Source organism: Kitasatospora sp. NPDC098652, from assembly GCF_044760155.1.
Lineage (GTDB): Bacteria > Actinomycetota > Actinomycetes > Streptomycetales > Streptomycetaceae > Kitasatospora.
The window spans coordinates 171,220-284,009 of sequence record NZ_JBIWAQ010000001.1; the positions used below are offsets into that span (position 1 = coordinate 171,220).

The window sequence follows — 112,790 nt, forward strand, 5'->3', positions numbered from 1 at the left end:
GACCGGGCCACCATGCCGCCGACCGCGCCCGTCCGCGCCGACCTGCGCGAGCACAGCTTCGAGGCGCCGGGCGCCACCGACCCCAGGAGGCGTTGAATGAGCGTCAGCCCCCTCGCGCTCACCGCGCTGAGCGCCGCCGTAGCCGTCGAGATCGCCGTCGCGGCCCGCTACCTGGCCCGGGTCCGGATGCCCCGGCCGCCGGTCGGGGTGTACACCGGGGGCGACGTCGCCGTGCTGTGCGCGGGCGTGGTCGTCGCGCCGCTGCTGTACGCCGCGCTGCCCGGGGCGGCGGTCTCCGCCGTGTTCGGCCTGGTGCTGTGCCTGGCCGTGCAGTTCACCCTCGCCCCGCTGCTCACCGCCGCCGGGCTGCGGGCCGCGCCGTGGTCCTGGGCCGCCGCCCTGACCGGCACCGCCGCGACCGCGCTGGCCGCCCTGACCGGCCACCCGGGCGGCGCCCGGGCGGGCAGCGGCCTGCTGATCGCCGTCGCGGTGGTCGGGGTCGCCAACCTGTGGACGCAGAGCGGGCTGCGGGCCGGGCACACCGCGGCGCTGGCCGCCGCGCTCACCGGGTACGACCTGGCCGTCACCACACTCACCGACACCACGGCGCGCTTCCTCACCCAGGTCCAGGACCGCCCGTTCGCGCCGATGCTGGCCCTCACCGGCGGGGACCGGCCGGTCGCGGTCGGCCTCGGCGACCTGCTGCTGCTGGTCCTGTTCCCGCTGGTCGCGGCGAAGGCGTACGGCCGGGCGGCGGCCTGGTCCGCCGCGCTCGCGGGCGTCCTGGTGACCAGCGCCGTCAGCGCCTGCTTCGCCCTCGGCGTGCTGTCCGGCGGCTTCCCGCTGCTGACCGCGCTGGGGCCGCTGATCGTCGCCCAGCACCTGTACTGGCGGCGGCGTTCGGGCGGCGAGCGCACCACCGCCCGGTGGCGCGAGGGCCGGCCCGGCCCGGCACCGGCGCCGTCCGGCATCGAACTCGCGGCCGCGCTGGCCGCGCCCGTGCCCGAGGGCACGCCGCCGGGCAGCTGGCTGGCCCTCGGTGCCGGCCGGGTCCTGGGCACCGGCCCGACCCCGGGGCTGGCCCGGCGCGACGCCCGCCGCCAGGGGGCGGACGCCCCCACCACGGCCCGGATGGTCTGAGCGCCCCGGCCACGGCCGCAGCCGTCCGGCCACAGCCGTCCGGCCTCAGCCGAGGGTGGCGTCCAGGAAGTCCCGCCAGGCGGCCTGCACCCGTGCCACGTGGGCCTCGCCCTCACCGGCCAGCAGGTCCAGCAGCAGCCCGCGCAGCACGGCGAGCACCACGGTGGGGTTGGCCCGGGTGCCGTCGAGCACCCGGGCCAGCGGCGGGAGCCATTCGGCCAGCGAGGCGGTGCCGAAGTCCCGCCAGGGTTCGACCTGCCCGAAGGCGCGGACGTACCCCTCGAAGAACAGCCGCAGCGCGCCCCGGCGTGCGGGGTCCGCCAGCCAGGCCCAGAGCCGTTCGAGGGTCTCCCGGGCGCTGCCGCCCTCCTCCTCCGAGCGCTCCAGCAGCGCCAGTTGCTCGGCCCGGCCGACCGCCAGCACCGCCCGGACCAGTTCCTCCTTCGATCCGAAGAGGTAGAGCAGCACGCGCGGGCTGGTGCCGATCTCGGCCGCGAGCGGGCGCAGCGAGAGGTCGGACACGTTGTGCTCGGCCACGTAGCGGACGGTCGCGGCGAGCAGGTCCTCGCGGCGCGGCGACGGTCGGCGCATCGACGGGCGGCGCGGCGCGGGGTGGCTGGGTGCGGTGGCTGGGGTGGACACGTGGTCTATCGTTCCACTGAAACGAGTGTTTCAGTGGAAGGGGATGGAGCCATGGCCACCACCGCACCCGGAACCATGACCGTCCGCGAGGCCGACCGGCCCGGGGACCTGGGCGCCGTCGCGGCCCTGCACGGCGTCCTGTACACCCGCGAGTACGGCATGGACGCCACCATGGAGGCCTATGTCGCCGCCGGCATGGCCGAGTTGGTGCTGGCCAGGGCCGTCGAGGGCTCCGCGGCACCCGGGCGCCTGTGGGTCGCCGAGCTGGACGGCCGGGTCGTCGGCGCCGTCGGGCTGGTCCGGGCCGAGGAGCGCCCCGGCTGGGGCCAGCTGCGCTGGGTGGTCCTCGACCCGGTGGCCCGCGGCCGGGGCCTGGGCCGCCGGATGCTGGAACTCGCCCTGACCGAGGCCCGCGACCGCCGGTACGACGGCGTCCTGCTCTGGACGATCGCCGGCCTCGACGCCGCCCACCACCTGTACGCGACGGCCGGGTTCGAACTGACCCTCTCCCGCCCGGCCCACAAGTTCGGCCTGGACACCGTGGAGCAGCGGATGGAACTGCGCCTCTGACCGCCCGGACCGGCGCCCGACACCCGTTCAACTCCGGTCCGCCGAGGGGCCGTTCTGGACGGATGTGCCTGGAACCGTTCTCCCACTGGACGGTTGTCAGGTCTGGCGGGGCGAGCCGGCGGGCACAGTACTGACATCCGGATACGGGCCCGGCCGCAACTCCCCCACGAGTGCGACCGAGCCCCGACCGGCGACCGGGCCTGGGCGTGACTCCCCCCACGGAGCAGCGGCCGGGCCCGTCGACTGTTCATCCGGCGACACGCAGCGTACATGTCATCTCTACCCAGCGCTACCTCGCCGTCAACCGGGTCGGCCCGGCCCGGCGCCTGCGCGCGGTTCCTTACCGAAGCGCGGTTCCTTACCGAAGCGTGACACGGCCCCCGGATCGGCCCTCCGCCGGGGTCGCGGGCGGTAGCGTCCCCGGTCATGAGGATTCTGGTCACCGGCGGCGCCGGGTTCATCGGTTCGGCCGTGGTACGTGCCCTCGCGGCAGCGGGCCACCAAGTCCGCGTGCTGGACGCGCTGTTGCCCGCCGTCCACCCCACCGGGGCGGTGCCCCCGCTGCCGGACGGCGTCGACTTCCGGCACGGGGACGTCCGGGACGCGGAGGCGGTCGAAGCCGCGCTGGCCGGGGTGGACGCGGTCTGCCACCAGGCCGCCATGGTCGGGCTCGGCCTGGACCTCGACGACGCGCCCGCCTACGCGGGCTGCAACGACCTGGGCACCGCCGTCCTGCTCGCCGCCATGGCCCGGGCGGGGGTGCGCAGCCTCGTCCTCGGCGGGTCGATGGTGGTCTACGGCGAGGGCCGCTACCACTGCCCCGAACACGGGGAGGTCTCCCCCGGCCCCCGGCACCCCGGCGAGCTGGACGCCGGACGCTTCGAGCCGCCCTGCCCTGAGTGCGGCGCCGGGCTGCGCCCCGGCCTGGTCGCCGAGGACGCCCCGGCCGACCCGCGCAACGTCTACGCCGCCACCAAGCTGGCCCAGGAACACCTGGCCGGCGCCTGGGCCCGCGCCTGCGGCGGCCGGCTCCTGACGCTGCGCTACCACAACGTGTACGGCCCGGGGATGCCGCGCGACACCCCGTACGCGGGGGTGGCCTCGCTGTTCCGCTCGGCACTGGCCCGGGGCGAGGCGCCGCGGGTGTTCGAGGACGGCGGGCAGCGCCGGGACTTCGTCCACGTCCGGGACGTCGCGGCGGCCAACCTGGCCGCGCTCACGGCGGTCGGCGACCGGGCCCCGGGCAGCGTGCGGGCGTACAACACGGGCAGCGGCGAGGTCCGGACGGTCGGCGAGATGGCCGGGGCCCTGGCCGCCGCCCACGGCGGGCCGGCGCCGGTGGTGACCGGGCAGTACCGGCTCGGCGACGTCCGGCACATCACCGCGGACTCCGCGCGGCTGCGCGCCGAGCTGGGCTGGCGGGCCCGGGTGGGCTTCGCCGACGGCATGGTGGAGTTCGCGGCGGCGGCGCAGCGCGCCTGAGCACCTCCGGGCGGACGCCGGGCGCGGGCGGGCTGCCGGGCGAGGGCGGGCGGGCCGCCCGGCGGCGCTCAGCCCCGGGCGGCCGGCAGGACGATCTCGAAGCAGCAGCCCCCGGCGACGTTACGGACCCGGGCCTGCCCGGCGTGGGCCTCCACGATGCCCCGGACGATGGCCAGCCCGAGCCCGGCCCCGCCCTGGCCCCGTTCCCGGGCGCCGTCCGGCCCGGCCGGCGGCGGGGTGCGGGCGGCGCTGCCGCGCCAGCCCGTCTCGAACACCCGGGGCAGGTCCGGCTCCGGGATGCCGCCGCAGCCGTCGGTGACGGCGAGCACCACCTCGTCCGCCTCCCGGCGGGCGGAGACCGCGACCACGCCGTCCTCCGGGGTCGAGCGGATCGCGTTGACCAGCAGGTTGCCCAGCACCCGGGTGATCTCCCCGGAGTCCACCTCGACGGGCTCGGCGGCGACCTGCCCGCCCTCCAGCCGGACCCCGCGCTGCCGGGCCAGCGGGTGGGCCCCGGCGAGTGCCTCGTCGACCAGGTCGTACACGGACACCCGGGACACCGACAGGGCCAGCGCGCCCGCCTGGATCCGGGAGAGTTCGAAGAGGTCGTCGACCATCCCGGTGAGCCGTTCCACCTCGGTCCGCATCCGCCGCAGGTACTCCTCGGGGTGCTCGGCGACGCCGTCCTCCAGGGCCTCCGCCATGGCGCGCAGGCCCGCCAGCGGGGTGCGCAGGTCGTGCGAGATCCAGGCGATCAGCTCCCGCCGGGAGGTGTCCAGGGCCTGCGAGCGTGCCCTGGACTCGGCCAGCCTGGCACTGGTGGCCGCCAACTCGGCGCCGAGCTGGGCCAGTTCCAGACCGAGCGGGCGCTCGGGCGCGGCGAACCCGGCATCGCTGCCGACCGTCCGGGCGGCCACGGTCAACGCCCGGCTCCCGGCCACCACCTGGCGGCCGAGCAGCGCGGCGGTGGCCAGCGAGACCACGGCGGCCATCGCCAGCACCGTGATCACCACCCCGAGGTCGTGCCGGGACAGGAACATCGCCTGGGCCACCGCGAAGGTCCCGGAGGTGACCGCCAGCACGGTCACGGCGGCGACGCTGAACAGCGACAGCGCGAGCGAGCGGCGGCGCAGCAGCCGGACGGCCGCCCAGCCGAGCAGGCCCGCCCCGCCCGCGCCGAGCGCGGCGAACAGCGCGATCAGCAGCAGGTCCTTCACGCCGGGCCGCCCTTCCCGCCGGTGGGCGCGCCCTCGGCCGGTGCCGGGTCGTAGCGGTAGCCGACGCCCCACACCGTGGAGACCAGCCTCGGCGCGGCCGGGTCGTCCTCGATCTTCTCGCGCACCCGGCGCACATGGACGGTCACCGTGGAGAGGTCGCCGAAGTCCCAGCCCCAGACCCGCTCCATCAGCTCCTGCCGGGAGAACACCGTGTGCGGGTGTCGGAGCAGGAACGCCAGCAGGTCGAACTCCCGCAGAGTCAGGGCCAGTTCACGACCGCCCCGGTACGCCCGGCGGGCCTGCGGGTCGAGCGCGATGTCGCCCGAGACCAGCCGCCCGCCGCCCGGCCCGGCCGGCCCGGCCGCCGCCCCCGCCGCGCCCGCGCGGGAGCGGCGCAGCACCGACTGGACCCGCAGCACCAGTTCGCGCGGGCTGAACGGCTTGGTGACGTAGTCGTCCGCGCCGAGTTCGAGCCCGAGGATCCGGTCGGTCTCGTCGCCCTTGGCGGTGAGCAGCACGACCGGCAGCTCGGCGCCGTCCGGGTCGGTGCGCAGCCGGCGGAGGATCTCCAGGCCGTCGATGCCCGGCAGCATGAGGTCCAGGACCACCAGGTCCGGCCGGGGGGCGGTACGGGCCAGGGCCAGGCCCTGGGGGCCGTCGGCGGCTCGGTCGACGTGGTGGCCCGCGCGGGTCAGGTAGCCGGCGACGACCTCGGCCACCGTGGGGTCGTCGTCGACCACCAGGATGCGGCCGGGCCGGGCCGGTCCGGCGGCGGGCGCCGGGCCATCGGCGGGCTCCGGGCCGGGGGCGGGCGCCTGGCCAGTGACAGGCGCCGGGCCGGGGGCGGCGGGCGCCGGTGCGGCGGCGGTGGGGCTCTCGTTCACCTCGCCGAGGATACGAGCCGACGGCGGCCACCGGCGGCCACCCGGACGACACGTCCGAGTTCCGTAAGATCCCCCGCCCGGCGCGGCGGCCCCCGGCCGTCCCCCGAACGGGGCGCACCGCCCCGACGTCGTACTTCCGTAAGGGCGCGGCTCGGCTCCGACGGCGCCGGGCGCGGTTAGCGTGACCGGCGTGACTCCTCCCCTCCCCCTCGCCCCGGTCGTCGACGTCGTGCTGCCCTGTCTGGACGAGGCCGCCGCCCTGCCCTGGGTGCTCGGACGCATCCCGGCCGGCTGGCGGGCCGTCGTGGTGGACAACGGTTCGAGCGACGGTTCCGCCGACCTGGCACGCTCCCTCGGCGCGACCGTGGTCGAGGAGCCCCGGCGCGGCTTCGGCGCCGCCTGCCACGCCGGGCTGCGCGCCGCCACCGCCGAGCTGGTCTGCTTCATGGACTGCGACGGCTCGCTCGACCCCGCCCAACTCCCCCGGGTCACCGGACCGGTGCTGGCCGGCACGGCCGACCTGGTCCTCGGCCGCCGCCGACCGGCCACCGCCGGCGCCTGGCCGGTGCACGCCCGGCTCGCCAACGCCGTGCTGGCCCGGCGGCTGCGGGCCCGCACCGGCGCCCCGCTGCACGACCTCGGCCCGATGCGGGCCGCCCGCCGCGAGCGGCTGCTGGCCCTCGGACTCGGCGACCGGCGCTCCGGCTACCCGCTGGAGATGGTGCTCGCGGCCTCGGCCGCCGGGCTGCGGATCGCCGAGACCCCGGTCGACTACCTGCCGCGCGCGGGCCGCTCCAAGGTGACCGGCACCCTGCGCGGCACCCGGCAGGCCGTCCGCGACATGCGCGCGGTCCTGGCCGCGCCGCCGCCGACCCTGCTGGTGATCGCCAAGGCGCCGGTGCCCGGCCGGGTGAAGACCCGGCTCACCCCGCCCTGCACCCCCGTGCAGGCCGCGGCGCTGGCCGAGGCGGCCCTGACCGACACCCTGGACGCCCTGGCCGCGATGCCCGCCGGCCGGCGGCTGCTGGTCCTGGACGGCGAGCCGGGCGGCTGGCTGCCGCCGGGCTGGGAGGTCGTCCCCCAGTGCGCCGGCGGCCTGGACCGCCGGCTGGCCGCCGCCTTCGCCCACGCCGCCCGGCTGGCCCCGGACGCCCCGGCGCTGCTGGTCGGCATGGACACCCCGCAACTGGACCCGGCCGCACTGGCCGAGCCGCTGTCCGCCGCCCGGCGGCCGGGCGTGGACGCCTGGTACGGCCCGGCGGCCGACGGCGGGTTCTGGGCGCTGGGCCTGGCCCGGCCGAGCGAGCGGCTCGCGGCCCGGCTGCTGCACGGCGTGCCGATGTCCACCCCCGGCACCGGCGCGGCCCTGCTGCACCGCCTGGCGCAGGCCGGCCTGACCGTCCACCGGCTGCCCGGGCTGACCGACGTGGACACCGTCGAGGACGCCCGGCTGGTCGCCGAGCAGGCCCCGCGCAGCCGCTTCGCCGCCCGGCTGCGCGCCCTCGACTCCGTTCCGGAGGTGGCAGGTTGAGCCTCGCCGCGCCCTGGGTGGACGACCCCTTCGCCGAGGCCGTCCGCACCGGTTTCGGCCCGCTCTGGCTGCGCCGCGAGGACGGCCGGCGGCTGCACCTCGACATCGAGCGCTGGTGCGCCCCGGCGGCGGGCGCCGACCACAGCCTGCTGCGGCGCTGTGCCCGGCTCGCCGCGCCCGTGCTGGACCTCGGCTGCGGTCCCGGCCGGCTGGTCGCGGAGCTGCTCGCCCTCGGGGTGCCCGCGCTCGGTGTGGACGTGACCAGGGCGGCGGTGGCCCGCACGGTGGGCCTCGGCGGCGCGGCGCTCTGCCGCTCGGTGTTCGACCGGCTGCCCGCCGAGGGCCGCTGGGGCGCCGCCCTGCTCGCCGACGGCAACCTGGGCATCGGCGGCGACCCGGACGCACTGCTCCGCCGGAGCGCCGAACTCCTCGCCCCGGACGGGCTGTTGCTGGTGGAGGTGGAGCCCGAGGAGGTGGACGAGCGGGCCGTCGTCCGGGTGGAGGGGCCGGACGGGCGGCTCGGCCCGGCCTTCCCCTGGGCCCGGCTCGGCACGGCCGCCGCCCTGCGGCGCTCCCGGGCCGCGGGCCTGACGGAGGCGGAGCGCTGGACCTCGCACGGCCGCCGCTTCCTCGCCCTGCGCAAGGGCTGAGCCACCCGGGCAAGGGCTGAGCCGCCCGGGCAAGGGGCGACCGGCCCTCGGGCCCGTCCGGAGGATGCGTCACACTGGTGCGCGCCGTCCCGGCGTACCGGGCGGCCGGGCGGCTGTTGGTACAGGAGGGGGCAGTGGTGGGCAGCGACATCGTCGGGGAGTTGGCAGCGGCACTCGGGTGCGGTGGCGCGGCGGTCACACGGGTCGACCGCGACCACCACCGGCTCACCGTCCCGGTCGGGCCCGGGGACCAGCTCACCGTCGACGTCCTCGGCGACCCGCGCACGGCGGACCGGGTGGTCCACCTGCTACCGGGCGGCGGCCTCAACGTCGCCGCCAACTACTGCACCGCCCAGGGCCGCAGCCTGGCCCGCTTCCTCGCCGACCACGGCTGCCTGGTGCTCGGCACCACCCCGCGCGAGGACGCGCTGACCCCCGACCGGATCGGCCCCCGGTGCGCCGACTGGGGCCTGGACGGGCAGCAGGCGGACCTCGAACGGGTCGTCGCCGCCGCCGGCTCCGTCACCGGCCTGCCGTACGAACTGCTCGGCCACTCGGCCGGGGCCGCGCTCGCCCTGGCCACCGCCGCCCGGATCGGCGGCGAGGGCCCGCGGCGGGTGCTGGTGCTCGACACCACCGGCCCGTACGACCCGCAGCGGGATCCGGAACTGCTGTCCCGCGCCGAGGAGTTGCACCAGCTGCTCGAACAGCGGCTGGCGGCGGGCGAGTGGACTGTCGACCCCGGGCTCAAGGGCCTGTTCGCCCGCGCGGCCGCCGCCCCGGACGCCCCGAGCGGGCTGCCCCGGCCGGTGGACGGCGGGGCGCCGTTCAGCAACCTCGGGCTGCTGCACTACGCGCTGATCCGCACCCGGGACCTGCCCGGCCCGACCAACTGGATCCACCACCGCGGCCACAGCGCCGGCAGCTACACCTTCGGCGCGGCCCCCGCCGACGACCGCTTCACCCTGGCCCACTCCCCGCTCCCAGTCTGGCAGCAGGCGGTCGCCCGGCTCGGCAGTGGCCTCCAGCCCACCGCGCTGCTGCGCGACCTGGCGGCGCTCTGGGCCGGCCGGGCCGGCCCCGACCTGCTCGACCGGGCGGCGATCCGGGCCGAAGTGGTCTGGCTGAACGCCGAGTTCGGCCGCGGGGACCACGACCTCGGCGCCCGGCTGATCGCCCGGGGCGGCGCCGAGGTCGACTACCGGGTGGTGCCGGACTACGGCCACGGGGACATGGTCTGGTCGGCCACGGCCGAACGCGACGTCTGGGGGCTGCTGCTGCCCCTGCCGCGACCGGGGCGGCCTGCGGCGGGGCGGTGAGGTGAGGTGAGGTGGGCTGAGGTGAGGTGGGCTACTCCCGCGGGTCCCCGGCAGCGGTCCGCACCGGCTCCGACGGGGCGGGCCGCCACTGCGGGTGCTCACGCTCGGCCCAGGCGCGCTCGACCAGGCCGGTGCGCATCCCAAGGCGTGCTTCGCGGTCCCGCCAGGCCATCCGGACGTGCCCGGCGATCACCACGGCGATCGCGGCGGCCAGCCAGTCGTGCACGAAGGTGGCGCCGATCCGCCAGGCCGGCGGGGCGAGGTGGGTGAGCCACATCAGCAGACCGGTGCCGACGATCACCAGCATCGAGCCGAGCGTCCACTGGGCGTACAGCTTCTGCCCGGCGTTGAACTTGCCCGCCGGGCGGTGCCCGGCCCGGGCCCGGAGGGCGCGCAGCCACTGCCGGTCCGCCGGGGTGAAGCGGCTCAGCCGGGAGAAGTCGGCGCGCAGCGCCCGGGAGGCGAGCCCGAGCAGCAGCGGCACCGGCAGGGCCAGGCCGCACCAGACGTGCACGGTGACCACCAGCGGCCGGTTGCCGACCAGCACGGCCAGCGGCCCCAGGTAGAGACAGGCGGCCGTGGCCAGGCAGACGCCCATCAGCGCGGCGGTGGTGCGGTGCACCCAGCGCTCGGCCCGGGTGAAGCGCAGGACCGGTTCAGCTCGTCGGTGCATCGTCCCGCCCGTTCGACCGGCCGACCCAGGCGTCGACGTCGTATCCGTTGCCCTCCCAGTACCCCGGCTGGACGGAGTCCGTGACGGTGATCCCGGAGAGCCATTTCGCGGACTTGTAGAAGTACATCGGCGCGACGTACAGCCGCACCGGCCCGCCGTGGTCGTGGCTGATCGGCTTGTCCTGGAGGCGCAGCGCGACCAGCACGTCGTCGCGCCGGGCCTGTTCGAGGGTGAGGCTCTCGCTGTACGCGCCGTCGAAGCAGTCGAAGCGGACCGCCTTCGCGCCCGGCCGCACCCCGGCGGCGTCCAACAGGTGGGCCAGCGGCACCCCCTCGAACGGGGTGTCCGGCACCCGCCAGCCGGTGACGCACTGGACGTCCTTGACCAGCCGCCGCTGCGGCATGGCCTGGAGGTCGGCGAGCCGGTGAGTGGCGGGGCGCTCGACCAGTCCGCCCACGGTGAGGGTGTAGTCGGCGGCGGTCCGCTCGGGGACGGAGGTCACCACCGAGTAGTAGCGGAAGCCGTTGTTGCCGGGCAGCAGCCCGGACAGGCCGCTCGGGTCGCGCTCCGCCAGCCCGGACTCCACCCGCTGGAGGAACGGCCCGGCGGCCACGCCGAGCGCGCCGAGGCCGAGCAGGCCGAGCACCACCCGGCGCCCGACCGGGGTGCCCCGGCCCTCTTCGTCTGTACTGTCCACGGGAGGATTCGACCAGGTCGGACCGGTCCGGGGCCAGTGGCGGGGGCGTCCCGTCAGACTTTCGTCATCTCCGGCCCGCCCTCGCGCACCGGTCGCGATCCCAGGACGGGCCCCAACACCCCGGCCAGTGCGCGCAGCGCCGGGACGGCCAGTACGCAGGCCAGCGCGGCGCCGTACGCGGTGCGTTGGGCGTCCTCGCCGCCCACCAGGTAGAGCATCTGCCCGGCGGCCGGGACGGCCAGCCACTCCCACCGCCCGTCCAGCCCGACCAGGGCCACCACCAGCAGCCCGTACCAGGGGTAGCTGGGCGCGACCAGCAGCAGGGCCGTCCCGGTGACCAGCAGCGCGCCGCGCCAGGGGCGGTCCGGGTCGCCCCGGCGCAGCACCCACAGCACCACCGCGGCCAGCACCAGCGCGGCCGCCCACGGCGCCCAGCGGTCCGGCAGTACCGCCCGCACCAGGCCGAAGCGCTCCAGATGGCCCTGCTCGTAGCCCTCCTCCCGGAGGTACCCGGGCAGGTAGCCCAGGACGCCGACGCCGGAGGCCGCGACGTACGGGAGGTAGACCACGGCGAAGGTGCCGAGGGTCGCGGCGAGCAGCACCAGGTCGCGCTTGGCGGGCCGCCGGGCGAGCAGACCCGAGAACGCCCCTGGCAGGGCGAGGGCGGGCAGCAGCTTGGTCGCGACCGCCGCTCCGAGCAGGGCGCCGGCGGGCCCGGCCCGGCGGCGGGCGGCGCAGCCGAGCCCGGCCACCATGAGCAGCGCGCCCAGGGTGTCGACGTGGGCGTCGTTGACGGCCCACACCGTCACACCCGGGCACCAGCCCCAGAGCGCCGCCCGCCGACCACGCCGCAGCAGCAGGGCGGTGGTGGCGACCGCCAGCAGGGCGCCGCCGACCTGCACGCCGCGCACCCCGCCGCCGAAGGGGTGCTCGGCGAGGAACCAGGCCTCGGCGACCGGCGGGTAGATGGTGTGCACGGCGGGCCGGTTGATCCGGGTGCAGTCCCCGGCCGCGGTCCGGTGTTCGTCCCAGGCCGTGCAGTCACTCCCGGCGGGGAACAGGCCGGGGTCGCGCAGCCGCAGCAGCGCCGGGTCGTCCGGGGCGTGGGCGTACGGGGAGATGCCGGCGGCCTGGACCCGCCCGTCCCACACGTAGCGGTAGGCGTCGTCGCTGGTGCGCGGCGGCGCGAGCAGCCCGACGGCGGCGACCAGCACGCTCCCGACCAGCACGAGGGGTGCCACCCGGCGCTCCGGCACCCGCCGCAGCAGGAGCAGGGCGAGGGCGAAGAGGGCGGCGTCCAGGACGTACCAGTCGTGCAGCGGCGCCCGGTCGGCGAGCGTGCCGCCACCGGTCACGGTGCCCGCGAGGGCGGCGACCAGGGCGGCGAGGGCGGCGGCGCAGGGCAGGGTCCGGGTGAGCGCCGGGCGGTCAGGCACCGGGGACACCGGGCAGACCGGTGGTCAGGCCGTCCAGGGCGTGCGGGCAGGGGCAGTCCCGCTCGACCGGCAGGGCCTCCAGAGCCTTGAACAGGACGGCGCGCAGCCGGTCGACGTTCCCGGCGAAGACCTCCAGCACCTCGGCATGGGTGACCCCCTCGCCGCTCCCCACCCCGGCGTCGTGGTCGGTGACCAGCGCCAACGAGCTGTAGCAGAGCCCGAGTTCACGCGCCAGCACGGCCTCGGGGTGCCCGGTCATCCCGACCACCGACCAGCCGTTGGCGGCGAACCAGCGCGACTCCGCCCGGGTGGAGAACCGCGGACCCTCGATCACCACCAGCGTGCCGCCGTCCACCGGCTCCCACGCCGCCGAACGCGCCGCCCCCAGCACCGCCACCCGCCCCGCCGGACAGTACGGATCGGCCATCGACACGTGCACCACCGCCGGCACCGAGCCGTCCGGCAACGGCCGGCCGTCGTAGAAGGTCTGCACCCGGCCCGAGGTCCGGTCCACGAACTGGTCCGGCACCAGCAGCGTGCCGGGCCCGTACTCCACCCGCAGCCCGCCCACCGCGCACGGCCCCAGCACCTGCCGCACCCCCAGCGAGTGCAGCGCCCACAGGTTCGCCCGGTAGTTGATTCGGTGCGGCGGCACCCCGTGCCCCCGCCCGTGCCGCGGCAGGAACGCCACCCGGCGCCCCGCCACCTCCCCCACGAACACCGCGTCGCTCGGCGGACCGTACGGCGTCTCCACCCGCACCTCCGCCACCTCCTCCAGCAGCGCGTACAACCCCGAACCGCCGATCACGCCCAGTTCGGCCCGGGGGCCCTCCTGATGCACCGTCACCTTCGTCAACCTCTCCTCGGGAATCCGATCCCGACCAATGTAGGAGCGGACCGGGACGGGCCGGGCGAGGCGCCTCCTTACGGTTCCCGAACGTCGCGGGCGCCCCGGCGCCGGGCGCGGCGCAGCGTGACCGCGAGGGCGAGGGCGGAGGCCCCGAACAGGGCGGCGGTGGCGGCGAGCCAGCGGCCGAGGTAGACCCCCTCCGAGAGCCCGGTGGCGCCCGGGTAGGGCGCGGAGAGGTCGAGGATCAGCGGGAACCAGACGAGCAGCAGCAGACCGGACAGGAACGCCGGGACCCGGAGGAAGTTGATCCAGCCCACCGTCGGCGCCGGCACGGCGCGGTGGCGCAGCACGGACCGGGCCGAGAGGTCGGCCAGCGAGTACAGCGGGAGCAGGATCAGGTCGTGGGCGACGGCGGCGCCGACGAACCAGACCGCCACCGCGAGCGGCCGGACCGTCACCAGCCGCTCGACCGCGTAGCCGGTCAGGGCGAGGGAGGCGAGCAGCGCCAGCAGGTGCAGCGGTCCGGCGCCGTACCAGCGGGTGAAGGCCGCCCGGCGGTTCCTCGGCCCGGTCATGCCGGCCCCGTCCGGAAGGTGAGGCGGCCGACCCATTTGGTGTTGTTCACACCGGGGTTGGCCGGGACGATGATCCGCGCGGGGTAGCCGTGGTCGAGCGAGAGCTCGGCGCCGTTGACGCGCAGGGCGAGCAGCGAACGGGGGTCGCGGATCTGGTTGCCCCGCAGCACCACGGAGGTGTACGGGCCGGGCGGCTGGACCGATTCCACCAGGACGTTGGCGGCGTCGGGCAGTCCGGCCAGGGCGGCGAGGTCGGCGAGCGGGAGCCCGCTCCAGTGCTGGTCCTCGGTGGACCAGCCCTCCACGCAGGCGATCGGCAGCCGGGCGGAGCGCTGCGGCAGGGCGAGCAGCTGCTCCCTGGTGAACACCCGGCCGGGCCCGCTGCCGTGGAGCTCCAGCCGCCAGTCCGGCCCGACCATCGCGGCCGTGACGCCGACGGCGGCCGCGGTCTTGTTGACCTGGAAGCCGTTCGGCCCGGAGTCCCGGTCCCGGTTGTGCGGCGCCAGCAGAGCGGTGCCGCGCAGCCGGCCGCCGATGCTCTGCCCCGCGGTGACCACCAGCAGTGCCAGGGATCCGGAGCCGACCAGCGCGAGCGCCCCGCGGCGGGCGATCGTCGGCGGGGCGGGCTCGGGCGCCACCAGCCCGTCGGCGTCCGGGGGTTCGGGCCGGGTGCCGGTGCGGCCGGTGCGCAGCTCCACCAGCAGCGAGCGGGACCGCAGGGCGCGGACCATCCGGCCCAGCCGGAGCGCGACGTGGACGGCGAACGCGGCGATGAACACCCACGCGCCGTAGAAGTGCAGGGTGTAGAAGGAGCCCGGGAAGACGTAGTGCAGCTGGATGTTGAGGATGCCGGTGGCGAACTCGAAGACGGCGCCGCCGACCAGCATCAGCAGCGACAGCCGCTCCAGCGCGTGGGCCGCGCTGCGCGCCGGCGGCCACTCGAACAGCTTGGGGATCACCGACCACAGCTTGGCCAGCAGGACCGGCACCAGGACGACGCCGAGGGTCACGTGCACGCCCTGGGTGAGCCGGTACAGCCAGGACGGATCGGTCGGCCAGTCGAACAGGTAGAAGCCGAGCACGCCCTTGTCCGGCGTCTGGTCGTTGAGCGGGTCGAGGTCGGGGTTGTAGGCGGCGTACGAGAGGGCGCCGGTCACGAAGAGCACCGGGATCCCGAGCAGCAGCACCAGCCCGAACACCGAGGTCAGCCAGGGCCCGCGGATCGGGCTGCGCCAGAACCGGGGCCGGAACGGTCCGGGCGGCGCGGGCAGGCGGCCGAGCCGCTCGGCGAGCGCCGCCGCCGAGCCGGACACCCGGGCGGTGACCACGGCGCGGCCGTGCCCGACGGCTCGGCCGAGGGAGCCCAGCGCAGCGCCCAGCCGTCGGGGCCGCTTCCCCGGCGGTTCGTCACCGTTGTGCGCCGTGTCCACCGACCACCTCCAGTCGCCCGGGAATCCGCGGGGCGGCGCGGCTCGTCGGCCGCCTGCCACCGGGAAGGGAACGGGCGTGCGCCGACGCTCCGTTCGGCGTCGACGACCGGTCGGCCGCAGCCCGCCGGACAGCCAACCACCCGTACGGAGCGCTCCCGGTGAAGCCGCCCGGAACCGACCGGGCTATCACCCGGACGGCCCCGGCACGGAGCCCGCTCGGACCCCGCTCCCGTAACCCTCGCCAGCCATGTCATCATGTGAAGACATCAGCTGATGACATCGGCTGGTGACATCCCTCGGTCAGCTGTGCCCCGAGGTGCCCGGGGCGGCGTCCCGCTCCCCGGTTCGGACTCTCGATCTGTGACAAGGGAGGGCGCGTCCATGGAGACCCCGACGGGCCGGTCGACGCGACGTGAGCGGGCCCTGGTGCCCGTCCTGGTGTTCCTCAGCGCCGTGGTGGCGGTGATCAGCAGCCTCGGCGCCCCGATGATCCCGACCATCGCCGCCGTCGACCACGTCTCGCTCGCCGAGGCCCAGTGGTCACTGACCATCACCATGCTGGTCGGCGCGATCGCCACCCCGGTGCTCGGCCGCCTCGGCGACGGCCCGGACCGCCGTACGGTCACCCTGGCGGCGGCCGCCGTGGTCGTGCTCGGCAGCGTGCTGGCCGCGCTGCCGCTCGGCTTCTGGTGGCTGATCGCCGGCCGCGCGCTCCAGGGCGTCGGCGTCGGCCTCACCCCGCTGGCCATCGCCACCGCCCGGGACGCCCTGCCCACCGCGGCCTCCCGCTCGGCGGTCGCACTGCTGTCCATCACCACCGTGGCGGGCGTCGGCCTGGGCTACCCGATCACCGGGCTGATCGCCCAGTCCTTCGGCATCCACGCGGGCTTCTGGTTCGGCGCGGTGATCAGCGGCCTGGCCCTGCTGCTGGCCGTGCTGGTGCTGCCCCCGGCGAAGCACCGCGAACGGCGCCCGCTCGACGTGCCCGGCACCGTCCTGCTCAGCCTCGCCCTGGTCGGCCTGCTGCTGGTGCTCAGCGAGGGCGAGAGCTGGGGCTGGGCCTCCGGCCGGCTGTGGACGGTGGCCGCGCTGTCGGTGCTGCTGCTCACCGCCTGGATCCGGCACGAACTGCGCACCGCCCACCCGCTGGTCGACCTGCGCAGCCTGCGCAACCCCGTGGTGCTGAGCGCCGACGTGGCCGGCCTGGTCGCGGGCGTCGGGATGTACCTGCTGATCTCCCTGGTGATCCGCTACGTCCAGACCCCGACCGGCACCGGCTACGGCCTGGGCGCCTCCGTCGTGGTCGCCGGGCTGGTGCTGCTGCCCTTCTCCGCGGTCAGCCTGCTGTCCAGCAGGCTGGTGCCCGTCCTCACCCGGCGCACCTCCTCCGCCCTCGTCCTGCCGATCGGCTGCGGTGTCTCGCTCGTCTCGATGCTGGTCTTCCTCCTCGCCCGCGACCACTTGTGGGAGCACCTGGTGGTGATGGGGATCGCCGGGCTCGGGGTGGGCTGCACCTTCGCCGTGATGCCGGGTCTGATCGTCGCCGCCGTGCCCGCCCAGGAGGTCGGCAGCGCGGTCAGCTTCAACCAACTGCTGCGCACCATCGGGTACTCCACCGGCAGCGCGCTGTGCGGCGCCGTGCTCCAGGCGCACACCGCGCCCGGGCAGCTGCTGCCCGCGGACAACGGCTACCGGGACGCCGCGCTGATCGGCTGTGCGGTCTGGGTGGTGATCGGTCTGACTACGATCGTCCTGCCGCGGGTCAGTGCCGCGGCCGCCGCCCGAAACGGGGTGCGAGTGGACGAGGAGCTGATGGTGGAAGAGAGCATCGCCGTGGCCGGCGAGGGCGAGGTACCCGTGCTGCGGGCGGGGGCCGAACGGTGACCGCGTCGTCCGGCGGCCCCGACCGGGCCGGGGGCGCCGAAGCCCGTACGGAGCCCGCGCCCCCGCGCCGCCGGGACGCCGCCCGCAGCCGCGAACTGCTGGTCCAGGCGGCCCTGGAGCTCTTCGCCGAACGCGGCTACGACCGCACCACCACCCGGGAGATCGGCGAACGGGCCGGTGTCGACCCGGCGTTGATCGCCCGGTACTTCGGCGGCAAGACCCAGCTCTACCTGGCCACCGTCCGGCTCGAACTCGGCAACGAGACCCCGGCCGACCTGCTGGAGGAGGAGCGGCTGCGCACCCTGCTGGTGCGGCTCACTCAGCGCGGCCCCGGCCCGCCCTTCCAGTCCGCGGTGCTGCCCGGCGACAACACCGAGGTGCAGCAGGCCTCCCGCACCTACCTGTACGAGCGGGTGGTGGACCCGCTGCGCGAGCGCTTCACCGCCGAACGGGTGGACCGGCCGCAGCTGCGGGCCGAACTCGCCGCGGCCGCCTTCGCCGGGGTCGTGCTGGCCCGCTCCAGCGGGGCGTTCAGCGAACTCGCGGCGGCCGACCCCGAGGAGCTGCTGCCGCTCCTGCACGGCCTGCTGGCCGCCAGCCGCCCGAGCTGACCCCGACCCCGTGCGGGGAGCCCGCGCGGGGGCCCCGCGCGGGCGGTCACCCCTTCCAGAGGCGGGGCGCCGGGGTCAGAGCCGGAACATCGCGGTGTACGGCTGGGGGATGCGTTCCTGGCGCGATCCGAAGTCGACGAGCACCGCGATGTCTCCGTCACCTTCGACGGCGATGACCCGGCCGAGGCCGAACCCGTCGTGGGTGACCCGGTCCCCGACGGCGAAGTGCTTGCGCGGCGCCTCGGTCCGGGGCTTGAAGGGGCTGGTGGGCAGGGGGCGGCGACCTGCTGAAAAATTCGTCATTTGTCATTCAGTATGCGCCGCAGCACCACGGGTACGGACCCATTTCGACGTCACGATTTCGACGTCGTCGCGAAAAGTGCCGACACCGCGGGCGGCGGCCTGCTACAGTCGACTTAGTTGCAGTAGTGGTTCCCATGAACTTTGTGTGCGCCTGCTGATCTTGCAGGCGCATTTTTCGTTCCCCGGCTCTTCCCCGGTGGGCACTTCATGCGGTGACTCGAAGCCCGCACCGTGCGCGCTTCGGACAGTCCCTTGAAGGAGACTTTTAATGGCTAATGGCACTGTGAAGTGGTTCAACTCGGAGAAGGGCTTCGGCTTCATCGAGCAGGAGGGTGGCGGCCCGGACGTCTTCGCCCACTACTCGAACATCAACGCCAATGGCTTCCGTGAGCTGCTTGAGGGCCAGAAGGTCGAGTTCGACGTGACGCAGGGCCAGAAGGGCCCGCAGGCCGAGAACATTCGCCCGCTGTAGTTCACCCGCCAGGGTACCTGCCTGGTGGTGAGGGGTCCGCACCGCGCACATGCCCGGTGCGGGCCCCTCTGCGTTCCCCCGCCGCGACCGCCCACGGTTCGAGGTTCTGCGCGCCTGCCCCTCCGCGGTGAGGGCCGACTGCGGCGACGTACCCCGCACGGTCCGACCGTCCCCGCTCCGCCCGTCACACGTCCGGCCCGTTCCCTGCGGTCTCCCCTGCGCCCCGCGCCACCGGAGCCTTCCTCGTGACGTGCCGCCCTGAGGAAGGTTCCCGCATGACCCGTTCCGGTCGCTCCTCCTACCGAGACTCGGACATCGGCTCCACCAACGGTTCCCACTCCGTCGGCCGGCCCTTCCGGGGCCGCCGCCCCGCCGGCCGGAACACGCCCCAAGGCCCCACCGGAGCGGGCGAGTCGGCGCTTCCGGCGAGCAGCACCCCGGCGCTGCCGGCGGTCGAGTCCTTCACCGAGCTGGACCTGCCGCAGCCGCTGCTGTCGACGCTGACCGGTCAGGGCGTCACCACGCCGTTCCCGATCCAGGCCGCGACGCTGCCCAGCTCGCTGGCCGGCCGGGACGTCCTCGGCCGGGGCCGCACCGGCTCCGGCAAGACCCTCGCGTACGGCCTCGCCGCGCTCGCCCGCACCGCCGGGCGCCGGGCCGAGCCGCGTTGCCCGCTGGTCCTGGTGCTGGTCCCCACCCGCGAACTCGCCCAGCAGGTCACCGAGGCGCTCACCCCGTACGCCCGCGCCGTACGGCTGCGCACGGCGACCGTGGTCGGCGGGACGTCGCTCAGCCGCCAGGCCTGGACGCTGAACCGGGGCGCGGAGATCGTGGTGGCCACCCCCGGCCGGCTCAAGGACCTCGTCCTGCGCGGCGACTGCCGACTGGACCAGGTCGGCGTCACGGTGCTCGACGAGGCCGACCAGATGGCCGACATGGGCTTCCTGCCGCAGGTCACCGAGCTCCTCGACCAGGTGGACCGGGCCGGGCAGACGATGCTGTTCTCCGCCACCCTGGACCGCGGCGTCGACGGCCTGGTACGCCGCTTCCTGGAGGACCCGGTCACCCACTCGGTGGACCCGGCCGAGGGGACGGTCGGCACCATGGAGCACCACGTGCTGCACGTGCAGAACTACGACAAGGGCGCCACGATCGCCCACATCGCCTCCCGCGACGGCCGGGTGATCATGTTCACCGAGACCAAGGACGGCGCGGACCGGCTGGTGGAGGAGCTGCTGGCGAACGGGGTGAGGGCCGCGGCCCTGCACGGCGGCAAGCTCCAGGCGCAGCGCACCCGCACCCTGGAGCAGTTCCGCACCGGCGAGGTGACCGCGCTGATCGCGACCAACGTCGCCGCCCGGGGCATCCACATCGACGGTCTCGACCTCGTCGTCAATCTGGAACCGCCGACCGACCACAAGGACTACCTGCACCGGGGCGGGCGCACGGCCCGGGCCGGGGAGTCCGGCACCGTCGTCACGCTGGTGCTGCCCAAGCAGCGCCGCGGGGCGGTCCGGATGATGAGCACCGCCGGGATCACGCCCGTCACCACCAGGGTCACCGCCGGTGACGAGGACCTGGCCCGGATCACCGGGGCCCGGGTGCCCAGCGGCGTGCCCGTCACCGTTCCCGATCCCGTGGTCGAGCGGCCGCGCCGCGGCCCGTCGGCCGGTCACGGGCGGTACGGCCGTCCCTCCTCCGGCTCCGGCTCCGGTGGTGGCCGGAGCGGCGGCGGCAGTGCCCGGAGCGCCGGGGGCGGCGCCCGGACCGTCACCGACCGTGACGGCCAGGGCTCCTCCGGCCACCACCACCGGGCACCCCGGCGGGCCGCCCGCTCCGAGTAGCACCGCCGGGCCGCCGCTCACCAGGCCAGGCCCGCGCTCGCACCCGCCCGCACCCGGCCCGCCCGGCCTCACTCGCCCTCGGCCGCCCGTTCGGCCAGCGCCCGTCGGCGGTGTTCCCGGGGCGGGTGCCCGTACGCGGCCCGGAAGGCGCGGCTGAAGTCGTCGGCGCGGGGGAAGCCCCAGCGGGCGGCCACCGCGTGGACGGGCGTGGTGCGCCGGGCGGGGTCGGCGAGGTCGCGGCGGGCGTGCTCCAGGCGTTGGGCCCGGATCCAGGCGGCGAGGGTCTCGGCGTCCGGCGCGTGCCGGGTGAAGACCCGGTGCAGATGGCTGACGGAGACGTGGTGGGCGGCGGCGATCGTCGCGGGGGTGAGGTCGGGGTCGGCGAGGTTGCGCCGGACGAAGGCGCGCACCGCCTCCGCCAGCGCCCGGTGCCGGGTCTCCTCCGGTACGGCCGCCTCGGCCTCCAGTTCCCCGGCGACCCAGGCGGCGACCAGGTCGACCACGATCGTTCCCAGCCGGGCCGCCTCGGCCGGCCTCAGCGCCGTCGCCTGCCGGTCCAGTCCGACCAGGAACTGCGACAGCAGCGCCGCCGAGCCCTCCCGGGCGTCGAAGGCGCGGCCGAGCAGGTCGCGCAGCCGGTGCGGCGGCAGCGGCAGCAGCTCGGCCGGGAAGTCGATGCCGACCCCGGAGAGCCGGGGGACCGTGTCGCCGGCGGTCGGGCCGCCGAAGGTCCGCAGGTCGTAGGGGTGCGAGCTGTCCACCAGGTGCAGGGAGCCCGGCCCGAGCGTCTCCGTCCGGCCGGCCGCGCGGGTCAGCGCCATGGTGCCCTGCTGGAGGAACGACAGGTGGTAGACCCCCGTGTCGGCCCGGCGCACCATGCGCTCCGTCCGCCGGAAGCGCACCGACGGGAACGACGTCCCGAGCAGGACCACCTCGCCCAGCTCGGCCCGCCGCAGCTCGGCCCGGAAGTCGCCGGCATGGGCGCTGGTCGCCTCGCAGGCCCGGGTCCGTTCCAGCAACTCCCGCCAGCAGTCGAAGCGTTCGCTCGCGGGCAGCTCCTCACCCCGGAACACCGTTCCGGTCACTGCCGTCACGTCCGCCGCCTCCGGCTGCTCCCCCATCGTCCTCGCAACGCCGTCCGACAATCGGATCATCCCGCCGGATGAGGTTCCGGCCCGGCCGGGCCCGGGGCCGCGGCGGGCGGGGCCTTGTCCAGGGAGACCGCCGGCAGTTCCCCCGACTGCTCCGGCTGCTCGGCCCGCTCCGACCGCTCCAACTGCTCGGGCCGCTCCGGGTCGCTCCGCTCGATCCGGCCCAGCAGCCGGGCGACGGCGTCGGTGCGCTCGCGCAGCACCGCGACGTGCTCCGCCCGGTCGGCCTCGGTCGCCGCCTCGGCGGGCCGGACCGGGATGCCCCGCTGCCGGGCGGTCGCGATCAGGCTCTCCCCCGCCTGTCCGACGATCACCAGCACGGCGGCCGCGAAGCAGCCCGCGTCCAGGGTGCGCGGCCGGCCGAGCAGGCCGCGGTGGACGATCTGGGCCGGAACGGTCAGCTCGTCCAGCCGCTGGTCGACCGAGCCGCGTTCGAGCGCCGCCAGGACGACCGTGGCCAGCGCCTCACCCGCCTTGGTGACCGCCCACTTGCGCCCGGGCACCGGCGGGAGGAACTCGCGGATGCGGTCCACGTCCTGTTCCAGGGCGCTGGTGGTCAACACCTCGAAGGCGTTGCGAGTCCGGATCTCGACGACCTTGTCCCACTCGACCTCCTCACCGTCGAAACCGACCCGCACCGGCCCCAGGTGCACCGCGCCGTAGCCGTCGAGCAGCCCGAGCAGCTTGTGCACCACGGCCGGGGTACGGGGGTGACGGCCGATCAGCGTGCCCAGCGACAGCTTCCACGGCTCGGTGGCCGGCACCGGCGGCGGGGCCACCGAGCCCAGGGCCGCCAGCGCCCACCGCCCGCCCGCCGCGGACCGTCCGCCGCGCAGCACCGCCTGCCGGCCCGCCTCCCCCAGCCCGGCCGCCGCCCCCACCAGCCGTCCCAGCCCACCGGCCCACTCGACCCTGGCCACCCGCCCGCCCCCTCCACACCCCGACGAAACCCACAGGTCGGACATGGTACGGCGGGACCTCCGGCCGCCTCCGGGCACCTCCCCCCCCGGGGTCTCCGGGGTGCGGATCCGGGCTTTCCACCACCCGCCGACGCTCCGTCAAGGATGATCGCCGTACGGACGGATGGCGGCGGACCGGAGGATTCGGGCCTGCGCGCCGGGCGCGGGATCCGTCCCACCCGACCTGTACGATGTAATGCATGACAAGCATGAATGACCCTTACGAGCTGCGCCCGGGCGTCCCCACCGTCGAGGTCTTCCGCCGCCTGCGCACCGACGCGGGCCTCTCCGACCGGGCCCCCGAGGACGTCGCGATCGGCCTGCCCAACACCTGGTACGGCGTGGTCCTGCACCACGAGGGCGAGCCGATCGGCATGGGCCGGATCATCGGCGACGGCGGCACCGCGTTCCAGATCGTCGACATCTGCGTCCATCCGGCCCACCAGGGCCGCGGCCTGGGCAAGCGCATCATGGCCGCCCTCACCGAGGAACTGGACCGCCGGGCACCCGCCACCGCCTACGTCTCGCTGATCGCGGACGGGCCCGCACGCCTCCTCTACGAGCGGTTCGGCTTCAAGGACACCGCGACCCACGACTCGGTCGGCATGTACCGTCCGATGGCAACGGGCTGACCGCCCCGGCCACGGGGGCGCCAACCCGCACCCCGTCTCCCGAGGAAGGGCGCCCGCCACGATGGACCACCCGCCGAACGCCCGGCCCCGCCGGTGGGCGGCCGCGGCCGCCGTCGCACTGCTGCTGTTCGGAGCCCTGGCGGCCCTGCTGGCCGCGCACGGCTGGGCACCGTACGGCTTCGAGCGGGACGCCTCCGACTGGAGCGCCGCCCACCGGCCGGCCGCCGCCCGGACGGCCGCCGAGGTGGTCACCTCGCTCGGCACCGGCGCGGCGCCCTACCTCCTCGCCCTGGCCGCCGGCGCCGTCGCCGTCCGGGCCCTGCCCGCCCCGCGCCCCACCCGCCGGGCCGCCCTGCTGCTCCTCGCCCCGGCGCTCTGGCTGATCGCCGGGCAACTGGTGCGCTACGGCCTGATGGAGGCCTGTGCCCGCCCCCGCCCGCCGCACGCCGACTGGGCCACCGCCGCGTCCGGCTTCTCCTTCCCCTCCGGTCACTCCTTCAGCTCCGTACTCTGCGCCGGCCTGCTCGCCCTCGCCGTGACCCGCGCCCGCCCGGCCGCCGCCCGGGCCGCCGTCGCGGGCGCCCTGCTGTTCGCGGCGGCCGTCGGCCTCAGCCGGATCTACCTCGGCGTGCACTGGCCCCTGGACGTCCTCGGCGGCTGGCTGCTCGCCGCCGGCTGGCTCGCCCTCGGCACGGCCGCCGTGCCCCGGGCCGACCGCCCCCGGGCCCCGCGCACCCTCCCGCACCGCCCCGGGTAGGCTCCCGCCGGGCTCGGCAGCCGAGCCCGGGCGCCCCGGCGGAATCCCTGACGGGGCCCTGACGAACCCCCGGCGGACGGACTGTCACACGATGCCGGGCCCACCGCGTTACCAAGGTATGGATCAAGAATCGCGTGCGGACGCGTCGCCCGAACCACCCTGGCCGGAGTTCCCGGACTTCGTCGCCGCCCGCGCCCGGCACCTGCTGCGCACCGCCTTCCTGCTCACCGGCGGTGACGCCCACCTCGCCGAGGACCTGGTGCAGGAGGCCCTCGGCCGGATCTACGTCAAGTGGCGGCGGATATCCCGGCTGGACAACCCCAGCGGCTACGCCCAGACCGTCCTGGTCAACACCTTCCTCTCCTACCGGCGCAAGCGCAGCGCCTCCGAGCGCGTCACCGACGAGTTCCCCGAGGTCGGCGTCGACGACCCGGACCCGGCCCTGCGGCTGACCCTGCTGCGCGCCCTCAGCGAACTCCCCGCCCCGGACCGCGCGGTGCTGGTGCTGCGCTTCTGGGAGGACCGCAGCGTCGAGGAGACCGCCGCCGCACTACGGCTGAGCGGCCCCGCCGTCCGCACCCGCTCCCGACGGGCCCTCGCGCGGCTGCGCGCCGTCCTGGGCGAGGACATCGACGCCGTCCTGAACGGATCAACGGCGGAAGGAACCGCGACGGCGGGAATACCCGCGACGGCGACGGACGGATCCAGCCCGAAGACCGGCCCCGACGGCCCCTCCCGGAAGGCGGTGCTGCGCCATGCCCAGTGACGACGACGCATTCGCGGACGCGTTGACCGACGGCTTCGCCCGTGCCCTGCGCGGCGCCGCCGAGCTGGCCCCCGAGCCGGTGCACCACGCGCTGGCCGCGCAGGCCGAGCAGCGCGGCCGCCGCCGACGGCGCAACCGCCGGGCCGCCCTCGCGAGCGGCCTCGCGGTGCTGGTGCTGGCCGGGGCCGGCGGCTTCGCGGCCGTCCGCGGCGGCTCCTTCGCGGCGGTCGGCCCGGTCGGCCCGCCGGGTCCCGCCCTGCCCAGGATGTCCGCCCAGGAGCTGACCGCGCTGTACACCGGGCTGCTGCCGAAGGGCACGGTGACCGACTTCACCGCCAGCTCGATGGGGAAGATCGACCCGCACCAGACCGGCTCCACCCTGATGTTCGACGACGGCGCGGGGGCGAGCATCGTGATGTTCACCGTGGAACGGACGAACCTCGCGCCCGAGGCGGGCGCGGTCTGCATGGACCCGTTCCAGACACCGCAGGACTCCTGCGACCGGAAGGTCCGGCCGGACGGCTCGGTGCTGGTGATCGACAAGCTGCGCAGCGAGCACACCGAGAACGGCCGCGAATGGCGGGTCACCTGGGCCGCCCCGGACGGCCGACGGGTCAAGTTCACCGAGTACAACGGGCAGCCCGCCAGGGCGAACCGGCCGAACCCGCCGCTCGACGACGCCCAGCTGACGGCCCTGGTGACCGATCCGGCCTGGGACCGGGTCTTCGCCACCCTCCGACCGGCCGACGGCGCCCCGAGGCCGACCGCCGTCCCGACCCCCGCAGCGTCCGCCGCCACACCGTCCGCCACCGCCCCCACGGGCCCGGACCTGCTCGCGAAGCTCGTCCCGCTGCTGCCCGCCGGGGCCGAGGTGAAGGGCCAGGACCCGGCGCACACCGCGCTCACCGTCAGCTTCCAGGGCCGCACCAGCCTGCTGATGGTCAGCGCGGAGCCGCCGTCCCAACGCGGCCGCGACGAGCTCGCCGGAATGGACGGCAACCCGCCGACCCCGCTGGAGGTGCGGGAGAAGCGGCCGGACGGGACGGTCGTCGTCACCAACCGCTTCGGCAACGGGAAGACCGCGACCGACCCGGTGCTGCACTGGCTGGCCGCCGTCCACTACCCGGACGGCAGCCAGGTGCAGATCTCGGAGGGCAACGGCGAGAACGCCTACACCTACCGCCCGGGCGATCCGGCACTCGACACCGACCGGTTGAAGGCGCTCGTGACCGACCCGGCCTGGCGTCGCTGAGCGGGCGAACCGGCGCTCCGGCACCGTGAGTTGACGACGGCGAGTTGACGACGGTGAGTTGCCGCTCACCCAGGGCCGGGGCGCCGCTCCGGGGCGGCGCGGTCAGCGGAGCCCGCCGCCGCAGCCGCTCGCCACCTCCGGGGCCGGCTCGCTGCGGCGGGCCTCGAAGTCGGCGAGCCAGCGGAGCGCGTCGCCCGCCGAGGCGTCCCAGCCCGTGCCCAGGTCGACGGCATCCTCCAGCGCGTGCCGCAGGCCCAGGTCCTCCAACGGGCCGGGCGCCTCGGCGCGCCCGCCCACCAGGGCGACCCGGCCGCGGACCCGGCCCGCCCCGGCGGCCTGGTCGGGGACGGTCCAGGCGTGCCAGTCCCGGCCCATGGTCAGCACGTTGCGGGCGGCGTAGCCGATCTCCGGGAAGGCCGCGAGCACCTGCTCCAGGTCGACCCGGGTGCCGTCCAGATCCGCTCCGGTGTGCTGGTGGCGGGTCGCGGAGAGGCTGAGGTAACGGGAGTCGGGCAGCGGGAAGTGCGCCACCTGCCACTGCGCGCCGACCCAGCAGGTGGCGGCGCCGTCCTGCCAGCGGTCCGCCACCAGCTCCATCGGGATCACGGTGTGGTAGACCGCGAGCCGCGACCGCGGGGTGCGGTCGGCCCACTGAGGGTCCCGGCGCACGACCGAGCGGGCCGTACCGGAGAGGACCAGGGCGTCGCCGGTGACGCTGCGTCCGTCGGCGAGCGCCGCGACCACCGACTCGCCGTGCTCGGTGTAGCCGACCACCCGGCTGTCCGCGAGCAGTCGGACGGCGTCCAGCTCCCAGCAGGCCTCCAGCAGCGGCTCGTGGACGTCCAGCCGGTGGGCCGTCGCGTGCGTCGGGCGGCCGTCGCCGTGCCGGGCGGGCAGGGCGATCGTGCTGACCGGCTCCCCGGTCGCGCCGTCCATCACGCGGAACTCGTCGATCACCAGGGACCGTTCGCGGACGGCGTCGCCGACGCCGAGCAGGTCCAGCAACCGGAACGTGTGCGGCGCCAGCCGGACGCCCGCCCCGCCCTCGGTGAGCACCGGCCGTTGCTCCAGGACGAGGACGTGATGGCCGCGCGCCCCCAGCGCAACCGCCGTGGCCAGACCGCTGACACCACCGCCGGCAACCAGAATTCGCATGCTTCCGATGATGGCTCCGGGGGGACTTGGCGGGCGATGCGGTCACGTTGCCTGTGTCAGAACCTCCCGCCGAGGTGACACATCGCAAACTCCGAGGTTTGAAACGCGCGATGTCTGATTTGTGCGGTTGGCCGCACCGCACCGCACTGCGCCTCCCCACCGGACGCTCAGAGCGAGCGGCCCATCCGCTCCATCGACACCATGCAGTGGGTCCACGGACGGACCCGGGCCCGCGCGGCCGCCACCACCTGCGCCACGTGCGCGGCCGCCGCCAGTGTCATGTGGCGGTGCCAGCCGTCGGCACCGCGCCCCTCGTAGTCGTCCAGGGCCCCGACGTGCGAGGCGGAACCGGCGAAGTCCTGCTCGACCCGCTGCGGGAGCTTCGCCAGCCGCAGCAGCACCCCGAGCGGCGTCGCCGTCAGGTTCGTCAGCCAGCAGCCGACCGGCTGCTCCTGCCCGGCGTCCCACTGGCCCAGCAGCAGCAGCGGCAGCCCGGCCCACTCCACCGGCACGCCCCCGACCAGGCTCCGGCGCACGGCGCCCGTCGCCGGGTCTGTCCACTCCACCGGCCGCCGGAGCATCCGGTGCAGTTGCAGCACCCGGCCGGCGGGCAGCAAGCGGCCGCCCCGGCCCGTCCCCCGGTCCAACACCGGCAGGTCGGTGGGGACGGCGGACAGCAGCGGCGCGCCCGCCCGGGCGTAACGGTCGAAGACCGGCCCCAGATCGGCCCCCGGGAGGTCCAGGACGACCGGGCGGGGCCCGATCGTGCTCGGGTCGCACACCCGGGCGGCCGCCGCGACGCACCCGGCCGCCCGCTCGCCGAGCGGCACCAGGTGCCATCTGACCGGCACGGTGACGTCGCTGGCCACGCCCCACATCCCGATCGCCCGCCGGCCCTTCCGGGGGACCGGCAGCGCCTGCACCACCCAGGCGGTGAAGCGCAGTTCGTTGTCGGCGTGGCGCTGCAGCGCCCGGCTGACCGGCTCCCAGTCCCAGGTGGACGCGGCGATGAAGTGGTGCAGGCTCTGGGCGAGTTCGGGCCCGCCGACCTGGGCGGCGATGTTCCGGATCGACTTGCGGCCCTCCGCCGCGATCAGCCCGCGCAGGTAGAGGGCGCCCTTGGCGCGCTGGTCGCTGCGCGGCAGCGGGGCGAAGAGCACCTCGGACAGCTCCTCCAGGACGCCGCCGGCGGTCGGGCCCGGGCTCGCGGTGCCCGGGGGGCTCGCGGCACCCGGGGGGCTCACGGCACCCGGGGGGAGGGCGGACGGGGTGCGGACGGACGGGCTGCGGCGGGCGGTCCGGCGCCGGGTGTCGGGCTCCGCGGGGCGAGTGAAGATCGTGTCCACACCAGCGCGAACGGTCATGTCGGCAAGCCTATTTCCACTTCCCCGGGGGTGGCCGAAAACCGTCGCCGCGCCGCCCACCGGTGGGACGGCGGGCGGCGGGTGGCAGGGAGCGCGGCGTCCGGGGTCAGGCCTTCCGGGCCAGTTCGCCGTCCACGCCGTCCACGTGGGTGGCGGAACCGGTGGCGGAACCGGCCGCGGAACCGGCGGCCGAAGCGTCGCCGGCCGCGGTGGGCTCCGGCGCCTCGCGGCGGCCGCGGGCCCACATCAGCACCGAGAGCGTCAGGGCGATCGCGGTGGCGAGGGCGGCGGTCAGGGTGACCGCCCGGGCGTCGTAGCCGAGGTCGATGGTCGCGCCGCCGAGCCAGGCGCCGAGCCCGTTGCCCAGGTTGAACGCGGAGACGTTGGCCGAGAGGGCGAGGGCGGGTGCGGCGGCGGCCACCGCGAGGATCCGCGCCTGGAGCGCCGGGATGATGGAGAAGCCCGCGGCGCCGAACAGGAACAGCGCGATCGCGGCCGGGACCTGGTGGGGCGCGGCGAGCCAGAACAGCAGCAGGGCGACCAGCAGGGCGCCCTGGGCGCGCAGCACGCCGCGCATCACGTTGGCGTCGGCGGCCTTGCCGCCCAGGATGTTGCCGAGGACGGAGCCGATGCCGAAGACGATCAGCAGGATGCCGACCATGGCGGGCGCGAAGTGGCCGATGTCGCGCAGCAGCGGGGCCAGGTAGGTGGAGGTGGTGAAGACCGCTCCCTGGGCCAACACGGTGATCAGCATGGACAGTTGCAGGCTGCCCTTGCGGAACACCCTCATCTGTTCGCGCAGCGACAGGCTCCCCTCCGCGCCCTCCTCGCTCTCGGTGGACAGCGCGCCGGGCACGAACCTGACGATCAGCAGCAGGCACAGCACGGCGAAGCCGGTGACGTAGCCGAAGGTGGCGCGCCAGCCGAAGTGCTGGCCGATGAAGGTGCCGATCGGGGAGCCCAGCACGTTGGCGAAGTTGAAGCCGAGCGCGATCTTGGCCATCGCGGTGGCCTGCTTGTCCGGCGGGGACATCAGGGCGGCGACGTGCCAGGCGACGGCGGCGAAGGTGCCGTGGCTGAGCGAGGTGAAGATGCGCGCGCCCATCAGCGTGGGGTAGTTGGGGGCGAGCACGGCGATGACGTTGCCGACGATGAAGACGCCCATCAGGCTGAGCAGCAGCCCCTTGCGGGACCACTTGGTGGTCAGCAGGGTGATGATCGGCCCCCCGATCGTCACCCCCAGCGCGTAGCCGGTGACCAGCAGGCCGGCGGTCGGGATGGTCACGTCCAGGTCGGCGGACATCTCGGGCAGGATCCCCGCGATGACGACCTCGGCGGTGCCGACGCAGAACACTCCGAGCATCAGGGCCAGGAGGGGCAGTGGCATGGCGACCCAAGCCTTTCGTAGGGAGCCAGGTTCAAGGATGATGCATGCGATTGCATATAGATAATGGACGAACGTGCCTGGGTGGTCAACTGCCGCAAGGAGTTACGCTGGGAAACAGTGGCGGACGGACAAGCAGAACGTTCCGAAGGACTCAGTGAGGGGCCGCGTCGATGGAGACATGGGGACCGGGGAGCGGGCGGGACGAGATCGCCATCTGGCGACAGCTCACCCGCCTGATGGAGCAGGTCAACGCGACCGCGGGCAGGCGGCTGACCCGCAGCCACGGGGTCTCCATGAACGAGTTGCTGCTCCTGCTCTCGCTCGCCGAGCAGCGTGACGGCACCCTGCGGATGTCGGACCTGGTCAAGACCCTCGGCGCCAACCAGCCCTCGGTCAGCCGGATGGCCGCCCGCCTGGAGGACGCCGAGTGGGTGGTGCGGCGCAGCGCCCTGGACGACAAGCGCGGGGTGGACGTGCGGATCACCGAGGCCGGCCGGCGACTGGCCGGGGAGGCCGAGCAGACCCTGCGCAAGGCCCTCGCCGAGGCGCTCGACTCGGCCGCCCTGAGCGACTCCACCGCCTCGCTCGTCGCCCGGCTGCGGTACGCGCCCGCGGTGCCGATCGACTGAGCACCCGCCCTCCCCGTACCGGCCCCGGTCGCAGGCCCCGCCCGCGACCGGGGCCGCTTCATGCCGGTTCACATCCCGGCAACAGGACTCCATGCGAAGTAACGGCACAGAAATATATGCATTCGAATGCATCTAATGTGACCGCTATCACGTTGCCGTGTATACGGATCAAGCACTAGCGTTCGAGGCCGACAACCGGCGGACGGTCGACTCGTTCCCACCGCCCACTCCCCCGCTCGAGGACGCTCACGGAGGTTTCGTCATGTCTGGTACCGCACTCCCCGGCCCGACCGCACACCCCCGTCCGACCGCGCACCCCCGTCCGACCGCACACCCCCGTCCGACCGGCCTGAACCCGGTCGCCGATCTCCCCAAGCCGCCCGGCCTGCACTGGAACGTCCGGGCCGAACAACCCGTCGACTACAGCGTCAGCATGGTGCGCGGACTGCTGGACCTCGACGACCCCACCCTCGCCCGCGCGGTCGGCGGCGGCCACGGCCGCCCCTTCCGCTGCCTGCTCGCGATCGACTCCGCCGTCGACGCGCTCTACCACGAGCGCTTCGCCGCGTACTTCGACCGCTGGCGGATCGACGCGACCTGGCAGGTCGTCCAGGGCGACGAGGACGCCAAGTCCCTGGAGCAGGCCGTCCTCGTCACCGAGGCCATGTCGCGGATGGGCATCCTGCGCCGCGCCGAGAAGGTCGTCGCCGTCGGCGGCGGCGTCGTCCTCGACATCGTCGGCTTCGCGGCGAGCATGTACCGCCGCGGCGTGCCCTACATCCGCGTCCCCACCACGCTGGTCGGCCAGATCGACGCCGGCATCGGCGTGAAGACCGGAATCAACCACGGCCACCACAAGAACCGCCTGGGCGCCTACTTCGCCCCCGAACTCGCCCTGATCGACCCGCACTTCCTGCGCACCATCGACCCCCGGCACGTCGCCAACGGCATCGCCGAGGTGATCAAGATGGCGCTGGTCAAGGACGCCGTCCTGTTCGACCTGCTGGAGGCGACCGTCGGCGACATCACCCCGGAGACCCTGGGCGGCTGCGGCTCGGCGGTCAGCGAGGTGCTGTCCCGGGCCATCTCCGGCATGCTCGACGAACTGGAACCCAACCTCTGGGAACAGGTTTTGGAACGTTCCGTCGACTACGGCCACACCTTCAGCCCCTCCCTGGAGCTGCGTGCCGACCCGCCGCTGCTGCACGGCGAGGCCGTCGCCGTCGACATGGCGATCTGCCTCGCCCTCGCCCACCTCCGCGGCCACCTCTCCGAGCACGACACCGACCGGGCGCTGAGACTCCTCCAGGGCTTCCGACTCCCCGTCGCCCACCCGATCTTCACCCAGGAGCTGCTGGAGGAGGCGCTCGCCGACGCGGTCAAGCACCGGGACGGCCTCCAGCGCGTCCCGCTCACCCGGGGCATCGGCTCCGTCGTCTTCGCCAACGACCTCACCCCGGCGGAGCTCGGCCGGGCCCTGGAGTTCATCGGCGCCTGGACGACGGGTGCGCGGGCCGAGCTCGTCGGCGCGCCGGTATGAGCGCGGACACCATGCCGGACGCCGCGCCGGACGCCCTGCCGGACTCCTTACCGGGCAGCGACCGGGACGCCGCGCCGGTCAGCGGCCGGGGCGCTCCGCCGGACGGCCTCCCGGCCGCGGACATCACCGTCTTCGACGTCGGCGGCACCCACATCCGCCGGGCCGTCTGGCAGCGCCGCGGCGGGCTGGGGGCCCGCACCACCCACCCCTCCCCCAACTTCAAGCGCTTCCCCTCGGCCACCGTCGCCGAGCTCCAGGACATGATGGTCCGCCAGCTGTGCGCGGGCGTGCCGCACACCCCGGCCCCCGTCGCCGGCATCTCCTTCGGCGCGGCGCTCGACCACCGCTCCGGCCTCGTCTACGCCTCCGCCCCGCTGTGGGGCGCGCACAGCGAGCCGTACGACCTGCGGGCCGCGCTGACCGCCCGGCGCCCGGACGTCCGGTGGCACATCGTCAACGACGTCACCGCCGCCCTGCTGCACGCCGCCGCGGCCGCCGGGCGCAGCAACCATCGCAAGGTCCTGCTGGCCACCATCAGTTCGGGCATCGCCTGCCGGGTGCTCGACCAGCGGCAGCGCCGGATCCCGGTCGACGACAGCGGACTGCAGGGCGAGATCGGCCACCTGCCGGTCCACGCCGAACTCCTCGGCCACACCGTCGAGTTGGCCTGCGACTGCGGCCGCCCCGGCCATCTCGCCGCCTACGCCTCCGGCCCGGGCATCGCACGGCTGGCCGACACCCTCGCCCGCCGGGAGCCCGCCCGCTGGGCGGCCTCCCGGCTCGGCCGGCTCACCGCCGACGGCACCGCCTTCGAGACGGCGCTGCGCCAGGCCCTGGACGAGCAGGACCCGCAGGACGTACGGGAGGAGGGGCAGGGCGGGCAGGACACGCTCGCCGCCGACCTGCTCGACGCCGCGACCGCCCCCGTCGCCGCCGTCCTGCGCACCGCGCTCTGCCTCGACCCCGAGCTGGACGAGGTGGTGCTGACCGGCGGCGTCGTCCACGGCCTCGGCCACCACTACCGGCGCGCCCTGCTGGGCCACCTCACCCGCGAGGGCCTCTACCTGACCAGCGACCGCACCCCCGACTGGCTGCACCGGCGGATCACCGTCACCGCTCCCGGCGAGGCCGACAGCCTCGCCGGAGCCGGGATCGCGGCCGCCGCCGGAGCGTCGACATGACGCCGGCCGAGCGCCTCCCCAGCCACCGGGCGCTGGTCCGCGAGCCCGGCGGCGTACGGCTGCGGCTGCGCCCCACCCAGGCACCCGCCCCGGGCGAACTCCTGGTCGCCACCCAGGTCGCCGGGCTGTGCGGGACGGACATCCAGATGCTGCGCGGGCTGCGCGACGACCCGGCGCCGGTGATCGGCCACGAGGGCATCGCCCGGGTGGTCGCCGCCGGCCGGGGCGTCCCCGCCGCCCTGCGCCGCCCGGGCACCCCGGTGGTCGTCAACCCGACCCACCGGACGGACCCGTCCTTCCTGCTCGGGCACAACGTCGACGGTCTGCTCCAGGAACGCACCCTGATACCCGCGACGGCCGTCCGGGACGGCCTGGTGGTACCGCTGGCGCAGGAGCCCGACCCGGTGCTCGGCGCCCTGATCGAGCCCTTGGCCGCCGTCCGGTACGCCCTCGCCGTGCTGGCCACCGGCCGCCCCCGGACCCTGGTGGTGTACGGCGACGGAGCGATCGGGCAGCTCGCCGTCCGGGCCGCCCGCCGCCGGCTCGGCACCGACGTCCGCGTCCTGCTCGTCCACCACACCCCGGACGGGCTGGCGTGGAGCTCCCAACGGGCCGTACCCGGCGTGGAGTTGACGCTCGACGCGACGCCCCCGGTGGGCCCCGGGCCGGTCGCGGCCCTGCTCGCGACCCCGCGCGACGGAACCCTGGCCGCGCTCGCCGGCGCCCTGCGGCTCGGCACCCCCGGGCGCTCCGACCGCCCGACCGGCGACTCGACCGGTGATCCGACCGGCGACCTGACCGTCGACCTCTTCGGCGGCCTCCCGCCCGGCGCCACCGCCGCCGAGCTGCCCGGCGTCGACCTGGCCGCCGTCCGGGCCGCCAACTGCGCCGGGCACCCCGTCCCGTACGCCTTCACCACCGCCCGCACCGCCGACGGTCGGCTCGTCCGACTGACCGGCCACCGCGGCGTGGGCAACGACCACCTCGCCGAGGCCGCCGCCGAGCTGTGCCACCACCCCGAGGCCTACCGCGACCTGGTGACGCACGTCGTCGGGCCGCCGGAAGCCGCCCGGATCATGACCGGGCTCTCGGTCGGCGGCGGGCGCAGCGTCGCCGGGAGCCGGCTCGTCAAACTCGCGGTGCGCTTCGCCCCGGCGCCGCCCACACCCCTGGAGGCCCAGTGACCGCACCCGACCGCCCCCGCCGCCGCGCCCTGGTGGTCGGCGGGTCCACCGGCATCGGCCGCGGCGTCGCGGACGCCTGGGCCGAGGCCGGGCTGGACGTCACCGTGCTCAGCCGCTCCCGTCCGACCGGCCCCGGGGCCGAGCGGCTGCGCTGGGCGGCCACCGACCTGACCGACGCCGACCGGGTCGCCGAGAACCTGTCCCTCGCCACCACCGAACCACTGCACGCCGTCTGCTACTCGGCCGTCCACTACGGCGACCGGCGGGCCCTCTTCCGCGAGTGCACCGAGGCCGAGTGGCGCCGCCAGCTCGACGTCAACCTGCACGGCCTCTGGCTGACCCTGTCCTGGGCCGTCCCGGTGCTGCGCCGACCCGACCGCCCCGGAGTGTTCCTCGGCATCTCCTCCGAGGTCGTCTACAACGCCGGACCGGGCCGCTCCGGCTACGCCGCCACCAAGGCGGGCGCCGCCGCCCTGCTCGACTCCGTCGCCCAGGAGGAGACCACCGAACTGCCCGGCACCGAGGCGCTGCGGATCGTCCAGGCGCTGCCCGCCGGCATGGTCGACACCCCCGGGATCCGGCGCCGGCGCCCCGACGGCTTCGACTACACCGCCTACATGCGCCCGGCGAGCTTCGCCCCGCTCGCTCGCGAACTCGCGGCGACGGCCGGCGCCGGGCTGCACGGCGCCCACCTGGTGGTGGACCCCGAGGGCGGCTGGCGCCCGGTCGGCGAGGGGCTGCCGGTCTCGCAGAGCCGGCCCGTCCCGGCCGCGGCCGCAGCCAGGGCCGGGGCCGGAGCCGGAGCCGCGCCCGGGGCCGGCTCGTGACCGCCGCCCCGCTCCTCGGGCTGGCCGCTTGGCGGCTGCCCGGGGACAACCTCGACGCGGTCCGGCTCACCCACCGGGCCGGCGCCGACGGCCTCCAGCTCGACCTCGGCGGCCCCGGCCGCGGGCCGTGGCTCGACGCGCCGGGCACCGTCGAGCGGATCCTGGAGCGCTGCGCCCGGCTCCGGGTCCGGCCGCTCGCCGTCGCGGGCAACACCCTCAACGACATCGGCCTGCACGCCCCGCCGGGCGGTCGGGACGCGCTGCGCGCCCGGCGCGTCCTGATCCGGGTGCTGGACGCCGCCCACGCGCTCGGCGCCCCGCTGGCCTTCGTGCCCAGCTTCCGCCGCAGCGCCGTCACCGACCGCGCGGAGCTGGACCGGACGGCCACCGTCCTGGCCTGGGCGGCGGCGGAGGCCCGGGCCCGCGGACTGCTGCTCGCCAACGAGAACGACCTCGACCCGGAGCGCGCCCGCCGCCTGGTCGACCAGGTCGCGGCGGCCGGCTTCCGGCTGCTGCTGGACACCTACAACCCGCGGGTCGCCGGGGTCGACGCGGTGGCCCTGATCGAGGCCGTCCACCCCTGGCTCGCGCCCCAGGTCCACCTCAAGGACGGCACCGGCGGCGTGGTGGCACGGGACCTCCTCGGCGACGGCGACGGCCCCGTCCGGGAAGCCCTCGCCGCCCTCGCCGCGCACGGGCTCCGGCCCGAGGCGCTGGTCCTGGAGAACGACCACCGCGACGGCGACCCCGTCCGTCTCGCCCTCGACCTCGAACGCGCCCGCGACCTCGCCCGCACCCTCCAGCCGTCCGCCCCCCGCCCCTGAGGAGCCCCCATGCCCAACCCCCCGGCCGAGTACGCCACCACCACCCTGCGGGACGGCGTGGTGAGCCTCCGCACCCGCCCCTTCCCGCACGACGCGCTCCGCGCCGACACCGTCCTCATCAAGCCCGACCACCTGGGCATCTGCCGCGCCGACGCCAAGGAGGTGGTCGGCTCGCGCGACGTCCCCGAGGACCGCGGCCCGCTCTTCGGCCACGAACTCGTCGGCACCGTCGCCTTCGCCGGCGCCCGGACCGGCTTCCGGGAGGGCGAACTGGTCACCCTCAACCCCAACATCACCCCCACCCGCACCACCGGCTTCGCCGAGTACGTCTTCGTCCACGGCACCGAGGCGCAGCTGGACCAGGCCGTGGTGCGCGTCCCCGAGACCGGCATCCGGGACGCCGTGTGGATGCCCGAGCCCTTCGCCTGCATCGTCCACGCGCTCCGCAAACTGCTCGAACTCACCGCCCGCACCGACCTCCAGGGCATGCGGGTCGCCGTCCTCGGCGCCGGCTGCGCCGGGGTCACCTTCGCCCTGTACGCCCGCCACCTGGGCGCCGCGCCCGCCGTCTTCAACCGCGGCGAGGCCCGGCGCGCCTTCGCCCGGCAGCAGGGCCTGCTCGCCGCCGAGGAGCTCCACCCGCTGACCGACGCCAAGGCGCCCCAGCACCAGGACCGGTACCAGGTGGTGATCGTGGCCACCACCGTCGTGACCACCGAACTCCTCGACACCGCGAGCGACTTGGCCGCCGACGGCGCCGTCCTGTTCGTCTACGGCGGCACCCGTCGGGGCGACAGCTACCCGCCCGGGCAGGCCGACATCGACACCATCCGCCGCGCGGAACTCATCGAGCCGGTCGAGCACCACGGCAAGCGGCTGCACCTGGCCGGCGCCTACGGCTGCCACCGCGAGGACTACGAGGAGGGCTTCCGGCTGCGCGCCGAACACCCGCTCGCCTTCCCGCTGGAGAAGCTGACCTCGCTGCGGATCGGCCTGGACGACTTCCCGCACCGGATGACCGACATCGCCGCCGAACGGGAGGACCACCCCGGCAAGGTGATCATCGACCTGGCCTGATCAGCGACCGGATCCGATCAGCGACCTGGCTCGATCACCGCGCCGGCGGCCTGGTCGCCGGCGGCTGCCCGTCCTCCCGCACCCAGGCGCCGACGCCCAACCGCCCGGTGGTGCCCAGGTCCAGCTCCGGCACCACCATCACGGGCGCGGCGCCCGGCAGCGCCCGGACCCGCAGGTACGGGGCGTTCACCGGGTCACCCGCGCCCGCCTCGGCGGTGTTGCGCCAGGCCAGCGTGGACCGCGCCCCCTCGCCCGGCTTCAACACGAGGGGCCGCGGCGGGTCGTCCGCCCCGGTGCCGCTCGCGATCTGCGCACCCCCGTGCAGGAGTTGCACCCCGTCGACCGGCCTGTGCTCCACGTCGAGGAGCTGGAGCTCCGGGTACCCGTCGACGTTCACCGTGGCCGTCCCGCAGTTGCGCAGGTGCAGCCCCACCACCCGCAGCCCCATCGCCGCATCGCCGTCGTCCGCACTCACCCGCACCCCGGACGCCGGGCACGGTCCGTCCGGGCGCGAGGCCTCGGCGCTCGGCACGCTCCGCACCTTGACGACCGTTACCCCCGAGGTCCTCCCGTCCAGTTCCACCCGCCCCTTCTCGGTCGCCCCCGGTGCGAGATCCGTGACCGTCCTCGTCTCGTTGCCCAGCACACCCCCGGTCGCCCCCGAGCGGCCGAACACCACCGTCACATCGGCCGCTTCGCCGCCCGGGTTGGTCACCTCGTACTCCGCGCACACCGCACTCGCCGCCGTGATCCGCACCCCGTCCTTCGCCACCGGGCCCGGCGAAGCCGACGCCACCCCGCACGGCCCCGCGCTGCCGGAGCCGGCGGCGGAAGGCCCCCCGCCCGCCCCGGCCACCTGGCTCCCGCACCCCGCGAGCAGCACCACCGCCGCCACCGCCCCGACCCCATGCCTCACCGGCACCACCCCGCCCATCCGGAACTCACCCATCCGACCATCCGATCACGAACCAACCCACCCCACCATGACCGCCGTCACTCCCCCTGCAACAGCCCCGCAACGCTCCGGCCGCCGGTCCGATCAGCGAGCGCCATGAACACCAGTGCCGGAAACCCGATGCTGATGGCCTGGCGACACCACCCCTCCGGCTCCGACCACGCCTGGATCGCCGTGGACCTCCGCTGCCCCGGCCGTGGCGCAGCGGCGCAGCCCTGGCTGTTCCGGCCGAGCATCGACGTCCTCATGGGTGACCGGACGGAGGTGGAGGCCGTGCTCGAGGCACACGACCTGGCCGTGGAGCTGCAACCGGCGATGTCGCTGTCCGCCGTCCAGGAGGGCCTTCGCCGGCGGGGCCGCCACAGGCTGGCCGCAGTACTCCGGGCCGCCAAGCACGACGGACTGCGCGGCCCGGCCGATCCCGAGCTCCTGGCCGACTGGCGCGCCGGGCTGGTCAGCGGCGCGAGTGCACCACGGCGGCATCCGGTCTTCTTCCACGACAGGCAGCGGCGCCTGGCGACCCAGTTCCAACTCGACGTCACCACGATCACCCGAGCCGACCTCGCGGACCTCACCCTCTCGGTCCTGGAGCACCTCGTGGAACGGGCGGACACTGTCCGGTCCGACCGGACCGGCTCCACCCGCCCGGCAGCAGGGCCACAGCCTGCCCACTGACGAGGCATCTACCAGAAACGTGGGTGTTCAGGCGGTCCCAGACCAGCTCGATCGGAGCTTTGACCAGCCGGTGGACACCGTCGATCGGCGCGATGAAGTCGCGCTCGCCCATGCTGCGGCGCTTGCCTCTGCCCGCGGGGTGGGTGCGCAGGCGGTGGCACAGCGGCGAGCTTCTCCAGGCAGCGTGGAGACAGACGGCACCGCGACCCGCTCGGGCCACGGGAGGTCAGCTCCTCAGCCCCGCCGGCTCGCCACAACCGGTGCCACTGGTACGCCGACTTCAGGCTCACCCGCAGCCGTCGTGCGACCTCCGGCGGCTTGACCTCCTGCTCGAACAGCTCGGCCGCCTGCATCCGAACCGCTTCCACATCAAATGCCCTCTGATAAATACGCGACGGTGTGAACGGCCCGGTGGTTTCCGAGCCGTTCACACGGTGGGGGCGCGGGTCAGCCAGTCCGGCGGGCCTGGTGCCGACCCCCTGCCGTCGGCGGCCTTACGGCTGAGGGGCGCCGACGGTCGGCGGTTCAGGAAGCGTTCTGGACCTGTGCCATGGTGGTGTCGGTGTTCCAGCCGGTGATGCGCAGCTGCGGAATGGAGCCCTTGAGGTCGTCAGTGCGGATGGTCGCGGTGATGGTGGTCGACTCTCCGGGCCAGAGGCTGACCTGGTTGTCGGTCCAGCGCACGGGCAGGAGGGGCTTGTTCTGGTCGTCGACGAGATGGACGTCGGTGAGCAGCGCCGGGGTGGTGCCGCTGCTGGTGTTGGAGAGCTTGACGCTGACGGTCGTCGTGCCGTCGGCCTCGGTGCTGGTGGCGGTGGCGGAGACCTGGCTCTTCGCCATGTCGTTCAGCCCCTGGAGGGAAGCGAAGGCGTTGGTCGCCGTGTACGGGAAGTCGTCCTTCACCTTGCCGTAGTCGAGCTTGTCCTGCTTGGTGGAGAGCCAGTAGACGTTGCGGCTGACCTCGTTGCCCGCGGGGTCGGTGAGGGTGAGTTTGGCGAGGTAGGTGGTGGACAGGTCGGGGGCGTTCTCGGGGATGGTGAGCGCCACCGTTTTGCCGCCGTCACCGGGGACGGTGAGGTTCGGGGTGGTCCGGTCGAAGCGCTTGGTTCCGTCGGTGTTGTAGAGCTCGACGTGCGCGGTCAGGCCCTGGGCCTGGCCGGTGCGGCGGTTCACGACGACGACGGAGCGGTTGTCGTAGGAGTACTGGATGTGGAGGTCCTCGTTGGCCTTCTGGGCCGCGAAGTACGCGCCGCCCTGGTCGAAGTACCGGTCGAAGAGCTGCCAGTGCAGGGACGTCCAGGGGGAGTTGAGCATCCAGTAGATGACGCCAGTCGAGGGGTTCGATTCGTCGGTGAAGTTGCGTCCGTACGCCTCGAACTGGGCCCGTACCGCCTCGTACTGGGCGAGCTGGGACTTGCGGACGAAGTCGTCCAGGCCGGTGGCCTTTCCGTAGCGCCCGTTGAGTGCCTCGCCGAAGACCTTGAGGTTGCGGAACTGCTCCAAACCGGCATCCGGTGTCCGGTGGTACTGGGTGTCCTCGGGGTGCTGCCAGAGGTCTTGGAGTTCCTGCGGCGACAGCATCCGCCGGAGGGTGTCCGTCGTGGGGATGCTCGGCCCCGCACTCGTCTCGGCGTTGAACCCCTCGGCGCCTCCCTGTCGCTTGTTGTACCAGTAGACGGGCGGCACCCATTCGTAGGGGCTGGACATCTTCATGCCGCTCACGTAGCCGGCGGCTTCGGCACCGTTGATGTCGCTGACGACCGGGAGCTGCCAGTCCACCTCGGCGAGCGCGTCCTTGTAGGTGTTGGCCGTGTCGGGGGTGGGGGCCTCGTCACTGCCGATGAGGAACGAGGTGACGCTGGGGTGGTTGCGCAGTTCGGAGGCCCAGGCGAGCAAGGAGTCCTTGGCGATCCTGCGTTCGTGTTCGTCGAGCGGGAGGCGTCGCTCCGCCTCCTCATCGGTCGGGTCGACCTCCTGCCACTTGTTGCAGCACTCCCAGCCGGCCATCAGGAGCATGCCTGCCTTGTCGGCCATGTCGTAGAACTCGTCCGGTTCCGGGTGGCCTTCCAGGCGGATCAGGTTGATGCCCATGTTGAGGGCGTAGGCGATCCGGTCTTCCGCCTCCTGCCGGTTCCAGCGCAGCAGGATGTCGGGCGACTCGGCCGCGCCCCGGATGAGGAGCGGACGGCCGTTGACGGTGTAGGTACGCTTGCCGGCGGCGTTCAGCGGGGCCTGGATGTCCCGGATGCCGAAGCTCTTGCGTGCCTTGTCGGTGACGGCACCGTTGGTCGTCGCCGCCAGCTGGAGTTCGTACAGCGGCTGGTCGCCCATACCGGCCGGCCACCAGATCTTCGGGTCGGCGAACTTGAGCTGCGGGGTGTCCGCCGCAGTGAACACGACCGGCTTGGTCTCGCGCGGGGCGAGCGTGACGTCCTTGCTGAAGGCGAGCTCGCCGATGGTGCCGCTGACGGTGGTGGTGACGGTGTCGTCGGTGGCGTTGCCGACCTTGGTCTTGACAGTGAGTTCGGCGGAGGTGAGGGACGGGTCGAGGGTGGTGTTCACGTGGGTGTCGCTGAGGTTGACTCCGCCCGTGCGCCGGATGGTGATGTCCTGGGACAGGCCCATGTTGTTGTCCGCCGGGCTGGGCGACCAGTCGATCCATCCGGTGGTCAGGTGCCGACCGGGGTCGTTGGGGTAGATCCGGAAGGCGACGGAGTTGCGCCCCGGCTGGACGTAGGGCGAGATGTCGAGCTCGTAGAGCGGGTAGATGCCGGCTACCTTGTCGGCGGCGGCGATCTTCCTGCCGTTGACGTAGATGTCGGCGGCGGAGAGGACACCCGTGACATTCAGGTAGCTGCGCCCGGAGGTGTCGTTCGCGGTGAAGTCGGAGCGGTACCACCACGGCACCGTGAAGGGGTCGGTGGGCTGCTTCATGTTCGTCGAGTAGAACGGGTCCGGGTAGGTGTGGTCGGCCACGAGCGCGGCCATGACCGTGGAGCGGGGGCCGGCCGGGTGCCAGCCGTTCGGCTGGTAGCCGGGGGTGGAGATGCTCTCCCCGCTGTCCGTCACGCCGGCCGAGGACTGGATGGCGAAGCTCTTCAGGGCGGTGGTCGAGCCGGCCTTGTCGGAGACGGCCGTGGTCTCGGTCGCGGCGGCCTGCGAGGCTGCCCGCGCGGGTCGGGGCATCCCGCCCATGGTCGCCGCCGCGACCATGATCCCCGCGACGACCACGGCACTACCGCGTCGCGTGAGTGTGCCGGTCAAGGACTTGGACATAGAGACCTCCTCGGTGTGGGGCCCGAGAAACGGGCGTTCGCTGTTCCCGCATGGACATGGCCGCCCGACGAAGGCCTCCGTCCGGAGTGCCGGACGCGCCCGCCGTCCCCGGCGCATCGCCCGGGTATCGCGAGAGGGCCAAGTGGGAACCGCTTGACCTTGGTGATGCGGGTACGGTCACTGGCGTGTCCGCAGGATGGAGCACCGCATGGGACACGCTCCTGGCTGGTCACGACGACCTTGCGTGACCCTTCCGGTCAACCCGCGCCGCCGTCCGGCGCAGCGGCCACAGCCTGTTCAACGCAGATCTTCAGAAGGGACGGATTCACAGGCCACGCCCACGAGTTCGGAGCATGACCTCGGGACGGGGCACCGGCTGCCTCTTGGGGGAGAGGCTCGCGCAGGCATAAGTTAAGTTCCATTACTTGATGGGATCAAGAGCCGGATGGTTACGATCCGGTTTCGCGCCGGGGTGAAGCGTCGCCCCCGGTAGGCGTTGGAGCGGTCCGGGCGACCTCCCCCAAGGTGACCGACGCCCAGTTCTACCGTGCGCGCGTGTGGCACCCGGCCTACAACGCCATCGGCGACGCGACGCAGGGCACGGTGTCCGACGGTGCCGTGTCCGGAGCCTTGCGGACACCGGCGCTGATCGACACGAACAGCCAGATCTCGCGGATCAGCGCCGCCGCGTTGCCCGACGGCACGATGCACGTGCAGACGCTGGTCCTGGGGCCGCTCCCGCCGGCCGCCCCTCGCGCCACCGAGGCGGGCGGGCCGGGTACGACGGCGTCCTGACCGTCCGCACGGGCCCGGCGCGGCAACGCACCGGGGGCCGGCGGGAACCGGGGCCCGGCCGGACGCGTGATCATGAGGCATGAGCACACATCTCCCCGAGGAGCCGGCGACCCCCGCGCTGGTCGTCGACGCCGATGTCATGGAGCGCAACATCGCCCGGATGAGCGCGGCGGCCCTGGACGGCGGCTTCGCGGTGCGCCCCCACGCCAAGACCCACAAGTGCCCGGAGATCGCGCGGCGCCAGCTCGACGCCGGAGCGGTGGGCCTGAGCGTGGCCACCGTCGGCGAGGCGGAGGTCTTCGCCCGGAACGGTGTGTCCGACCTCTTCATCGCCTACCCCCTGTGGGTCGACGACGCCAAGGCCCGTCGGCTGCGCGCCCTCGCCGACGCGGTCGCCCTGCGGGTGGGGGCGGACTCCGTGGAGGGTGTCCGGCGGCTGGGGCGGGCGCTGCGGGGCGCGGCGGCCCCGGCCCAGGTGATGATCGAGATCGATTCCGGTCACCACCGGACCGGAGTCGTTCCGGCTGCCGCGACCGAGATCGGCCTCGCCGCCGTCGACGCCGGGCTGGAGGTGGCGGGCGTCTTCACCTTCCCGGGCCACGGCTACGGCCACGACCCCCGCGCCCGCGAGCAAGCGGCCCGCGACGAGGAGCGGGCGCTCGGCGAGGCGGCGGAGGCCCTGCGGGCCGTGGGGCTCGCGGTGCCGGTGGTGAGCGGCGGGTCGACGCCGACGGCCGGGCAGTGGCGGTCGGGCGCGGTGAACGAACTGCGCCCGGGGGTGTACGTCTTCAACGACGCCACCCAGCTGGCCATCGGCAGCTGCACCGCGGACGACCTCGGGCTCTACGCGCTCGCGACCGTGGTGAGCACCCCGGGCCCCGGCCGTTTCGTGCTCGACGCGGGCAGCAAGGTGCTCGGCTCCGACGCATCGCCCTGGGTCCGCGGTCACGGCTACCTCCCGGACCACCCGGACGCGGTGGTGGCCTCCCTCTCCGAGCACCACGCCACCGTCGTGCTGCCCGAGGGCGGGCCCACTCCCCGCCTGGGTTCCCGGGTCTCCGTCGTCCCGGTCCACGTCTGCACGCCGGTGAACCTGGCCGACACCCTGGAGGTGGTCCGGGCCGGCGAGGTCGTCGACCGCTGGACGGTGGCCGCTCGGGGTGCCAACAGCTGACCGGCGGCTGACCGGCAGCCGAGGGGGCGCAGTGTCCGCGCTACGAACGGTCGGGCAGCGCCACCGCGTGCAGGCAGGGGTGCCGCACCGTCCCCTCCGGGGCGGACAGGACGGTGGCGACCTCGCCGGCGATCTCCACCCGGAGGTCGCCGTCGCTGTTCGTCCAGACCGGCCCGCCGCCGGGGCCGATCTCCTCCGTCACGTGGACCACGACGACGGATCGCGGGGCGTGCCCGCCGATCGACCCGGGCAGGGCCACCGCGTAGCGGCGTTCAAGGCTCTTCATGGCCGGCCTCCTCGTCGGATTCCCCGCCCGGTGGCGTCGATTCTCCTCCGAGGTCGGGCCGTCGTACACGAACGGTGACCGTCTTCGCAGCACCCTTCGGCCCGGCAGGGTGCCGGGCCCCGGAATCGGTGGTCGCCCGCGCGCCTACCCGGCCGGGGCGGATGCACACGTCCGCCCCCACCACGGTCGGGCGCACCAGCAGGGACGCGGACCCTGGTGCGGACGGTCCGGAGCGGGCAGGCTGCTGCTGCCCACTCCGGACCGCCGGACCAGGCCCAGCCGCCCAGCCGCCCCGCCGCCCGCCCGCCGCCCGCCCGCCCGCCGGCCGTACGAAAGCGAGACCGTGACCATGAGCGACGACCCCCGAGCCGGCACCGTCGACGGGCTGCTGCGCCGGAGCGCCCGCCGGGCCCCCGACCGCGTCGCGCTCACCTTCGCCGACCGCAGCTGGACCTACCGGCAGCTCGACGAGGCCGTCAGCCGCGCCGCCGGGCACCTGCTCGGGCTCGGGCTGCGGCCCGGCGACCGGGTCGCCGCGTACGGGCGCAACTCCGACGCCTACGCGATCGCCTTCCTCGCCTGCGTCCGGGCCGGGCTGGTGCACGTCCCGGTCAACCACGCCCTCACCGGCGAGGAACTGCGCTACCTGCTCGGCCAGTCCGGCACCCGCGCGGTGCTCACCGACCCGGCGCTCGCGCCGGAGGTCGAGCGGGTCCGGGACGGCCTGGCCGTCGAGCACGTGCTGCCGCTGCGGGAGGACCCGGCCGGGCCGCCGGAGGCCGCGACACCGGGGACCGGACGTACGGGAACAGGAGCTACGGGAACCGGATCCACCGGAACCGGCCTGCTGGAGGCCGCGTCGGCCGGCCCCGTGCCCGAGCTCGGCACCGGTCCGGCCGACACCGAGCTCGCCCAGCTGCTCTGCACCTCCGGCACCACCTCCCGCCCCAAGGGCGCGATGATGCCCCACCGCGCCCTGGTGCACGCCTACCTGTCCGCCATCCACGCCCTCGACCTGCGCGCGGACGACCGGCCGCTGATCTGCATGCCGCTCTACCACTCGGCCGCCCTGCACGTCTTCCTGCTCCCGTACCTCGCCGTCGGCGCCTTTGTCCTGCTGCTGGAGTCGCCCGACATCCCCGAGCTGCTCCGGCGGATCGAGGGCGAGCGGATCGGCTCGCTGTTCCTGGCGCCGACCGTGTGGGTCCCGCTGGCCAACCACCCGGACCTCGACCGGCACGACCTGTCCTCCCTGCGCAAGGCCCAGTACGGCGCCTCGATCATGCCGGTGGCGGTGCTCGACCGGCTGCGCGCCCGCTACCCGCAGGTGGGCTTCTACAACTGCTTCGGCCAGTCCGAGATCGGCCCGCTGTCCACGGTGCTGCGGCCCGAGGAGCACCTCGACCGCCCGGCCTCCTGCGGACGCCCGGTGCTGTTCGTGGAGACCCGCGTGGTGGACCGGAACGGCACGGACGTGCCGCCCGGCACGCCCGGCGAAGTCGTCTACCGCTCACCGCAGTTGTGCCTCGGCTACTGGGACTCGCCCGAGCAGACCGCCGAGGCCTTCAAGGACGGCTGGTTCCATTCCGGGGACCTGGCGGTCACCGACGAGGCCGGTTACCTGACCGTGGTCGACCGGATCAAGGACGTCATCAACACCGGCGGAGTGCTGGTCGCCTCCCGGGAGGTCGAGGAGGCCGTCTACAGCCACCCCGCCGTGGCGGAGGTCGCGGTGATCGGCGTCCCCGACGAGAGGTGGATCGAGGCGGTCACCGCCTTCGTCGTGCTCCGGCCCGGCGCCGCCGCCCCCACCGAGGCCGAGCTGGTCGCCCACGTCAGGAGCCGGCTCGCCCCGTTCAAGGTGCCGAAGCAGGTCCGCTTCGTCACCGAACTGCCCCGCAACCAGAGCGGCAAGCTCCTCAAGCGCGAACTCCGGGCCCGGGCCTCCGGGATCAGCTAGCGCGGCCGGACGGGACGGCGACGGTCACGGCGCGGTCCGGACCGGAAAGCCGGTGGCGCGGCCCTGGCTCTTCAACCAGGTGAGCACCTGGCCGAGGGCCTCGACGGTCTGCTGCCGGTCGCCGCCGCCGTCGTGGAACAGGACGGTCGGGCCGTTGCCGAGCTCCTTCTTGACCGTCTCGACGATGGCCGCCGTGCCGGGCTTCTCGAAGTCCTTCGAGTCGACGTTCCAGCCGAGCGGGCGCATGCCGTTCGCGGCGGCGATCCGCCGGCTGTCGGGGGTGAACGAGCCACCGGGAGCCCGGTAGTACATGACCTCGGCGCCGCCCGCGGCCTGCTCGATCATCTTCTTCGCGTCCAGGATCTCCCGCTCCTGGTAGGCGACGGGCTTCTTGTCCATCGAGGTGTCGTGGTCCACGGTGTGGTCGCAGAGCCGGTGGCCGGCCGCCACCACCTGCTTGACCAGGTCCGGGTGGGCCTTGGCCTGCGGTCCGATCATGCAGAAGGTCGCCTTCACCCCGTACCGCTTGAGCACGTCGAGGACCTTCGGGGTCCAGACCGGGTCGGGGCCGTCGTCGATGGTGATGTTGACGGCGTTGCCCCCGGCCTCCGAGGCGTGGGCTATGCCCTCGGGTATCCGCCCCTGCTGCGCACCGCCGCCGCTGCCCTGGGCGCCGTCCTGGCCACCCTGCCCTCCCTGCCCGCCCTGCCCCTCGCCGGACCCGTCCTGGCCCTGGGCGACGTTCCGGTCATGGCCGGGGACCGTCGCGGTGACCGTCGGAACCGCCCACGCCGTCGCCGCCGCGACGACGACCGCCACCGCGACGGCCGCCCGCGACCGGTTGCCCACGTTCCCCATCCGCGCCTTGAAATCCATCGACGTCCCCTCCCCCGGCTCCACCTGCGTGTTCTCCGAGGTCGAGGACGTCAACCACCCCACCGGGGTTCCCCGCTGCGACGCGCGTAGCAGACCGGTGACAATTCCCGGCCGGGACGCCCTGACGCGGGTCGGGCGCCGACCGCCGGGCGGCGCCTACCAGCGGTCGTGCACCTGCGGCCGGATGCGGCGGTCGTACAGCTCCCGGACGGCGTCGAGGGTGGCCTCGGGCAGCGGGGCCAAGGCGGCGGCCGCGGCGTTGGCGCGGGCCTGGGCCACATTGCGGGCCCCGGGGATCACCGTCGTGACCCCGGGCTGCTGGATGATCCACCGCAGCGCCGTCTGCGCCGCCGTGGCGCCCTCGGGGGCGAGCGCGGCGAACTCCCGGGCCGCCTCGACGCCCGTGGCGAAGTCCACGCCGGAGAAGGTCTCGCCCTGGTCGAAGGCCTCGCCGTGGCGGTTGTAGGTGCGGTGGTCGTCCGGGCCGAAGACGGTCCGCTCGCTGTAGCGGCCCGAGAGCAGCCCCGAGGCGAGCGGCACCCGCGCCAGGATCCCCACCCCGGCCGCCTCGGCCGCGGGCAGCACCCGCTCCAGCGGCTTGAGCCGGAAGGCGTTCAGGATGATCTGCACGCTGGCGACGCCCGGGCGCGCGATCGCGGTCAGCGCCTCCGCGCAGGTCTCCACGCTCACCCCGTAGGCGGCGATCCGCTCCTCCGCCACCAGGGTGTCCAGGGCGTCGAACACCTCGTCCGAGGAGTAGACCGGCGTCGGCGGGCAGTGCAGCTGCACCAGGTGCAGCCGCTCCACGCCCAGGTTCTCCCGCGAACGGTCGGCCCAGGCACGGAAGTTGGCGAGGTGGTAGTGCTCGGGCCGCTGCTCGACCCGGCGGCCGAACTTGGTGGCGACGAACACCTCCGCGTCCGGACGCTCCTTCCGGAACCGGCCGATCAACCGCTCGCTGCGACCGTCTCCGTAGACGTCGGCGGTGTCGAAGAGCGTGACCCCCGCCTCCACGGACGCCTCCAGCACGGCCAGGGCGTCCCCCTCCCGGACGTCACCCCAGTCCGCACCGAGCTGCCAGGTGCCGAGTCCGACCACCGAAACGGGACGGCCGGTCCGGCCGAGTACGCGCTGTTCCATGCCAGGAGCCTCTCACGACGCGTCGACCGACGCCGCCCAGGGGCGGACGTCCGATCGGTGAGTCAGCGGCTGACGTGAAGAACGCAGATGTCGTCGCGGCGGCTCTCGGGGGTGACGAGCGTTCGCACGAGGTCGTCGAGGAAGCGGCGGCCGTCGGCCTGGGCGGTGGCGGCCGCGGTGCGGGCCAGTCGGGCCATGCCTTCGTCCAGGGGCTCGCCGGGCTTCTCGATCAGGCCGTCGGTGTACAGCAGGAGGTGGTCGCCGGGCAGTAGCTCGAGCGAGGCCGATTCGTAGTGGGGATCGGTGGTCGCGCCCAGCAGGATGCCCCGGGGCGTCGGCAGGAAATGGGCCTCGCCCCGGCGCAGCAGCAGGGGCGGCGGGTGTCCGGCCCGGACCCAGGTCAGTCGGGAGAGGGCGGGCTGGTAGACGGCCATGATCAGGGTGGCCGTGCGGTCGCTGGGGTCCGCGGCGTGCAGGAGCAGGGTGTTCAGGCGGGAGAGGATGCCTGGCAGGGGTGTGTCGGTGATGGCCATGCCCTTGGCGGTGAAGCGCAGCAGCGCCATGGTGGCGACCGCGTCCAGTCCGTGGCCGGCGACGTCGCCGACGACGAGCAGCGCGTTGCCGTCCGGCAGTTCGATGGCGCTGTACCAGTCGCCGCCGAGATTGAGACCTTCCTGCAGCGGCCGGTAGGCGACATCGACGGTCAGACCGGCCAGCTGGAGCACCTTTTCGGGCACCGGCAGCAGGGTCTCCTGGAGGCGGGCGGCCAGGTCGCGTTCCGCGGCCAGCAGGCTCTGTTGGGCGATCGCGTTCTGCTGGTGCTCCAGCAACTGCTGTTCGGCGTGCTTGGTGGCGGTGAGGTCCTGGAAGAAGCCGTGGACCTGGACCGTCTGACCCAGCGCGTCCGTCTCCGGCTCCGAGACGACCCGCACATGACGGACCTCACCCTGGGGGAGGTGGATGCGGAACGTCCGGTCGAGCGGCTCGCCGGCGCTCAGCAGGCGCCGGACCGCGTCCTCCAGGGCCGGACGGTCCTCGCTGTCGGCCCGGGCGGACAGCTCCTCCAGCGTCACCGGCCCCAGCGACCGGTCCCGGCCGAAGATCGAGTACACCTCGTCGGACCAGTTGATCTCGCCGCGGACCAGGTCCCGGTCCACCCAGCCCATCCGGCCCAGGTGTTGCATGAGCGCCAGCCGGCGCTGCTCGCGCTCGGTCGTGTCCAGGCGGTTCCAGGTGACGATCAGGCCTCCCTGGCAGGGGGCCGCCCGGACGCGATACCGCGACAGGCGCGGGATGCCGGGAGCGCCCTCCTCGTACCTCAGCTCCCCCTCGTAGGGGAGCCCGGACGTCAGTACCCGCAGGTAGCCCTGCCACAGGTCGGTACCGGCCACACCCGGGTAGGTCCGCAGCACGCTCCTCCCCGTCAGCTCCGCTCCCCGGCGCCCGCCGATGTCGACCGCCTCGGGCGAGGCAGCCGTGAACCAGAAGTCCGCCACCTCTCCCCCGGGGCCGAACTCCGGCTGGAGGAAGACCACCGAACCGGGCAGGCCGGCCAGCACCTCCCGGACCACGGCCACCGCCGGGCCGCCTTCTGATGAGGGGCCGCCACGCGATACCCGTGCTGTCCCTTCGTCGTAGGTCTTCATTCCACGAGCATGTCACGCCCGCGCGGCCGTGCCGCCCCGTTGTGACACCACCCACGAACCACTCGCACCGGTGCCGTCGTGGCCGGCCTCGCACCCGGGGTCGGTCACGAACCGGCTCAGCCGGTAGGTGGTCGGCTGCACCAGACGGCCGCACAGCATGTCGATCCGGATCGTCGAGGGGTCGATTCCCGCCTCCCGGAGCGGGCGCAGCTGTGCGCGCAGCTTTGCCTCGTCCTGCGTTTCGAAGATCACTTCCCACCGCCCGGCGTCCGGCGCGGTGCGAGCGGCAAGCCGCTGCCTCTCGGCCTCTTTCCGCCGCTTCCTCTTCGCCTGTCCTGGCACCGGCCCAGAATCGCCGGTCGGGGTCGGGACGGCAAGGCAATTGAACCGGAGGCCCGTGCTCCCCGCTCGGTACGCCTTTGTCGGACGGGCGTTACCGGGGCCTCGCGCTCGGGTCGCCGAGCAGGGAGTCGAGGTGGGCGAGCAGGGGTGCGGTGCCGTCCTCCGTGGCGAGTCCGCGGGCGAGGGCGGTGGCGCGGTGGTGGTGGGTCGGGTCGGTCAGGCAGGCGGTGATGGCGTCGCCGAGGGCCTCGGCGGTGAGCGACTGGAACGGTACGGGCCGGGGCGCGACCCCCAGGTCGTGCAGTCGGGCCGCCCAGAACGGCTGGTCGGCCATCACGGGCACGGCGACGGCGGGCACCCCGGCCCGTAGGCCGGCCGCCGTGGTGCCGGCTCCGGCGTGGTGGACGACGGCGGCGGTGCGGGGGAACAGCCAGTCGTGCGGGACGTCGCCGATGGTCAGGACGTCGCCGCTGCGGGCATCCAGCTCGGCCCAGCCCGCCTGCACCACCGCCCGTACGCCCGCCCGCTCGACCGCCGAGGCGACCAGCCCGCTGAGCCGCTCCCCCTCCCCGACCGCCATGCTGCCGAAGCCGATGAACACCGGGGGCGGACCGGCCCGGAGGAAGTCGACCAGGTCGGCCGGGGGCTGCCAGCCGTCCGGCCGCGCGGGCCACCAGTAGCCCGCCACCCGGGCCCAGGACGGCCAGTCGGCGGGGCGCGGCAGCACCAGCGGACTGTAGCCGTGGAAGGCGGCCGGATGCCGGCCGCTGCCGCGGGCGGGTCGGCGGGCAGCCCGAGCCGGGCGCGCAGCCTGGTCACGGCGTCCGCGAAGATCCCTTCCGCGCGCCTCAGCACGTCCCGGCCCGCCGCGAGCCTGCCCTCCGGCCCCGGGTCGTCCGTGTTCCGGGCGTTGGGCAGCGCGAACTCCCGGGTGGCGAAGGACGGGGCGAGGTAGGTGCCGACGACGGGGACGCCGAGCGCCTCGCCGGCCGCCCGGCTCAGCGGTGCCGGGCCGAAGGCGGTGAGCACCACGTCGGCCCCGCCCGCCGCCGCCTCCGCCACCCCGTCGGCCAGCCCGTCCGTGTAGGCCCGCAGCGCGGCCTGGGTCTCCGCGCGCGACGTCGCCCGGGAGACCTCCCGGACCAACCCCTGCGGGTCTCCCGGCACCGGCCGGTGTTCGAGACCGCAGTCGGCGAGCAGCCCGGCGAAGGACGCGTGGGCGGCCACGGCGACCTGGTGGCCCGCGTCCGACAGCCGCCGCCCCAGCCCGGTGTAGGGGGCGACGTCTCCTCGTGAACCGGCCGTGACGATCAGGATTCGCATGGCACGATTCTGCCTCCCGCCACAACTGCTGACCCACGGGGCCTCGTTGTGGGCGGCGGCTCCGGTCCTGCGCGGGGCTGTCAGGGGGCGGCCGCGAGGAGGGCGGTCTGGAAGACGAAGCGGTTCCACGGGGTGCGTGGGTCGCGGCCGGTGGTGGTGGCGAGGCGGCGGAGGCGGTAGCGGACGGTTTGCGGGTGGAGGTGGAGGCGGGCGGCCGCGCCCGCGGCGCCGTCGGCGTAGATCACCGCGTCGAGGGTCCGCCGGGTGTCGTCGTCCTGGGCGAGGTGGCCGAGCACGGCCTCGGTGACCCGGGCGGGGGCGGCGTCCGGGTGTCCGGTCACCAGGGCCACCACCTCCAGGTCGCCGCGGTCGAGCACCCGGCGCTCGGTCCGTACCAGGGGCGGGGCGTGCCGGAGGCCGTGGAGGGCCAGGCGGTAGTCGCGCGGGGCGGTGGCGGCGGTGACGCCGGTGAGCCGGGCGCCGGTGAGGACGTGCGCGGCGGTCAGGCGGTCCAGTGCCGCCGGGTCGGCCGCCTTGAGCAGGGCGGCCCCGACGCCGTCCATGACGGTGTGCAGCGAGGTGAGTTCGAGCTCGCCGGACCGGCCCGCGGCCCGGGCGTCGAGGGAGGTGGCCACCAGCGCGGCCGCCTGCGCCGCGTCGGCGGCTCCGGCGACACCGGCGGCTCCGGCGGCTCCGGCGGCCGGGGAGACCACCAACAGGTCGAAGGTGGTGGGCAGTTCGGCGTCGAGTTCGCGCAGCCGCGCGCGCAGGGTGCCGGCGTGGCTCTGCCGGCCGAGCAGCAGGTCCGCGAGGAGGCCGCGCAGGGCGCGTTCGCGGTCCTCGCCGAGGACGCGGCCAGCGGACTCGTAGCCGTCGAAGACCGCCTCCGAGGACTGGTCGAGCACCGTCAGCCAGACCCGGGCCAGTGCGCTGAGGTCGCGGGACGAAACGGCGTCGGGGAAGCGTTCGCCGATCCGGTCGAAGAAGGCCAGCGCGGCCACCCGGTAGGCGCGCAGCACGGCCGCCAGCGGGCGGGCGTCACGGGCCCGGACGGCACCGACGCCGCGGAACATCCGGAGGTCGTCGGCGTCCAGGGCGCCGTCCACGGACCACAGTTCGAGCACCCGGCGGAGGGTCCAGACGATCAGGGAGCGGACCTCTTCGAGCTGGCGGGCGTCGAGGTTCGCGTAGGCGGGGATCTCCCGGGTGACGGCGGCCATGGCGGCCTCGACCAGGCCGGGCTCGTCCGCCAGGATCCGCGCCACGGCGGTGGAGCGGTCAGCGGCAGCGCGGTCAGCGGCAGCGCGGTCAGCGGCCGAACGGTCCGCGACGGGCCGGTCGGCGGCCCCGCCGCCCGCCGACGCGCCCCCTACCGGTGTGCCGTGCTCCGATGGCACAGTCTTCTTCATCACCACCTGACAAGCCTAGTGCCCGCCCTCACGGCCCGCCCGTGACCATGGGGACGGTACGGCCGTCGCGCCCGGGCGACGGCGGATTCCCCCGAGGGAGAGCTGAATGCCGTTCCAGCCTGAGGTGATCGTGGTCGGGGCCGGACTGGCCGGTCTGGTGGCGACGCACGAGCTGGCCAAGGCCGGCCGGCGGGTGCTGGTCGTCGAGCAGGAGAACCGGCGGAACCTCGGCGGCCAGGCGTTCTGGTCGCTCGGCGGCCTCTTCTTCGTCGACAGTCCGGAGCAGCGGCGGGCCGGGATCAAAGACTCCTTGGAGCTGGCCCGGCAGGACTGGCTCGGTTCGGCCGGCTTCGACCGCCCGGACGACGAGGATGTCTGGGGCCGGCGCTGGGCCGAGGCGTACCTGGCGTGGGCGGCGGGCGGCAAGCGCGGCTACCTGCGCGAGCTGGGCCACCGGGTGGTGCCGCTGGTGGGGTGGGCGGAGCGGGGCGCCGGTTCGGCCACCGGCCACGGCAACTCGGTGCCGCGCTTCCACATCACCTGGGGCACCGGGCCCGGCGTGGTGGAGGCCTTCCTGCGCCCGGTGCTGCGGGCGGAGCGCGCCGGGCTGGTGCGGTTCGCCTTCCGGCACCAGGTGGACGAGCTGCTGACGGAGGACGGCGCGGGCGGCGCGGTGGTCGGCGTCCGGGGCTCGGTGCTGGCGCCGGACGACTCGGCACGCGGGGTCAAGTCCTCGCGCGAGGTGACCGGCCCGTTCGAGGAGCGGGCCGCGGCGGTCGTGGTGACCTCCGGCGGCATCGGGCACAACCACGCGCTGATGCGCGCCAACTGGCCGACCGAGCGGGTCGGTCCGGCGCCCGAGCACCTGATCTCCGGTGTGCCCGCCCACGTCGACGGCCGGATGCTGGCCATCACCGAGCGGGCGGGGGGCCGGGTGGTCAACCGGGACCGGATGTGGGCCTACACCGAGGGCGTGCACAACTGGGACCCGGTCTGGCCGGACCACGCCATCCGGATCCTGCCCGGCCCGTCCTCGATGTGGTTCGACGCCAAGGGGCGCCGACTGACCGGGATGTCCGGCGTGCCGGGGGCCGACTCGATCGGCGCGATGAAGCAGATCCTGGCCACCGGCCACGACTACTCCTGGTTCGTCCTGACCCAGTCGATCATCGAGAAGGAGTTCGCGCTCTCCGGCTCGGAGCAGAACCCCGATCTGACCGGCCGCGACCTCAAGGTCGCGCTGCGCAGCCGGCTGGCGAAGGGCGCCCCCGGCCCGGTGGAGCGGTTCAAGCGGCACGGCGAGGACTTCGTGGTCGCCCGGACCCTGCCCGAGCTGGTCGCGGCCATGAACGGAATCGCCCGTGGCCCGAAGCTCGACGCGGCCATGATCGAGCGTCAGATTGTCGCCCGGGACCGGGAGTTGGACAACGAGTTCAGCAAGGACGTGCAGGTGATGGCGATCCACAACGCCCGCCGGTCGCTGACCGACCGGATCGCCCGGGTCGCCCGGCCGCACCGGATCCTCGACCCGGCGCACGGCCCGCTGATCGGCGTACGGCTCAACATCCTGTCCCGCAAGACCCTCGGCGGCCTGCAGACCGACCTGGACTCCCGGGTGATCGGCGCCGACGGGGCACCCGTCCCCGGCCTGTACGCCGCCGGGGAGGTGGCCGGGTTCGGCGGCGGCGGCGTGCACGGGTACAACGCCCTGGAGGGCACCTTCCTCGGCGGCTGCATCTTCTCGGGGCGAGCAGCCGGACTCGCCATCTCCCGTACTCGGTGAGTTGATTGACGTACTGTCAGCCGGTCAGCCAGGGCGCCTCAGGGAGCTTGGCGTCGGCGTTGCGGCCGGAGAACTCCACGGTGGCCGGTGTGCCCAGGCCCGCCATCCGCATGGTGACCCGGCGCAGCGAGCCGTCGCCGTCCACCCAGTAGGTGAGCGGCGAGCGGTTGCCGTCCGGCGCGGCGCCCTGGGCGCGCGGGCCGGAGAAGCGGTCGTAGCTGCGGCCGTCGATCCGGTCCTGGCCGAGCCAACGGGCGCCGGACTGGGCGAGCAGCACCGGGTTGTCGGGGCGGTCGGCGCCGAGCTGGGTGAGCAGTTGGAGGCCGGCGTCCAGCGGGTCGGCGGTGTACGAGCGCGGCGACCAGTCGGACCGGGGGACGTGCTCGGCCTGCTGCCACGGCGGGCTCTGGTCGTCCGCGGGTTCGGGGGCGAGGCCGAGGCCGCCGGTGTCCCAGACCACCAGCCCGTGGTCGAGCGGACCGCTCGCTCCGGTGGAGCGGTAGCGGCCGGCGCCCCGGTGGGTGCGGTAGTCGACGACCCCCTCGACCTGGATCCGCACTCCCCCGCCCTCGTCCGCGGTGAGCACCACGTTCACGGGGCTGGCCTGGTAGAGGTTCAGCCGGGACAGCGCCAGCCGGGCGGCCTCGTCGCTGCTGACCGGCCGCTCCGCGGCCTGGTCGGATACCGTCTCGTACGCGGCGACGCCGCCCGCGACGGCGGCGCACACCGCGAACACGACCAGCGCCGTCAACCAGCGGGGGCGGCGGCGCCGGGGCGGTTCGGCGGCGGGGGCGGCCTTCGTCTTCCGGGCCATGCGGGGGTCTTCTCCGATCGGTCGTTACGGTCAGGCGGCCAGGCGGGTGGGCCGGTGGGCCAGGCGGGCCAGGCGGTCCGGCTGAGCCGAAGCGGTTTCGGGCGGGCCGGGCACGGGAACCGGGCGGGTCCGCGGTCCTCTCGGTCCGCGGACCCGCCCGGTCCGGGCGTCACCCCGTCAGGCCGGGGTGGGTGGCCGACAGCAGGGCTACTGGTGCTGGCCCCGGCGTCGGCGAACCACCAGGAACAGTCCCGCGCCGAGGGCGATCAGCACCGCGGCGCCGGTCGCGATCAGCGGCATGGCGCCGCTGGCCCCGGTGTGCGGGAGTTCGCCGCCGGGAGCGGGCGCCGGCGGGTTCGGCGTGCTCGGCGGGGTCGTCGGCGGGGCCGTCGTCGGCGTCGGGGTCGGCGTCGACGAGGCGGTGGGCGTCGGGGTGGGGATGAGCTTGTTGACGGCCGTGACGCTGACCCCGTCCTCCAGGTTGTCGGCGGTGAGCACCAACGGTCCGAAGACCGTGTTGTCGGGCGCCGAGTAGCCGTCGGGCGGGCTCAACTCCTGCCAGTAGTACGTCCCGGGCACGCCGGTGCCCTGGCAGATGCCGTCCTTGCCGGTGGTGCACGGGTCACCGACGGGCGTGTCCGGCTTGGCCCCGGTGGCCTGGAGGCCGTCGGTGCCGTTGGTCTCGTGCCAGAGCTGGAACTTGGCACCGGCGAGCGGCTTGCCGTCCTGGTCGTTCTTGACCAGCTTGAGCGCGCCCTCCTGCTGGCGGTAGCCGAAGTCGAAGGTGTGGTCGTTCTCGCCCGGTCCGCCGGTGGTCAGCGCCCGTTCGGGGAACTTGGCGCCGGCGGGGACGATGCCCTTCGAGTCGATGAAGTGGTTGTCGCCGACGTCGTGGTCGGTGGGCACCCAGTGGTACAGCGGGCCGCCCTTGGCGTAGTCGGCGGGGTTGTCGATCCGGATGGTGTACTTGGTGTGCGGCTTGAGGCCTCCGGGGACGTTGCTGTTGTCGAAGTAGTACTCGCCGCGCGCCGTGGTCTTCGTGGTGCCGAGGACCTTCCCCGACTCGTCGTAGAGGTTGACGGTGGCGCCCTTGACCGGGGTCTGACCCGGGTTCTGGATGCCCTTGCGCTCGGGGTCGTACCAGACCCGGTTGCCGATCTGCAGCGGCGCCTGGTCGCAGAGCACTTCCAGGTCACCCATCGCCGCGCCCTTGCCGAACGGGGAGCCGGTCCCCGCCGGGGTCAGCCGCAGCCCGAACTTCGGGTCGTGGCTGCCGTCCGCGCGCTCCATGAAGGAGGTGCCGTAGCCGACCGGGGTGTGGTCCGGGTCGAAGGCGGAGCCCGCCACGGTGCTCTCGACCTTCGAGAGCGCGATGCCGGCGAACACCGTGTTGTGGTGGCCGACGGCGTCCCAGCCGGTGGAGAAGAACCGAGCACCGCGAACGGTCTTGCCGCAGCCGAGGTTGACGTCCATCACGTACGTGCCGTTCGACGGGCAGGCCTTGTTGAGGTCGCCGCCGGACATCACGGTGGCCGAGTTGGGCGCCGGGGCGCCCGGTCCGCGGTCGGCGAAGCGGTCCTTGAAGGCCAGCAGCATCGAGCCGTCGGTCTCGAACAGGATCTCGCCGAGCTCGGGCTCGGGGAACGCGATGGTGCTGTTGCCGCAGACCTTGCCGTTCTGCGAGGCCGGGAAGGTGCTGGTCCAGGCGAACCAGCCGGCGCCGTCGCACGGGCCGCCACCGACGGTGGACTGCCGCGGGTAGTCCATCGGCTGGTCCAGCACCGGCTTGCCGAACGCCCCGGTGCCCAGGTCGAACGGCAGGACCAGGGCGCGCACGTCGGTGAGCTTGCCGGTGGACTCGCCGGAGCAGACCCCGCCGAGGAAGCCGGTGCCGTCCTGCAGCCCCAGACCGTAAGGACGCCAGTCCGCAGCCGACGGGCAGCCGGGGTCCGGGATCGGGTAGGCGGCCTTCGGCGCCGAGGCCGTCGGCGCGGTGGCGTCGTAGCGGTAGAGCTTGCGGTCGTTCAGGTTGACGACGAACAGGTCCTTGCCGTCGTCGGTGATCTTGATGCCGCCCAGGCTCTCCTTCCCGGGGACGTCGAGGAAGGCGTCGTCCGTCCCGGACCCGTGCGCGGTGCTGCCCGCGTTCGGGACGGTGGTGAAGACGCTCGTCCTCCCCGGCTTGGTGGGGTCGCTCATGTCGGTGACGTAGATCCCGCCGGAGCCGGCGGGGCCGTAGTCGGTGGTGCGCTTGGCCGTCGCCGCGGAGAACACCCGCTTGTCGGCCTTGTTCCAGGCGATGCCGAAGATCGTTCCGGTGTCCGCGTCGGTGGCGACCTTCGTCGCGACGACGTCCTTGCCCGGGCCCTCCTGACCGCGCGCGCTGTACGGGAAGGAGACCAGGGTGCGCTCGGACTTGCCCTGGTAGGTGGGCGTCTGGCAGGCGGTCACCAGCGGAGCGTTCTTCTGGCAGTAGTCCGCCGGGTTCCACAGCCCGGTGGTGTAGGAGACGTTCTTGCCCCGGCTGAGGTCGACGAACTCCTCGTTGGAGCTGAGCTGGTTCGGCGCGCCGTCCAGGCCCTGGCGGGAGGCGAAGGCCGGGAACAGCACGCCCGGCTTCGGATTCACCACCTGGACGCGGTACTTGCCGCCGGTGGCCTTGCTGGTCGCGGGCGCCAGGGTGACCGTGCCGTCCGCCGCCGTGGTGCCGTCGATCGACACCCCGGCGTCGTCGGTGAGGGTCACCTTGACGCCCGCCATGTTCGGCTCCAGCGCGGGCGTCCAGGTGCCGGAGTCGTCCACGGCCCGGATCACCCGGACCGTGACCGTCCCGTCGCCGGTCTGCGAGACCGCCGCCGGGACCGCCGCCAGCGAGCTGCTGCCGACGACGACGGCGAGCGCCGCGATCCGGCCCACGACGCGGCGGCCGGACCGGCCCGCCCGTGACCGGTCCGGGCCGCGCGCGGCGCCGTTCATCAGTTCATTCGTTGTGTTCATCCCTGCTCTCATGGTCCAAAGAGCCCAAATGGCCCGACTACCTGAGGGAGCCCACAGCGTGGCCTGAAACTGCTGTGGTTAACGTGAGCTTAAAGGGATTTCACCCAACCGGGTGGTCGATTGTGGAACTTTGATGACCTGTCAGACGTATCCACCACGACTTCCCTGACGGATGGCCAGGTTTCACCCCCTCTCACCAGCGGGAACCCGGACCCGGACAAGCTCTCGACACGGAATGAGCGCCAAGTCGACAAAGCCGCCCGACCACGGAGGGTGGCCGAACCTCGAACAGCACTACGAATGCCCCGGGAATTCGTCACGGCCTGCACAGAACCGTCCACGATTCATTCCAACCCACCAGCCCCAGGAGCAACCTTTGCCCGCGCTCGACCTCCCCCACGGTCCGACCGCGAACGACACCTCCCACCCCTGTCCTGCGTCAACACCGCTGACATAACCTGCGGGCATGAGCGAACGCGTGGTCCCCGAGCCCCAGCGCCGTCGGCGGCGACCCACCAAGCAGGGCGTCGTGCTCTCCCGGGAGCTGATCATCGACACCGCACTGCGGCTGGTCGGGCAGCACGGCGCCGAGGCGCTCACCGTCCGCCGGCTCGGCACCGCGCTCGGCGCCGACCCCAGTGCCGTCTACCGCTACTTCCACAGCACCGACGACCTGCTGCTGGCCATCGCCGACGAGCTCATCGGGCGCGCCCAGGCCGGCTGGCGCCCCACCGGCGACTGGCGCGCCGACCTGCGCTCCATCGGCCTGCGGATCCACACCGCCTACCTCGCCCACCCCCAGGCCGCCCTGCTGGCCGCCCACCGCACCACCGGACGCAGCCACGAGGCGGCCGCCGTCGAGACGATCCTCGGAGTGCTGCGCACCGCCGGCTTCCCCGACCCGGAGGCCGTCGCGATCTACCACGCCTTCGTCGACCAGAGCCTCGGCTTCGCCGCCCTGGACGCCGCCGCCCTCGCCCTCCCCGCCGCCGCGGCCACGGCCGACCTCCAGGTCTGGCAGGCCTCCTACGCCCGCCTCGACGCCGCCACCCACCCCCACATCGCCGCCACCGCCCACCTGCTCTCCACCGACATGCGGCGCAGCGGCTACCCGTACGCGCTCGACCTGCTGCTCGACGCCGCAGCGGCCCGCCTGGCGGCGGGCTGAGGGGGGGAGGCCGCCCGACGGGCGGGCGGGAGGGCGGAGCCCGGCCCGCGGGGCGGGCGGGAGGGCGGAGCCCGGCCCGAGGGGCGGGCGGCGCCAGGCGCGAGGCCCGTCGCGGACGGCAGGGCGCCCAGGGGCCGAGGAGCCCCGAGGCCGTACGGCAGGGACGCGCCACCGGCAGGGACGCGCCACGCCGCAGGGCGGCAGGGTCGCCACGCGGGCACGGGTCGCCGGGCCGGCGGCCCGGCGGCCCGTGGTCGGTCACTCGGCCGCGTGGACGAGTTCACCCCCCACGTAGGTGCGCAGCACGCGGGCTTCGGCGATCTGCTCCGGGGGGCCGGTGAGGATGTCGCGGTCGAGCACGACCAGGTCGGCGAGTTGCCCGACGGCGAGCGTGCCGGCGTCGTCGTGGCCGTTCACGTGGGCGGAGCCGGCGGTGTAGGCGGCGAGGGCGGAGGCGAGGTCGAGGCGCTGCTCGGGCAGGAAGACCCGGCCGTCGGTGGCGCCGGGTTCCATCCGGTTGACGGCGACGTGCAGGCCCGCCAGCGGGTCGGGGCTGCTCACCGGCCAGTCGCTGCCCGCCGCGAGGGTGGCGCCGGCCCGCTGGAGGCCGCCGAAGGGGTACTGCCAGGCGGCGCGTTCGGGGCCGAGGAAGGGGATGGTGAGTTCGTCCATCTGCGGTTCGTGCGCGGCCCACAGCGGCTGGATGTTGGCGACGGCGCCGAGCCGGGCGAAGCGGGGCAGGTCGTCCGGGTGCACCACCTGGAGGTGGGCGAGGTGGTGCCGGGTGTCGCGTCGGCCGTTCTTCGCCCGGGCGGCCTCGACGGCGTCCAGCGCCTCGCGGACGGCCCGGTCGCCGAGGGCGTGGAAGTGCACCTGGAAGCCGAGCGCGTCGAGTTCGGTGACGTACTCGCAGAGCGCGGCCGGATCGACGAAGCTGAGGCCGGAGTTGGCGGTGGCGCAGCCGCAGCCGTCCAGGTAGGGGCTGGTCATCGCGGCGGTGAAGTTCTCCGCGATGCCGTCCTGCATGATCTTCACCGAGCCGGCCCGGAACCGGCCGTGGCTCAACTCGGCGCGGCGCCGGACGAGTTCGGGGATCTGTTCGGCGCCGCGCGCGCGGTCCCACCAGAGCGCGCCGGTGACCCGGGCGGTCAGTTCGCCGGAGCGGGCGGCGGCCAGGTAGGCGTCGGACGGGTCCGGCTGGCCGTTGAACTCGCCGAGCAGGGCGTCCTGCCAGCCGGTGATGCCGAGCGAGTGCAGCAGACGCTGGGCCCGGAGCAGGCCGGCCAGTCGCTGGGCGGCGGTGGCCGGGGGCACCAGGCGGGCGACCAGTGCGGTGGCGCCCTCCTGGAGGGTGCCCGCCGGGGTGCCGTCGGGTTCGCGTTCGATCCGGCCGTCGGCCGGGTCGGGGGTGTCCCGGGTGAGGCCGGCCAGCTCCAGGGCCCGGGTGTTGGCCCAGGCGCCGTGGTGGTCCCGGTTGGTCAGGTAGACCGGGCGGTCGGGGACGACGGAGTCGAGCAACTGCCTTGTGGGCAGGCCGCCTTCGAAGCTCTCCAGGGACCAGCCGCTGCCGGTGATCCACTCCTGGTCGGGGTTGGCCTCGGCGTAGTCGCGGATCCGGTCCAGGTACTCGGCCACGCCGACCGTACCGGTGAGGTCGCAGGCGGCCAACTCGACGCCGCCGTAGACCGCGTGGACGTGGGCGTCCTGGAAGCCGGGCAGCAGCAGCTTGCCGGTGAGGTCCACGACCTCGGTGCGCGGCCCGATCAACTGGTGGACCTCGTCGTGGCCGACGGCGGTGATCCGCCCTCCGGTCACGGCCAGGCTGCTCGCCCGGGTACGGGCGGCGTCGCCGGTGTGGACGGGGCCGTGGGTGAGGACGAGGTCGGCCTCGGTCATGGGTGGTGCTCCGTTCGTGCGGTACGGGAGTGCGGGCGGTACGGGCGGTGCGGCTCAGGCGGTCGGGTCGAGGAAGTACGGCGAGCGGCGCCGCCAGCGGGCCCAGGCCGCCGACGGGAGGCCGGTGACGATCATCAGCACCACCACGGTCAGCTCGAACCAGCCGTTGTCGGCGGACAGTTCGAAGTGGTCGGTGGAGTCGTAGAAGGTCCAGGCCAGGTAGCCGCCGACGGCGAGCAGCGCCGCCGCGCCGAGCAGTGGGCCGACCACCGCGCGCAGGCCCTGCACCGGGTCGGTGCGCAGCAGGCCGCGGAAGCGGACGGCGGAGGCGACGGCGGTGAGCGCGTAGTAGAGGGCGACGATGATGCCGATCGCGTTGACGGCGGCCGAGATCAGGTCGTTGACGGTCGGGATGGCGATCGAGGCGAGGGCGAGCAGCGCGGCGAAGCCGGTGACCAGCAGGGTGCCGACGGCGGGGGTGGCGTGCCGGGGGTGCAGCCTGGTCCAGACCGGGCCGAGCACGCCGTCGCGCCCCATCGCGTACATCCCGCGCGCGGTCGGGATCACCGAGGACTGGAGCGAGGCCACCGCGGAGAAGGTGAGTGCGATCAACGGCAGTGCGGCGAGCGGCTGGTGGGCGAGGGTGGTGCCGAAGTAGGTGAGTCCGTGGGCGCCGTTGTCGGCCAACTCGGCGAGCGGGAGCACCCGTTGGAAGGCCGTCCCGGCGAGCAGGAAGAGCAGCAGCATGACCACCAGGGCCAGGAAGCCGCCGCGGGAGGCGTCCCGCGGGTCGCGGACCTCCTCGCTGACGCTGAACACGGACTCGAACCCCCAGTAGCAGAAGACCGCGAGCACCATGCCCTGGGCCAGGGCCCCGAAGGAGGGCAGGTCGAAGGGGTTGAACCAGTGGAGCGAGAAGGGCTGGTCGCCGGCGAACAGGCCGTAGCCGCAGAAGCCGAGCAGCACCGCGTACTCGAAGACCAGCAGGGCCTTCTGGAGTCGGGCGGCGAGGTCGAGGCCGCGGACGGCGACCAGCGCGGCGCCGATCAGGACGACCAGGCCGAGCACGGTGCACTGGACGGTGGAGTCGGCGTCCAGACGCAGTCCGGCGATGCTGCGCAGGTGCGCCTGGTCGAGGAGTTGGATGACGGCCGAGCCGGTGACGGTGGTGGTGTAGGCCATGAAGACCACGGTGCCGACGGTGTTCACCCAGCCGGTGAGGAAGCCCAGCCAGGGGCTGAGCGTGCGGCCGACCCAGCGGTAGCTGCTGCCGGCGTCGGGTTCGACGGCGTTCAGGCGTCCGTAGCCGCCCGCGATGGCGAGGACGGGGAGGAAGGCCAACAGCATGATCGCGGGCAGGTGGAGGCCGACCACGCCCGCCATCAGCCCGAGGCCGATCCCGATGCTGCTGGTGGCGGCCGTACTGGAGGCGGCGATGGCCGCGCCGTCCAGCAGGCCGATGGACTTGTGCATGGCGCCGTGCTGCGCGCCGGTTCTCGGGCCGCTGCCCGTGTCGTCCCTCAGCGTCGATGCCAACGGATCACCGCCTTGCTCGTGGGGGGATGTGGGGGCGGGCGCGGAGGTTCGGGGGGCGCCCGGGGGTGGGGAAGTGCGAGCCATGAAACCGGCGGCGTCGTTTCACGTCAATGCTGTTGTCATAAGCGCTCGGACCGACGGGAGGAAGGCCCGGCGGTCCGGAAGGCCCGGCGGTCCGGAACGTGCTCGTTCCCCTTCGGGCCCGGCTCCTCGGACGGAGCCGGGCCCGGAGGGGAACGGCGGGCGCCTTCCGGCGCCACGCCGGGCCGGTCAGTGCTTGAAGGCGTCCTTGACCTTGGCCCCGGCCTGCTTGAGGTCGCCCTTGGCCTGGTCGCCGCGGCCCTCCGCCTCCAGGACGCGGTCGCCGGTGGCCCGCCCGACGGTCTTCTTCACACTGCCCTTGACCTCTTCGGCCTTGTGCGCGGCCTTCTTGCCGATACTCATGACTGGTTCCTTTCGTGATGGCGTCCGGCGCGTCGTGATGGGTCCGCGCGTCGTGATGGCGTCCGACGCGCGGACGCGGCGCCCTGCCGCCGAACGGCCGCGCCTACCAGTAGTGGCGGCGGCCGCCGACCTCGCGGCCGACCGCGCCCATGACCAGCAGGACGAGGCCGATGAGAAGCAGGATGACGCCGACGGTCCACAGGATGGAAATGCCGCTGACGAATCCGATGACGAGGAGGATGACTCCGAGGACGATCACGACGAGCTCCGTTCCTTCGCCCTCCCGGTGTGATCCTTCGCTGGTGCGGAGGCATGCTGCGCCTTCCCCGTTCTCGGGGTTCGATTCACGAATCCCGGAATTTCCCTGGTGACCGAGGTCGAAGGGGGCCCGCGGGCCGGTTCGGGCGGATCGCACCCCCGGCGGCGAGTCCGAGCCCCGGCCCACCCCGGCGACCCGGCGGGCTCACGTCCGGCGGCCAGGCCGCGGGGCCCGCGCTCCGGGTGGTTCACCGGCTCCCCCGCCGCCTCCCCCACCGGCTCCCCCGTCGGCACCGGGGCACGGTCGCGCCCGCTCCACCGGAGGCCGGTCCACGGGTCTCGTTCCGGCAGTGCTTTTGACGTACCGTCAACAAGCCCTGCCCCCGTCACCCTCACCGGAGCATCCGTGACACCCCTCAGAACGGCCCGCACCGCCGTGCTCGCGGCGGCCGGCCTGCTGGCCGCGCTCATCAGCGCCGCCCCACCCGCACAAGCGGCCGCCCCCGCCGCGCCCACGGCCCCCGCCAGCCAGGCCGCCGCGCCCGTGCAGACCGGCGCCCAGCTCGCCGCCTCCTGGACCGGCCCGCTGAGCACCCGGGGGCGGTACGTGGTCGACGCCAACGGCGACCGGTTCAAACTCAAGGCCGGCAACTGGGCCGGAGCACAGGGGACTTGGGAGGGCAGCGGCTCGACCACGGACCCCGCGGACAACCAGGCCGGCCAGGTCTCGTACAACATCCCGCTCGGGCTGGACCGGGCCCCGATCGACCGGATCCTGGCGGGCTTCCACGGCCTGGGCCTGAACGCCGTCCGGCTGCCGTTCGCCAACGCGATGATCCACGACACCGCCGCCGTCCCGGACGCCGCCGTCGCCGCCAACCCCCAGCTCAGGGGCCGGACCCCCTTGCAGATCTACGACGCCGTGGTGGCCGCGATGACCGCCGACGGGTTCGCGGTCGTCCTCAACAACCACACCACCAGCTACCGCTTCTGCTGCGGCCTGGACGGCAACGAGCGCTGGAACAGCGGTCAGAGCACCCAGCAGTGGGAGGACGACTGGGTGTTCATGGCGAACCGCTACAAGGCCGACAAGCGGGTGGTCGGCGCGGACCTGCGCAACGAGGTGCGCCGCGACACCTGGGACGACCCCAACTGGGGCCTGGGCGACGCCCACGACGAGTACGCGGCCTTCGAGGAGGCCGGCAACCGGATCCTCCAGGCCGACCCGGACCTGCTGGTGATCATGGAGGGCATCAACTGGTACGGCATCCCCGCCGCCGGGTTCTCCCACGGCCGGCCGATGCTCACCCCGGTGGCGACCCTGTCCAACACCCTGATCCGGTCCGACAAGCTGGTCTACGCGGCGCACTTCTACGCCTACACCGGCCCGGCCAACACCGGCGCCGGCAGCGGCCCGGGCTCGACCTCCGACCCGCGCTACGAGGAGTTCACCCCCGAGCAGCTCGCCCAGGTGGTGAACCAGGAGGCACTGTTCGTCACCCAGGACGGCCAGCACTTCACCGCCCCGGTCTGGGTCAGCGAGTTCGGCGCCGCCGGGCGCGGCTCGACCGACGCCAAGGAGCAGGCCTGGTTCGACCGCTTCACCGACCTCCTGGTCGCCAACGACACCGACTTCGCGGTCTGGCCGCTGGTCGGCTGGCAGCACGACGGCGTCCCGAACGACAGCTGGGCGCTGCTCTCCTACGACACCGGCGGCCGGCAGCTCGGCCTGAACGACCCGGGCGACTGGCGCGCGGCCGACTGGAACAAGCTGGTGAACGCCCCCTCGTACACCGGGCCGGTCACACCGGTCGTCCGCTGGAACATGCTCGACCTCGACCACGGCGACCAGAACGTCTCGGCCCGGATGCTGGCCCGGCCCGACTGGAGCCCCGGCAACCGCAAGGGCGACTGCCCGGACGGCCAGCGGCTGGCCGGCCTCGGCCGCGGCAGCAGCCGGGGCCTGTGCACCGACGCGGGGCAGCCGCCGCTGGGCGCCGGGGACTGGGTGACCGTCACCGACCAGCGCTACGTCACAGGCGGCGACTGGGCCTCCGGCTACGACAAGCTCCAGTGCCCGGACAACGCCTTCGTCGTGGGCTACAGCGTGCGCAACAACGCGATGTCCGCACTGCTCTGCGCCCCGGCCGCCACCGCGCTGCCGAGCACCGGTCGCACGGTCTGGTTCGACCACGGCGACAACCGGCCGGCGAACGGCGGCTCGGTCGCGAGCGACTGGGCGCCCGGCTCCTACAAGGGCCAGTGCGCCGACGGCGAGTACGTCGCCGGGGTCGCCGACACCTGGCGTTGGCTCCAGTACGGCGTCCCGGACGCGCTGCTCTGCCGCCCGCTGCGCTGATCACCGCATCCGCCGGGCCTGTGCCCGGCGGATGCGCCATCCGCCGGGCACGTGCAAGGTGGTGGAGTACGAACCGCCCGGCCGGCGACCGTCCGTGGCCCCGCGGACACCGTCCGCCGGGCGACCGGCCCCCAGCCGCCCCTCGACCGAAGGAGGCGCCATGCCGTCCAGGACGATCCCCCGCCGGGCTCTGGTGCTGACCGCCGCCGCCCTCGCCGTCCTGCCCGCCGCAGCGCTCACGGCGCCCGCGCGGGCGGCCGCCGCGCCCCCGGCCGCCACGGCCACCCCGACTTCTTCGGGCACCACAGGCAGCACGGGCCGCACGGCAGCCGCCTCCGGTCCGGCCGCTGCCGCGCCGGTGCGCTTCGTGGACCTGCCCAACTCCGCACTGCCGACCGACCGGGCGCCGCACCGGATCACCTTCCGTTACCGCAACGACACCCCCAAGGATCAGACGGTCGCCCCGCAGATCCTGGTCGAGTCGCCCCAGCGGGGCCCGTTCCTCAGCCCCTCCGACATCCGGCTGGAGCTGCGGGGGACGGACGGCAGCTGGCACACCGTGCCGCTGGCCAGCCAGACCGGCACGCTGTACACCGCGCTGGTCCCGGCGAAGATCGTCCTGCACTCCGGCCACACCCTCACCGAGAGTTACCGCATCACCGTCCTGCACGCGCCCGCCCGGGGCACGGTCGAGCCCCGGATCGCGGTCTACGCCTGAGGTCCGTGCCGGAGGCCGACGCCTGAGGTCCGCGTCTGAGGTCCACGCCTGAGGGTCCAAGCCTGTGGTCCACGCCTGAGCCACCAGCCCCCGCGCGTCGGACCCCAGGCGCGCGGCGGCCTCCGCCAAGCCGGCCGGTCCCGCGGCCGCGGCCTCCTCGGTCAGGCCCGGCGGCGGCCCGACCCACAGATGCAGCCCGCCCCCTCCGGCACCCGGGCCGGGGCGCCCCCGCCGTGCGCCCCAACTCGCCCCCCGTGCTTCCTAGGTGCGCTTGGGGAAGCATCGGCCCCCGTTATGGAAAGACCACCCGTTCGAGTGAGTTTGGCGGGCTGGAGTCGCTCGTTTGCGCAGGAGCTGTCCGCTCTCCGGTGCCTTCAAACGTGCCCACGTCAATCCCTTCCGGCGGCAAGATTCGGCGAGGCGGTCCGACACCGGTCGGATCCCGTCCTCCCACACCTGCCGCAGAGGGGACCAGCCGTGACCACCGAGGCCGTTCCGCAGAACCAGCCCAGCCAGCAGAGCCTCAGTACCTCCGCCGCCCGCAACCTCGCCACCACCACCAAGACCGTGCCGCAGATGCTCGGGATCACCCCGCGCTACCTGCTGCGGGTGCTGCCCTGGGTGGACCTGGAGGCGGGCGTCTTCCGGGTCAACCGCCGCCGGGGCTTCATCCTCGGCGACGGCCTGGTCGGCACCTACGTCGACGGCTCCGGCGCCACCCGGGTCATCCCCGAGGACCTGCGCGAACTGGCCTTCCTCAGCCACGTCGACGGCCCGGTGCTCACCGCCCTGGCCGCCGGGTTCACCGAGCGCGAGGTCGCGCCCGGCGAGCTGATCGTCGACGCCGACGCCCCGGCCGAGCAGCTGCACATCATCGCCTCCGGGCGGGCCGAGAAGCGCGCCACCGGCGAGTACGGCCAGGACGCCCTGCTGGGCGTGCTCGGCGACGGCGACTTCTTCGACGCCGCCGCCTGGGCGGCCGGCACCGCGATGCCGTACCGGGTGAAGGCCGTCAGCTCCTGTACCGTGCTCAGCCTGGACCGCCGCCTGCTCACCGAACTCGCCGACCGGGAGCCCTCGTTGCGCACCCAGCTGGACGAGTTCGCGGCCACCCGGGGCCAGGTGGACGCCGAGCACCCGATCGACCTCAGCTCGGGCCACTCCGGCGAGCCGTACCTGCCGGAGACCTTCGTCGACTACGACGAGAGCCCGCGCGAGTACGAGCTGAGCATCGCCCAGACCGTGCTCAAGGTGCACACCCGCGTCGCGGACATCTACAACTCCGACATGGACCAGGTCCAGGCCCAACTCCGGCTGACCGTCGAGGCGTTGCGCGAGCGCCAGGAGTGGGAGATGCTCAACCACCCCGAGTACGGCCTGCTCAACAACGTGGTGCCCACCCAGCGGGTACGCACCCGCGGCGGCGCGCCCACCCCGGACGACCTGGACGAGCTGCTCGCCCGGGTCTGGAAGCAGCCCGCCTTCTTCCTGGCCCACCCGCGGGCGATCGCCGCGTTCGGCCGCGAGTGCACCCGGCGCGGGGTGCCGCCGCAGATCGTCGAGCTGTTCGGCAGCCCGTTCCTGACCTGGCGCGGCGTGCCGCTGCTGCCCTCCGACAAGCTGGACCTCAAGGGCTCGGCCAACTCGGCGCCCGGCACCACCAACATCCTGCTGATGCGGGTCGGCGAGGAGCGTCAGGGCGTGGTGGGCCTGCGGCCGGCCAAGGTCCCGGACGAGGTCGAGCCCGGGCTGGCGGTGCGCGCGATGGGCGTCGACCGGCAGGCCATCACCTCCTACCTGGTGACCAGTTACTTCTCGACCGCCGCGCTGGTGGACGACGCCGTCGCCGTGCTGCAGAACGTCGAGGTGTCCAACTACCATGACTACTCCTGACGGATTCGGGCGCGGCACCGGCGTCAACGCGGCCCCGGGGGCACCGGCCGTTCCTGGAGCCCCGACTGTTCCGGGGGCACCGGCCGTTCCTGGAGCACCGGCCGTTCCGGGAGCCGCGGCCGCACCGAGCGCTCCTACCGCCTCCCCGGCCGCCGCGCCCCCGCTCCCGCTCCCCGAGGCCCTCGCCCACGCCGCCGGCGGCCCCCGCTACTGGCTGCCCACCCGGGCCGACCGGCCCTCACCGCCCACCGCCCCCGCCGCGGGCTTCGACGTCGAGGCCGTCCGCCGCGACTTCCCCCAACTGCACCGCGAGGTCAACGGCCGCCCGCTGGTCTGGCTGGACAACGGCGCCACCACCCTCAAGCCCCGCCAGGTGGTCGAGGCGGTCGGCGAGCACTACTCGGCGGGCACCTCCAACGTCCACCGGGGGGCGCACACCCTCGCCAAGCAGGCCACCCAGATCTACGAGGAGGGCCGAGCCGAGGCCGCCAAGCTGCTCGGCGCCCCGGACCCGGACGAGATCGTCTTCGTCCGGGGCACCACCGAGGCCGTCAACCTGGTGGCCCAGACCTGGGGCAGGGCCAACCTCGGCGTCGGCGACGAGATCCTGGTCTCCGCCGCCGAGCACCACTCCAACCTGGTGCCCTGGCAGCTGATCGCCAAGGAGCGCCGGGCCCGGGTCGTCCCGATCCCGCTGCTCCCGGACGGGCAGCTGGACCAGGACGCCTACCGGGACCTGCTCTCCTTCCGGACCAAGCTGGTGGCCCTCACCCACGCCTCCAACGTGCTGGGGACGGTGCCGCCGGTGGCCGAGATGACGGCGCTGGCCCACCGCTACGGCGCCAAGGTGCTGGTCGACGGCGCCCAGGCGGTGGCCCACTTCCCGGTGGACGTCACCGCGCTGGACGCCGACTTCTACGCCTTCTCGGGGCACAAGATCTTCGCCCCGACCGGGATCGGCGCGCTGTACGGCAAGCGGGAGCTGCTGGAGGCCATGCCCCCGTGGCAGGGCGGCGGCAACATGATCGACTCGGTGAGCTTCGAGGAGACCAGCTACGCCCCCGTCCCGCACCGCCTGGAGGCCGGTACCGGCCACATCGGCGGGGTCGCCGGGCTGCGGGCCGCCCTGCGGTACGTCGCCGGGCTGGACCGCGCGGCCGCCACCGCGCACGAGGAGCAGCTGACCGCGTACGCCACCGCGGCACTGCGGACGGTGCCCGGGCTGCGGCTGATCGGCGAGGCCCCGGGCAAGATCGGGGTGCTCACCTTCCTGCTCGCCGGGACGGACCCGATCGCCCTCGCCGGGGCGCTCGACCAGCAGGGCATCGCCATCCGGGCCGGCCACCACTGCGCCCAACCCGCCCTCGCCGCCTACGGGTTGCAGAGCGCGGCGCGGGCCTCGCTGGCCCTGTACAACACCGTGCAGGACGTCGACGCCCTGGTCTCCGCGCTCCAGGGCCTCCAGGGCGAGGCCGCCGCGGCCGGAGCCTGACCGGACCGGGGGCGGGCACCCCGACCACCCCCGCCCCCGGTCCCCCGACCCCCTCTCCACCCCCGCCCCCGCTCCGAAGCGGAGGCGGGGGCGTGCCGTGAGATCGACCACGGTTTCGCGCCGGACCCGTCGGCGACCCCCGCCGGGATGGAAGCGACATTTCTGGCCGGAAACCGTCGAAAGGCGTCCCGTATTCATCGGATTCGGGGGCATTCAACGGACTTGTCTGCCCGTCGGCAGCCCTGGCGAAGAGTTCCGTACCTCGGCGATTTACCGCGTGTTCACATGCACTCGTCAACCGTGTTCACCGCTACGCTCTAGCGTCTAGCCGCCGCGCCGCTCGTGCTACGCGCGTCACGGCCCCAACTTCTGACACACATGACGATGACGTCGAGGATCCGACCATGCACGCAGTTCCCTCCCGCAACAGGTGGCTCCGCTACGGCGCCGGCCTGCTCGGTGCTGCCTCGCTGACCGCCTTCGGCGGTGCCCCCGCGGCCTTCGCCGCCGACGGCCCGCAGACCGCCACCCCGGTCAAGCACCTGGTGGTGATATTCCAGGAGAACGTCTCCTTCGACCACTACTTCGGCACCTACCCGAACGCGGCCAACACCGCCGACGACAAGGTGAAGTTCACCGCCAAGCCCGACACCCCCAAGGTGGACGGCCTGAGCGACGACCTGCTGCACAAGAACCCGAACCGGAACAACCCGGTCCGGCTGAGCCCGTCCCAGGCGGTCACCTGCGACCAGGACCACACCTACAAGGACGAGCAGCTCGCCTTCGACGGCGGCAAGATGGACAAGTTCGTCGAGCACACCGACATCGAGAACTGCAAGGCTCCGATGTACACCGCGCCCGGCCTGGTGATGGACTACTACGACGGCAACACCGTCACCGGCTACTGGAACTACGCCCAGCGCTTCGCGATGAGCGACAACTCCTTCGGTACCAACTACGGGCCCTCCACCCCGGGCGCGATCAACCTGATCACCGGCAACACCCACGGCGGCTACCCGGTCGACCCGAAGACCGGCCAGCAGACCACCGACGCCTACGTGGTGGCCTCCCCGGACGCCAAGGGCGTCGGCACCGTCATCAACGACCCGGACCCGGGCTACGACGACTGCTCCAGCCCCGCGCACAACCACCTGGTGATGACCGGCAGGAACGTCGGCGACCTGCTCAACGACAAGGGCGTCAGCTGGGGCTGGTTCCAGGGCGGCTTCAAGCCGACCGGGACCAAGGACGGCAAGGCGGTCTGCGACTCCGCGCACAAGAACATCGTGGGCGCCTCGCAGACCGACTACAACCCGCACCACGAGCCCTTCCAGTACTACAAGTCCACGGCCAACCCGCAGCACCTCGCTCCGAAGGACGTCGACGAGATCGGCCACGCCGGCCAGGCCAACCACCAGTACGACCTGACCGACTTCGACGCCGCCCTCCAGCACGGCAACCTGCCCGCCGTCAGCTACCTCAAGGCCGCCAACTACCAGGACGGCCACGCCGGTTACTCCGACCCGCTGGACGAGCAGCAGTTCGTCGTCGACACCGTCAACAAGCTCCAGAAGTCCAAGGACTGGGCCTCCACCGCCGTCGTCATCGCCTACGACGACTCGGACGGCTGGTACGACCACAAGTTCGCCGAGCCGGTCAACGGCTCCAAGGACGCGGCCAACGACAGCCTGAGCGGCGCCGGCCAGTGCGGCAAGGACGCCGGCTGGGGCGGCTACGCCGACCGCTGCGGCTTCGGCCCGCGCCTGCCGCTGCTGGTCGTCTCGCCGTACGCCAAGGCCAACTTCGTCGACCACACCCAGACCGACCAGACCTCGATCCTGCGCTTCGTCGAGGACAACTGGAAGACCGGCCGGATCGGCGACTCCTCCTTCGACGAGCACGCCGGCTCCATCGAGGGCATGTTCGACTTCAAGAACCCGCAGTCGGCCACCCTGATCCTGGACCCGACCACCGGCGCCCCGGTCGGCGGCGACACCCCGAGCGGCCGGCCCACCGGCGGCTCCTCCGCCACCACCCCGGCCGGCTCGGCCACCTCGGCCACCGGCTCCACCGCCGTCGCCGGGGCCACCAGCAGCGTCTCCGGCCCGCCGCTGGCCGAGACCGGCGCCAACTCCAGCACCGGGCCGATCGCGGCCGCGGCCGTCGCCCTGCTGGCGGTCGGCGGCGGAGCGGTCCTCCTCGCCCGCCGCAAGCGCGGCCGCCGCGCCTGACGCACGGCCCGCACCCCGCACCACCTCCGGCACCGCCGGGTCCTGCTCCCAGGGCCCGGCGGTGCCCGCGTTCCCGGGGCCGACATCCGCCGCGGCCCCGGGCTGGGCTACCCTTCCCGCCATGACCGCCAGCGCCCCGCGCCGCCGCACCCTGCTGGGCGCGGCCCTGGCGGCGGCCCTCGGCACGGGCTGCACGGCCGGCTGCTCCGGCCACGAGGCACCGGACCGCGCGCTGCGGCTGGCCACCGGGCCCGAGGGCGGGCCGTACAACGCCTTCGGACACTCCTTCACCGAGGCCGTGAACGCCAGCGGACACCTCACCCTCACCCCGGTGAGCAGCGCGGCCAGCGTCGACAACCTCCAGCAGCTCGCCGACGGCTCGGTGGACCTGGCGCTCACCACCGCCGACGTCGCCGAGGACGCCGTCCTGGGCCGCGACACCTTCGAGCGTCCGATCGGCCTGACGGCGCTGGCCCGGGTGTACGTCAACTACCTGCACCTGCTCGCCCCGGCCGACGGGCCGGTGCGCGAGCTGGCCGACCTGGCGGGCCGCCGGGTGGCCACCGGCGCGGTGGGCTCCGGCAACCAGGTAACGGCCGGGCGGCTGCTGCGCCGGGCGGGGATCGACGTACGGCAGCAGTCCCTCGGACTGGCCGAGTCACTGCACGCGCTGCGCGACGGCACCCTGGACGCGGTGTTCTGGTCCGGCGGCGTGCCGACCCCCGCGGTGTCCGCGCTCGCCCGTGAACTGCCGCTGCGGTTCGTGCCCTTGGACACCGTCGCCGCTCAACTGCGGGAGCGCTACGGCCCGGTGTACACGGCCGTCACCCTGCCCGCCGGCGCCTACGACCTGGCCGCGCCCGTCCCCACCCTCGGCGTCGGCAACTACCTGACCGCCCGGCCGGGCGTCCCCGAGGACGCCGTCCGGCGGCTGCTCGGCATCCTCTTCGACCAATGGGCCACCCTGCTGCGCTCGGTGACGGCCGGCGCCCGGCTGGAACCCCGCTTCGCCGTCTCCACCGGCGCTGTCCCCCTGCACCCGGGGGCGGCGGCCTACTACCGCTCGGTGTACGGGTGACGGCCGGCCAGAAGATGACGGCCGGTCAGGAGGTGCCGCCCCGCCGCCCCCGAACCCGCCGGGCCCGGTTTGTAGCTCCCCGTACACCTGGCTACGCTTCGGGGCATGTGGTTGAACGTCCGGCCGGCCGACCAGGTCCAGATCCATGCGGCCCCCGAACAGCACGCGCGCAGGCGGCGCGGACCCGCCCTGGACGCGGCGTGATCCTGCGCATCGACCGGGCCTGGCTGCTGGACATCGCCCACCGCTTCCTGCCCACCGACCCGGACATCACGGACTACGGGACCCTCTCCGCCGCCGTGGCCCGGCACGCCGACGAGGTCATGGACGTGCCCGTGTACGAGGGCCCGCACCAGCGCGCCGCCGCGCTGATGCACCAGCTCATCCGGGTGCCCGCGCTGGAGTCCGGCAACGAGCACTTCGCCGCCGTCGTCGCCGCCGCCTACCTCACCGCCTCCGGCGTCACCGTCACCGCCGGCCCGAAGGCCGCCGCCGACCTCGCCGCCCGCATCCGCGCCGGGCGCGCGGACGTCCGGGAGGCCGCCGCCGCCATCCGCACCTGGTACCACTGAGCCGGCACCACTGAACCGCTCAGGGCGCGGGGAGGCGGAACTCGACGGTCAGCCCGTGCGGCAGCGAGGGCGCGACGGTGAGCGTTCCGCCGCCGGCCCGGGCGAGTTCGTCCGCGATGGCCAGGCCGAGGCCGGTGCCGGGAAGGTTCTGGTGCTCCGGTGCGCGAGCGAAGCGCCCCAGCAGCAAGGGGAGTTGAGCGTCCGGGACACCGGGGCCGGTGTCCCGGACCCGGACCACCGCGCCGCCGTCCGGGCCGGGCCGGACGGTCACCCGGACCTGGGCGCCGGGCGGGACGAACTTGCCGGCGTTGTCCAGCAGGGCGTCCAGGATCCGCCCGGCCGCGTCGGGCAGGGCGCGGGCGCGCAGCCCGGGGGTGATCTCGGCGGTCAGCTCCGGGCCGCCCGCCTCGAACACCGGGACCCAGGCCGCCACCCGCTCGGCCACGGCCGCGGAGACGTCCTGGTCCTCGACCGGCGCGGCGGCCGCCTCCAGCCGGGCCAGGGCGAGCAGGCCGTCGAGCAGCTCCCCCAGCCGGTCCGCCTCGTCCAGGGCGAGGGCGTGCGCCTGCCGGCCGGGGCCCGGCGCGACGTACGGCTCGGCGTTCTCCAGTTGCAGCACCAGGGTGGCCAGCGGGTTGCGCAGCTGGTGCGAGGCGTCGGCGACGAAGTCCCGGCGGCGGCGCAGCGATTCGCCGACCGCCGCCGCCATGCCGTCGAAGTGCTCGCGCAGCCGCCGCAGTTCGGGCGGTCCGGTGTCGGCGGTGGCAGCGACGGCGGCGCGCGGTTCGAAGCGGCCGTCGGCCATGGTGGCGACCGCGCGGTCGAGTTCGTGGACGGGCCGCAGCAGCCAGCGGGCTATGCCGGCCGCGACCAGGGCGGCGGCGCCGAAGGCGGTGACGGCGCCGGCCGCGATCAGCGTCCAGCGGACCAGCACGTCCTGCCGCGCGGCGTCGGTGGGGACGGTCAACAGGACGGCGCCGCCGACCCGTTCGTCCTGGCCGACCGGTTCGGCCAGCACCACGGTGTCCGGCCCCCAGGGCAGGACGGTGGGCAGCGCCTCGGTGGAGCGGCCGGTCAGGGCGCGGTCCTCGGCCTGCCGGGCGGCCGGGCCCACCGGGGCCGGACCGGCCCGGCCGACGGTGTGTCCGGCGCTGTCGACCACCGTCACCGCGGCGCCGTAGAGCTGGGCGTAGCGGGTGAGTTCGGCGTCGAGTTCACGGCGGTCGGCGTCGGTGCGGATCCGGTCGGCGAGCTCGGCGAAGCGGACGCCGTCGGCCCGGCGTTGCAGCAGCAGGTGTTCGGTGCGGCCGCGGGCGTAGGAGTCGGCCAGCGGCAGGGCGAGCAGCAGCACGGCCGTGCCGATGAGCGCGGTGAGCACCGCCAGCAGCCGGCGCCTCACCGGCCGTCCAGGGCGCCGAGTTGGTAGCCGTAGCCGCGGATGGTGCGGACCAGGGCGGCCCGGCCGGTCTTGGCCCGGATGCCCGCCACGTGCACGTCCAGCGAGCGGGAGGAGGCGAGGAAGGCGTCGCCCCAGATCCGGTCCAGGATCTCCTCGCGGGAGCGGACGTCGCCGGGTTGCGCGGCGAGCAGCGCGAGCACGTCGAACTCGCGGCGAGTGAGCCGGACTTCGGCTCCGTCGACGGTCACGGTGCGGGCCGCCGGGTCGATCGTGACGTCCCCGGTGCGCACCTGCCGCTGCCCGCCGGCCGGTTCGGGGGCGGCGCCGGTGCGGCGGCGCACGGTGTCGATCCGGGCGATGAGTTCGGCCATCCGGAACGGCTTGACCACGTAGTCGTCGGCGCCGGCCCGCAGGCCCTGGAGGACGTCCCGCTCCTCGCTGCGCGCGGTGACCACGATCAGCGGCACCGCGCACACCGTGCGCAGCTTGCGCAGCAGGTCGAGGCCGTCCAGGTCGGGCAGGCCGAGGTCGAGCAGGACGAACTCGGCCTCCCGGACGTGCCGCAGCGCCTCGGCGGCGCGGACCACCCGGCGCACGGTGTGGCCGCGCCGGGCGAGCGCGGTGGCGAGGGCCTGGGCCATCCGGTCGTCGTCCTCGACCAGCAGCATGTGCACGAACCCTCCCCGGCGGTGAGGTGACTACGGTACGGGCTGCGCCGCGGCGGCCGGCGCCGGGGTCTCCGCGGGGTCGAGCACGGCGTGCCGGGTGTCGGGCATCAGCACGTAGACGACCAGGGAGACCAGCGCGCAGCCGGAGACGTACCAGAAGAAGCCGGACTCGTGGCCGCTGTTCTTGAACCAGAGCGCGATGTACTCGGCGGTGCCGCCGAACAGCGCGTTGGCGAGGGCGTACGGCAGCGCGACGCCGAGGGCGCGGATCCGGGTGGGGAAGAGTTCGGCCTTCACGGCCGCGTTGATCGAGGTGTAGCCGGTGACGACGAGCAGCGCGACGAGCGAGAGGCCGAGCGCGGACCAGTAGCCGGAGGCCGAGCCGAGGGCGGTCATCAGCGGGTAGGTGCCGACGGTGCAGCCGAGTGCGAAGGTGATCAGCAGCGGGCGGCGGCCGATCCGGTCGGAGAGCAGCCCGGCCAGCGGCTGGACGGCGGCGAACACCGCGAGCGCGGTGAAGCTGACCAGGGTGGCGGTGTCCTTGGCGAGCCCGGCGCTGCCGATCAGGTACTTGGTCAGGTAGGTGGTGTACGTGTAGTAGGCGACGGTGCCGCCGAGGGTCAGGGCCATCACCAGGGCGGCCTGGCGCCGGTGCTCCCACAGGCTGCGCAGGGTGCCGCGGGCGTCGGCCCGCTCCCGGCCGGCGGACTCGGCGGCGAAGGCCTCGGTCTCCGGCAGCCGGCGGCGCAGCCAGAGCACCACGACGGCCAGCACGGCGCCGAGCAGGAACGGCAACCGCCAGCCCCAGGAGTGCAGTTGGGTGCTGCTGAGGGTGTGCTGCAGGACGATCAGGATGCCCAGGCCGAGGAGCTGGCCGCAGGTCATCGAGACGTACTGGAAGGAGGAACCGAGGCCGCGCCGGTTCGGTGCGGAGGCCTCGGTGAGGTAGGTGGCGCTGGCCGCGTACTCGCCGCCGATGCTCATGCCCTGGAGCAGCCGGGCGAGCAGCAGCACGACGGCGCCGAGGTAGCCGGCCCGCGGGTAGGTCGGGGCGACGGCGATCAGCACGGCGGCCGCGGACATCATGGTGACGGTCAGGGTGAGCGCGCTCTTGCGACCGTGCCGGTCGGCCGCCCGGCCGAGCAGCCAGCCGCCGACGGGGCGCATCAGGAAGCCGACGGCGAAGATGCCGGCGGTGTTCATCAGCTTGGCGGTGGAGTCGCTGCCGGGGAAGAAGTCGTCGGCGAAGTAGACGGCGAAGCTGGCGTAGACGAACCAGTCGTACCACTCCACCAGGTTGCCCAGTGACCCGCCGATCAGGGCGCGCCGCCGCCGGGCGCGGTCCGCGCCGGGCGGCTGGGGGCGGGGAGCGGGGGCGGCCGGGACGGCGGCGGACGGGGACATGGCGGCTCCAGCGGCTGGTACGGCGGGTGGGTGTCCCAGAGCGTGCCGCCGCGCGCTGGGCGGCGGCAAGGAGCGCCGCGCAGAACTTACGTTCCGCTAAGGAAGCCTGCGCCGCGGCTCACCCGTCGTGTTCCTCGGCGCGACCGCCCAGGCCCCGGCCCGCGGCCTGTCGATCGGCTGCGGCTGCTTCGGCTGCTCCGGCTGCTCCGGCTGCTTCGGCTGCTTCGGCCGGTGGGCGAGGCGGCCCGGTCAGCGGCGGGCTGAGCCGGGACCGGACGCCGGACCGGACGCCGAGCCGGAGCCGGAGCCGGACGCCGTCCCCGAGGCGGTGCGGCCCGGACCCCGGCGGACCGCGCGGCCGGCCATCGACAGCAGGTCGCGGGCCGGTCCCTGCGGACGCCGGCCGCTGGGCCAGACCGCCCGCAGGGACCGGCTCAGGTCCACCCCGGTGACCTGGACGGCCACCAGCCGCCGCGCCCGCAGGTCCTCCTCGACCGCCAGCCGGCTGAGCACGGCCGGCCCGGCCCCGGCGACCGCTGCGGCCTTCACCGCCGTCGAGGAGGGCAGTTCCAGCAGCGGGCCGGCCGGCCCGCCGTGCGGCGCCAGCACGGCCGTCAGCACCTGCCGGGCGCCCGACCCCGCCTCCCGCAGGATCAGCCGGGCGGCCGCCAACTCCTCGGGGGCGACCCGGCTGCGGCGCGCCCAGGCGTGCTGCGGGGCGGTCACCACCACCAGCTCGTCCCGGGCCACCACCGCGGTGTCCAGCCCGGCCGGGACGGTGGCGCTCTCGACGAACCCGAGGTCGACCTCGCCGCGCAGCACCTTCTCGGCCACCAGACCGGAGTTGTCGGCGCTCAACGAGACCACGGTGTCCGGCCGTTCCGCCCGCAGGGCGACCAGCCAGCCGGGCAACAGGTGCTCGGCCACCGTCAGGCTCGCCGCGACCCGCAACCGGTCGTCGCGCTCGCCGCGCAGCGCCTCGATCCCCGCGTCCATCGCCCCGGCGGCCTCCAGCACCCGGCCGGCCCAGCCGGTGACCAGCACCCCGGCCGGCGTCAGGCGGGAACCGTTCGGGGAGCGTTCGAGGAGGCCTACCCCGATCCTGGTCTCCATCACCCGCATCCGGGCGGAGGCGGCCGGCTGGCTGATGCCGACCTCCCGGGCGGCCCGGCCGAGACTGCCGAGCCGGGCGACGGCGAGCAGCAGCTCCAGGCTGGGGAGGTCGGGCACTCGGGGGGAAAGCGGCATGGTGGGGTCCACGGACGTCGGGGCGGATCGAGCCGGACGGAACGGGGCGGGACGGCGAACTGCCGTCCCGCCCTCGGGGGTTCTGGTCGTGGTGGGGTTCAGCGCCGTCGGCGGCGAGCACGGGCCGCCCGGGCGGCGAGGGCGAGGGCGGCACCCGCAGCGATCGCGACGAGGCCGACCGGCAGCACGGTGCCGGCCAAGTCCGTTCCCGTGCGGGCCAGTTCACCCCCGGGCGCGGGGGCTGCCGGCCCGGGCGAGCGCTCGCCGCCGGTGCCCGCGCCCGGTGCGGGCGGGGCCGCCGAGGCGGACGGGCTCGGGCTGCCGGACGCGCCGGGGCCGGGCGACTCCCCCGGGCCACCGGGGTCCGTGGGCGTCCCGCTCGGAGTGGCCGTCGGGGTGGTCGTCGACGTCGGCGTGGACGTGGGTGTCGAGGTGGGCGTGGACGTGGACGTGGGCGTGGAGGTGGGTGTCGACGTCGGGGTGGTGGTCGGCGTCGCCGTCGGGGTCGGATCTCCGGGGACGAGCCGGATGACCTTCCGGGGCTGCGTCTCCACGATGTCGTCCTCGCCGAGGTAACCCCTGACGCCGATGTCGACCCGGTCGGTGAACGGGTTGTCCGGCCCGAACTTCAACCGGATCGGAATCTCCGTGACACCGGGCGGAATGGGCCCTTCGTCCTCCGGGAGCGGGAAGTCCTGCCAGTTGTCCGTCGGATCGTTGAACGACGTGGTCGACTGCCACCGGCCGTCGAGGAAGTACTGGACCTCGATCTGATCGGACCTGATCCCGGCGTACTGGGTGTCGTGGACCTCGAAGAACAGCCGGTTGAACTGCCCGTCCGTCTCCGAGCGGTGGAGAACTACGGCGAACTCCTGCCAGTCGGCCCCGGGTTCGAAGTCGCGGGGCAGTCCGCGCAGTTCCAGGGAGGCCTCCGTCGCGGTCACCGGAGTCGTGGTTACCGGAGTCGCGGTCACCGGTTTCGCCGCCGTCGGATTCGCCGCCGCCGCGGTCGGAAGCACCGCCGCCGCGACGAGCCCGGTGGCCCCTGCGGCGACGGCGGTGGCGGCGGCCATTCTGCTCAGTTGCACGTGATTCCCTCGTCCCGTTGATGATCAATACACCGGGAATCCTCCGTGCACCGACCAGATCCGAGTAGTACCCCCTTTCCTATGGGGTCATAGGCCGGGTTTCTGACCCACTCCGGCCGCCCTCCGCTCCCTTTTCTGCACCCGGGCGGGCACTGCACCGCCGACAAGCACCACACCGGACAAGCGTTACATTTGAGCAGAAAGGGGACCGATCACCGGCGAGGTGCGGCGGATGCACGCGATCACCGACTGGCTGCGCGGACTGTCCGGCCCGGTCGTGTACGCGGTCGTCGGCGCCATGGTCTTCACCGAGGACGCGCTGTTCTTCAGCTTCTTCATCCCGGGCGAGTCGGCCGCCGTCCTCGGCGGCTTCATCGCCCACCAGGGCAGCGTCTCGCTCGGCTGGATGATCCTGGTGGTGGTCTGCGCGGCCGTCCTCGGGGACTCCGCCGGCTACGAGATCGGCCGCCACCTCGGCCCGACGATCCTGCGCACCCGCCCGCTGCGGCGGCACGCGAAGCGGGTCGAGACGGCACAGGACCTGATCCGCCGGCGCGGACCGGCCGCCGTGTTCGTCGGCCGCTTCATCGCCTTCTTCCGCCCGCTGGTGCCCTCGCTGGCCGGGATGTCCCGGATGCCGTACCGCCGGTTCCTGTTCTACAACGCCCTCGGCGGGCTGGCCTGGGCCTTCGGCTTCACCCTTCTGGGCTACTTCGCCGGAGCCGCCTACAGCAGGGTGGAGGGCACCGTCGGCCGGGTCGCCGCCATCACGATCGCCGCTCTCGTCGCCGTCACCCTGCTGGTCTGGTTCCTCCGGCGCCACCACGCGCGGGGCCGCGAGCCGTCGGACCAGGGCGGCAACGGCGACCGCGAGCGCTGAACCGGGCGCGCCGACCCGCGCGGGCGTTGTTGACGAAAAGTCAGCAGGTTCGCCGCCGTACCTTGACGGGTCACCGACACGGTCCTACAACGGAGTCAGCTCCCCCGCTCCCCGTCCCTCGGGAGCCCTCCGGGAGCAGCGGAAGTTCGCCTTCCCGTCCCTCACCGAGGAAGAGGCTTTCCCATGCGCGCACTCCCCCACCGCACCGCTGCCCTGACCGTCTCCGTACTCGCCGCGCTCGCCCTGGTCGCGGCGGCTCCCGCCACCGTCGCCTCCGCCCCGGCCACCGCCTCCGCCCCGGCCGTCGCGGGCCCCGTGCTCACCACCGGCAGCACGGGTGGCGCCGCCGTCGCGGCGGGCGACGCCCTCGCCGCACCGCTCGCCGGCCGCTCCGCCACCTTCTACTCCACCGCCACCAGCACCACCGGCGTCACCTGCGCGACCTCCCGGCTGTCCGCCACCGTGCTGACCAACCCGGCCGCCCCCGACACCGCCACCGAGTCCCTGACCGGCCTCACCTTCGACTCCTGCACCGCCAACGTCACCGGCGTCACCTCGGTGCGCAGCCTGACGGTCGACACCCTCCCGTACGGCGTCTCGATCGCCGACGGCGCCGGCCTGCCCGTCACCCTGACCGGCGGCAGCGCCGGGCAGATCCAGGCCACCGCCGTCCTGAACAGCTGGTTCGGCACCATCACCTGCACCTACCGGCTCAGCGGAGCCTTCACCGGCGCCGCCGACAACGGCGGCCAGAGCCTGACCTTCACCAACGAGCACTTCGCCAAGAGCGGCGGCTCCGGCCTCTGCCCCGGCGACGGCTACTTCTCGGCGAGCTACGGCCCGGTCACCGACACCAGCCAGTCCGGCGCCCCGGCGGTCTATGTGAACTGACCGCCGGACCGCGGCCCGGCGCCTCCGGGGCAACTCGGCGGCGGCAGCACGAAACGATCAGAGCAGGGCAGATTCGGACCCAAGCGGGCGGGATGGGACGATACCTGCCATGTCTAGCAAGTCTCCACCGGTCCGGGGCAACGAGGCCCCCGCCGGCCCGCTCCGCCGCCTGCTGCTCGAACTGGGCGACGCCCTGCTGGGCGGGGGCCTTCCCGTCCACGAGGTCGAGGAGGAACTCCGCGGGCTCGGACGGGCACTGGGGGCTCCCGAGGTGCGGGTCGCCGCGCTCACCAACGGGCTGTTCGTCGCCCTCGACGCGGTGGAGGCCACCAGCTTCCGGCCGGTCGGCGCCGCGCTGCGGTTCGAGCAGACCGCGGACGTCCTGCACCTGGCGCACCGGCTGCGCGCCGGTGCGCTGGACGGCCCCCGGGCCCTGGCCGAGCTGGACGCCATCCGGCACGCCCCCGCCCGCTGGCCCGCCTGGGTGGCGGACCTGGGTGCACTGCCGGTCGGGGTGGGCGTCTGCCTGTTCCTCCAGCCGGTGACGGCGAACGTGCTGGCCGCCGGGGCCGGCTCGCTGATCGTGGCGGGCCTGACCGCACTCGCCCGCCGGCTGCCCAGGCTGCGCCCGCTGCTGCCGGTCACCGCCGGGTTCCTGGTGGCACTGCTCGTCCTGTCGCTCAGCCGGGCCGGCCTGCTGGAGGGCCCGCTGCGCACGATCGTGGCCACCCTGGCGATCCTGCTGCCGGGCGGGCTGCTGGTCACCGGGCTGTCGGAGGTCGCGGCGGGCGCCGCCAGTGCCGGGACGGCCCGGCTGGTGTCCGGTGCGGTGCAGCTGGCGCTGTTCCTCGCCGGGGTGGCGGCGGCCACCACCGCGCTCGGCGTGCCGGCCATTGCGCTGGCCAACATCCAGGTGGCCAGGCCGAGTTGGTGGGTGATCGCGGTGGGGCTGGCGATCGCCGTGGCCGGCGTCGTGGTCAACGTGAACACCCCGCCGGCGGCGATCCCGTGGATCGTCGCGGTGATCGCGGTCAGCGTCACCGTGCAGGTGGTGGTCGGGTCGGTCCACGGCGCGGCGATAGGCGGGCTGGCGGGCGCGGTCAGCGCCGCGGTCGCGGCCACCGTGGTGCACTGGCTGCCCGGCGGACCGCTCTGGCAGGTGCTCTACCTGCCCGCGTTCTGGATCGTGGTGCCGGGCTCCTTCGGCCTGCTGAACACCGCGCAGATCGAGGTCGGCAACGGCGCCCAGTCGGTGCTGGCCGCCGTGTCCGCAGTGTTCGGGGTGTCGATCGGCACCCTGATCGGCTCGGTGATCAGCCGGATCCCGCGCCCCTCGCTCGCCGTGGCCCAGCTGCGGGCCTGACCCCCGGCAGGCGCGACCACCGTTCTCCGCGACCATCCGACCGGCGCGATCACCGGCTCAGCCGGGGGCCGCGCCGTTTCCGTTGCTGCTGGCGCCGCCGCTTCCGTAGCCCTTGCCGTTGCCCTTGCCGTAGCCCTTGCCGTTCCCGCTGCCGATGCCGTTGCCCTTGCTGGTGCGGACCGCGAGCAGCGCGGTGTCGTCCGTCAGGCGCCCGCCGGAGTGCCGGAGGACGGCGCCGACGACGGTACCCACCAGGCGCCCGGGCTCCCCGACCCCGGGCAGGCCGGCCAGGCCCTCCAGGTGGGCGCGCAGGTCGAAGAAGTCGCCCTGGCGGTCCCGGGCCTCGGTCACCCCGTCCGTGACGATCAGCACGGTCTCGTCCACGCCCAGCCGGAGCCGCTGCACCTCCGGGAGCCGGCCGGCCAGCGGGGCGAGGCCCAGCGGGACGCCGTTGCCCGGCGGCAGCTGCCGGACCCCGCCCGGGCCCACGACGTACGGGCAGTCGTGGCCGAAGTTGACCACCTGGATCTCCCCGGGGGCGTCGTCGGGGAACCAGACGACCACCGCCGTGGCGAAGCGCTCGTCCTCCTCACCCAGCCGGGCGGAGAGCCGGTTCTGCCGGTGCACCCGCTCCTCCAGCCAGGAGGCGACCGTCGCCAGGCCCTCCTCCCGGAAGGCCGCCTCCCGGAAGCAGCCGACCAGGGCCGCCGCCGTGGCGACCGCCGGCAGGCCCTTCCCCTGGACGTCGCCGAGGACGACCCGGGCACCGTACGGGGTGGCCACCACGTCGTAGAAGTCACCGCCCACCCGGGCCTCGACATCGGCGGCCAGGTAGCGGGCCTCCGCGTCCACCCCGCCCCAGCCCGGCGGCACCGGGCGCAGCACCACCTGCCGGGTGGTCTCGGCGGCGCCCTGCAGATGGCGGACGTAGGCGGCGGCCCGGGCCCGGAAGACACTGAGCGGATACGCGAGGACGCAGCCGGCGATCACCAGCAGGAAGTCCTCGATCCCGTGGGACTTGCCCCAGACGCCGTTCAGCCCGGGATAGGCGACGACCGCGAGACCGGCGAAGGCCACGGTGACCGCTGGACCGCACAGCCCCGCGGCGACCACCGGGACCAGGGCCAGCCAGCTCAGCGACTCGAAGTCGCGGGGGGTGAGGGCGTCCACGGCCACCACCGCCACCAGCAGCACGGCCGGGATCAGCCAGGACCGGTGCCCGTACCGGACCAGCACCGGCAGCTGGGACCCTGGGTCGGACGGCGACTGCACCGGCCCGGACGCCTTCGCGGCACGCACCAGCAACGGCCCCTCCGCTCTCCTCCGGTGTCGCGACGGCGCCGGGCCCGGCGCCGTCGCGCCCACGTTAGAGGGCCGGGGCGCCCGGCGCCCCTCAGTCCGCGCCCGTCCGGAGCAGCCGGCCGGCCCGTCGCGCGGCCCGGCGAGGTGGGCGCCCAGCCCGGCCCGGAACCACCCGCCCCGCCCGGCGGCTAGTCTGACCCCGCACCGAAAGCCCGTACGAACCGCGAGAGGCCTTCCCGATGAGCACCCCCAGCACCCCCGTCGTCGAGCGGTCGGACGAGCGGCACCGCTACGAGATCCTGGTCGACGGTGAACTCGCCGGTTTCACCGAGTACTTGGACCACGACGGGCAGCGCGTCTTCTACCACACCCTGGTCGAGGAGGCCTTCGCCGGCCGCGGCCTCGCCGGACAGCTGGTCCAGGAGGCGCTGACGGACGTGCGGGCCGCCGGGAAGCGGATCGTCCCGATCTGCCCGTACGTGGCCAAGTTCCTGACCAAGCACCAGGAGTTCGCGGACCTCACCGACGAGGTCACCCCGGAGGTCAAGGCCTGGCTGCGCGGCCGACTGAGCTGAGCTGGCCTGAGCTGGGCCGAGCGGGGCCGAGCGGGAGCCGCCCGCTCCCCGGTCGAGAACGACGGAGGACGGTGCGGCCCCGCCGGGCGGGGCCGCACCGTCGGCACGTCCGGGTCGTCACATGTTGATCATGTGACCGGCGAGGCCGTGGATGGCCTCCTTGACCGCCTCGCCCAGGGTCGGGTGAGCGTGCACGTTGCGGGCCACCTCGTGGACGGTGAGGTCCCACTGCTGGGCCAGCGTCAGCTCGGGCAGCAGCTCGGTGACCTCGGGGCCGATCAGGTGGGCGCCGAGCAGCTCGCCGTGGGTGTTGTCGCAGATCACCTTGACGAAGCCGATCGGGTGGCCGAGGCCGTGCGCCTTGCCGTTCGCGGTGAACGGGAACTTGGCGACCTTGACGTCGTAGCCGAGGTCACGGGCCTGGGCCTCGGTGTAGCCGAAGGAGGCGATCTGCGGCTGGCAGTAGGTGGCGCGCGGGATCATGGCGAAGTCGACCTCCATGGTCTCCGCCCCGCCGATGGTCTCGGCGGCGATCACGGCCATCGTCTCGGCGGCGTGCGCGAGCATCAGCTTGGCCGTGACGTCGCCGATCGCGAAGATGTGGTCGACGCTGGTGCGGCCGCGCCCGTCCACCGCGATGGCGTTGCGGTCGGTCAGCTTGACCCCGGTGTTCTCCAGGCCGTAGCCGTTGACCCGCGGCGCGAAGCCGATCGCCTGGAGCACCTTGTCGGCCTCCAGCACCTGCTGCTGCCCGTCCTTGGTGACGGTCACCCGCACCTTGGCGTTCGGGTCGCTGTCGTCGATCGACTCGACCCGGGTCGAGGTGAGCACCTCGATGCCCAGCTTGCGGTACTGCTTGGCGAGTTCGGTGGAGACCTCGACGTCCTCCAGCGGCACCACGCGGTCCAGGAACTCGACGATGGTGACCTTCACGCCGTAGTTGTGCAGCACGTAGGCGAACTCGACGCCGATCGCGCCGGCGCCCGCGATGATGATGCTCTCCGGCAGCTGCTCGGTGAGGATCTGCTCCTCGTACGTCACCACGCGCTCGCTCAGGCTGGTGCCGGGCAGCAGGCGGGTGGTGGCACCGGAGGCGATGATGCAGTGGTCGAAGGTGACCACGTCGAAGCCGCCACCGCTGAGCGCGACCTGGAGGGTGTGGTCGTCGACGAAGGTGCCCCAGCCGTCGTACTCGGTGATGCCGTTCTTCTTCATCAGGTAGTGGACGCCCTTGACCCGGCCGTCGGCCACCGAGCGGCTGCGCTTGAAGGCCTCGGAGAAGTCGAAGGTCACCTGGCCCTCGACCTTGATGCCGAAGGTCTTGGCCTCCTTGGTGAAGATGTGGGCGAGCTCGGCGTTGCGCAGCAGGGCCTTGGAGGGGATGCAGCCGACGTTGAGGCAGACGCCGCCCCAGTACTTGGCCTCGATGACCGCGACCTTGAGGCCCAGCTGGGCCGAACGGACGGCGGCGGTGTAGCCGCCGGGGCCCGCGCCGAGGACGACGACGTCGTAGTGCGTGCTCATGTTGCTGACTCCTCCGAGGGTGTCACGGGTGTCGTGATCTCGTGATCTCGGTCCCATGGTGTCAGGACCGGACTCGACGCACCCACCGGGTCTCGGCGGATGCGCTCCGCGCGGCACCGTACAGGGCCGGGGGGCGATTGTCAGTGGCAGAGCCACGACCACCGGAACCTGAGTATCAGCATCAATGTCAGTGGCGGCCGCTACGGTGGTGCGCACCCTGACCCACCAGGGGCGATGGCGGACGGGAGGTGCCCTGTGGACGGTGTGCGCACGGCCGGTGGGTGGGCCCGCCGCCCGAGGACGGCAGCGGGCCCACCCGGGCGTCAGGCCGCCACCGCGTGGGCGTCGGTGCCGCCCGCTCCGGCGTCGCCCGCTCCGGCGTCGCCGGCTCCGGTGCTGCCCGGGGTGCTGATACCCGCGCCACCGGCCGCCCGGGCGGCCGGGCGCTGCCCGGGTACGGGCCGCTGCAGCGGGGAGAGGTCCCAGGCGTAGGTGCCGACGGCATGGGCGATCACGTCGATGTTGTTGTCGAAGACCGCCAGGTCCAGGTTGTCCAGGTCGTCACAGGCCTTGTGGTAGCAGGCGTCGTAGGCGGCGCCCGCCGTGCCGCCGTAACGGGCCTGCTGCTCGGGGGTCTTGATCACCTCGGCGCCGGTGTCGGTGCCGCCGGCCGGGATGCCCGCGTCGATGAACGGACCGTAGTCGGAGCGGCCGTCGAAGGCGCGCGGCTCGTGCGGCAGCTCGCGGCCGTCCAGGTAGTCGGTGAGGAAGCGCTCGATCTGGGCCGAGCCCTCCGGGCCCGCGCCGCCGCCCGCGCTGCCGGAGCCGTTGTAGACGAACTGCGCGTAGTTGGGGGATGCGATCATGTCGAAGTTGAGGTAGAGCCGGATGTTCTTCCGGTCCGTGTCGGAGAGCGACTTCACGTACGCCTCGGAGCCCTTGAGGCCGAACTCCTCGGCCGACCACCAGGCGAACCGGACCTTGTTCTTGACCGGCCGGGTGCCGAGGTTCTTCGCGACCTCCAGGATGCCGGCCGCGCCGGAGCCGTTGTCGTTGATGCCGGGCCCGGCCGGGACGGAGTCCAGGTGGGCGCCGACCATCACGGTGTTCGCCGGATCGCCGCCCCGGGTCTCGGCAATGACGTTCCAGGTCTTGCGCTGTTCCATGAAGGTGCGGACGTCCAGGGTCAGCCGCACCGGACCGGCGGCGGCCTCGGCGGCCAGCGCCTTGCCCGCCGCCTCGGTGATCCCGCCGGTCGGGACCTTCCCGGCGGTGGGCTCGCCGAGGGTCCCGTTCAGTTCGCCGTCGGTGTTGTTGTAGATCAGCGCCCCGACGGCCCCCGCCGTGGCCGCGGCCGCCTGCTTCGCGGCGAAGCTGCACCCGCCGCGCCGGATCAGCGCGATCCGGCCGGTGACGGAGCCCGCCGGGTAGTCGGCGGGCGTGCAGCCGGTGGTGGCGCTCACCGGGGCGACGCCCAACTCGGCGGTCAGGCCCGCCTCCGGGCCGCTCACCGAGTAGGTCATCGCCAGGACCGGCACCGACTCCGCCCGCGGTGACAGCACGTCCAGGCGCTGTGCCCGGGCCTCGAAGAAGGTGTACTCGAAGTCCTGCCGGGAGACCTCGAGCCCGGCCCGCCGGGCCTGTTCGTAGATGTACCGCGCGGACAGGTCGTGGCCCTTCGAACCGGCCGCCCTGGTACCGCCGTTGCGGTCGGCGAACCGTTGCAGCGCGACCAGGGTGTCCCGGGCGTCCTCGGCGCTGCTCGCCCCGACCAGCCGCTCGGCCAGCCTGGCGCCCCGGCGGGCCGGGTCCGGGTCGGCGTTGGCACTGCCCGCACTGACGAGTAGTAACGGGGCGACCAGGGCGGCGGCGGTCAGGGCGGCGAGCGGGGAGGTCCGGGAACGGGAGCGGGGCTTCAAGGAAACTCCTTCCGACGGTCGGTGGGTTCACGATTTGACATGACGGCGACCGCCTTGCCAAGGCCGCCGCGCTGCCGCGAGGTGCGCGGGACGCCCAGGGCGGTGATGCTGGAGGGGTGGGGGCGTCTCATCCAGGAGGGTGACCACATGTCCATGCTGGATAAGCTCAAGGGCCTGTTGAAGGGCCACGAGGACCAGGCCGAGAAGGGTGTCGACAAGGCCGGCGACTACGTCGACGAACGCACCCAGGGCAAGTACCAGAGCCAGGTCGACACCGCCCAGGACAAGCTCAAGGAGCAGTTCCGCGACGACCGGCCGCCGCAGTAGCGCGGCCCCCGATGCCGCCCGGCCGGGCCGGCGGCGGCGCTCAGGCGTCGCCCCGGCCCGGCCGTGGTCGGCCCCGGGCGTCTTCCGGTCCCGTCCGTCTTCCGCGCCCGTCTCCCCTGCCTGTGTTCCCTGCCCGGTGGACGCGCGGCACTGCGAGTAGACACTGTCTACGGTGATCCGGTAGACAGTGTCCATGACCGAACAGGACCGCGACCTCCGCGCCCGCCTGGTGGCCGCCGGCATCGAGCTGGTGACCGAGGAGGGTGTCCACGCCCTCGGGCTGCGGGAGATCGCCCGCCGCGCCGGGGTCTCCCACGGAGCACCGCGCCGCTACTTCCCCACCCACCGCGAACTGCTCGCCGCCGTCGCCCGGCACGGCTTCGGCCGGCTGACCGACACCCTGGCCGGTGCCGACGCCCTCTCCGCCGGCACCGGGGCCGACCCCCGTACCCGGATCGAGGCCCTCGCCCGCGCCTACCTCGGCTTCGCCGCGGCCAACCCCGGCATGTTCGAGCTGATGTTCCGCCACGACCTGCTGGAGGGCAGCGGCACCGAACTGCGCCGCTCCACCCTGCCGCTGTTCCGCACCTTCGTCGGCCTGGTCGGCGAACTCCACCCGCAGGACGAGGACCCGACCGCCGCCACCGCCGCGCTCTGGGCCAACCTGCACGGCCTGGCCCAACTCCGCACCTGGGGCAGCCTCGCCCTGGCCACCGGCAGCGACGGCATCGAACCCCTGCTGGGCGCCACCCTGGCCGCCCACCTCGGCCCGGCCATCCGGTGAAGCCCCGTCGCCGCGAGCGGCTCACCCTCGCCACCAGCGTCACCGGTGCCGTCCTCGTCGCCCTGGACGGCACCGTGCTCGGCGTCGCCCAGCCCACCCTCCAGCGCGACCTGCACGCCTCCCTGACCGCCGTCCAGTGGACCAGCACGGGCTACCTGGTCACCGTCGCGGCCCTGCTGGTCTTCGCCGGCCGGCTCGGCGACCGCTACGGCCACCGGCGCACCTTCACCCTCGGGGTGGCCGGCTTCGCCGCCGCCTCCGCCGGCATCGCCCTCGCCCCCGACATCGGCTGGGTGATCGCACTGCGCGTGCTCCAGGGCCTCTCCGGCGCCCTGCTCCAGCCCGCCACCATCGGTCTGCTGCGCGCCGTCTGGCCCGCCGACCGGCTGCCCGGCGCGATCGCGCTGCGCACCGCCGCGCTCGGCGTCTCGGCCGCCGCCGGACCGCTGGTCGGCGGCGCGCTCACCACCCACTTCGGCTGGCGGGCGGTCTTCCTGCTCGGCCTGCTGCCCGCCGCGGCGGCCCTGGTCGCCGCCATCGCCGTCCCCCCGGTCCGCACCGAACGGGCTACCGGCGGCCTGGACCTGCCCGGCGCGGGACTGCTCGCGCTCGCCCTGGCCGCCCTGGTGCACACCCTGGTGGCCCTGCCGACCGACGGCTGGTCGACCGGCACCGCGCTCACCCTCACGGCGGCCGCCCTGGCCACCCTCGCCCTGGCCCGGTACGAGCGCCGCACCGCCCACCCGCTGCTGCCCGCCGCCCTGCTGCGCGCACCCGCCATGGGCCCGGCGCTGGGAGTCCTGCTCGCGGCCTCGGCGGCGCTCTTCGCGACGCTCTTCCCGGCCAGCTACTTCCTCCAGGACGCCCTCGGCCTCGACCCCCTGCAGAGCGCCCTGCGGGCATCGCCGCTCGCCGTGGCGATGGTCGTCGCCGCACCCGTCTCGGCCGGACTGGCGAAGCGCCGCGGCACCCGCGACACCGTGCTGGTCGCGATGGCGCTGCTCACGGCGGGCACGCTGCTCACCGCCCGGCTCGGCCCGTCCTCGGGCGCCGTCGCGATCGGCGGCTGCTTCCTGCTGATCGGCGGCGGCTTCGGCACGGTGATGGCCGTCGCCACCTCCGCCGTCGTCCGGGGCGCGGCCGCCGCCGAGGCGGGCGTGGCGGGCGGCCTCCAGCAGACCGCGATGAACGTCGGCCCGGCCCTGGGCGTCGCGCTGGCCACCGTCCTGGCCGGGCGCGCGGCACCGGGCGCGGCGCTCGCCCCGGCCGCGCTGGCCGCGGCCGCCGTGGCGGCGGCAGGACTGCTGCTCGCCACCCGGCTGCCCGGCCGGGCCGTCGCCACCCGGCCTCGGGAGGCCGCCGGGCGCACGTGACAGCCAGGCAGCCGGGCAGCCAGAGGGAGCGTCAGACGCCCGTGGCGCCGTCGAGGGCCTCGCGCAGCAGGTCGGCGTGGCCGTTGTGGCGGGCGTACTCCTCGATCAGGTGCACCAGGATCCAGCGCAGCGAGGCGGTCTCGGCACCGAGCACCGCCGCCAACGGAGCAGGCAGCGGCCCGGCCTCGTCCAGCGGCACCCCACGGGTGAGCTCCCGGCCCCGCTCGACCTCCGCCCGCCAGTCGGCCAGGGCCTGCGCCATCCCGCGCGCGGCGTCCAGCCCGTAGCCGTCCGGGTTCTCCGGGCCGTACCGCGGCGGCACCTCCTGGCCGGCGAACACCCGCTGGTACCAGGTGCGTTCGACCTCGGCCAGGTGCTGGACCAGCCCGAGCAGGGTCATCGTCGAGGGCGGCACCGAGGCCGTCCGCACCTGCCCGTCGTCCAGCCCGGAGACCTTGTGCTCCAGGGTGGCCCGCTGGAAGTCCAGCCAGCCCTCCAGTGTGGTCCGTTCGTCCGCCTGTGGGGACGGGATCGGCCGCCCGTCCGGTGTGCTCGCCATGGCCGCCACTGTGGCACGCACCACTGACATTGATGCTGATACTCAGGTTCCGGTGGTCGTGGCTCTGCCACTGACTGACGCCCTGCTGGGCTGTCTTCGGGTTGTTCTGTCCGGCCGCCGGGACCTGTTCAACGGCCCCCGGCGCGGCCGAGCACGCCGGGGGCCGGTCCGGGGTCAGGGGTCAGGGGTCAGAGGTCAGGCTCGGCCGGTCGTGGAGATCACCACCACCTCGGCCACCGTTCCGTCTCACGGGGCTCGACGGCGCACGTGGCCCGGGCCGCGGGCCGTTCGGCGGCTCGCGACCCGCGATGTCACGTTCCGCCGCGCTGCCCGGTCCATCCAGCACCCGTACGACGAAGAACAGAAGAACAAAGGGAGCGTCCTCACCATGAAGGCCGTAATCGTGTGTGTCTCGGTTTCCCACGGCAACACCCGACGGATCGCCGAGGAGATCGCCCGGCCGCTGGCCGCACCCGTGGTCACACCGGAGGAGCTGGACCCGGCCGACCTCAGCGGCTACGACCTGGTCGGGTTCGGCTCGGGCGTCTTCACCGGCCGCCTCCACCCGCGCCTGCGGGCCTTCGTCCGCAGCCTGCCGACCGTCGTCCCGTCCGCCGAACGCCCCTGCCGGGCCTTCGTGTTCGCCACCAGCGGCCTGCCCGAACCCGGCTTCCGCCCGTTCACCCGGCCGACGGAGCGCGCCCTGGCGGCGAAGGGCTTCCGGATCGTCGACGGCTTCACGGCCCGCGGCCACGACACCTGGCTCCCGTTCCGGCTGGTCGGCGGCATCAGCAAGCACCGCCCCGACAACCGCGACTTCGCCGCCGCCCGCACCTTCGCCGAGCAGCTCCGGAGCACCTCCACCCCGACGTCCTGAGCCCCGCACCCTGGGTCCGGTGGCCGGGCCGCCGCCCGACCACCGGACCACCTACGTACGCCGCAGACCCGACACCCGGGCCCGCGCCCGCGCCACCCGCGCCTCCCTGACCACTCCCCTGTCCCGACGCCGGGCGAGTACCACCAACAGCACCAACTGCACCACCGCACCCACTCCCTGGCCGACCCACACCCCGTCCACCCCCCACCACCGCGACAGCACCACCGCCGCCCCCAACTGCCCACCGAGCCCGAACACCGCCGACACCACCAACGCCCGCCCGGCCCCGGTCGCCTGGTGGTAGCCGCCGAGGGCGACCGCCGGGGCGTACGGCAGCAGGTAGAGGGCAGCCAGGTGGAGGAACCCCGTGGACCGGGCGGCCACCGCCGGGTCGTCGGTGAACAGCGCGGCGAGCGGGCCGGCCGCACCGGCCGCCAGCAGCGCCGCCGCGGCGCCCAGCCCGACGGCGAGGCGGGCGGTGGCGCGCCGCAGCTCGCGCAGCGGCTCGGGCGCACCGGCCCCGACGAGGTGGGCGGCCCGGAGGGCGACGGCCTGGCGCAGCGCGTAGAAGGCCATGGTGAGCACGAGCAGCAGCCGGTAGCCGATGCCGTACCCGGCCACCGCCGCCACCCCGAACCCCGCGACCAGGGCGAGTTGGGCCGTGCCGACGGCCATCCGGGCGGTGAAGTCCAGACCGAACGGCGCACCGGCCCGCAGGATGCCGAGGGCCGCCGACCCGACGCCCGCCGCCCCGGCGCGCCGAACCTCGCCGAGGCCCCGGACCGGTCCGGCAGCCCGGGGCCGCAAGTGCAGGGTGACGGCGAGGGCGACCGCCCGGGAGCCGGCCAGGGCCAGTGCCGCGCCGGGCACGCCGAGGGCGGGCAGCGGGCCGGCGCCGAGGATCAGCAGCGGGTCGAGGACCAGCAGCAGGGCGTTGGAGAGCAGCGCGATCCGCATCGGGGTGCGGGTGTCGCCGCTGCCCTTGAAGAGTTCGTCGGCGACCCGCTGGGCGAAGAACAGCGCGAAGGCCGGGAAGGCGACGGTGAGGTACTCGGCGGCTCTGGCAGCGGCCTCGCCGTCGAGGAAGGCGGCCGCGATCCGGTCCCGCAGCAGGAAGCCGGGGGCGGCGAGGGCGAGGGTGCCGAGCGCGCAGAGCCGCCAGGCGGCGCGGGTGATCCGCCCGGCCTCCGCCCCGTCTCCGGCGCCGAGGGCCCGGGCGAGCCGGACGCTGACGCCGGAGGACACCACCAGGACGAGTCCGAGCAACAGGTTCTCCAGGGTTCCGGCCAGGGTGACGGCGGCCACGGCGGCCCCGCCGAGGCCGGCCACCCAGAGCGTCCCGATCACCGTGGCGATCACTCCGGACAGCAGCTCGGCGTAGACCGGCCCGGCCAACAAGGCCAGCCGGACGGACTGTTCGCGCACGGGTCCCCCCATCGTCGCGCCGCCCGCACCGGAGCAGGCGGCTGCCTCGAATGGATATACATCGATTCGAGGCACCTCGACAAGAGGTAGCATCATCCGCGGTACGGGGCGCATCATGGGGCGCACTTCGACGAAAGGGCTCCGACCGTGCTGACCCTCGCGATCCTCGGCTTCTTGTACGACCAGCCCCTGCACGGCTACGAACTCAAGTCCCGGATCACCGGATTGACCGGTCACGTCCGACCGGTCAGCGACGGCGCGCTCTACCCCGCGATCACCCGACTGGAGAAGGCCGCGCTGCTGGACCGCCGCACCGAACCCGGCAGCGGCGCCGCGCCGCGCCAGACCCTGGAACTCACCCCGGAGGGCCGGGCGGAGCTACTGCGGCGACTGGCCGACCCCGAGCAGGCCGAGATCACCGACCAGATCCGCTTCTTCACCCTCGCCGCCTTCCTCCACCAACTGGCCGACCCGGCCCGGCAGGCCGCCGTACTCCGGCGCCGGTTGGACTTCCTGGAGGCGCCGAGCAGCTTCTTCTACGACGGGGACGGCCGGCCGGTCACCGCCGAGCGGGAGCCGAACCCGTTCCGGCGCGGCATGCTGCTGGTCGCCCGGGCCTCCGGCGCCGCCGAACGCGCCTGGCTGGCCGAGACCATCGCCGGACTGGAGGGTGCCGCGGGCGGCGCCGCGCGGTGACGTCGGCGGTGCCCCCGCCGGAATCCAGCGGGGGCACCCGCCGCGGACCGGAGGCAGCCCGCCGCGACCCGGTGGCGCCCGCAGCGGACGGGTGGCGCCCGAACCGCCCGGGCGCTCCAAGGAGTGCGGGCCACCAGCCCGAACACCAGGCCGAACGGCCCCGCCCCGGCACGGAACCGACCCCTCCGGCACCCATCCCAGGGCGGCCCGGGCGTGGCTATGATGATCTGCCTCACGACCACGGCGCCCCTCCGCTGGCGTGATCCACCACCGCGCCCCGCCCGCCCCCTGGAGGCAGCCGTGCCCAGTGAAGAGACCACAGCCGCCGGCCCCGTTCCCCGGAAGCGGGACGACATCCCGGGCTGGTTCTTCGGCCTGGACCGGGCCGCCTTCTCCCACCTGCTGTCCGCCCAGACGGCCGCCGGGGTCAGCGGGAACATCCTGGAACTGGGCAGCTACCTCGGCCGCAGCGCCGTCCTGCTCGGGGACCACCTCCAGCCGGGCGAGCGGCTGACCGTCTGCGACCTCTTCGACTCCGAGGCCGCCGACGCGGAGAACGCCGCCGAGATGACCATGTCCTACCGCAAGACCCTCACCCGCAGCGCCTTCGAGTCCAACTACCTCGCCTTCCACGCCGAGTTGCCCGAGATCGTCCAGGCCCCCACCTCGGTGCTGGCCGACGGCCGGATCCCGGCGGGCAGCTGCCGCTTCGTCCACGTCGACGCCTCGCACCTGTACGAGCACGTCAGCGGGGACATCCTGGTGGCCCGGGCCGCGCTCGCCGAGGACGGCCTGATCTCGCTGGACGACTACCGCTCGGAGCACACCCCGGGCGTCTCGGCCGCCGTCTGGGAGGCCGTCTTCACCGGCGGACTGCAGCCGGTGCTGCTCACCCCGATGAAGTTCTACGGCACCTGGGGCGACGCCGCGGCCGCCCGCCGGACCCTGCTGGCCCGCGACTGGCGGGCCGAGGACTACGCCGTCGACGAGGACACCATCGCCGGCCACCAGGTCCTCCGCCTCAACTACCAGGTCAAGGCGCCCGCCCAGCTCCAGCGCTCGGCCTCCCGCCGGATCGCCCTGGACCTCCTCCCCCCGGTCGCCACCCGCGCCACCCGCCGGGTCCTCCGCACCCTGCGCGAACGCCGCGACGTGCGCCCCACCCCGAGCTCCTGACCCCCGGAGCGACCCCCGCTCCGGCGCGATCCCGACAGATCCGACGCGACCCCGGACACAATCCCGGACGTAGTCCCGGACGCGACCCCGGCCACCGCCCCGGACACCCCCGGACACCCGCCCGAAACGCACGGCCACCAGCGCCATCACCGCCGTCGCAGCGCCCGCTGCGGCGGCGGTTCGCGTTGCGGCGCCGCCGCGGGCCGACGAGCGCCGCCGCGCGCTGGTGAGCACCGTTGAGCGCCGTTGAACGGACCGTGGCACCACCGTCATCCGGCCGTCAGCTCGGGCTCAGCTCGGACCCGGAATGTTCACTTCATCCGACTGACGCATTGTCGAAAATTCGTTCACTCACATGGGTGAATCTCCATTAAAGGTTTGCCCATGGACCTTTAAAGACCGCATAGTGATGGCACCTCAGTTTGGTCTTGAGAAAGCCAAGTTCAGGCAAAATCCTTGTGAGTGAGGAGAGACCCATGTTCCACGCTTCCACCTCCGCGGGCCCCGGGCAGCGGCTCCGCGCGGCGATCGCGGACCAGGGCACCACACCCCTGATCGGCGTCCACGACATGTACTCCGCCTCGATCGCGGCCGAGCACTACGACGGCATGTTCGTCTCCGGCTTCGGCTTCGCCGCCTCCTACTACGGCCTGCCGGACATCGGCTTCATCGCCTGGCCCGACATGGTCGCCTTCGTCGAACGGCTGCGCGGCGCGTTCCCCACGCACCACCTGCTGGTCGACATCGACGACGGCTACGTCGATCCCGAGGTCGCCTGCCACGTCGTGCGCCGGCTGGAGGCCATCGGCGCCTCCGGCGTGATCCTGGAGGACCAGAAGCGCCCGCGCCGCTGCGGGCACGCCGACGGCAAGCAGGTCCTCCCGCTGGAGGAGTACCTGACGAAGCTCGAACTCGTCCTCGCCGACCGCACCGACCTCCTGGTGGTCGCCCGCACCGACGCCACCGAGGAGGCGGACATCCTGCGCCGCGCCCGCGCGCTCGCCGAGACGGACGCCGACGTGGTCCTGGTGGACGGCGTGCGCAGCGAGGAGTGGATCCGCCGGATCCGCAAGGAGGTCGGCGACAAGCCCCTGCTGTTCAACCAGATCGCGGGCGGCAAGTCCCCCCGGCTGTCCCTCACCGAGCTCACCGAGCTGGGGGTGGACGTCGCGATCTACAGCACGCCGTGCCTGTTCGCGGCCCACCGGGCGATCGACGAGGCGCTCACCGGCCTCAAGACCGCCGACGGGCGACTGCCCTCCCAGGCCGAGCAGGCCAAGCCGGTCGGCGTGCGGGAGTCCACCGAACTGCTGGAGCGCAACATCGCGCGCTCCCGGCGGCTCGCGGACGTGACGGCTTGAGCCCCGGGCCGCGCCGGCCCGCCCCGCCCTCGGCGGCCGCCGCGCTGCGGGCCACCGTCCTGGGGCTGACCGGGGCGTCCGCCCTGCTCGCGGTCGGCGCGGCCCCGGCCGCCGCGGGCGGCAGCCTGATCACGGTCATCGACAACTCGCACGCCGACTCCTGGCTGGAGGTCGACCGCACGGCCAACCTCCAGCAGGGCGGCGGCTCGGCGGGGAGCGACCACGACGGCGCCGGGTCCCTGGTCGGGGGCCTGGGCGGGTCCCTGGTCGGGGGTCCGGGCGGGAGCCTGGTCGGCAGCGGAGGTGGGCCATGACGGCCCGCGCCCGGCGCTCGCACTGGTGGCGCAGGTTCGACCCGTACCTGCTGGCGCTGGCGGGGGCGGTCGGCCTGGCCGCGCTGTTCCCGGCCTCCGGCGCCGGGGCCCGGTTCGCCGCGACGGCCTGCGACGTTGCCGTGGCCCTGCTGTTCTTCCTGTACGGCGCCCGGCTGTCCACCCGGGAGACCGTGGCCGGGCTGCGCCACCTGAGGCTGCACGGGCTGGTGCTCGCCGCCACCTTCGGTCTCTTCCCGCTGCTCGGCCTCGCCGCCGCGCTGCTGACGCCGGTTCCGCTGACCGAACAGCTGCAGGCCGGGGTGCTGTTCCTCTGCCTGGTGCCGTCCACGGTGCAGTCCTCGGTGGCGCTGACCGGCGCCGCCGGGGGCGACGTCCCGGCGGCGATCTGCGCGGGGACGTACTCCAGCCTGGCCGGGCTGGTGCTCACCCCGCTGCTGGTCGCCGGACTGCTGGGCTCGCACGCCGGGCTGTCGGCGGACGGGCTGCTGCGGATCGGGCTCCAGCTGCTGGCGCCGTTCCTGCTGGGGCAGCTGCTACGGCCGTGGATCGGCGGCCTGGTGGCCCGTCACAAACGGCTGCTGACCCCGGTGGACCGCGGCTCGATCCTGCTGGTCGTCTACACGGCGTTCAGCGCGGCGGTGGCCCAGGGCATCTGGCACCGGGCGACGCCGTTCGCCCTGCTCGGGATGGTCGTAGTGCTGCTGGCCCTGCTCGCCGTGACCCTGACGGTCACCGGGCTCGGGGCGCGCGGGCTGGGGCTGGACCGCCCGGCCGCGATCGCGGCGATGCTGTGCGGTTCGCAGAAGAGCCTGGCCAACGGGCTGCCGATGGCCACCGTGCTGTTCGGGGCGGAGGCGGGGGTGATGGTGCTGCCGCTGATGGCCTACCACCAGCTCCAACTGGTGGTGGGCACCGTCCTGGCCGGGCGCTGGGCCCGGGCACCCGAGCCGGTCCCGGCCGGTGGGCAGCCCGCGGCCGAGCTCAGCCCGGCGGGCGGGCCGCCAGCGCACGGCTGATCCCCCGGCGGAGCCGGCTGGAGGCACCGGGCAGGTGCCCCAGCCGGTTCAGCCGTTCCTCCGTCGACTCCGGCCGCCGGGCCAGCAGCAGCACCGCGGCGTACGGGCGCTCGCCCTCCCGCAGCCGCTCGGCCACCAGCTCCACCAGTCCGTCCAGGGCCTCGCCGGTCACCGCCGGGTGAGCGGCCAGCAGCCACAGCAGGTGGTTGTCGTTCCAGGTGCTGTGCCGCCGGACCGACAGGGTCACCAGCAGGTCGAGCGGCGCGGCGGGGTTCCGCACGATCGTGTGCCAGACGAACGGGTACTCACACCGAGCCAGCACGCGCAGCACCCCGGGGTCGGCGGTCCGCTCGGCCAGCCGCCGGTAGGCCCCGGGTTCGTGCAGGTGGTCGAGCGCCTCGGCGTCGCTCAGCCCGTCCGTCGCGCGGGTGTCGTCCATGTCGGGACGCGAGCCTATCGGGGCCCGTCCCCGAAGACGACGGACCCTACCCCCAGCGGGCGGCCGCCGTGCTGAGCACGGTGTCGGGCAGGACGGGCAACTCCCCCGCCGGCGGCAGCGCCCAGGCCTCCGGATCGGGCACGAACGGCCCGGTGCGGTCGCCGAGTTGGGCGAGGGCCCGCTCCCGGGCCAGCTCCACCTGCCGGTGGGTGACCCGGTCGATCACGCCGAGCCGCCGGGCCTCGGCATACTCGTCCTCGTCCTTCCAGCTGTGGGAGCTGAGGTCGGGGGTGATGACCAGGTCCAGGAAGAGGTCGAAGGTGTCGATCCCGATGGCCGTCCGCCGGTACGGGAGCTCGAAGTTGACGTACCAGCGCAGCGGGCGGCCCTCGGGGCTGAGGAACCGGTGCACGCTGTACAGCTCCCCGGCGGTGAAGCGGCTGACCACCACGGTGTCCCGCCAGACCCAGCGGTCGAGCTGCCAGGACCCGGTGGCCAGGTCGTCGATGCCGCGCTTGCGGGCGGCGACGTCGTCGTTCCGCTGGGAGGCGGTCCAGCTGGCGGGGGCGAGGCTCTCGGTGCCGGGGCGGGCGGTCATGGTCAGAGTGGTGCCGTCGTCGGCGAGCACGGTGTACGGCATGGCCGTCCAGATCCGTCCGTCGACGACGTCCCGGCGCACGGCGGTGCTGCCCGCCGCGAAGGGGCGCGCCGTCACCGGACGTAGTAGGCGCGGTGGTGGGCGGCCACCGGGGCGGACTGGTAGGTCCAGACGCCGGCCGCCGGGGCCTCGCCGATCAGTTGGGCGAGGTCGCGGGCGGCCTCCTCGGCCGGGTTGCCGAGGTCGAGCCGGACCCGGTCGGCGGTGCGGTCGTCCAGGGCGTAGTAGTGGTACGGGTGGTGGACGTTGAGCGGTCCGGCGAGCAGCCTGCCCTCGTCGTCGGTGCCGTAGCCGGTGATCGGGGTGTTGTTCACCGGCTCGGGGGTGAGGCCGACCAGGTCGACGTCCAGGCCGAGGATCTCCTCCTGGTGCCGGTGCAGCCCCTCCGGCCCGAGTTCGGCCCGGCGGCAGGAGATGCTCCACCGTTCGCGCACGGCGGCCGCGTTGAGCGAGGGCAGGGTGGTCTCGAACCAGCCGGGGTGCTTGGGTTCGGCGTACAGTCGGCGCCCGGCGTCGATGGCGAGCGGGTTGTCGCACAGCACGTGCAGCCGGGCGATGCCGAGCAGCTTGGTCTGGTCGTAACCCCGGGCGTACTGGCCGTAGTTGACCACCGGAATGCGCTCCTCGGCGAACACCGGGTGGGCGATCAGGTTGATCTCCAGCTCCTCGGTGATGCCGCCGCCGTTCGGGTACTGGGCGAAGTACAGCTGGTAGTTGAGCGAGACGCAGGCCCCGCCGTCGAAGGTCGCGGCGCTCAGCCCGGGGTGGCGCTTGTCCAGCAGCCGGCGGGCCCGGGCCGGGTCCACCAGGTAGTCGACGCCGATGTTGTGCAGCGCGCCGTAGTGGAAGGGCAGGTGGTACGGCTCCGGGACGGGCGGCAGCGGCAGGCCGGTCATGAGGGCTCCGAAAGCGAGGGGGCGCGGGCGGGGAGAGGGTGGTCGGCCGCCGCAGCGCCAGCAGGTCCTGGTGCATCCGTTCGGCGCTGCGCAGCGCGAGGGCGGCCATGGTGAGCGAGGGGTTGGAGGTGCCGAGCGAGGGCATCGAGCCGCAGCCGACGGCGTACAGGTTGGGGTGGTCCCAGCAGCGCTGCCACTGGTCGACCACGGAGCTGCCGGGAGAATCGCCCATCAGGTGGGTACCGCCGGCGTGGCCGGCTCCCCGGTAGCCGTGGACGGCGCCGCGGTGCTCCAGCCGGCCGGGCCAGCCGGCGCCCGGGTAGGCGGTGTGGTCCTCGGCGCCCAGCAGGGCGAAGAGCTGGTCGGAGACGGCCCGGGCGGAGGCCATGCCCTCGCGCACGTAGCCGCCCAGGTCGTAGTGGATCGCGGGGGCGGGCAGGCCGAGCGGGTCGCGCCGGTCCGGGTCGAGGGTGACCCGGTTGGCCGGGTCGGCGGGCTGCTCCAGTTCGAACTGGAGCGAGAACTGCCGCCCGAGCCGGTCGCCGAGGCGTTCGCGCAGTTCTTTGCCGCGCAGCCCGGCGTCGAGCAGCGCGGCGGCCTCGGTCGCCGGGTCGCCGCCGGCCCAGGACCAGCCCCAGTTGCCGATCTCGATCCGGAACGGCGCCCGGTGCCGGCGGGCCCCGCCGAAGCGGAAGGCCTCCAGTCCGCCGGTGGAGCCGGGGCCCCGGTAGGGACCGACCTGGCGGGGCATCAGCCCCCAGGTGAGCAGGGCGGGGTGGTCCATCAGGTTCCGGCCGACCTGGTCGCTGCGGTTGGCCAGGCCGGACAGCAGCAGCAGTCGGGCGTTCTCGATCGCGTGCGCGGCGATCACCACCAGGTCTGCGGTCACCCGGTGCGCGGTGCCGCCGGCCAGGTACTCGACCCCGGTGGCCCGTCCGGTCTCCGGGTCGGCGAGCACCCGGCTGGCCACGGCCTCGGTGCGCAGTTCGACGGCGGGCGCCCAGCGGGCCTGGGTGCGCAGCGGGGTGTACTTGGCGCCGCCCGGGCAGGCCGGGACGCAGCTGGCGCTCCCGGCGCAGGGCGCGCCGTGGCCGCTGCCGGGCCGGGTGGGCAGGCCGTTGCGGGCGTGCGGGGTGCGGGTGACGGCGAGCCGGGCCGGGTCGGTCATGGCGGGGTCGCGCACGGTCCGGCCGTCGAGGGCGCGGGCCAGCTGCCGGTCGAGGTAGCTGGCCGGGATCGCCCGCATCGGGTAGGCGTAGTCCGCGGGGAGGGGCAGGCCGACGGCCCGGCGCTGTTCCTCGGCGTCGGCGGCGACGCCGAGTTCCTGTTCGGCGTCGCGGTAGTGGGGTTCCAGGTCGTGGTAGCCGATCGGCCAGTTGCGGCCGTGACCGAGGTCGCCGGTGCGGAAGTCCTCGGGGTGCATGCGCGGGGTGAGGCCGGTCCAGAGCAGCCCGGTGCCGCCGTTGGCGCGCAGGTAGCCGCTGGCGAAGGGCAGTGGGCCGTACTGGCGCAGGTGGCCGTGGGCGGTGTAGCCGCCGTCCGGGTGGCCGGTGAGGTCGGTGACGTCGGGTGACGGGGCGTCGGGGTTGTGCGGGTAGGGCGAGGTGGGCGGTCCGCCGCCGGCCGCGCGGTGGGCGGCGGCGGTCTCGGCGCTCCCCGGTGCGGTCCGGCCGGCCTCCAGGACGAGGACCCGCCAGCCCCGGGCGCCGAGCCGCTGGGCGACCAGGCTGCCGGCGAAGCCGGCCCCGACCACGACGGCGTCCCAGTGGGCGCTCACCGCTGCTCACCTCCGAACGGGGCGCCCTCGGACGGCGAACCTCCGAACGGGGCGCCCTCGGACGGCGAACCTCCGAACGGCGCGGCCCCGGCCGGGGCCGCGGCCCAGCTGCCGTGCCCGGGGGCGGCGGCGCCGGGCGGGCTGGCCCGGAAGGTCCGCCAGACCAGTCCGTGGTCGTGGGCGCGGGCGGAGCTCGGCGCCTCGCCGGGCCAGGCGCCGACGTACCAGAGGTGGACCAGGGCGTGCTCGTCGCGGACCCGGTGGGCCAGGGTGGTGCGGTGGTGTTCGTCGGCCATGCCGGTGGCGCGGAGTTCGGGGACGTCGAAGCCGGTGAGTTCGGCGCTGACGCGCAGGAACTCGTCGAGGTCGGCGAGTTCGTCCTCCTCGGCGGGCCCCCAGGGCCCGTACGGGTCGTCGGCTGCGGTGCGATCGTCGGACACGGACACGCGGGTACCCCCACGATCGTCGGCGGACGGCCAGAAGCGGATGGCCAAGACATGACAGGCTGGTGCCGAGCGGGCACGCTCCGCCTGCTCAGCGCGATCCTCCCGTCCGGGCGGACCACCGGGGGCCGCTTGCCCGAATGTGACGCATCTTGATCAGTTCACGATCGATCGTCGCCCCCGTATGGCGGTTCCGGAACCGTTTCCACTCAGCCCAGCGCGCGCACCGCCGCCAGCACGTCCAGGCCGAGCGCCGGGTCCGCAGTCTCGGGCAGATTGACGGACAGCCGGGTGACCAGCCCCGCGTACCGGCGGTGGATCTCCCGGGCGACCTCCTCGACCGTGCCCGAGACCGCGAAGGCGTCGAACACCTCGTCCGAGACCAGTGCCGTCATCTCGGCCCAGCGCCCGCGCACCGAGTGGGTGTGCAGTTCCTCCTGCAAGCCCTCCCAGCCGTGCTGCGCCAGCACCGGGCGGTAGGCCGGGGTGGAGGCGTAGAAGGCCAGCCGCTCGCGCACCCCCGCCCGGTTGGCCGCCAGTTCCTCCTCGGTCCGGCCGGTGGCGGTGAGCACGTTGCCGACGGTCTCGAACGGCCGCCCGGTCCACTCCGCCCCCTCGGCCTCCGCCCGCGCCCGCGCCTCGACCAGTCCGGGCAGCACCTGCTCGGTCAGGTAGGCGGTGGAGCAGAACGGGTGCGCGAGGAAGCCGTCCGCCACCGCCCCGGCGGTGCGGGTCATCAGCGGCCCGACGCCCGCGAGCAGGATCCGGGGCACCCCGGACGGCACCGGGTCGGGCGAGAACACCGGCGTCATCACCGTGTGGGTGTAGAACTCGCCCCGGAACCGCAGCCGTTCACCGGTCTGCCAGCTGTGCCAGATCGCCCGCACCGCGTGCACGTACTCCCGCATCCGGGCGGCCGGCCGGTCCCAGGGCATCCCGAAGCGCTTCTCGATGTGCGGCTTGACCTGCGAGCCCAACCCGATGACGGCCCGTCCGCCGGAGGCCGCGTGCAGCCCCCAGGCCTGGTAGGCCAGCGTCATCGGGGTGCGGGCGAAGGCCACCGCGATGCCGGTGGCCAGCTCGATCGACTCGGTGCGGTCGGCCGCCCGGGCGAGTTGGAGGAACGGGTCGTACGCGGTCTCGGCGACCACCAGCCGGTCCATGCCCCGGCGTTCGGCCTGTTCGGCGGCGTCGAGGATGCCGGCCGGGTGCCCGGAGGCGGTGGCGTCGAGGCGGAGGGCGGCGGGTCGGTCCATGCGGGTGCTCCTGGTCGCGGGGCTTGCGTCGTGCGGGGCTCGTGCGGTGCGGCGGGCTCATACAGCGCCGGGCTCGGGCAGCGCCGGGCTCGTGCGGTGTGGTGTGCGGCGGTGATACCCGCCCAGCCTGCCATGCCGTCACGGGCCGGCCGGTCGGCCCTCCCCGGCGAACAGCCGGTCCAGGTGCCGGTCGACGGCGGTGAGCACGGCGTCCGGCCCGACCACGCCCAGCTCCAGCAGGGTGGTGAACCCGGTCAGCGCGAGCAGCAGGTCCGTCTCCACCACCGGATCGCGGTCGGCCGCCACCAGCCCGTCGGCGATCGCCTGCCGCATCACCCGCTCCACCTCCGCCCGCCCCCGCACCAGCCCGCCGCGCGCCCGCGCCCGGACCTCCTCGTCGTGCAGCGCCTCCAGGACGTAGGCGGCGCTCATCCGGCTGGTGACCCGCGAGTCCGGCTGCAGCGGCAGCAGTTCGACCAGCATCGCCCGCAGCACGGCGCGCGGGTGCGGCCGTTCGCCCAGCCCGGCCAGCGCCCGGGCGACCCGCAGGCCGCTCTGCTCCCCGGCGAGATCCATCGCGAATCCGAGCAGCTCCGCCCGGGAGGCGAAGTAGTGCTGGAGCTGACCGAGCGAGATCCCGGCCTCCCGGGCGACCTCACGCAGGGTCAGTTGGGTGGTGCCGCGCTGCTCCACGATCCGCCACAGCGCGCGGGCGATCGTCTCGCGGCGCTCCCGATGGTCCACCTGCTTGGGCATGCCCCAGCACTCCTCGACGACTCCCGACCAACCTTTTCCATACGCTTGACATAATACAGCCGACCTACAACGCTGGGGGCATTCCCGAGGGAGGAGCGTCCCATGCTCGTACAGCCCGTCGCCCGCACCACCGGGGGAACCGTCCGCGGTTTCGTGGACCGCGGCCTCGCCGCCTTCCGCGGCATCCCCTACGGCCGGCCCCCGGTCGGCCCGCTCCGCTTCGCCGCCCCCGCCCCGCCCGAGCCCTGGGACGGCGTCCGCGCGACCGTCGAGTACGGCCCCGTCGTCCCCCAGTCCGGCCCCCTGCAGGTCGAACCGACCACCGGCACGGACTGGTTGACGCTCAACGTCTGCACCCCGGACCCGGACTCGGCCGGGCTGCCGGTGTTGGTCTGGCTCCACGGCGGCGGCTTCATCTCCGGCACCGCGGGTGACCCGCTGTACGACCCGACCGAGCTGGCCCGGGCCGGCCTGGTCGTGGTGACCGTCAACTACCGGGTGGGCGCCGAGGGTTTCGCCCTCCTCGACGGCGCCCCGGCCAACCGCGCCTTCCTCGACCAGATCGCGGCCCTGGAGTGGGTGCAGCACAACATCGCCGCGTTCGGCGGCGATCCCGCCCGGGTCACCGTCGCCGGCCAGTCGGCCGGGGCCTCCTCGGTGGCCGCGCTGCTGACCGTGCCACGGGCCCGCGGCCTGTTCCACCGGGCGATAGCCCACTCCGTCGGCGGCAACCTCGCCACCCCCGCGCTGGCCGCCGAGATCACCGCCGCCCTGGCGGAACGGCTCGGCACCGCCCCCACCGCGGCCGGCCTCGCCGGCACCGACCCCTGGAAGCTGGCCGAGGCCGTCACCGCGCTCGGCACCGCCCTCCCCGAGCACCTCGCGCGCTGGGGCCGGCTCGCCCACACCGGCGTCCCCACCGTGCCGGTGGTCGACGGCGAGCTCCTCACCGAGGAGCCCTGGACGGCGCTGGCCGCCGGACGGGCCGAGGGCATCGAGCTGCTGGTCGGCCACACCCGGGACGAGTTCCGACTGTTCGCCGTGCTGGCCGGCCGGCACGGCGCCTTCACCGAGGACGACGCCCGCACCGCACTGGACCTGCTCGCCCCGCGCCCGGGCGGCCCGGAGGCCTACCGCGCCGCCTTCCCCGGCGCCACGCCCTCCGACCTGGTCGAGGCCGTCTTCTCCGACTCGCTGTTCAAGATCCCCTCGCTCCACCTCGCCGAGGGCAACACGGCGGCCGGCGGCACCTCCCACCTTTTCCAACTCGCCTACCCGGCCCCCGCCCTGGCCGGGGTGTTCGGCGCCTGCCACGGCCTGGACGTCCCGCTGGCCTTCGGCTCCCTGGACAGCCCGATGGCCCGGCAGTTCCTCGGCGACCCGCCCGCCCCGGAGGCCGTCGCGCTCTCCCAGGAGCTCCAGCAGGCCTGGATCCGCTTCGTCGGCACCGGCGATCCCGGCTGGGCCGCCCACGAGCCGGAGCAGCAGCTGACCCGGGTCCTGAGCGCCCGTTCGGAGACCGTCCGCTACCCGGACCAGGCCTCCCGCGGCATCTGGGCAGAGGGCGGTCCGACCCGCTTCGACCTGGTCTGACGCTCCCCCGACCTGGCCCGAAGCTCCTCCGACCTGGTCTGACGCTCCTCCGACCTGGTCTGACGCTCCCCCGGCCCGGGCGGGCACTCCCGCCCGGGCCGGCCCCTTCGCCCCTGGCCGCTCAGCGCCCGACCGAGGCCAGGTACCCGGCGGTCAGCTCGGGCGTGGCCAGCCAGGCCGCGTGGTCGCTCGGCTCGGCGTAGGTGTTGGCCAGCCGCCGGGCGACCTCCGGGTGCTCCGCCGCGGCCGCGAAGACGCCCTGGAGGTGGTCCGGCATGGTCAGCAGAGCGGTGGTGAAGTCAACGGCGTGGCGGGCGTGCCGCTGCCAGAACCGTTCGGCGGTGCGGCACATCCAGTCCGCGGTGAACGGGGCGTCGCCGTGCTCGCGGATCGCCCGCCGGTACGCCTGCGCCGCGCGGGCGGCGCCGTTGGCGCCCTGCCCGGTGATCGGGTCGTTGACCACCACCGCGTCGCCCAGGCCCAGCACGTGCACGGCGTCGACGCCCGAGCCCAGTTCGGCCACCGGACGGCGGACGGTCGGGGTGACCGCGCCGCACAGCCCGGCCCCGGCGTCGGTCGGCTCGGCCTCCCGCCACAGCTCCGCCTCCCAGGGCAGGTACTCGGCCAGCAGGGCACGGATCCGGTCGAGGTGGACGTCGGGCGCGGGCCCGTCTCCGAACACGTCCAGCGGGCCGCCGGGCAGTGCCTCCCAGAGCAGGATGTCGCACGGGCCGGTGCGGGTCAGGGCCGGCTGGAGGTAGAGCTCGCCCAGGCCGGGCAGGGCGTGCATCCGGGCCCTGGGCCCGGCGGCCGGGTCGGGCGCCCCCACGCCGTGCGCGTACAGGCAGGACAGGGCTCGCTGCGGCCGGTCGAACGGCGAGCGCCGAGGGTCCCGTTCGAAGATCCGGGCGAGCTCGCCGCGCCCGGTCGCGACCACGGTCAGCTGGTGCCGCCGGGCCAGTTCGTGCAGTCCGGCGCGGTCCAGGGGGCGGTACTCGACCCGGCCGCCGCGCTCGGCGAACAGCTCCAGCCAGCGGGACAGCTTGATCCGCTGGTCGACGGACCGGGCCGGCTCGTCGAGGGTCATGGTGAACTCCAGCGCGCGGACGCCCGGCGGCGCCACCAGCGCCGCGTCGACCGAGTGCACCGCCGGAGCCTCGTCCGCCCACAGGTCCAGGCCGGCCGCCGCCTCGATCCGCAGCGCCGGGCCGAACATCGCCTGGGTGGACAGCACCCGCCCGTCCCGCAGCTGGTCGGGGGTGCGCTCGGCGACCAGCGTCACCTCGCAGCCGTCGGCCACCAGCCCGAGCGCGAGCTGGAGGCCGGCCTGGCCCGCTCCGACGACGGCGATCCGGCGCATGCGGGGGCCTCCCGGGTCTGTCGACGATCCGTTGACGGTGCATCAACCAGGCACAGTAGTCGAGCCGCCGGGCCACCGGCAGGGTCCGGACGCGACGGAACGCGGGGCCCTCGTACGGGCCGCCCAGACCACCGGACCGGTTCGCATAGTCATGCACTGAGATAACTCATTGACCACGCCGAGACGTTTGATGTATTCAGTTCTCCGCAAATCTATTCGCCGACTCGCGGTTCGAGGTCGCTCACCGCGACCCGCACCGGGACCACTCGGAGAGGGATCGATCCACCATGCAGCCCGTCGCACCCCGCGGCTTCCGCGCCGTCACGACCAACATGGGCCTCAAGGACGTCGAGGACGACTTCGCGGCCGTCGTCTCCGAAGCCCCCTGCCGATCGGCCGCGGTGTTCACCCGCTCCCGCTTCGCCGGCCCCAGCGTCGTGCTCAGCCGCGGGGCGGCCGCCCTCGGGGCCTGTCGCGGGATGGTCGTGCTGTCCCGCAACGCCAACGTCGCCACCGGGCGCACCGGCGCGGACAACGCCGCCGAGGTCCGCGACCGGGTCGCCGGGATCGTCGGGATCCCCCCGGTGGAGCTCGTCATCGCCTCCACCGGTGTGATCGGTCGCCCCTACCCCATGGACGGCATCCGCGCCGGGCTCTCCGCCCTGAACTGGCCCTTCCCGGAGGCCGATTACACCGCGGCGGCCAAGGCCATCATGACCACGGACACCCGCCACAAGGAGGTCCGGGTCCGCTGCGGCGACGCCGTACTGGTCGGCATCGCCAAGGGCGTCGGCATGATCGAACCCGACATGGCGACCCTGCTGACCTTCTTCTTCACCGACGCCGACCTCCCCGCCGACCAGCTCGACGCCCTGTTCCGCCGCGTCATGGACCGGACCTTCAACGCGCTCAGCATCGACACCGACACCTCCACCAGCGACACCGCCGCGCTCTTCGCCAACGGACTGGCCGGACCGGTCGACCCGGCCGCCTTCGAACAGGCGCTGTACGAGTGCGCGCTGCACCTCGTACGGGAGATCGCCTCGGACGGCGAGGGCGCGTCCAAGCTGATCGAGGTCCGGGTGACCGGCGCCCGCGACGCCGCCCAGGCCAAGCGCGTCGGCAAGAGCGTGGTCAACTCCCCGCTGGTCAAGGCCGCCGTGCACGGGGCGGACCCGAACTGGGGCCGCATCACCATGGCCGTCGGCAAGCTCCGGGACGAGACCGACATCGACCCGGCCGCCGTCCGGATCGGCTTCGACGAGCTCCCGATGTACCCGGAGGAGCCGGGCGACGCCCTGCTCGAAGCGGCCCGCCGCTACCTCGGTGGCGACGAGGTGGTGATCCGGATCGACCTGGGCATCGCCGACGGCGCCTTCACCGTCTACGGCTGCGACCTCACCGAGGAGTACGTCCGGCTCAACTCCGCCTACACCACCTGACGCCCCGGCCCGGCCCCCGCCGCACCGCCTGCTGCCCCGATCGGTCACCGGGAACGGGACAGCGGGCGGCGGGCGGCAGGCGGCTGGCGGCTGGCCGCTGGCCGCTGGCCGCTGGCGACGGTGAGCGGTTCGGGCCCGCTACCGCTCAGCCGCGCAGGTGCGCGGTGAGCAGCCGCACCACGGCATCGAGCTGCTCCGCCACGTAGAAGTGCCCGCCCGGGAAGACCCGCAGGCTGAACCCCCCGGTGGTGTGCCGCTCCCACTGGGCGACCTGCTCCACCGTGGCGTTGGCGTCGGTCTCCCCCACCAGGGCGGTGATCGGCTGCGGAACGACGGCGTCCGGCGCCGCCAGGTAGGTCTCGATGGCGGTGTAGTCGGCCCGCAGCGCCGGGATGATCAGCTCACGCAGGGCCGGCGCGTCGAGGATCCGCTCGTCCGTGCCGCCGAGCCGGACGATCTCCTCCAGCATGCCGTCGTCCGACATCAGGTGCACCGCGCTGTCCCGGGGCAGCGACGGGGCCCGGCCGGCCGAGACGAACAGCCGCTCCGGCCCGGCCAGGCCGTCCCGGGCGAAGCGGCGGGTGACCTCGAAGGCGACCGCCGCGCCCATGCTGTGCCCGAAGAACACGACCGGGCGGTCCACCCAGCCGCGCAGCTCCTGGTAGACCTGCTCGGCGAGTTCCGGCACCGAGTCGATCGTCGGCTCCGCGAAGCGGTTCTGCCGGCCCGGGTACTGCACGGCCAGCACGTCGGCGTACGGCGCGAGCGCGTTGGCGTAGTCCATGTAGTAGCTGGCCGATCCGCCCGCGTGCGGGAAGATCACGATCCGGGCGGGAGCGAAGTCGGACGGGTTGAACCGGCGGAACCACGGGTTGTCGACGGCTGCGCTGCTGGGCATGCGGGGTGTGACCTCTCTCCGTGACGGACTCTGCTCACCCCAGTCTCTCAGTGCACCCGCACCACCGGGGGCGGTTACGGTGGGCGACCCGGATTCCGGCACTCCGGTCGGCCGCTCGGGGCTCCCGGGAACGGGCTCCGCTCCGACCTCACCAGTCCCCTTCGGATTCGTCCGGGGATTCGTCCGGGGATTCGTCCGGCACGACCCCCCAGGGGTCCACGGCCGCGTCCGGCTCGGTCACCCAGCCCACCGCCAGCACCAGCCGGGAGAGCCGGTGGACGGCGAGGAAGCCGAACGGGCGGCCGAATTCCACGCTGACGTGGCGCTGCAGGAACGGCGGCCGCGACACGGCCGCACCGACGGCTACGGCCCCGAAGGCCGTCACCGAGGAAGCCCGGAACCCGCGGGCGCCGAAGGTCGCGGTGGCCTTCTGGCGGGCGCCGTTGACGAACAGCGGCAGCCCGCCGACCTGGAGGCCGGGCAGCCGGTCCTCCGTCTCGGACGGGGTGCTGAGCGTCGTCAGCCCGAAGACTTCCTTGCGGGCCAGCAGATCGTGCTCGGCCGCCACGGTGAACTGCGGGACGCCCACGGTCAGCAGGTCCGCCGGCTCGTACCGCCGCAGCATCTCGATCGTCAGCCCGGGGCCGGCGGTGCCGACCGGCAGCCGGTCGGCGGTGGTACGGCGGTACCGCTGCGAGAGCGACCCGATCCCGGCCGCCAGCACGCCGCCCGGATCGGCTCCGGGCTCGCCGAGCAGCAGATGGACGGTGACGTCGCCGTACCCGAGCACCTGGAACTCGGTGACCGGGCCCGCAGGCGTCTCCAACAGGGCCGCGCGGTCCAGCAGACGCGTCGCCCCGGTCAGGTAGCGGACGGGTCGGCCCCAGTCATCCGTGTGGTTCCCGCCGAAGCCGCCGGAGTCCTGGAACGGTCGGATCCAGTCCGTCCGGAGGGTGAGCGCCGAGGCCAGCACCAGACGGCTGTCCGGGTTCAACTCGACCGGCATCTCGTCGATCGCACCACCGGTCTGCTCGCTCGCCCAGGTGTCCAGCAGCTTCTTGTCCCGCTCCGAGTCACCGCTCAGCCGCCCGACCAGGTCCGCCGGGACGGAGGCCGGCCAGTCCGGGCGCAGCCGCAGCCGGTCGTCGGCCCAGAGCGCCAGCGCGGAGCGCACCGCCGGGACGTCCCGCAGCAGGCCGAGCAGGTCACGGGCGCGCTCGGCGGCGGCCGCGACCGGCACCCCGAGCACCTGAGCCAACTCGCCCTGGACGGCGGTGCTTCCGGCCGGGGCCAGCAGCCCGAGCAGCGGCCAGACACCGGCCGGCATCAGGACCGTCCCCCGCCGAAGGTCGGCCTGCTCCACCCAGCGCTCCCCCAGCGCGTTGACGGCCTGTACGGCCTCGGCCCTGCTCATCCGTTCCCCCGTGCTCGGCGCTCCGCTGCCGCCGAGCGTAAGAGGGAAACACCGGCCGGGGCCAGCGGTTTTCCCGGTCAGGACGCCCGGGCCAGGTACCGCGCGCGAGTCAGTTCGTGGACACGGACGGCGTTGCCGTTGCCGGGGACGGTGGTCTCCCGCTCGGCCCGCAGACCGAGCTTGGCCATCACGCGCTCGGAGGCGGTGTTGCCGATCTGCGCGATGCTGACGATCCGCTCCAACCCGCAGTCCTCGAAGCCGAACCGCAGCGCCGCCGTCGCCGCCTCGGTGGCGATGCCCCGGCCCCAGAACGACCGGCCCAGCCGCCAGCCGATCTCGACGGCGGGCAGCACCTCGGGCAGGAACCGCGGCACCGCCAGGCCGGTGAACCCGGCGAGTTCACCGGTCCCGCGCAGCTCCACCGCGAACAACCCGAAGCCCTCGTCCTCCCAGGCCCGTTCCCACCGCTCGATCGCCGCACGGCTCAGCTCCGGGGTGAGGACCCGCCGGTCGCCGATCCACCGCATCACCTCGGGGTCCGCGTGCACCTCGGCCATCACCGGCACGTCGCTCTCGCGCCAGCGCCGCAGGATCAGCCGGGAGGTCTCGATCGTCACCATGCCCCCATCATCCCCTCCACTCATCCCCCGCACCGTGCCGTGATCAGGCCCGTCGCACGGCCAGCACGGCCGAACTGCCGGGCGTGGTCAGCACCTCGCTCGCCTCCAGCGCCGGGTGCGTCAGGTAGTGCAGGCGCAGCCGGTCGACCTCACCCCCGTAGCGGGGCGGCCAGTGCGGCGAGGGCGTGAAGTCGTCCATGAGCAACAGGCCGCCAGGGGCGAGCAGTTCGACCACGCGGTCGGGGTCGTCGCGCTTGCCGCCGCCGTCGCAGAAGAACACGTCGAACGGCGCGTGTTCCTCCAGCAGCCGCCAGTCCCCGTGCAGCACCTGCACCCGTTCGTCCCCCTCGAACAACGCCGCAGCCTCCCGGGCCAGTCGCCCGTCCCGCTCGACGGTGACCAGTCGGCTCCCCGGCCCGAGCCCGCTGCGCAGCCAGGCCGTACCGACGCCCGCACCCGTGCCGCTCTCGGCGACCGTCCCGCCCGGCTTGGCCGCCGCGGCGAACGCCAGCAGCCGGCCGACCTCCCGGGTGCAGCTCTTCCCGAACCCCAGCCGGGCGGCGCCCCGCTCGGCCGCCAACACCCGCTCGGGAACGCCCCGTTCCACCTCGTCCGCCATCCGCCCGCTTCCCCTCCGACTCCGGACGGACCATCATGCCGTGCTCGCCGAACCGATGGCCGGCCCCCCAGTTCCTCGCGGCGGGCCCGCCGCCGGGCCGAGTCACCTATGCCGCCGGGCTCTGGGAGGAGGTCGACCGGGCGCCGTTCGGGCTGGTGGCCGCAGCCGGCCGTGCTGGGTCACGGTGAGGGTGGACGCCGACCTCCTGCGCCCCTCGGGCTCCACCCCGTGGCCCACCGCTGATCCTCAGCGCACCGCCCCGAAGGCGACCGCCGCCGCCCTCGACCGGGAGACGGCGTCCAGCAGCAGTACGGAGGCCGCCTCCGGGGTCGGCGGCGGTCCACCGGACCGGGCGTACCGGGTGAACGCCGCCGACAGCACGGCCAGACCCCGGTGGTGCCGGGCGAACACCCGGGCGGAGGCGTGTCGTCCGCGCGC

The 112,790-nt window shown here is 74.4% G+C and carries 101 protein-coding genes and 6 pseudogenes (2 of these 107 only partly in view); 51 read left to right on the forward strand and 56 right to left on the reverse strand.

All coding sequences use genetic code 11. The features are described 5' to 3' along the window. Both ACIQWA_RS00705 and ACIQWA_RS00710 read left to right on the forward strand, forming a co-directional pair. On the forward strand, positions 1–96 hold the 3' end of the coding sequence (locus tag ACIQWA_RS00705) for a phenylacetate--CoA ligase family protein (RefSeq protein ID WP_402476359.1). The gene continues 1,374 nt to the left of window position 1, outside the view; only the last 96 of its 1,470 coding nucleotides appear in the window; the start codon falls outside the window, past its left edge; the stop codon is at positions 94–96. Further along, positions 97–1,140 (forward strand): hypothetical protein, encoded by a 1,044-nt coding sequence (locus ACIQWA_RS00710; RefSeq protein ID WP_402476360.1) that lies wholly within the window; start codon positions 97–99, stop codon positions 1,138–1,140. Positions 1,141–1,185: 45 nt separating this feature from the next. Here the strand turns inward: ACIQWA_RS00710 and ACIQWA_RS00715 are convergent, their stop codons facing one another. Beyond that, the gene (locus ACIQWA_RS00715; RefSeq protein WP_402476363.1) at positions 1,186–1,782 is read right to left on the reverse strand and encodes a TetR/AcrR family transcriptional regulator; all 597 of its coding nucleotides are present in this window, start codon (positions 1,780–1,782) and stop codon (positions 1,186–1,188) included. A 51-nt stretch (positions 1,783–1,833) separates the two neighbouring features. Here ACIQWA_RS00715 and ACIQWA_RS00720 point away from each other — a divergent pair, with 51 nt between their 5' ends. Further along, positions 1,834–2,352, forward strand: coding sequence for a GNAT family N-acetyltransferase (locus ACIQWA_RS00720; RefSeq protein ID WP_402476365.1), 519 nt, complete (start codon positions 1,834–1,836; stop codon positions 2,350–2,352). A 426-nt stretch (positions 2,353–2,778) separates the two neighbouring features. Further along, positions 2,779–3,834 (forward strand): NAD-dependent epimerase/dehydratase family protein, encoded by a 1,056-nt coding sequence (locus ACIQWA_RS00725; protein ID WP_402476367.1) that lies wholly within the window; start codon positions 2,779–2,781, stop codon positions 3,832–3,834. Positions 3,835–3,902: 68 nt separating this feature from the next. Here the strand turns inward: ACIQWA_RS00725 and ACIQWA_RS00730 are convergent, their stop codons facing one another. Then, positions 3,903–5,051 (reverse strand): sensor histidine kinase, encoded by a 1,149-nt coding sequence (locus ACIQWA_RS00730; protein ID WP_402476369.1) that lies wholly within the window; start codon positions 5,049–5,051, stop codon positions 3,903–3,905. Then, positions 5,048–5,935, reverse strand: coding sequence for a response regulator transcription factor (locus ACIQWA_RS00735; RefSeq protein ID WP_402476372.1), 888 nt, complete (start codon positions 5,933–5,935; stop codon positions 5,048–5,050). Before ACIQWA_RS00735 ends, ACIQWA_RS00730 begins: the two co-directional genes overlap by 4 nt. A 190-nt stretch (positions 5,936–6,125) precedes the next feature. Here ACIQWA_RS00735 and ACIQWA_RS00740 point away from each other — a divergent pair. From ACIQWA_RS00740 to ACIQWA_RS00755, 4 genes and pseudogenes are all read left to right on the forward strand, one after another. Further along, positions 6,126–6,830: pseudogene (locus ACIQWA_RS00740) on the forward strand (glycosyltransferase family 2 protein); the annotation flags it as partial. 108 nt (positions 6,831–6,938) lie between these two features. Next, complete coding sequence (locus ACIQWA_RS00745; protein ID WP_402477825.1) at positions 6,939–7,466, forward strand: DUF2064 domain-containing protein; 528 nt, start codon at positions 6,939–6,941, stop codon at positions 7,464–7,466. Then, positions 7,463–8,116: a methyltransferase domain-containing protein gene (locus tag ACIQWA_RS00750; protein WP_402476375.1), complete on the forward strand. Its 654-nt coding sequence runs from the start codon at positions 7,463–7,465 to the stop codon at positions 8,114–8,116. Before ACIQWA_RS00745 ends, ACIQWA_RS00750 begins: the two co-directional genes overlap by 4 nt. A 77-nt stretch (positions 8,117–8,193) precedes the next feature. Next, entirely contained in the window at positions 8,194–9,435 is a 1,242-nt protein-coding gene (locus ACIQWA_RS00755; protein ID WP_402476378.1) for a thioesterase domain-containing protein, read from the forward strand. A gap of 31 nt (positions 9,436–9,466) precedes the next feature. On the opposite strand, the gene ACIQWA_RS00760 is transcribed toward ACIQWA_RS00755, so the two are convergent. The 6 genes from ACIQWA_RS00760 to ACIQWA_RS00785 all read right to left on the reverse strand — a co-directional run bounded on the left by ACIQWA_RS00760 (position 9,467) and on the right by ACIQWA_RS00785 (position 14,979). Further along, positions 9,467–10,108: a cytochrome b/b6 domain-containing protein gene (locus ACIQWA_RS00760; RefSeq protein WP_402476379.1), complete on the reverse strand. Its 642-nt coding sequence runs from the start codon at positions 10,106–10,108 to the stop codon at positions 9,467–9,469. Further along, complete coding sequence (locus ACIQWA_RS00765; protein WP_402476382.1) at positions 10,092–10,805, reverse strand: molybdopterin-dependent oxidoreductase; 714 nt, start codon at positions 10,803–10,805, stop codon at positions 10,092–10,094. Before ACIQWA_RS00765 ends, ACIQWA_RS00760 begins: the two co-directional genes overlap by 17 nt. A gap of 53 nt (positions 10,806–10,858) precedes the next feature. Beyond that, positions 10,859–12,241, reverse strand: coding sequence for a glycosyltransferase 87 family protein (locus ACIQWA_RS00770; protein ID WP_402476384.1), 1,383 nt, complete (start codon positions 12,239–12,241; stop codon positions 10,859–10,861). Next, positions 12,234–13,082, reverse strand: coding sequence for an S-methyl-5'-thioadenosine phosphorylase (locus ACIQWA_RS00775; protein ID WP_402477828.1), 849 nt, complete (start codon positions 13,080–13,082; stop codon positions 12,234–12,236). Before ACIQWA_RS00775 ends, ACIQWA_RS00770 begins: the two co-directional genes overlap by 8 nt. A gap of 83 nt (positions 13,083–13,165) precedes the next feature. Beyond that, positions 13,166–13,666: a hypothetical protein gene (locus ACIQWA_RS00780; RefSeq protein ID WP_360235717.1), complete on the reverse strand. Its 501-nt coding sequence runs from the start codon at positions 13,664–13,666 to the stop codon at positions 13,166–13,168. Beyond that, positions 13,663–14,979 (reverse strand): molybdopterin-dependent oxidoreductase, encoded by a 1,317-nt coding sequence (locus ACIQWA_RS00785; protein ID WP_402477831.1) that lies wholly within the window; start codon positions 14,977–14,979, stop codon positions 13,663–13,665. Before ACIQWA_RS00785 ends, ACIQWA_RS00780 begins: the two co-directional genes overlap by 4 nt. A 498-nt stretch (positions 14,980–15,477) precedes the next feature. Between ACIQWA_RS00785 and ACIQWA_RS00790 the strand changes: the two genes are divergently transcribed. Together ACIQWA_RS00790 and ACIQWA_RS00795 are read left to right on the forward strand one after the other, a co-directional pair. Next, positions 15,478–16,980: an MFS transporter gene (locus ACIQWA_RS00790; RefSeq protein WP_402476388.1), complete on the forward strand. Its 1,503-nt coding sequence runs from the start codon at positions 15,478–15,480 to the stop codon at positions 16,978–16,980. Then, positions 16,977–17,591 carry a helix-turn-helix domain-containing protein gene (locus ACIQWA_RS00795; protein WP_402476391.1) on the forward strand — a complete coding sequence of 205 codons (615 nt, stop codon included), beginning with the start codon at positions 16,977–16,979 and terminating at the stop codon, positions 17,589–17,591. The genes ACIQWA_RS00790 and ACIQWA_RS00795 overlap by 4 nt, the downstream gene beginning before the upstream one ends. Before the next feature lie 75 nt (positions 17,592–17,666). Here the strand turns inward: ACIQWA_RS00795 and ACIQWA_RS00800 are convergent, their stop codons facing one another. Beyond that, the gene (locus tag ACIQWA_RS00800; RefSeq protein WP_360235708.1) at positions 17,667–17,894 is read right to left on the reverse strand and encodes a hypothetical protein; all 228 of its coding nucleotides are present in this window, start codon (positions 17,892–17,894) and stop codon (positions 17,667–17,669) included. Between the two features lie 268 nt (positions 17,895–18,162). On the opposite strand from ACIQWA_RS00800, the gene ACIQWA_RS00805 reads away from it, so the two are divergent. Then, complete coding sequence (locus ACIQWA_RS00805; RefSeq protein ID WP_045694210.1) at positions 18,163–18,366, forward strand: cold-shock protein; 204 nt, start codon at positions 18,163–18,165, stop codon at positions 18,364–18,366. A gap of 275 nt (positions 18,367–18,641) precedes the next feature. Beyond that, the gene (locus ACIQWA_RS00810; RefSeq protein ID WP_402476394.1) at positions 18,642–20,210 is read left to right on the forward strand and encodes a DEAD/DEAH box helicase; all 1,569 of its coding nucleotides are present in this window, start codon (positions 18,642–18,644) and stop codon (positions 20,208–20,210) included. 68 nt (positions 20,211–20,278) lie between these two features. Here the strand turns inward: ACIQWA_RS00810 and ACIQWA_RS00815 are convergent, their stop codons facing one another. Both ACIQWA_RS00815 and ACIQWA_RS00820 read right to left on the reverse strand, forming a co-directional pair. Next, entirely contained in the window at positions 20,279–21,295 is a 1,017-nt protein-coding gene (locus tag ACIQWA_RS00815; protein WP_402477834.1) for an AraC family transcriptional regulator, read from the reverse strand. Positions 21,296–21,360: 65 nt separating this feature from the next. Further along, positions 21,361–22,281, reverse strand: coding sequence for a hypothetical protein (locus ACIQWA_RS00820; RefSeq protein ID WP_402476396.1), 921 nt, complete (start codon positions 22,279–22,281; stop codon positions 21,361–21,363). A 239-nt stretch (positions 22,282–22,520) separates the two neighbouring features. Here ACIQWA_RS00820 and ACIQWA_RS00825 point away from each other — a divergent pair, with 239 nt between their 5' ends. From ACIQWA_RS00825 to ACIQWA_RS00840, 4 genes and pseudogenes are all read left to right on the forward strand, one after another. After that, positions 22,521–22,952: a GNAT family N-acetyltransferase gene (locus tag ACIQWA_RS00825; RefSeq protein WP_402476399.1), complete on the forward strand. Its 432-nt coding sequence runs from the start codon at positions 22,521–22,523 to the stop codon at positions 22,950–22,952. Positions 22,953–23,013: 61 nt separating this feature from the next. Next, positions 23,014–23,709 carry a phosphatase PAP2 family protein gene (locus tag ACIQWA_RS00830; protein WP_402476402.1) on the forward strand — a complete coding sequence of 232 codons (696 nt, stop codon included), beginning with the start codon at positions 23,014–23,016 and terminating at the stop codon, positions 23,707–23,709. A 118-nt stretch (positions 23,710–23,827) separates the two neighbouring features. Beyond that, a pseudogene (locus ACIQWA_RS00835) lies at positions 23,828–24,340 on the forward strand (SigE family RNA polymerase sigma factor); the annotation flags it as partial. A 124-nt stretch (positions 24,341–24,464) separates the two neighbouring features. Then, complete coding sequence (locus ACIQWA_RS00840) at positions 24,465–25,727, forward strand: hypothetical protein (RefSeq protein ID WP_402476403.1); 1,263 nt, start codon at positions 24,465–24,467, stop codon at positions 25,725–25,727. 102 nt (positions 25,728–25,829) lie between these two features. On the opposite strand, the gene ACIQWA_RS00845 is transcribed toward ACIQWA_RS00840, so the two are convergent. The 3 genes from ACIQWA_RS00845 to ACIQWA_RS00855 form a co-directional block, all read right to left on the reverse strand. Beyond that, positions 25,830–26,882 (reverse strand): FAD-dependent monooxygenase, encoded by a 1,053-nt coding sequence (locus tag ACIQWA_RS00845; protein WP_402476406.1) that lies wholly within the window; start codon positions 26,880–26,882, stop codon positions 25,830–25,832. Between the two features lie 167 nt (positions 26,883–27,049). Then, entirely contained in the window at positions 27,050–28,246 is a 1,197-nt protein-coding gene (locus ACIQWA_RS00850) for a transposase (protein ID WP_402476408.1), read from the reverse strand. 106 nt (positions 28,247–28,352) lie between these two features. Next, the gene (locus ACIQWA_RS00855; RefSeq protein ID WP_402476410.1) at positions 28,353–29,633 is read right to left on the reverse strand and encodes an MFS transporter; all 1,281 of its coding nucleotides are present in this window, start codon (positions 29,631–29,633) and stop codon (positions 28,353–28,355) included. 170 nt (positions 29,634–29,803) lie between these two features. On the opposite strand from ACIQWA_RS00855, the gene ACIQWA_RS00860 reads away from it, so the two are divergent. From ACIQWA_RS00860 to ACIQWA_RS00890, 7 genes are all read left to right on the forward strand, one after another. Next, positions 29,804–30,262, forward strand: coding sequence for a MarR family transcriptional regulator (locus ACIQWA_RS00860; RefSeq protein ID WP_360235678.1), 459 nt, complete (start codon positions 29,804–29,806; stop codon positions 30,260–30,262). A gap of 262 nt (positions 30,263–30,524) precedes the next feature. Next, positions 30,525–31,802 (forward strand): sedoheptulose 7-phosphate cyclase, encoded by a 1,278-nt coding sequence (locus ACIQWA_RS00865; RefSeq protein ID WP_402476413.1) that lies wholly within the window; start codon positions 30,525–30,527, stop codon positions 31,800–31,802. Further along, a complete protein-coding gene (locus ACIQWA_RS00870; protein WP_402476416.1) occupies positions 31,799–32,983 on the forward strand; it encodes an ROK family protein in 1,185 nt (394 codons plus the stop codon). The genes ACIQWA_RS00865 and ACIQWA_RS00870 overlap by 4 nt, the downstream gene beginning before the upstream one ends. After that, positions 32,980–34,167 (forward strand): alcohol dehydrogenase catalytic domain-containing protein, encoded by a 1,188-nt coding sequence (locus ACIQWA_RS00875; RefSeq protein WP_402476418.1) that lies wholly within the window; start codon positions 32,980–32,982, stop codon positions 34,165–34,167. Before ACIQWA_RS00870 ends, ACIQWA_RS00875 begins: the two co-directional genes overlap by 4 nt. Continuing rightward, positions 34,164–34,994, forward strand: coding sequence for an SDR family NAD(P)-dependent oxidoreductase (locus ACIQWA_RS00880; RefSeq protein ID WP_402476421.1), 831 nt, complete (start codon positions 34,164–34,166; stop codon positions 34,992–34,994). The genes ACIQWA_RS00875 and ACIQWA_RS00880 overlap by 4 nt, the downstream gene beginning before the upstream one ends. Beyond that, positions 34,991–35,818 carry a sugar phosphate isomerase/epimerase family protein gene (locus ACIQWA_RS00885; RefSeq protein WP_402476423.1) on the forward strand — a complete coding sequence of 276 codons (828 nt, stop codon included), beginning with the start codon at positions 34,991–34,993 and terminating at the stop codon, positions 35,816–35,818. Before ACIQWA_RS00880 ends, ACIQWA_RS00885 begins: the two co-directional genes overlap by 4 nt. Before the next feature lie 9 nt (positions 35,819–35,827). Continuing rightward, positions 35,828–36,895, forward strand: coding sequence for an alcohol dehydrogenase catalytic domain-containing protein (locus ACIQWA_RS00890; protein WP_402476425.1), 1,068 nt, complete (start codon positions 35,828–35,830; stop codon positions 36,893–36,895). Between the two features lie 34 nt (positions 36,896–36,929). On the opposite strand, the gene ACIQWA_RS00895 is transcribed toward ACIQWA_RS00890, so the two are convergent. Beyond that, complete coding sequence (locus tag ACIQWA_RS00895; protein ID WP_402476427.1) at positions 36,930–37,844, reverse strand: DUF4232 domain-containing protein; 915 nt, start codon at positions 37,842–37,844, stop codon at positions 36,930–36,932. A 102-nt stretch (positions 37,845–37,946) separates the two neighbouring features. Here ACIQWA_RS00895 and ACIQWA_RS00900 point away from each other — a divergent pair, with 102 nt between their 5' ends. After that, positions 37,947–38,525, forward strand: coding sequence for a hypothetical protein (locus ACIQWA_RS00900; RefSeq protein ID WP_402476429.1), 579 nt, complete (start codon positions 37,947–37,949; stop codon positions 38,523–38,525). Between the two features lie 13 nt (positions 38,526–38,538). Here ACIQWA_RS00900 and ACIQWA_RS00905 read toward each other — a convergent pair. From ACIQWA_RS00905 to ACIQWA_RS00915, 3 genes and pseudogenes are all read right to left on the reverse strand, one after another. Then, a pseudogene (locus tag ACIQWA_RS00905) lies at positions 38,539–38,745 on the reverse strand (IS630 family transposase); the annotation flags it as partial. Between the two features lie 25 nt (positions 38,746–38,770). After that, positions 38,771–38,878 (reverse strand): annotated as a pseudogene (locus ACIQWA_RS00910) (helix-turn-helix domain-containing protein); the annotation flags it as partial. Between the two features lie 172 nt (positions 38,879–39,050). After that, positions 39,051–41,801 carry a glycosyl hydrolase 2 galactose-binding domain-containing protein gene (locus tag ACIQWA_RS00915; RefSeq protein WP_402476432.1) on the reverse strand — a complete coding sequence of 917 codons (2,751 nt, stop codon included), beginning with the start codon at positions 41,799–41,801 and terminating at the stop codon, positions 39,051–39,053. Between the two features lie 525 nt (positions 41,802–42,326). Between ACIQWA_RS00915 and ACIQWA_RS00920 the strand changes: the two genes are divergently transcribed. Both ACIQWA_RS00920 and ACIQWA_RS00925 read left to right on the forward strand, forming a co-directional pair. Next, a complete protein-coding gene (locus tag ACIQWA_RS00920) occupies positions 42,327–42,596 on the forward strand; it encodes a hypothetical protein (RefSeq protein WP_402476434.1) in 270 nt (89 codons plus the stop codon). 79 nt (positions 42,597–42,675) lie between these two features. Next, entirely contained in the window at positions 42,676–43,770 is a 1,095-nt protein-coding gene (locus ACIQWA_RS00925; RefSeq protein WP_402476436.1) for an alanine racemase, read from the forward strand. A gap of 40 nt (positions 43,771–43,810) precedes the next feature. Here the strand turns inward: ACIQWA_RS00925 and ACIQWA_RS00930 are convergent, their stop codons facing one another. After that, positions 43,811–44,056: a DUF6296 family protein gene (locus tag ACIQWA_RS00930; protein ID WP_402476438.1), complete on the reverse strand. Its 246-nt coding sequence runs from the start codon at positions 44,054–44,056 to the stop codon at positions 43,811–43,813. 349 nt (positions 44,057–44,405) lie between these two features. Between ACIQWA_RS00930 and ACIQWA_RS00935 the strand changes: the two genes are divergently transcribed. After that, on the forward strand, positions 44,406–46,016 hold the full coding sequence (locus tag ACIQWA_RS00935; RefSeq protein ID WP_402476440.1) for an acyl-CoA synthetase: 1,611 nt from the start codon (positions 44,406–44,408) through the stop codon (positions 46,014–46,016). 24 nt (positions 46,017–46,040) lie between these two features. Here ACIQWA_RS00935 and ACIQWA_RS00940 read toward each other — a convergent pair whose 3' ends face one another. The 7 genes and pseudogenes from ACIQWA_RS00940 to ACIQWA_RS00970 form a co-directional block, all read right to left on the reverse strand. Next, entirely contained in the window at positions 46,041–46,892 is an 852-nt protein-coding gene (locus ACIQWA_RS00940; protein ID WP_402476442.1) for a polysaccharide deacetylase family protein, read from the reverse strand. 156 nt (positions 46,893–47,048) lie between these two features. Beyond that, positions 47,049–48,032, reverse strand: coding sequence for an aldo/keto reductase (locus tag ACIQWA_RS00945; RefSeq protein ID WP_402476445.1), 984 nt, complete (start codon positions 48,030–48,032; stop codon positions 47,049–47,051). Between the two features lie 62 nt (positions 48,033–48,094). Next, entirely contained in the window at positions 48,095–49,609 is a 1,515-nt protein-coding gene (locus ACIQWA_RS00950) for a PP2C family protein-serine/threonine phosphatase (RefSeq protein ID WP_402476448.1), read from the reverse strand. Between the two features lie 81 nt (positions 49,610–49,690). After that, the gene (locus ACIQWA_RS00955) at positions 49,691–50,020 is read right to left on the reverse strand and encodes a hypothetical protein (protein WP_402476451.1); all 330 of its coding nucleotides are present in this window, start codon (positions 50,018–50,020) and stop codon (positions 49,691–49,693) included. 91 nt (positions 50,021–50,111) lie between these two features. After that, entirely contained in the window at positions 50,112–50,747 is a 636-nt protein-coding gene (locus ACIQWA_RS00960; protein WP_402476454.1) for a glycosyltransferase, read from the reverse strand. Positions 50,748–51,001: 254 nt separating this feature from the next. After that, positions 51,002–51,343: pseudogene (locus ACIQWA_RS00965) on the reverse strand (glycosyltransferase); the annotation flags it as partial. 80 nt (positions 51,344–51,423) lie between these two features. Continuing rightward, complete coding sequence (locus tag ACIQWA_RS00970) at positions 51,424–52,608, reverse strand: helix-turn-helix domain-containing protein (RefSeq protein WP_402476455.1); 1,185 nt, start codon at positions 52,606–52,608, stop codon at positions 51,424–51,426. A gap of 250 nt (positions 52,609–52,858) precedes the next feature. On the opposite strand from ACIQWA_RS00970, the gene ACIQWA_RS00975 reads away from it, so the two are divergent. Continuing rightward, on the forward strand, positions 52,859–54,535 hold the full coding sequence (locus ACIQWA_RS00975; RefSeq protein ID WP_402476458.1) for an FAD-binding dehydrogenase: 1,677 nt from the start codon (positions 52,859–52,861) through the stop codon (positions 54,533–54,535). A gap of 16 nt (positions 54,536–54,551) precedes the next feature. Here ACIQWA_RS00975 and ACIQWA_RS00980 read toward each other — a convergent pair whose 3' ends face one another. Both ACIQWA_RS00980 and ACIQWA_RS00985 read right to left on the reverse strand, forming a co-directional pair. After that, positions 54,552–55,349, reverse strand: a complete 798-nt coding sequence (locus tag ACIQWA_RS00980; RefSeq protein WP_402476460.1) for a hypothetical protein — start codon at positions 55,347–55,349, stop codon at positions 54,552–54,554. 207 nt (positions 55,350–55,556) lie between these two features. Beyond that, entirely contained in the window at positions 55,557–58,346 is a 2,790-nt protein-coding gene (locus ACIQWA_RS00985) for an SdrD B-like domain-containing protein (RefSeq protein ID WP_402476462.1), read from the reverse strand. A 466-nt stretch (positions 58,347–58,812) separates the two neighbouring features. On the opposite strand from ACIQWA_RS00985, the gene ACIQWA_RS00990 reads away from it, so the two are divergent. Further along, on the forward strand, positions 58,813–59,514 hold the full coding sequence (locus tag ACIQWA_RS00990; RefSeq protein ID WP_402476465.1) for a TetR/AcrR family transcriptional regulator: 702 nt from the start codon (positions 58,813–58,815) through the stop codon (positions 59,512–59,514). A 258-nt stretch (positions 59,515–59,772) separates the two neighbouring features. Here the strand turns inward: ACIQWA_RS00990 and ACIQWA_RS00995 are convergent, their stop codons facing one another. From ACIQWA_RS00995 to ACIQWA_RS01010, 4 genes are all read right to left on the reverse strand, one after another. Beyond that, entirely contained in the window at positions 59,773–61,410 is a 1,638-nt protein-coding gene (locus ACIQWA_RS00995) for an amidohydrolase (RefSeq protein WP_402476468.1), read from the reverse strand. 54 nt (positions 61,411–61,464) lie between these two features. Beyond that, the gene (locus ACIQWA_RS01000; RefSeq protein WP_402476470.1) at positions 61,465–62,883 is read right to left on the reverse strand and encodes an APC family permease; all 1,419 of its coding nucleotides are present in this window, start codon (positions 62,881–62,883) and stop codon (positions 61,465–61,467) included. Positions 62,884–63,216: 333 nt separating this feature from the next. Then, positions 63,217–63,390, reverse strand: coding sequence for a CsbD family protein (locus tag ACIQWA_RS01005; RefSeq protein WP_360241043.1), 174 nt, complete (start codon positions 63,388–63,390; stop codon positions 63,217–63,219). A gap of 103 nt (positions 63,391–63,493) precedes the next feature. Next, positions 63,494–63,649, reverse strand: coding sequence for a DUF6131 family protein (locus ACIQWA_RS01010; RefSeq protein ID WP_360241040.1), 156 nt, complete (start codon positions 63,647–63,649; stop codon positions 63,494–63,496). Positions 63,650–64,054: 405 nt separating this feature from the next. Between ACIQWA_RS01010 and ACIQWA_RS01015 the strand changes: the two genes are divergently transcribed. The 7 genes from ACIQWA_RS01015 to ACIQWA_RS01045 all read left to right on the forward strand — a co-directional run bounded on the left by ACIQWA_RS01015 (position 64,055) and on the right by ACIQWA_RS01045 (position 73,991). Next, on the forward strand, positions 64,055–66,007 hold the full coding sequence (locus tag ACIQWA_RS01015) for a glycoside hydrolase family 5 protein (protein WP_402476473.1): 1,953 nt from the start codon (positions 64,055–64,057) through the stop codon (positions 66,005–66,007). A gap of 160 nt (positions 66,008–66,167) precedes the next feature. Further along, entirely contained in the window at positions 66,168–66,725 is a 558-nt protein-coding gene (locus tag ACIQWA_RS01020; protein ID WP_402476475.1) for a signal peptide protein, read from the forward strand. 477 nt (positions 66,726–67,202) lie between these two features. Beyond that, a complete protein-coding gene (locus ACIQWA_RS01025; RefSeq protein ID WP_402476478.1) occupies positions 67,203–68,618 on the forward strand; it encodes a family 2B encapsulin nanocompartment shell protein in 1,416 nt (471 codons plus the stop codon). Further along, a complete protein-coding gene (locus ACIQWA_RS01030) occupies positions 68,605–70,110 on the forward strand; it encodes a SufS family cysteine desulfurase (RefSeq protein WP_402476481.1) in 1,506 nt (501 codons plus the stop codon). Before ACIQWA_RS01025 ends, ACIQWA_RS01030 begins: the two co-directional genes overlap by 14 nt. Before the next feature lie 404 nt (positions 70,111–70,514). After that, positions 70,515–72,341: a phospholipase C gene (locus ACIQWA_RS01035; protein ID WP_402476484.1), complete on the forward strand. Its 1,827-nt coding sequence runs from the start codon at positions 70,515–70,517 to the stop codon at positions 72,339–72,341. A 121-nt stretch (positions 72,342–72,462) separates the two neighbouring features. Continuing rightward, positions 72,463–73,419 (forward strand): TAXI family TRAP transporter solute-binding subunit, encoded by a 957-nt coding sequence (locus ACIQWA_RS01040; RefSeq protein ID WP_402476485.1) that lies wholly within the window; start codon positions 72,463–72,465, stop codon positions 73,417–73,419. Positions 73,420–73,619: 200 nt separating this feature from the next. After that, the gene (locus ACIQWA_RS01045; protein WP_402476487.1) at positions 73,620–73,991 is read left to right on the forward strand and encodes a fic family toxin-antitoxin system, toxin component; all 372 of its coding nucleotides are present in this window, start codon (positions 73,620–73,622) and stop codon (positions 73,989–73,991) included. A gap of 19 nt (positions 73,992–74,010) precedes the next feature. Here ACIQWA_RS01045 and ACIQWA_RS01050 read toward each other — a convergent pair whose 3' ends face one another. The 5 genes from ACIQWA_RS01050 to ACIQWA_RS01070 form a co-directional block, all read right to left on the reverse strand. Continuing rightward, positions 74,011–75,390: an ATP-binding protein gene (locus ACIQWA_RS01050; RefSeq protein WP_402476490.1), complete on the reverse strand. Its 1,380-nt coding sequence runs from the start codon at positions 75,388–75,390 to the stop codon at positions 74,011–74,013. Next, on the reverse strand, positions 75,387–76,064 hold the full coding sequence (locus tag ACIQWA_RS01055) for a response regulator transcription factor (protein WP_402476492.1): 678 nt from the start codon (positions 76,062–76,064) through the stop codon (positions 75,387–75,389). The genes ACIQWA_RS01050 and ACIQWA_RS01055 overlap by 4 nt, the downstream gene beginning before the upstream one ends. Before the next feature lie 24 nt (positions 76,065–76,088). Continuing rightward, entirely contained in the window at positions 76,089–77,462 is a 1,374-nt protein-coding gene (locus ACIQWA_RS01060) for an MFS transporter (RefSeq protein ID WP_402476493.1), read from the reverse strand. A gap of 249 nt (positions 77,463–77,711) precedes the next feature. Further along, complete coding sequence (locus tag ACIQWA_RS01065) at positions 77,712–78,710, reverse strand: LysR family transcriptional regulator (RefSeq protein ID WP_402476496.1); 999 nt, start codon at positions 78,708–78,710, stop codon at positions 77,712–77,714. Between the two features lie 98 nt (positions 78,711–78,808). Then, positions 78,809–79,654, reverse strand: coding sequence for a hypothetical protein (locus ACIQWA_RS01070; RefSeq protein ID WP_402476499.1), 846 nt, complete (start codon positions 79,652–79,654; stop codon positions 78,809–78,811). Between the two features lie 376 nt (positions 79,655–80,030). Here ACIQWA_RS01070 and ACIQWA_RS01075 point away from each other — a divergent pair, with 376 nt between their 5' ends. The 3 genes from ACIQWA_RS01075 (at position 80,031) to ACIQWA_RS01085 (ending at position 82,932) form a co-directional block, all read left to right on the forward strand. Further along, positions 80,031–80,678 (forward strand): DedA family protein, encoded by a 648-nt coding sequence (locus tag ACIQWA_RS01075; RefSeq protein ID WP_402476502.1) that lies wholly within the window; start codon positions 80,031–80,033, stop codon positions 80,676–80,678. A gap of 183 nt (positions 80,679–80,861) precedes the next feature. Continuing rightward, positions 80,862–81,569 carry a Tat pathway signal sequence domain protein gene (locus ACIQWA_RS01080; RefSeq protein ID WP_402476504.1) on the forward strand — a complete coding sequence of 236 codons (708 nt, stop codon included), beginning with the start codon at positions 80,862–80,864 and terminating at the stop codon, positions 81,567–81,569. 109 nt (positions 81,570–81,678) lie between these two features. Then, entirely contained in the window at positions 81,679–82,932 is a 1,254-nt protein-coding gene (locus tag ACIQWA_RS01085) for a threonine/serine exporter family protein (protein ID WP_402476507.1), read from the forward strand. A 57-nt stretch (positions 82,933–82,989) separates the two neighbouring features. On the opposite strand, the gene ACIQWA_RS01090 is transcribed toward ACIQWA_RS01085, so the two are convergent. Further along, positions 82,990–84,231: a PP2C family protein-serine/threonine phosphatase gene (locus tag ACIQWA_RS01090; RefSeq protein WP_402477836.1), complete on the reverse strand. Its 1,242-nt coding sequence runs from the start codon at positions 84,229–84,231 to the stop codon at positions 82,990–82,992. A gap of 242 nt (positions 84,232–84,473) precedes the next feature. On the opposite strand from ACIQWA_RS01090, the gene ACIQWA_RS01095 reads away from it, so the two are divergent. Further along, positions 84,474–84,809: a GNAT family N-acetyltransferase gene (locus ACIQWA_RS01095; protein WP_402476510.1), complete on the forward strand. Its 336-nt coding sequence runs from the start codon at positions 84,474–84,476 to the stop codon at positions 84,807–84,809. A 117-nt stretch (positions 84,810–84,926) separates the two neighbouring features. Here ACIQWA_RS01095 and lpdA read toward each other — a convergent pair whose 3' ends face one another. Next, the gene (gene lpdA, locus ACIQWA_RS01100; protein ID WP_360240984.1) at positions 84,927–86,333 is read right to left on the reverse strand and encodes a dihydrolipoyl dehydrogenase; all 1,407 of its coding nucleotides are present in this window, start codon (positions 86,331–86,333) and stop codon (positions 84,927–84,929) included. Positions 86,334–86,656: 323 nt separating this feature from the next. After that, positions 86,657–88,252: a M28 family metallopeptidase gene (locus ACIQWA_RS01105; protein ID WP_402476514.1), complete on the reverse strand. Its 1,596-nt coding sequence runs from the start codon at positions 88,250–88,252 to the stop codon at positions 86,657–86,659. Between the two features lie 147 nt (positions 88,253–88,399). Here ACIQWA_RS01105 and ACIQWA_RS01110 point away from each other — a divergent pair, with 147 nt between their 5' ends. From ACIQWA_RS01110 to ACIQWA_RS01120, 3 genes are all read left to right on the forward strand, one after another. Next, positions 88,400–88,579, forward strand: coding sequence for an antitoxin (locus ACIQWA_RS01110; protein ID WP_360240978.1), 180 nt, complete (start codon positions 88,400–88,402; stop codon positions 88,577–88,579). A 193-nt stretch (positions 88,580–88,772) separates the two neighbouring features. After that, a complete protein-coding gene (locus ACIQWA_RS01115; protein ID WP_402476517.1) occupies positions 88,773–89,363 on the forward strand; it encodes a TetR/AcrR family transcriptional regulator in 591 nt (196 codons plus the stop codon). Further along, positions 89,360–90,736, forward strand: coding sequence for an MFS transporter (locus ACIQWA_RS01120; RefSeq protein ID WP_402476519.1), 1,377 nt, complete (start codon positions 89,360–89,362; stop codon positions 90,734–90,736). Before ACIQWA_RS01115 ends, ACIQWA_RS01120 begins: the two co-directional genes overlap by 4 nt. Positions 90,737–90,767: 31 nt before the next feature. Here the strand turns inward: ACIQWA_RS01120 and ACIQWA_RS01125 are convergent, their stop codons facing one another. Further along, positions 90,768–91,295, reverse strand: coding sequence for a DinB family protein (locus tag ACIQWA_RS01125; protein WP_360240969.1), 528 nt, complete (start codon positions 91,293–91,295; stop codon positions 90,768–90,770). Between the two features lie 388 nt (positions 91,296–91,683). Here ACIQWA_RS01125 and ACIQWA_RS01130 point away from each other — a divergent pair, with 388 nt between their 5' ends. Beyond that, positions 91,684–92,172, forward strand: a complete 489-nt coding sequence (locus tag ACIQWA_RS01130) for a flavodoxin family protein (protein WP_402476522.1) — start codon at positions 91,684–91,686, stop codon at positions 92,170–92,172. Positions 92,173–92,223: 51 nt separating this feature from the next. On the opposite strand, the gene ACIQWA_RS01135 is transcribed toward ACIQWA_RS01130, so the two are convergent. Next, the gene (locus ACIQWA_RS01135; protein WP_402476524.1) at positions 92,224–93,597 is read right to left on the reverse strand and encodes an MATE family efflux transporter; all 1,374 of its coding nucleotides are present in this window, start codon (positions 93,595–93,597) and stop codon (positions 92,224–92,226) included. Positions 93,598–93,744: 147 nt separating this feature from the next. Here ACIQWA_RS01135 and ACIQWA_RS01140 point away from each other — a divergent pair, with 147 nt between their 5' ends. The 5 genes from ACIQWA_RS01140 to ACIQWA_RS01160 all read left to right on the forward strand — a co-directional run bounded on the left by ACIQWA_RS01140 (position 93,745) and on the right by ACIQWA_RS01160 (position 98,181). Beyond that, positions 93,745–94,293 carry a PadR family transcriptional regulator gene (locus tag ACIQWA_RS01140; protein WP_402476527.1) on the forward strand — a complete coding sequence of 183 codons (549 nt, stop codon included), beginning with the start codon at positions 93,745–93,747 and terminating at the stop codon, positions 94,291–94,293. 300 nt (positions 94,294–94,593) lie between these two features. After that, the gene (locus ACIQWA_RS01145) at positions 94,594–95,469 is read left to right on the forward strand and encodes a class I SAM-dependent methyltransferase (protein ID WP_402476529.1); all 876 of its coding nucleotides are present in this window, start codon (positions 94,594–94,596) and stop codon (positions 95,467–95,469) included. A gap of 476 nt (positions 95,470–95,945) precedes the next feature. Further along, positions 95,946–96,830 carry an isocitrate lyase/PEP mutase family protein gene (locus ACIQWA_RS01150; RefSeq protein ID WP_360240953.1) on the forward strand — a complete coding sequence of 295 codons (885 nt, stop codon included), beginning with the start codon at positions 95,946–95,948 and terminating at the stop codon, positions 96,828–96,830. Continuing rightward, positions 96,827–97,144, forward strand: a complete 318-nt coding sequence (locus tag ACIQWA_RS01155; RefSeq protein ID WP_402476532.1) for a hypothetical protein — start codon at positions 96,827–96,829, stop codon at positions 97,142–97,144. Before ACIQWA_RS01150 ends, ACIQWA_RS01155 begins: the two co-directional genes overlap by 4 nt. Continuing rightward, a complete protein-coding gene (locus ACIQWA_RS01160) occupies positions 97,141–98,181 on the forward strand; it encodes a bile acid:sodium symporter family protein (RefSeq protein ID WP_402476534.1) in 1,041 nt (346 codons plus the stop codon). Before ACIQWA_RS01155 ends, ACIQWA_RS01160 begins: the two co-directional genes overlap by 4 nt. Here the strand turns inward: ACIQWA_RS01160 and ACIQWA_RS01165 are convergent. The 7 genes and pseudogenes from ACIQWA_RS01165 to ACIQWA_RS01195 form a co-directional block, all read right to left on the reverse strand. Next, positions 98,147–98,620, reverse strand: a complete 474-nt coding sequence (locus tag ACIQWA_RS01165; protein WP_402476537.1) for a hypothetical protein — start codon at positions 98,618–98,620, stop codon at positions 98,147–98,149. The two genes, ACIQWA_RS01160 and ACIQWA_RS01165, sit on opposite strands and share 35 nt — an antisense overlap. Before the next feature lie 46 nt (positions 98,621–98,666). After that, positions 98,667–99,335, reverse strand: coding sequence for a DUF402 domain-containing protein (locus ACIQWA_RS01170; protein WP_402477838.1), 669 nt, complete (start codon positions 99,333–99,335; stop codon positions 98,667–98,669). Then, a complete protein-coding gene (locus ACIQWA_RS01175; protein WP_402476539.1) occupies positions 99,332–100,174 on the reverse strand; it encodes a hypothetical protein in 843 nt (280 codons plus the stop codon). Before ACIQWA_RS01175 ends, ACIQWA_RS01170 begins: the two co-directional genes overlap by 4 nt. Positions 100,175–100,328: 154 nt before the next feature. After that, a pseudogene (locus ACIQWA_RS01180) lies at positions 100,329–101,951 on the reverse strand (GMC family oxidoreductase); the annotation flags it as partial. After that, complete coding sequence (locus ACIQWA_RS01185; protein ID WP_402476540.1) at positions 101,948–102,391, reverse strand: hypothetical protein; 444 nt, start codon at positions 102,389–102,391, stop codon at positions 101,948–101,950. The pseudogene ACIQWA_RS01180 and the gene ACIQWA_RS01185, both read right to left, overlap by 4 nt. A 212-nt stretch (positions 102,392–102,603) precedes the next feature. Next, positions 102,604–103,650, reverse strand: a complete 1,047-nt coding sequence (locus tag ACIQWA_RS01190) for a TIGR03617 family F420-dependent LLM class oxidoreductase (protein ID WP_360240929.1) — start codon at positions 103,648–103,650, stop codon at positions 102,604–102,606. A 138-nt stretch (positions 103,651–103,788) separates the two neighbouring features. Further along, positions 103,789–104,406, reverse strand: a complete 618-nt coding sequence (locus tag ACIQWA_RS01195) for a TetR/AcrR family transcriptional regulator (protein ID WP_402476542.1) — start codon at positions 104,404–104,406, stop codon at positions 103,789–103,791. A gap of 102 nt (positions 104,407–104,508) precedes the next feature. Between ACIQWA_RS01195 and ACIQWA_RS01200 the strand changes: the two genes are divergently transcribed. Next, a complete protein-coding gene (locus tag ACIQWA_RS01200; RefSeq protein WP_402476544.1) occupies positions 104,509–105,999 on the forward strand; it encodes a carboxylesterase/lipase family protein in 1,491 nt (496 codons plus the stop codon). Positions 106,000–106,120: 121 nt separating this feature from the next. On the opposite strand, the gene ACIQWA_RS01205 is transcribed toward ACIQWA_RS01200, so the two are convergent. Then, positions 106,121–107,359 (reverse strand): styrene monooxygenase/indole monooxygenase family protein, encoded by a 1,239-nt coding sequence (locus tag ACIQWA_RS01205; protein WP_402476547.1) that lies wholly within the window; start codon positions 107,357–107,359, stop codon positions 106,121–106,123. A 287-nt stretch (positions 107,360–107,646) separates the two neighbouring features. On the opposite strand from ACIQWA_RS01205, the gene argJ reads away from it, so the two are divergent. Next, positions 107,647–108,801 carry a bifunctional glutamate N-acetyltransferase/amino-acid acetyltransferase ArgJ gene (gene argJ, locus ACIQWA_RS01210; protein WP_402476550.1) on the forward strand — a complete coding sequence of 385 codons (1,155 nt, stop codon included), beginning with the start codon at positions 107,647–107,649 and terminating at the stop codon, positions 108,799–108,801. A gap of 145 nt (positions 108,802–108,946) precedes the next feature. Here argJ and ACIQWA_RS01215 read toward each other — a convergent pair whose 3' ends face one another. From ACIQWA_RS01215 to ACIQWA_RS01235, 5 genes are all read right to left on the reverse strand, one after another. Beyond that, a complete protein-coding gene (locus ACIQWA_RS01215) occupies positions 108,947–109,699 on the reverse strand; it encodes a thioesterase II family protein (protein ID WP_402476553.1) in 753 nt (250 codons plus the stop codon). 148 nt (positions 109,700–109,847) lie between these two features. Then, complete coding sequence (locus tag ACIQWA_RS01220; RefSeq protein ID WP_402476556.1) at positions 109,848–111,113, reverse strand: serpin family protein; 1,266 nt, start codon at positions 111,111–111,113, stop codon at positions 109,848–109,850. A gap of 77 nt (positions 111,114–111,190) precedes the next feature. Then, positions 111,191–111,733, reverse strand: a complete 543-nt coding sequence (locus ACIQWA_RS01225; protein ID WP_402476558.1) for a GNAT family N-acetyltransferase — start codon at positions 111,731–111,733, stop codon at positions 111,191–111,193. A 43-nt stretch (positions 111,734–111,776) separates the two neighbouring features. After that, positions 111,777–112,352, reverse strand: a complete 576-nt coding sequence (locus ACIQWA_RS01230) for an O-methyltransferase (RefSeq protein ID WP_402476561.1) — start codon at positions 112,350–112,352, stop codon at positions 111,777–111,779. 246 nt (positions 112,353–112,598) lie between these two features. Continuing rightward, on the reverse strand, positions 112,599–112,790 hold the final stretch of the coding sequence (locus ACIQWA_RS01235; RefSeq protein WP_402476564.1) for an AAA family ATPase. It continues 468 nt past the right edge of the window; 192 of the gene's 660 nt are visible here — the last part of the coding sequence; its start codon lies off the right edge, out of view — the gene reads right to left on this strand; the stop codon is at positions 112,599–112,601.

Bases quoted from the DNA above. Each gene is read 5' to 3' on its own strand.
- ACIQWA_RS00870 (WP_402476416.1), top strand. From the start codon at position 31,799: ATGAGCGCGGACACCATGCCGGACGCCGCGCCGGACGCCCTGCCGGAC.
- ACIQWA_RS01150 (WP_360240953.1), top strand. From the start codon at position 95,946: ATGTTCCACGCTTCCACCTCCGCGGGCCCCGGGCAGCGGCTCCGCGCG.
- ACIQWA_RS01085 (WP_402476507.1), top strand. From the start codon at position 81,679: ATGTCTAGCAAGTCTCCACCGGTCCGGGGCAACGAGGCCCCCGCCGGC.
- argJ (WP_402476550.1), top strand. From the start codon at position 107,647: ATGCAGCCCGTCGCACCCCGCGGCTTCCGCGCCGTCACGACCAACATG.
- ACIQWA_RS00825 (WP_402476399.1), top strand. From the start codon at position 22,521: ATGACAAGCATGAATGACCCTTACGAGCTGCGCCCGGGCGTCCCCACC.
- ACIQWA_RS01005 (WP_360241043.1), bottom strand. From the start codon at position 63,390: ATGAGTATCGGCAAGAAGGCCGCGCACAAGGCCGAAGAGGTCAAGGGC.
- ACIQWA_RS00995 (WP_402476468.1), bottom strand. From the start codon at position 61,410: ATGACCGAGGCCGACCTCGTCCTCACCCACGGCCCCGTCCACACCGGC.
- ACIQWA_RS01225 (WP_402476558.1), bottom strand. From the start codon at position 111,733: ATGGTGACGATCGAGACCTCCCGGCTGATCCTGCGGCGCTGGCGCGAG.
- ACIQWA_RS01175 (WP_402476539.1), bottom strand. From the start codon at position 100,174: ATGACCGGCCTGCCGCTGCCGCCCGTCCCGGAGCCGTACCACCTGCCC.
- ACIQWA_RS00800 (WP_360235708.1), bottom strand. From the start codon at position 17,894: ATGACGAATTTTTCAGCAGGTCGCCGCCCCCTGCCCACCAGCCCCTTC.
- ACIQWA_RS00845 (WP_402476406.1), bottom strand. From the start codon at position 26,882: ATGCGAATTCTGGTTGCCGGCGGTGGTGTCAGCGGTCTGGCCACGGCG.
- ACIQWA_RS01230 (WP_402476561.1), bottom strand. From the start codon at position 112,352: ATGGCGGACGAGGTGGAACGGGGCGTTCCCGAGCGGGTGTTGGCGGCC.
- ACIQWA_RS00745 (WP_402477825.1), top strand. From the start codon at position 6,939: ATGCCCGCCGGCCGGCGGCTGCTGGTCCTGGACGGCGAGCCGGGCGGC.
- ACIQWA_RS00915 (WP_402476432.1), bottom strand. From the start codon at position 41,801: ATGTCCAAGTCCTTGACCGGCACACTCACGCGACGCGGTAGTGCCGTG.
- ACIQWA_RS00980 (WP_402476460.1), bottom strand. From the start codon at position 55,349: ATGGCCCGGAAGACGAAGGCCGCCCCCGCCGCCGAACCGCCCCGGCGC.
- ACIQWA_RS00990 (WP_402476465.1), top strand. From the start codon at position 58,813: ATGAGCGAACGCGTGGTCCCCGAGCCCCAGCGCCGTCGGCGGCGACCC.
- ACIQWA_RS01095 (WP_402476510.1), top strand. From the start codon at position 84,474: ATGAGCACCCCCAGCACCCCCGTCGTCGAGCGGTCGGACGAGCGGCAC.
- ACIQWA_RS00810 (WP_402476394.1), top strand. From the start codon at position 18,642: ATGACCCGTTCCGGTCGCTCCTCCTACCGAGACTCGGACATCGGCTCC.
- ACIQWA_RS00830 (WP_402476402.1), top strand. From the start codon at position 23,014: ATGGACCACCCGCCGAACGCCCGGCCCCGCCGGTGGGCGGCCGCGGCC.
- ACIQWA_RS00865 (WP_402476413.1), top strand. From the start codon at position 30,525: ATGTCTGGTACCGCACTCCCCGGCCCGACCGCACACCCCCGTCCGACC.
- ACIQWA_RS01030 (WP_402476481.1), top strand. From the start codon at position 68,605: ATGACTACTCCTGACGGATTCGGGCGCGGCACCGGCGTCAACGCGGCC.
- ACIQWA_RS00985 (WP_402476462.1), bottom strand. From the start codon at position 58,346: ATGAACACAACGAATGAACTGATGAACGGCGCCGCGCGCGGCCCGGAC.
- ACIQWA_RS00805 (WP_045694210.1), top strand. From the start codon at position 18,163: ATGGCTAATGGCACTGTGAAGTGGTTCAACTCGGAGAAGGGCTTCGGC.
- ACIQWA_RS00840 (WP_402476403.1), top strand. From the start codon at position 24,465: ATGCCCAGTGACGACGACGCATTCGCGGACGCGTTGACCGACGGCTTC.
- ACIQWA_RS01040 (WP_402476485.1), top strand. From the start codon at position 72,463: ATGACCGCCAGCGCCCCGCGCCGCCGCACCCTGCTGGGCGCGGCCCTG.
- ACIQWA_RS00935 (WP_402476440.1), top strand. From the start codon at position 44,406: ATGAGCGACGACCCCCGAGCCGGCACCGTCGACGGGCTGCTGCGCCGG.
- ACIQWA_RS00945 (WP_402476445.1), bottom strand. From the start codon at position 48,032: ATGGAACAGCGCGTACTCGGCCGGACCGGCCGTCCCGTTTCGGTGGTC.
- ACIQWA_RS01110 (WP_360240978.1), top strand. From the start codon at position 88,400: ATGTCCATGCTGGATAAGCTCAAGGGCCTGTTGAAGGGCCACGAGGAC.
- ACIQWA_RS00790 (WP_402476388.1), top strand. From the start codon at position 15,478: ATGGAGACCCCGACGGGCCGGTCGACGCGACGTGAGCGGGCCCTGGTG.
- ACIQWA_RS01190 (WP_360240929.1), bottom strand. From the start codon at position 103,650: ATGGACCGACCCGCCGCCCTCCGCCTCGACGCCACCGCCTCCGGGCAC.
- ACIQWA_RS00930 (WP_402476438.1), bottom strand. From the start codon at position 44,056: ATGAAGAGCCTTGAACGCCGCTACGCGGTGGCCCTGCCCGGGTCGATC.
- ACIQWA_RS00760 (WP_402476379.1), bottom strand. From the start codon at position 10,108: ATGCACCGACGAGCTGAACCGGTCCTGCGCTTCACCCGGGCCGAGCGC.
- ACIQWA_RS01195 (WP_402476542.1), bottom strand. From the start codon at position 104,406: ATGCCCAAGCAGGTGGACCATCGGGAGCGCCGCGAGACGATCGCCCGC.
- ACIQWA_RS01035 (WP_402476484.1), top strand. From the start codon at position 70,515: ATGCACGCAGTTCCCTCCCGCAACAGGTGGCTCCGCTACGGCGCCGGC.
- ACIQWA_RS01200 (WP_402476544.1), top strand. From the start codon at position 104,509: ATGCTCGTACAGCCCGTCGCCCGCACCACCGGGGGAACCGTCCGCGGT.
- ACIQWA_RS01000 (WP_402476470.1), bottom strand. From the start codon at position 62,883: ATGCACAAGTCCATCGGCCTGCTGGACGGCGCGGCCATCGCCGCCTCC.
- ACIQWA_RS01115 (WP_402476517.1), top strand. From the start codon at position 88,773: ATGACCGAACAGGACCGCGACCTCCGCGCCCGCCTGGTGGCCGCCGGC.
- ACIQWA_RS00875 (WP_402476418.1), top strand. From the start codon at position 32,980: ATGACGCCGGCCGAGCGCCTCCCCAGCCACCGGGCGCTGGTCCGCGAG.
- ACIQWA_RS01220 (WP_402476556.1), bottom strand. From the start codon at position 111,113: ATGAGCAGGGCCGAGGCCGTACAGGCCGTCAACGCGCTGGGGGAGCGC.
- ACIQWA_RS01160 (WP_402476534.1), top strand. From the start codon at position 97,141: ATGACGGCCCGCGCCCGGCGCTCGCACTGGTGGCGCAGGTTCGACCCG.
- ACIQWA_RS01205 (WP_402476547.1), bottom strand. From the start codon at position 107,359: ATGCGCCGGATCGCCGTCGTCGGAGCGGGCCAGGCCGGCCTCCAGCTC.
- ACIQWA_RS01130 (WP_402476522.1), top strand. From the start codon at position 91,684: ATGAAGGCCGTAATCGTGTGTGTCTCGGTTTCCCACGGCAACACCCGA.
- ACIQWA_RS00855 (WP_402476410.1), bottom strand. From the start codon at position 29,633: ATGCCACTGCCCCTCCTGGCCCTGATGCTCGGAGTGTTCTGCGTCGGC.
- ACIQWA_RS00780 (WP_360235717.1), bottom strand. From the start codon at position 13,666: ATGACCGGGCCGAGGAACCGCCGGGCGGCCTTCACCCGCTGGTACGGC.
- ACIQWA_RS00860 (WP_360235678.1), top strand. From the start codon at position 29,804: ATGGAGACATGGGGACCGGGGAGCGGGCGGGACGAGATCGCCATCTGG.
- ACIQWA_RS01020 (WP_402476475.1), top strand. From the start codon at position 66,168: ATGCCGTCCAGGACGATCCCCCGCCGGGCTCTGGTGCTGACCGCCGCC.
- ACIQWA_RS01080 (WP_402476504.1), top strand. From the start codon at position 80,862: ATGCGCGCACTCCCCCACCGCACCGCTGCCCTGACCGTCTCCGTACTC.
- ACIQWA_RS00895 (WP_402476427.1), bottom strand. From the start codon at position 37,844: ATGGGTGAGTTCCGGATGGGCGGGGTGGTGCCGGTGAGGCATGGGGTC.
- ACIQWA_RS00925 (WP_402476436.1), top strand. From the start codon at position 42,676: ATGAGCACACATCTCCCCGAGGAGCCGGCGACCCCCGCGCTGGTCGTC.
- ACIQWA_RS01165 (WP_402476537.1), bottom strand. From the start codon at position 98,620: ATGGACGACACCCGCGCGACGGACGGGCTGAGCGACGCCGAGGCGCTC.
- ACIQWA_RS00940 (WP_402476442.1), bottom strand. From the start codon at position 46,892: ATGGATTTCAAGGCGCGGATGGGGAACGTGGGCAACCGGTCGCGGGCG.
- ACIQWA_RS00890 (WP_402476425.1), top strand. From the start codon at position 35,828: ATGCCCAACCCCCCGGCCGAGTACGCCACCACCACCCTGCGGGACGGC.
- lpdA (WP_360240984.1), bottom strand. From the start codon at position 86,333: ATGAGCACGCACTACGACGTCGTCGTCCTCGGCGCGGGCCCCGGCGGC.
- ACIQWA_RS00975 (WP_402476458.1), top strand. From the start codon at position 52,859: ATGCCGTTCCAGCCTGAGGTGATCGTGGTCGGGGCCGGACTGGCCGGT.
- ACIQWA_RS01060 (WP_402476493.1), bottom strand. From the start codon at position 77,462: ATGTCCCCGTCCGCCGCCGTCCCGGCCGCCCCCGCTCCCCGCCCCCAG.
- ACIQWA_RS01215 (WP_402476553.1), bottom strand. From the start codon at position 109,699: ATGCCCAGCAGCGCAGCCGTCGACAACCCGTGGTTCCGCCGGTTCAAC.
- ACIQWA_RS01125 (WP_360240969.1), bottom strand. From the start codon at position 91,295: ATGGCGAGCACACCGGACGGGCGGCCGATCCCGTCCCCACAGGCGGAC.
- ACIQWA_RS01065 (WP_402476496.1), bottom strand. From the start codon at position 78,710: ATGCCGCTTTCCCCCCGAGTGCCCGACCTCCCCAGCCTGGAGCTGCTG.
- ACIQWA_RS01075 (WP_402476502.1), top strand. From the start codon at position 80,031: ATGCACGCGATCACCGACTGGCTGCGCGGACTGTCCGGCCCGGTCGTG.
- ACIQWA_RS00710 (WP_402476360.1), top strand. From the start codon at position 97: ATGAGCGTCAGCCCCCTCGCGCTCACCGCGCTGAGCGCCGCCGTAGCC.
- ACIQWA_RS00900 (WP_402476429.1), top strand. From the start codon at position 37,947: ATGAACACCAGTGCCGGAAACCCGATGCTGATGGCCTGGCGACACCAC.
- ACIQWA_RS00725 (WP_402476367.1), top strand. From the start codon at position 2,779: ATGAGGATTCTGGTCACCGGCGGCGCCGGGTTCATCGGTTCGGCCGTG.
- ACIQWA_RS00850 (WP_402476408.1), bottom strand. From the start codon at position 28,246: ATGACCGTTCGCGCTGGTGTGGACACGATCTTCACTCGCCCCGCGGAG.
- ACIQWA_RS00720 (WP_402476365.1), top strand. From the start codon at position 1,834: ATGGCCACCACCGCACCCGGAACCATGACCGTCCGCGAGGCCGACCGG.